General features: G+C 63.5%; 107 protein-coding genes and 1 tRNA gene (1 of these 108 cut by a window edge). 56 read left to right on the forward strand and 52 right to left on the reverse strand.

What is annotated here, in order from left to right:
* Positions 1-466, reverse strand: the start of a protein-coding gene (locus ACQKRQ_RS09725) for a Na/Pi cotransporter family protein (RefSeq protein WP_427476623.1). It extends 1,202 nt beyond the left edge of the window; the window shows 466 of its 1,668 coding nt (coding positions 1-466); its start codon is at positions 464-466; its stop codon lies beyond the left edge, outside the window.
* A gap of 226 nt (positions 467-692) precedes the next feature.
* On the opposite strand from ACQKRQ_RS09725, the gene ACQKRQ_RS09730 reads away from it, so the two are divergent.
* A complete protein-coding gene (locus tag ACQKRQ_RS09730) occupies positions 693-1,376 on the forward strand; it encodes an HAD family hydrolase (protein ID WP_132376221.1) in 684 nt (227 codons plus the stop codon).
* Positions 1,377-1,403: 27 nt separating this feature from the next.
* On the opposite strand, the gene ACQKRQ_RS09735 is transcribed toward ACQKRQ_RS09730, so the two are convergent.
* The 3 genes from ACQKRQ_RS09735 to tauA are packed head-to-tail and all read right to left on the reverse strand — an operon-like array spanning position 1,404 to position 4,131.
* On the reverse strand, positions 1,404-2,243 hold the full coding sequence (locus tag ACQKRQ_RS09735) for an ABC transporter permease subunit (RefSeq protein WP_427477164.1): 840 nt from the start codon (positions 2,241-2,243) through the stop codon (positions 1,404-1,406).
* A gap of 26 nt (positions 2,244-2,269) precedes the next feature.
* The gene (locus tag ACQKRQ_RS09740) at positions 2,270-3,067 is read right to left on the reverse strand and encodes a taurine ABC transporter ATP-binding protein (RefSeq protein ID WP_408431822.1); all 798 of its coding nucleotides are present in this window, start codon (positions 3,065-3,067) and stop codon (positions 2,270-2,272) included.
* Positions 3,068-3,108: 41 nt separating this feature from the next.
* Positions 3,109-4,131: a taurine ABC transporter substrate-binding protein gene (gene tauA, locus ACQKRQ_RS09745; protein WP_427476626.1), complete on the reverse strand. Its 1,023-nt coding sequence runs from the start codon at positions 4,129-4,131 to the stop codon at positions 3,109-3,111.
* 273 nt (positions 4,132-4,404) lie between these two features.
* Here tauA and ACQKRQ_RS09750 point away from each other — a divergent pair, with 273 nt between their 5' ends.
* The gene (locus ACQKRQ_RS09750) at positions 4,405-4,851 is read left to right on the forward strand and encodes a hypothetical protein (RefSeq protein ID WP_427476628.1); all 447 of its coding nucleotides are present in this window, start codon (positions 4,405-4,407) and stop codon (positions 4,849-4,851) included.
* A gap of 56 nt (positions 4,852-4,907) precedes the next feature.
* Positions 4,908-5,042, forward strand: coding sequence for a hypothetical protein (locus ACQKRQ_RS09755; protein ID WP_279388592.1), 135 nt, complete (start codon positions 4,908-4,910; stop codon positions 5,040-5,042).
* A 117-nt stretch (positions 5,043-5,159) separates the two neighbouring features.
* Here ACQKRQ_RS09755 and lipA read toward each other — a convergent pair whose 3' ends face one another.
* The 3 genes from lipA to ACQKRQ_RS09770 form a co-directional block, all read right to left on the reverse strand.
* A complete protein-coding gene (lipA, locus tag ACQKRQ_RS09760; RefSeq protein WP_408181169.1) occupies positions 5,160-6,167 on the reverse strand; it encodes a lipoyl synthase in 1,008 nt (335 codons plus the stop codon).
* Between the two features lie 13 nt (positions 6,168-6,180).
* Positions 6,181-6,906, reverse strand: coding sequence for a lipoyl(octanoyl) transferase LipB (lipB, locus tag ACQKRQ_RS09765; RefSeq protein WP_427476630.1), 726 nt, complete (start codon positions 6,904-6,906; stop codon positions 6,181-6,183).
* A gap of 152 nt (positions 6,907-7,058) precedes the next feature.
* Positions 7,059-7,385 carry a DUF2917 domain-containing protein gene (locus tag ACQKRQ_RS09770; RefSeq protein ID WP_132376228.1) on the reverse strand — a complete coding sequence of 109 codons (327 nt, stop codon included), beginning with the start codon at positions 7,383-7,385 and terminating at the stop codon, positions 7,059-7,061.
* Between the two features lie 98 nt (positions 7,386-7,483).
* Here ACQKRQ_RS09770 and ACQKRQ_RS09775 point away from each other — a divergent pair, with 98 nt between their 5' ends.
* Positions 7,484-8,452, forward strand: coding sequence for a transcriptional regulator GcvA (locus ACQKRQ_RS09775; protein WP_132376229.1), 969 nt, complete (start codon positions 7,484-7,486; stop codon positions 8,450-8,452).
* 24 nt (positions 8,453-8,476) lie between these two features.
* Here ACQKRQ_RS09775 and ACQKRQ_RS09780 read toward each other — a convergent pair whose 3' ends face one another.
* The 10 genes from ACQKRQ_RS09780 to ACQKRQ_RS09825 all read right to left on the reverse strand — a co-directional run bounded on the left by ACQKRQ_RS09780 (position 8,477) and on the right by ACQKRQ_RS09825 (position 17,197).
* A complete protein-coding gene (locus ACQKRQ_RS09780; RefSeq protein ID WP_132376230.1) occupies positions 8,477-8,746 on the reverse strand; it encodes a DUF493 family protein in 270 nt (89 codons plus the stop codon).
* Entirely contained in the window at positions 8,718-9,683 is a 966-nt protein-coding gene (locus tag ACQKRQ_RS09785) for a D-amino acid aminotransferase (protein ID WP_427476633.1), read from the reverse strand. Before ACQKRQ_RS09785 ends, ACQKRQ_RS09780 begins: the two co-directional genes overlap by 29 nt.
* Positions 9,684-9,696: 13 nt before the next feature.
* Positions 9,697-10,926, reverse strand: coding sequence for a D-alanyl-D-alanine carboxypeptidase family protein (locus tag ACQKRQ_RS09790; RefSeq protein ID WP_132376232.1), 1,230 nt, complete (start codon positions 10,924-10,926; stop codon positions 9,697-9,699).
* A 320-nt stretch (positions 10,927-11,246) separates the two neighbouring features.
* Positions 11,247-11,891 carry an alpha/beta hydrolase gene (locus ACQKRQ_RS09795; RefSeq protein WP_427476636.1) on the reverse strand — a complete coding sequence of 215 codons (645 nt, stop codon included), beginning with the start codon at positions 11,889-11,891 and terminating at the stop codon, positions 11,247-11,249.
* Between the two features lie 9 nt (positions 11,892-11,900).
* The gene (locus tag ACQKRQ_RS09800; protein WP_132376234.1) at positions 11,901-12,224 is read right to left on the reverse strand and encodes a (2Fe-2S) ferredoxin domain-containing protein; all 324 of its coding nucleotides are present in this window, start codon (positions 12,222-12,224) and stop codon (positions 11,901-11,903) included.
* A 139-nt stretch (positions 12,225-12,363) separates the two neighbouring features.
* Positions 12,364-13,521 carry a VanZ family protein gene (locus tag ACQKRQ_RS09805; RefSeq protein ID WP_132376235.1) on the reverse strand — a complete coding sequence of 386 codons (1,158 nt, stop codon included), beginning with the start codon at positions 13,519-13,521 and terminating at the stop codon, positions 12,364-12,366.
* 31 nt (positions 13,522-13,552) lie between these two features.
* Positions 13,553-14,179 carry an ABC-type transport auxiliary lipoprotein family protein gene (locus tag ACQKRQ_RS09810; RefSeq protein WP_408181165.1) on the reverse strand — a complete coding sequence of 209 codons (627 nt, stop codon included), beginning with the start codon at positions 14,177-14,179 and terminating at the stop codon, positions 13,553-13,555.
* A gap of 30 nt (positions 14,180-14,209) precedes the next feature.
* Entirely contained in the window at positions 14,210-15,172 is a 963-nt protein-coding gene (locus ACQKRQ_RS09815) for an MlaD family protein (RefSeq protein WP_132376237.1), read from the reverse strand.
* Between the two features lie 16 nt (positions 15,173-15,188).
* Positions 15,189-16,067: an ABC transporter ATP-binding protein gene (locus ACQKRQ_RS09820; protein ID WP_132376238.1), complete on the reverse strand. Its 879-nt coding sequence runs from the start codon at positions 16,065-16,067 to the stop codon at positions 15,189-15,191.
* Positions 16,064-17,197, reverse strand: a complete 1,134-nt coding sequence (locus ACQKRQ_RS09825) for an MlaE family ABC transporter permease (RefSeq protein ID WP_132376239.1) — start codon at positions 17,195-17,197, stop codon at positions 16,064-16,066. Before ACQKRQ_RS09825 ends, ACQKRQ_RS09820 begins: the two co-directional genes overlap by 4 nt.
* Before the next feature lie 105 nt (positions 17,198-17,302).
* Here ACQKRQ_RS09825 and ACQKRQ_RS09830 point away from each other — a divergent pair, with 105 nt between their 5' ends.
* The 3 genes from ACQKRQ_RS09830 to ACQKRQ_RS09840 are packed head-to-tail and all read left to right on the forward strand — an operon-like array spanning position 17,303 to position 19,298.
* Entirely contained in the window at positions 17,303-18,196 is an 894-nt protein-coding gene (locus tag ACQKRQ_RS09830) for a biotin--[acetyl-CoA-carboxylase] ligase (RefSeq protein ID WP_427476640.1), read from the forward strand.
* Complete coding sequence (locus ACQKRQ_RS09835; RefSeq protein ID WP_427476642.1) at positions 18,193-19,005, forward strand: type III pantothenate kinase; 813 nt, start codon at positions 18,193-18,195, stop codon at positions 19,003-19,005. Before ACQKRQ_RS09830 ends, ACQKRQ_RS09835 begins: the two co-directional genes overlap by 4 nt.
* A gap of 53 nt (positions 19,006-19,058) precedes the next feature.
* Complete coding sequence (locus ACQKRQ_RS09840; RefSeq protein ID WP_132376242.1) at positions 19,059-19,298, forward strand: hypothetical protein; 240 nt, start codon at positions 19,059-19,061, stop codon at positions 19,296-19,298.
* A gap of 107 nt (positions 19,299-19,405) precedes the next feature.
* On the opposite strand, the gene rfaE2 is transcribed toward ACQKRQ_RS09840, so the two are convergent.
* The 6 genes from rfaE2 to ACQKRQ_RS09870 form a co-directional block, all read right to left on the reverse strand.
* Complete coding sequence (gene rfaE2, locus ACQKRQ_RS09845; RefSeq protein WP_012431554.1) at positions 19,406-19,888, reverse strand: D-glycero-beta-D-manno-heptose 1-phosphate adenylyltransferase; 483 nt, start codon at positions 19,886-19,888, stop codon at positions 19,406-19,408.
* Positions 19,889-20,043: 155 nt separating this feature from the next.
* Positions 20,044-20,916, reverse strand: coding sequence for a ferritin-like domain-containing protein (locus tag ACQKRQ_RS09850; protein WP_132376243.1), 873 nt, complete (start codon positions 20,914-20,916; stop codon positions 20,044-20,046).
* 557 nt (positions 20,917-21,473) lie between these two features.
* Complete coding sequence (locus ACQKRQ_RS09855; RefSeq protein WP_427476645.1) at positions 21,474-22,280, reverse strand: PhaM family polyhydroxyalkanoate granule multifunctional regulatory protein; 807 nt, start codon at positions 22,278-22,280, stop codon at positions 21,474-21,476.
* 82 nt (positions 22,281-22,362) lie between these two features.
* Entirely contained in the window at positions 22,363-23,250 is an 888-nt protein-coding gene (locus ACQKRQ_RS09860) for an enoyl-CoA hydratase/isomerase family protein (protein ID WP_427476646.1), read from the reverse strand.
* Positions 23,251-23,298: 48 nt separating this feature from the next.
* The gene (locus ACQKRQ_RS09865) at positions 23,299-24,534 is read right to left on the reverse strand and encodes an ABC transporter substrate-binding protein (RefSeq protein ID WP_427476648.1); all 1,236 of its coding nucleotides are present in this window, start codon (positions 24,532-24,534) and stop codon (positions 23,299-23,301) included.
* 254 nt (positions 24,535-24,788) lie between these two features.
* Complete coding sequence (locus tag ACQKRQ_RS09870) at positions 24,789-25,772, reverse strand: fumarylacetoacetate hydrolase family protein (protein WP_427476650.1); 984 nt, start codon at positions 25,770-25,772, stop codon at positions 24,789-24,791.
* A gap of 128 nt (positions 25,773-25,900) precedes the next feature.
* Here ACQKRQ_RS09870 and ACQKRQ_RS09875 point away from each other — a divergent pair, with 128 nt between their 5' ends.
* From ACQKRQ_RS09875 to ACQKRQ_RS09905, 7 genes are all read left to right on the forward strand, one after another.
* Entirely contained in the window at positions 25,901-26,794 is an 894-nt protein-coding gene (locus ACQKRQ_RS09875) for an IclR family transcriptional regulator (RefSeq protein WP_427476653.1), read from the forward strand.
* A gap of 278 nt (positions 26,795-27,072) precedes the next feature.
* Complete coding sequence (locus ACQKRQ_RS09880; protein WP_427476655.1) at positions 27,073-28,362, forward strand: DUF3108 domain-containing protein; 1,290 nt, start codon at positions 27,073-27,075, stop codon at positions 28,360-28,362.
* A gap of 187 nt (positions 28,363-28,549) precedes the next feature.
* Entirely contained in the window at positions 28,550-29,338 is a 789-nt protein-coding gene (locus tag ACQKRQ_RS09885; RefSeq protein ID WP_427476657.1) for an alpha/beta fold hydrolase, read from the forward strand.
* 117 nt (positions 29,339-29,455) lie between these two features.
* Positions 29,456-29,713 (forward strand): BTH_I0359 family protein, encoded by a 258-nt coding sequence (locus ACQKRQ_RS09890; protein ID WP_007179533.1) that lies wholly within the window; start codon positions 29,456-29,458, stop codon positions 29,711-29,713.
* A 311-nt stretch (positions 29,714-30,024) separates the two neighbouring features.
* Complete coding sequence (locus tag ACQKRQ_RS09895) at positions 30,025-31,095, forward strand: homocysteine S-methyltransferase family protein (protein WP_132376251.1); 1,071 nt, start codon at positions 30,025-30,027, stop codon at positions 31,093-31,095.
* Positions 31,096-31,182: 87 nt separating this feature from the next.
* Positions 31,183-33,900, forward strand: a complete 2,718-nt coding sequence (gene metH, locus ACQKRQ_RS09900) for a methionine synthase (RefSeq protein WP_408181152.1) — start codon at positions 31,183-31,185, stop codon at positions 33,898-33,900.
* A 159-nt stretch (positions 33,901-34,059) separates the two neighbouring features.
* The gene (locus ACQKRQ_RS09905; protein ID WP_012431543.1) at positions 34,060-34,269 is read left to right on the forward strand and encodes a hypothetical protein; all 210 of its coding nucleotides are present in this window, start codon (positions 34,060-34,062) and stop codon (positions 34,267-34,269) included.
* A gap of 146 nt (positions 34,270-34,415) precedes the next feature.
* Here the strand turns inward: ACQKRQ_RS09905 and ACQKRQ_RS09910 are convergent, their stop codons facing one another.
* The gene (locus ACQKRQ_RS09910; RefSeq protein WP_132376252.1) at positions 34,416-34,742 is read right to left on the reverse strand and encodes a DUF1840 domain-containing protein; all 327 of its coding nucleotides are present in this window, start codon (positions 34,740-34,742) and stop codon (positions 34,416-34,418) included.
* 434 nt (positions 34,743-35,176) lie between these two features.
* On the opposite strand from ACQKRQ_RS09910, the gene argS reads away from it, so the two are divergent.
* The 6 genes from argS to ACQKRQ_RS09940 all read left to right on the forward strand — a co-directional run bounded on the left by argS (position 35,177) and on the right by ACQKRQ_RS09940 (position 42,098).
* Positions 35,177-36,967: an arginine--tRNA ligase gene (argS, locus tag ACQKRQ_RS09915; protein WP_427476661.1), complete on the forward strand. Its 1,791-nt coding sequence runs from the start codon at positions 35,177-35,179 to the stop codon at positions 36,965-36,967.
* 61 nt (positions 36,968-37,028) lie between these two features.
* The gene (locus tag ACQKRQ_RS09920) at positions 37,029-37,838 is read left to right on the forward strand and encodes an SPOR domain-containing protein (protein ID WP_132376254.1); all 810 of its coding nucleotides are present in this window, start codon (positions 37,029-37,031) and stop codon (positions 37,836-37,838) included.
* A gap of 172 nt (positions 37,839-38,010) precedes the next feature.
* Positions 38,011-38,649: a thiol:disulfide interchange protein DsbA/DsbL gene (locus ACQKRQ_RS09925; protein ID WP_427476663.1), complete on the forward strand. Its 639-nt coding sequence runs from the start codon at positions 38,011-38,013 to the stop codon at positions 38,647-38,649.
* Positions 38,650-38,664: 15 nt separating this feature from the next.
* Positions 38,665-39,444 carry an SDR family oxidoreductase gene (locus ACQKRQ_RS09930; RefSeq protein WP_408284031.1) on the forward strand — a complete coding sequence of 260 codons (780 nt, stop codon included), beginning with the start codon at positions 38,665-38,667 and terminating at the stop codon, positions 39,442-39,444.
* 3 nt (positions 39,445-39,447) lie between these two features.
* Positions 39,448-40,266 (forward strand): cobalamin-binding protein, encoded by an 819-nt coding sequence (locus ACQKRQ_RS09935; protein WP_427476665.1) that lies wholly within the window; start codon positions 39,448-39,450, stop codon positions 40,264-40,266.
* Positions 40,267-40,511: 245 nt separating this feature from the next.
* On the forward strand, positions 40,512-42,098 hold the full coding sequence (locus ACQKRQ_RS09940; RefSeq protein WP_427476667.1) for an ABC transporter substrate-binding protein: 1,587 nt from the start codon (positions 40,512-40,514) through the stop codon (positions 42,096-42,098).
* A 78-nt stretch (positions 42,099-42,176) separates the two neighbouring features.
* On the opposite strand, the gene ACQKRQ_RS09945 is transcribed toward ACQKRQ_RS09940, so the two are convergent.
* The gene (locus ACQKRQ_RS09945; protein WP_427476669.1) at positions 42,177-43,250 is read right to left on the reverse strand and encodes an MBL fold metallo-hydrolase; all 1,074 of its coding nucleotides are present in this window, start codon (positions 43,248-43,250) and stop codon (positions 42,177-42,179) included.
* 187 nt (positions 43,251-43,437) lie between these two features.
* Here ACQKRQ_RS09945 and ACQKRQ_RS09950 point away from each other — a divergent pair, with 187 nt between their 5' ends.
* From ACQKRQ_RS09950 to bioB, 12 genes are all read left to right on the forward strand, one after another.
* Entirely contained in the window at positions 43,438-43,842 is a 405-nt protein-coding gene (locus ACQKRQ_RS09950) for a MerR family transcriptional regulator (RefSeq protein ID WP_132376260.1), read from the forward strand.
* Positions 43,843-44,053: 211 nt separating this feature from the next.
* Positions 44,054-45,892 (forward strand): bifunctional isocitrate dehydrogenase kinase/phosphatase, encoded by a 1,839-nt coding sequence (gene aceK / locus ACQKRQ_RS09955; RefSeq protein ID WP_427476671.1) that lies wholly within the window; start codon positions 44,054-44,056, stop codon positions 45,890-45,892.
* Between the two features lie 94 nt (positions 45,893-45,986).
* On the forward strand, positions 45,987-46,763 hold the full coding sequence (gene can, locus ACQKRQ_RS09960; protein ID WP_132376262.1) for a carbonate dehydratase: 777 nt from the start codon (positions 45,987-45,989) through the stop codon (positions 46,761-46,763).
* Positions 46,756-47,949 carry an acetyl-CoA C-acetyltransferase gene (locus tag ACQKRQ_RS09965; protein WP_408312789.1) on the forward strand — a complete coding sequence of 398 codons (1,194 nt, stop codon included), beginning with the start codon at positions 46,756-46,758 and terminating at the stop codon, positions 47,947-47,949. Before can ends, ACQKRQ_RS09965 begins: the two co-directional genes overlap by 8 nt.
* Before the next feature lie 44 nt (positions 47,950-47,993).
* A complete protein-coding gene (locus ACQKRQ_RS09970) occupies positions 47,994-48,671 on the forward strand; it encodes an SDR family oxidoreductase (protein ID WP_427476674.1) in 678 nt (225 codons plus the stop codon).
* A gap of 67 nt (positions 48,672-48,738) precedes the next feature.
* The gene (locus ACQKRQ_RS09975; protein ID WP_427476676.1) at positions 48,739-49,869 is read left to right on the forward strand and encodes an acyl-CoA dehydrogenase family protein; all 1,131 of its coding nucleotides are present in this window, start codon (positions 48,739-48,741) and stop codon (positions 49,867-49,869) included.
* Positions 49,870-49,876: 7 nt separating this feature from the next.
* Positions 49,877-50,326, forward strand: a complete 450-nt coding sequence (locus ACQKRQ_RS09980; protein ID WP_427476678.1) for a YchJ family protein — start codon at positions 49,877-49,879, stop codon at positions 50,324-50,326.
* A gap of 573 nt (positions 50,327-50,899) precedes the next feature.
* Complete coding sequence (locus tag ACQKRQ_RS09985) at positions 50,900-52,177, forward strand: dienelactone hydrolase family protein (RefSeq protein ID WP_427476680.1); 1,278 nt, start codon at positions 50,900-50,902, stop codon at positions 52,175-52,177.
* 1,134 nt (positions 52,178-53,311) lie between these two features.
* Positions 53,312-54,589 carry an adenosylmethionine--8-amino-7-oxononanoate transaminase gene (gene bioA / locus ACQKRQ_RS09990; protein WP_243658224.1) on the forward strand — a complete coding sequence of 426 codons (1,278 nt, stop codon included), beginning with the start codon at positions 53,312-53,314 and terminating at the stop codon, positions 54,587-54,589.
* Positions 54,589-55,773: an 8-amino-7-oxononanoate synthase gene (gene bioF, locus ACQKRQ_RS09995; protein ID WP_427476682.1), complete on the forward strand. Its 1,185-nt coding sequence runs from the start codon at positions 54,589-54,591 to the stop codon at positions 55,771-55,773. The genes bioA and bioF overlap by 1 nt, the downstream gene beginning before the upstream one ends.
* On the forward strand, positions 55,770-56,501 hold the full coding sequence (gene bioD, locus ACQKRQ_RS10000) for a dethiobiotin synthase (protein ID WP_132376270.1): 732 nt from the start codon (positions 55,770-55,772) through the stop codon (positions 56,499-56,501). The genes bioF and bioD overlap by 4 nt, the downstream gene beginning before the upstream one ends.
* A 34-nt stretch (positions 56,502-56,535) precedes the next feature.
* Positions 56,536-57,618 carry a biotin synthase BioB gene (gene bioB / locus ACQKRQ_RS10005; protein WP_132376271.1) on the forward strand — a complete coding sequence of 361 codons (1,083 nt, stop codon included), beginning with the start codon at positions 56,536-56,538 and terminating at the stop codon, positions 57,616-57,618.
* A 90-nt stretch (positions 57,619-57,708) separates the two neighbouring features.
* On the opposite strand, the gene ACQKRQ_RS10010 is transcribed toward bioB, so the two are convergent.
* The gene (locus ACQKRQ_RS10010; RefSeq protein WP_427476685.1) at positions 57,709-58,734 is read right to left on the reverse strand and encodes a sulfate ABC transporter substrate-binding protein; all 1,026 of its coding nucleotides are present in this window, start codon (positions 58,732-58,734) and stop codon (positions 57,709-57,711) included.
* Positions 58,735-58,870: 136 nt separating this feature from the next.
* A complete protein-coding gene (locus ACQKRQ_RS10015) occupies positions 58,871-59,473 on the reverse strand; it encodes an RBBP9/YdeN family alpha/beta hydrolase (RefSeq protein ID WP_132376273.1) in 603 nt (200 codons plus the stop codon).
* A gap of 349 nt (positions 59,474-59,822) precedes the next feature.
* On the opposite strand from ACQKRQ_RS10015, the gene ACQKRQ_RS10020 reads away from it, so the two are divergent.
* The 6 genes from ACQKRQ_RS10020 to ACQKRQ_RS10045 are packed head-to-tail and all read left to right on the forward strand — an operon-like array spanning position 59,823 to position 63,964.
* Entirely contained in the window at positions 59,823-60,764 is a 942-nt protein-coding gene (locus tag ACQKRQ_RS10020) for a 2-hydroxyacid dehydrogenase (protein WP_427476687.1), read from the forward strand.
* A gap of 60 nt (positions 60,765-60,824) precedes the next feature.
* Positions 60,825-61,751, forward strand: coding sequence for a hydroxymethylglutaryl-CoA lyase (locus ACQKRQ_RS10025; RefSeq protein WP_427476689.1), 927 nt, complete (start codon positions 60,825-60,827; stop codon positions 61,749-61,751).
* A 54-nt stretch (positions 61,752-61,805) separates the two neighbouring features.
* A complete protein-coding gene (locus ACQKRQ_RS10030; protein WP_132376276.1) occupies positions 61,806-62,327 on the forward strand; it encodes a YbaK/EbsC family protein in 522 nt (173 codons plus the stop codon).
* Between the two features lie 4 nt (positions 62,328-62,331).
* A complete protein-coding gene (locus ACQKRQ_RS10035; protein ID WP_408433894.1) occupies positions 62,332-62,565 on the forward strand; it encodes a DUF1289 domain-containing protein in 234 nt (77 codons plus the stop codon).
* The gene (locus tag ACQKRQ_RS10040) at positions 62,562-63,047 is read left to right on the forward strand and encodes a MaoC family dehydratase (protein WP_427476692.1); all 486 of its coding nucleotides are present in this window, start codon (positions 62,562-62,564) and stop codon (positions 63,045-63,047) included. The genes ACQKRQ_RS10035 and ACQKRQ_RS10040 overlap by 4 nt, the downstream gene beginning before the upstream one ends.
* A complete protein-coding gene (locus ACQKRQ_RS10045; RefSeq protein WP_427476694.1) occupies positions 63,044-63,964 on the forward strand; it encodes an MBL fold metallo-hydrolase in 921 nt (306 codons plus the stop codon). Before ACQKRQ_RS10040 ends, ACQKRQ_RS10045 begins: the two co-directional genes overlap by 4 nt.
* A gap of 317 nt (positions 63,965-64,281) precedes the next feature.
* Here the strand turns inward: ACQKRQ_RS10045 and ACQKRQ_RS10050 are convergent, their stop codons facing one another.
* Positions 64,282-65,181 carry a DMT family transporter gene (locus tag ACQKRQ_RS10050; protein WP_427476696.1) on the reverse strand — a complete coding sequence of 300 codons (900 nt, stop codon included), beginning with the start codon at positions 65,179-65,181 and terminating at the stop codon, positions 64,282-64,284.
* A gap of 113 nt (positions 65,182-65,294) precedes the next feature.
* Here ACQKRQ_RS10050 and ACQKRQ_RS10055 point away from each other — a divergent pair, with 113 nt between their 5' ends.
* The gene (locus ACQKRQ_RS10055; protein WP_408180450.1) at positions 65,295-65,765 is read left to right on the forward strand and encodes an Lrp/AsnC family transcriptional regulator; all 471 of its coding nucleotides are present in this window, start codon (positions 65,295-65,297) and stop codon (positions 65,763-65,765) included.
* A gap of 53 nt (positions 65,766-65,818) precedes the next feature.
* On the opposite strand, the gene ACQKRQ_RS10060 is transcribed toward ACQKRQ_RS10055, so the two are convergent.
* Positions 65,819-66,709: an alpha/beta fold hydrolase gene (locus ACQKRQ_RS10060; RefSeq protein WP_427476698.1), complete on the reverse strand. Its 891-nt coding sequence runs from the start codon at positions 66,707-66,709 to the stop codon at positions 65,819-65,821.
* Positions 66,710-66,990: 281 nt separating this feature from the next.
* On the opposite strand from ACQKRQ_RS10060, the gene ACQKRQ_RS10065 reads away from it, so the two are divergent.
* The gene (locus ACQKRQ_RS10065) at positions 66,991-67,950 is read left to right on the forward strand and encodes an NAD(P)H-dependent flavin oxidoreductase (protein ID WP_427476700.1); all 960 of its coding nucleotides are present in this window, start codon (positions 66,991-66,993) and stop codon (positions 67,948-67,950) included.
* A 105-nt stretch (positions 67,951-68,055) separates the two neighbouring features.
* Here the strand turns inward: ACQKRQ_RS10065 and ACQKRQ_RS10070 are convergent, their stop codons facing one another.
* From ACQKRQ_RS10070 to ACQKRQ_RS10080, 3 genes are all read right to left on the reverse strand, one after another.
* The gene (locus ACQKRQ_RS10070) at positions 68,056-71,466 is read right to left on the reverse strand and encodes a methylmalonyl-CoA mutase family protein (RefSeq protein WP_427476702.1); all 3,411 of its coding nucleotides are present in this window, start codon (positions 71,464-71,466) and stop codon (positions 68,056-68,058) included.
* Between the two features lie 81 nt (positions 71,467-71,547).
* The gene (locus ACQKRQ_RS10075; protein ID WP_132376284.1) at positions 71,548-72,486 is read right to left on the reverse strand and encodes a LysR family transcriptional regulator; all 939 of its coding nucleotides are present in this window, start codon (positions 72,484-72,486) and stop codon (positions 71,548-71,550) included.
* 203 nt (positions 72,487-72,689) lie between these two features.
* The gene (locus tag ACQKRQ_RS10080; RefSeq protein ID WP_427476704.1) at positions 72,690-73,775 is read right to left on the reverse strand and encodes a porin; all 1,086 of its coding nucleotides are present in this window, start codon (positions 73,773-73,775) and stop codon (positions 72,690-72,692) included.
* Between ACQKRQ_RS10080 and ACQKRQ_RS10085 the strand changes: the two genes are divergently transcribed.
* Positions 73,774-74,112 carry a hypothetical protein gene (locus ACQKRQ_RS10085; protein WP_427476706.1) on the forward strand — a complete coding sequence of 113 codons (339 nt, stop codon included), beginning with the start codon at positions 73,774-73,776 and terminating at the stop codon, positions 74,110-74,112. The genes ACQKRQ_RS10080 and ACQKRQ_RS10085 overlap by 2 nt on opposite strands.
* Positions 74,113-74,501: 389 nt before the next feature.
* On the opposite strand, the gene ACQKRQ_RS10090 is transcribed toward ACQKRQ_RS10085, so the two are convergent.
* Positions 74,502-75,041, reverse strand: coding sequence for a hypothetical protein (locus ACQKRQ_RS10090; RefSeq protein WP_427477166.1), 540 nt, complete (start codon positions 75,039-75,041; stop codon positions 74,502-74,504).
* A gap of 563 nt (positions 75,042-75,604) precedes the next feature.
* On the opposite strand from ACQKRQ_RS10090, the gene ACQKRQ_RS10095 reads away from it, so the two are divergent.
* The 9 genes from ACQKRQ_RS10095 to ACQKRQ_RS10135 all read left to right on the forward strand — a co-directional run bounded on the left by ACQKRQ_RS10095 (position 75,605) and on the right by ACQKRQ_RS10135 (position 87,829).
* Positions 75,605-76,633 (forward strand): bile acid:sodium symporter family protein, encoded by a 1,029-nt coding sequence (locus ACQKRQ_RS10095; RefSeq protein ID WP_427476708.1) that lies wholly within the window; start codon positions 75,605-75,607, stop codon positions 76,631-76,633.
* 284 nt (positions 76,634-76,917) lie between these two features.
* Positions 76,918-78,768, forward strand: coding sequence for an EAL domain-containing protein (locus ACQKRQ_RS10100; protein WP_132376289.1), 1,851 nt, complete (start codon positions 76,918-76,920; stop codon positions 78,766-78,768).
* A 201-nt stretch (positions 78,769-78,969) separates the two neighbouring features.
* Positions 78,970-79,956, forward strand: coding sequence for a LacI family DNA-binding transcriptional regulator (locus ACQKRQ_RS10105; protein WP_012431493.1), 987 nt, complete (start codon positions 78,970-78,972; stop codon positions 79,954-79,956).
* A complete protein-coding gene (locus ACQKRQ_RS10110) occupies positions 79,953-81,236 on the forward strand; it encodes an AGE family epimerase/isomerase (protein ID WP_427476710.1) in 1,284 nt (427 codons plus the stop codon). Before ACQKRQ_RS10105 ends, ACQKRQ_RS10110 begins: the two co-directional genes overlap by 4 nt.
* Positions 81,233-82,150 (forward strand): carbohydrate kinase family protein, encoded by a 918-nt coding sequence (locus tag ACQKRQ_RS10115; protein WP_132376292.1) that lies wholly within the window; start codon positions 81,233-81,235, stop codon positions 82,148-82,150. Before ACQKRQ_RS10110 ends, ACQKRQ_RS10115 begins: the two co-directional genes overlap by 4 nt.
* A 121-nt stretch (positions 82,151-82,271) precedes the next feature.
* Positions 82,272-82,502, forward strand: a complete 231-nt coding sequence (locus ACQKRQ_RS10120; RefSeq protein WP_132376293.1) for a hypothetical protein — start codon at positions 82,272-82,274, stop codon at positions 82,500-82,502.
* Positions 82,503-82,570: 68 nt separating this feature from the next.
* Positions 82,571-82,816, forward strand: a complete 246-nt coding sequence (locus ACQKRQ_RS10125) for a hypothetical protein (RefSeq protein WP_012431489.1) — start codon at positions 82,571-82,573, stop codon at positions 82,814-82,816.
* A gap of 231 nt (positions 82,817-83,047) precedes the next feature.
* Positions 83,048-84,019, forward strand: a complete 972-nt coding sequence (locus tag ACQKRQ_RS10130) for an ion channel (RefSeq protein ID WP_427476713.1) — start codon at positions 83,048-83,050, stop codon at positions 84,017-84,019.
* Between the two features lie 222 nt (positions 84,020-84,241).
* The gene (locus tag ACQKRQ_RS10135; RefSeq protein WP_427476715.1) at positions 84,242-87,829 is read left to right on the forward strand and encodes an indolepyruvate ferredoxin oxidoreductase family protein; all 3,588 of its coding nucleotides are present in this window, start codon (positions 84,242-84,244) and stop codon (positions 87,827-87,829) included.
* 95 nt (positions 87,830-87,924) lie between these two features.
* On the opposite strand, the gene ACQKRQ_RS10140 is transcribed toward ACQKRQ_RS10135, so the two are convergent.
* Both ACQKRQ_RS10140 and ACQKRQ_RS10145 read right to left on the reverse strand, forming a co-directional pair.
* The gene (locus ACQKRQ_RS10140; protein WP_427476717.1) at positions 87,925-88,617 is read right to left on the reverse strand and encodes a copper homeostasis protein CutC; all 693 of its coding nucleotides are present in this window, start codon (positions 88,615-88,617) and stop codon (positions 87,925-87,927) included.
* Positions 88,618-88,662: 45 nt separating this feature from the next.
* Positions 88,663-89,940: a sensor domain-containing phosphodiesterase gene (locus ACQKRQ_RS10145; protein WP_132376297.1), complete on the reverse strand. Its 1,278-nt coding sequence runs from the start codon at positions 89,938-89,940 to the stop codon at positions 88,663-88,665.
* 372 nt (positions 89,941-90,312) lie between these two features.
* Between ACQKRQ_RS10145 and ACQKRQ_RS10150 the strand changes: the two genes are divergently transcribed.
* Positions 90,313-91,968 carry a Na+/H+ antiporter gene (locus ACQKRQ_RS10150; RefSeq protein WP_427476720.1) on the forward strand — a complete coding sequence of 552 codons (1,656 nt, stop codon included), beginning with the start codon at positions 90,313-90,315 and terminating at the stop codon, positions 91,966-91,968.
* A gap of 131 nt (positions 91,969-92,099) precedes the next feature.
* On the opposite strand, the gene ACQKRQ_RS10155 is transcribed toward ACQKRQ_RS10150, so the two are convergent.
* From ACQKRQ_RS10155 to ACQKRQ_RS10190, 8 genes are all read right to left on the reverse strand, one after another.
* Positions 92,100-93,407, reverse strand: a complete 1,308-nt coding sequence (locus tag ACQKRQ_RS10155; protein WP_408180436.1) for a solute carrier family 23 protein — start codon at positions 93,405-93,407, stop codon at positions 92,100-92,102.
* A 128-nt stretch (positions 93,408-93,535) separates the two neighbouring features.
* Positions 93,536-95,101 carry a methyl-accepting chemotaxis protein gene (locus ACQKRQ_RS10160; protein WP_427476722.1) on the reverse strand — a complete coding sequence of 522 codons (1,566 nt, stop codon included), beginning with the start codon at positions 95,099-95,101 and terminating at the stop codon, positions 93,536-93,538.
* A gap of 422 nt (positions 95,102-95,523) precedes the next feature.
* A complete protein-coding gene (locus ACQKRQ_RS10165) occupies positions 95,524-96,138 on the reverse strand; it encodes a DUF2239 family protein (protein WP_427476724.1) in 615 nt (204 codons plus the stop codon).
* A gap of 88 nt (positions 96,139-96,226) precedes the next feature.
* Positions 96,227-97,759 (reverse strand): sensor domain-containing diguanylate cyclase, encoded by a 1,533-nt coding sequence (locus ACQKRQ_RS10170; protein WP_427476726.1) that lies wholly within the window; start codon positions 97,757-97,759, stop codon positions 96,227-96,229.
* Positions 97,760-97,925: 166 nt separating this feature from the next.
* Complete coding sequence (locus ACQKRQ_RS10175) at positions 97,926-98,627, reverse strand: NAD-dependent epimerase/dehydratase family protein (RefSeq protein ID WP_427476728.1); 702 nt, start codon at positions 98,625-98,627, stop codon at positions 97,926-97,928.
* Positions 98,624-98,881 carry an SDR family NAD(P)-dependent oxidoreductase gene (locus tag ACQKRQ_RS10180; protein WP_427476730.1) on the reverse strand — a complete coding sequence of 86 codons (258 nt, stop codon included), beginning with the start codon at positions 98,879-98,881 and terminating at the stop codon, positions 98,624-98,626. The genes ACQKRQ_RS10175 and ACQKRQ_RS10180 overlap by 4 nt, the downstream gene beginning before the upstream one ends.
* Before the next feature lie 55 nt (positions 98,882-98,936).
* Positions 98,937-99,812 carry an SDR family NAD(P)-dependent oxidoreductase gene (locus ACQKRQ_RS10185; RefSeq protein WP_427476732.1) on the reverse strand — a complete coding sequence of 292 codons (876 nt, stop codon included), beginning with the start codon at positions 99,810-99,812 and terminating at the stop codon, positions 98,937-98,939.
* Positions 99,813-99,869: 57 nt separating this feature from the next.
* Positions 99,870-100,442 (reverse strand): TetR/AcrR family transcriptional regulator, encoded by a 573-nt coding sequence (locus ACQKRQ_RS10190; RefSeq protein WP_132376305.1) that lies wholly within the window; start codon positions 100,440-100,442, stop codon positions 99,870-99,872.
* 411 nt (positions 100,443-100,853) lie between these two features.
* Between ACQKRQ_RS10190 and ACQKRQ_RS10195 the strand changes: the two genes are divergently transcribed.
* Positions 100,854-102,584, forward strand: coding sequence for a methyl-accepting chemotaxis protein (locus ACQKRQ_RS10195; protein WP_427476734.1), 1,731 nt, complete (start codon positions 100,854-100,856; stop codon positions 102,582-102,584).
* A 150-nt stretch (positions 102,585-102,734) separates the two neighbouring features.
* On the opposite strand, the gene ACQKRQ_RS10200 is transcribed toward ACQKRQ_RS10195, so the two are convergent.
* The 5 genes from ACQKRQ_RS10200 to ACQKRQ_RS10220 form a co-directional block, all read right to left on the reverse strand.
* Positions 102,735-102,810 (reverse strand) — tRNA-Ala (locus tag ACQKRQ_RS10200).
* 76 nt (positions 102,811-102,886) lie between these two features.
* Complete coding sequence (locus ACQKRQ_RS10205) at positions 102,887-103,237, reverse strand: c-type cytochrome (protein WP_243658229.1); 351 nt, start codon at positions 103,235-103,237, stop codon at positions 102,887-102,889.
* Complete coding sequence (locus ACQKRQ_RS10210; RefSeq protein ID WP_427476737.1) at positions 103,234-104,028, reverse strand: BON domain-containing protein; 795 nt, start codon at positions 104,026-104,028, stop codon at positions 103,234-103,236. The genes ACQKRQ_RS10205 and ACQKRQ_RS10210 overlap by 4 nt, the downstream gene beginning before the upstream one ends.
* A 26-nt stretch (positions 104,029-104,054) precedes the next feature.
* Positions 104,055-104,642 carry a phosphoheptose isomerase gene (locus tag ACQKRQ_RS10215; protein ID WP_408180411.1) on the reverse strand — a complete coding sequence of 196 codons (588 nt, stop codon included), beginning with the start codon at positions 104,640-104,642 and terminating at the stop codon, positions 104,055-104,057.
* A 215-nt stretch (positions 104,643-104,857) separates the two neighbouring features.
* The gene (locus tag ACQKRQ_RS10220) at positions 104,858-105,280 is read right to left on the reverse strand and encodes a YraN family protein (protein ID WP_408180410.1); all 423 of its coding nucleotides are present in this window, start codon (positions 105,278-105,280) and stop codon (positions 104,858-104,860) included.
* 79 nt (positions 105,281-105,359) lie between these two features.
* Here ACQKRQ_RS10220 and rsmI point away from each other — a divergent pair, with 79 nt between their 5' ends.
* Positions 105,360-106,238, forward strand: a complete 879-nt coding sequence (rsmI, locus tag ACQKRQ_RS10225; RefSeq protein ID WP_427476740.1) for a 16S rRNA (cytidine(1402)-2'-O)-methyltransferase — start codon at positions 105,360-105,362, stop codon at positions 106,236-106,238.
* A 126-nt stretch (positions 106,239-106,364) separates the two neighbouring features.
* Here rsmI and ACQKRQ_RS10230 read toward each other — a convergent pair whose 3' ends face one another.
* A complete protein-coding gene (locus ACQKRQ_RS10230; RefSeq protein ID WP_427476741.1) occupies positions 106,365-106,967 on the reverse strand; it encodes a septal ring lytic transglycosylase RlpA family protein in 603 nt (200 codons plus the stop codon).
* A 636-nt stretch (positions 106,968-107,603) separates the two neighbouring features.
* On the opposite strand from ACQKRQ_RS10230, the gene ACQKRQ_RS10235 reads away from it, so the two are divergent.
* From ACQKRQ_RS10235 to ACQKRQ_RS10245, 3 genes are all read left to right on the forward strand, one after another.
* Entirely contained in the window at positions 107,604-108,248 is a 645-nt protein-coding gene (locus ACQKRQ_RS10235) for an MBL fold metallo-hydrolase (protein ID WP_408180408.1), read from the forward strand.
* Complete coding sequence (locus ACQKRQ_RS10240) at positions 108,245-108,874, forward strand: exonuclease (RefSeq protein WP_132376342.1); 630 nt, start codon at positions 108,245-108,247, stop codon at positions 108,872-108,874. The genes ACQKRQ_RS10235 and ACQKRQ_RS10240 overlap by 4 nt, the downstream gene beginning before the upstream one ends.
* Positions 108,875-108,964: 90 nt before the next feature.
* Entirely contained in the window at positions 108,965-109,423 is a 459-nt protein-coding gene (locus tag ACQKRQ_RS10245) for an Lrp/AsnC family transcriptional regulator (protein ID WP_012431468.1), read from the forward strand.
* Positions 109,424-109,478: 55 nt separating this feature from the next.
* Here ACQKRQ_RS10245 and ACQKRQ_RS10250 read toward each other — a convergent pair whose 3' ends face one another.
* The 3 genes from ACQKRQ_RS10250 to ACQKRQ_RS10260 form a co-directional block, all read right to left on the reverse strand.
* Positions 109,479-110,732, reverse strand: a complete 1,254-nt coding sequence (locus ACQKRQ_RS10250) for a cation diffusion facilitator family transporter (protein WP_427476742.1) — start codon at positions 110,730-110,732, stop codon at positions 109,479-109,481.
* A 321-nt stretch (positions 110,733-111,053) separates the two neighbouring features.
* Entirely contained in the window at positions 111,054-111,356 is a 303-nt protein-coding gene (locus ACQKRQ_RS10255; protein ID WP_132376344.1) for an H-NS family nucleoid-associated regulatory protein, read from the reverse strand.
* A gap of 396 nt (positions 111,357-111,752) precedes the next feature.
* Complete coding sequence (locus ACQKRQ_RS10260; RefSeq protein WP_427476743.1) at positions 111,753-112,415, reverse strand: HugZ family protein; 663 nt, start codon at positions 112,413-112,415, stop codon at positions 111,753-111,755.
* Positions 112,416-112,516 lie beyond the last annotated feature (101 nt).

Below are 112,516 nucleotides of genomic sequence, written 5' to 3' on the forward strand. Positions count from 1 at the left end.
GCATCATCGGCTGAGCAGCTTCGACGATCAGACGCAGCGCCAGCAGAATCAAGCCGAGGCCGATCAACGTTCGGCCGGCCTGGCCGAGACGGGTTTGCTTTCGCGAAAGGAACAGCGGCACGCCGAGCAGAATCAGGATCGGCGACAACCAGGACAGATCGAGTGTGAGGATCCGCGCCATCAACGCGGTGCCGACGTCGGCGCCGAGCATGATCGCGAGACCACTGGTGAGCGGCAATAGTCCCTGCGCCGCGAACGACGTGACGATCACCGCAGTGGCATTACTGCTTTGCACGAGACTCGTGACGCCAACACCCGAGAGGAAAGCTCGCCAGCGGCTACTGGTGCTGCGCCCCAACACGCTGCGCAGGTCAGCGCCGAGGACTCGCAGGATGCCGGTGCGCACAATGTGCGAACCCCACACGAGGAGCGCCACACCGGCCAGAAGGTTTAGGAGAATCAACATAAGGCACTGCGCATCCGTTCCTGCTGCCATGACCCGAACCGCATGCCGCGCGAACCGGCACCCGGGGCGTATGACAGTAGTGTTGCACATTTTTGCCTTATTGTAATTTTGTGCTTTTAAATATAGGCTCGTGTCAAGCTGTGGATGGCTGTATGCCGGCTCTTGGTCAGTCGTACGGGGAGTTCGACCACTCGACCGCTCGCCCACTTAATCACGAGGACTCTGGATGAGCCGCAACCTTGCGCTGTTCGACCTGGATCACACGTTGCTGCCGCTGGATAGCGATCAGGCGTGGGCCCACTTCATTGCGGGATTGGGTATAGAAGGCGCCGCGCGGCACGCGCAGGAAATCGACGATTACTACCGGCAATATGTGGCCGGCACGCTCGACATGGCTGCTTACCTGAACTACACGCTCGCGCCGCTTGCCCGCCACTCGCGCGAGCAGCTCGACACGTGGCATACGCAGTTCATGCAGCAGGTGATTGCGCCCGCGATCCTGCCGGCAGCGCGTGCGCTCGTACAACGTCATCTGGATGCGGGCGACCTGTGCTGCATCGTTACCGCCACTAATGTGTTCATCACGGAGCCGATCGGCAAGGCGCTCGGCTTCGAGCATCTGCTTGGAATCGAGCTTGGCACCGAAGGCGGCGATCCGTTGGCGCGCTTTACGGGAATGGCTGTCGGCACACCGACCTTTCGCGAAGGCAAGATCACGCGCACCGAGAGTTGGCTGGCCTCGCTCGGGCATCGTCTGCAGGATTTCCCGCAGAGCTGGTTCTATAGCGATTCGATCAACGACGTCCCGTTGCTGGAGCGCGTTACGAATCCGGTTGCGACCAATCCTGACGCGCGGCTGCGGGCCATCGCCACGGAACGCGGCTGGCCGGTGATTGAACTGTTTGCCTGAGTCTTGACCTGAGCCTGAGCCGCCGCGCTACGCGCGCCCTTTCCAGGGCACGAGCCGCCGTTCCAGCGCACGCATACCGAGATCGAAGAGCCACGCGATCAGCCCGATCAACACGATGCCCATCACCACCACGTCGGTGCGTAGAAAGCTCGATGCGTTCAACACCATCTGACCCAGCCCCGCAGTGGCCGCAACCATTTCGGCGGCGACCAGCGTAGTCCAGCCGAAGCCGATCGCGATGCGCAGGCCGGTCAGAATCTCCGGCAACGCCGCAGGCAAAACCACGTGCCGCACGATCTGCGAGAAGCGGCCACCCAGCGAATACGCCGCATGAATCTGCTCGATGGTCGCGCTGCGCACGCCGGCGCGCGCGGCCATGGCAATAGGTGCGAAGCAGGCCAGATAGATCACGACGATCTTCGCCGTTTCGTCGATGCCGAACCAGATCACCACAAGCGGCAGATACGCGAGCGGCGGCAGCGGTCGATAGAACTCGAGCGGCGGATCGAGAAGGCCGCGCGCGACCCGGCTCACTCCCATCAGAATGCCGACCGGCACGGCCGTGACCGCAGCCAGAGCAAACGCGCCGAACACACGCAAGGCGCTCCACGCGAGATGCTCGGAGAGCGGCAAGCCGCCTTGAATGCGGCCGTGCCACGCGTCGAGAAATGCGCTCCACACCGCTTCCGGTGTCGGCAGAAAGAGCGGCGGCAACCAGTGCAGATGTGTGGCAAGCCACCACAACGCCGCGAGCGTCGTGACCGAGACCGCGCTAAGCGCCGCGCTCGGACCTTCGCCCGGCAAACGCCAGCCGCGCACGGGCCGCACGGCCCGCTGCGGCCGCTTGCCGGCCTGGGCGAGCGGCACCTTGCCCAAAGATTCCCGCGAAGCCGTCACGACAGCACCTCTTCCTGATTGCGCTCATGCAGCCGATGCACCAGCCGCTCGCGCCATTCGATGAAATCCGCCGACGACTTCACCGCACGTGCGTCGCGTGTCTGTAGAAAACGCCGCGCGAACGGCAAGTCGTAGCTATCGGCGATGCGGCCCGGGCCCGGCGTCATGACGACGAGACGGGTCGCGAGAAAAAGCGCCTCCTCGACGCTGTGCGTGATGAAGAACACCGTTTTGCGCGTGCGGCCCCAGACATCGAGTACGAGTTCCTGCATCGACTCGCGCGTCATGGCGTCGAGCGCGCCCATCGGTTCGTCCATCAGCAGCACGTGCGGATCGCTTGCGAGTGCACGGGCGATACCCACACGCTGCTGCATGCCGCCCGACAACTCATAGACCCGCGAGCGCGCATGCTTCTCAAGCCCGACGAGCTTCAGCATCTCGAACGCAATGCGCTCGCGCTCCGCCTTCGGCACGCGCTGAAAGCGCAAACCGAGCGCAACGTTGTCGAGCACGTCGAGCCACGGCATCAACGCGTACTTCTGGAACACGACGCCACGGTCCGCGCCCGGCCCGAGCACGGGCTCGCCGTTCAGCCGCACCTCGCCTTCCGTCGGCGGGATGAAGCCGGCAATGCAATTGAGCAAGGTCGTCTTGCCGCAGCCCGACGCGCCCAGCGCGACCACGAACTCGCCGGGTTCGATACGCAGATCGACATCGGCCAGCGCGACATGTGGCGCCGCGCCGCGCGCGCCTTCGTAGGCGACGTGCAGTCGCCGGATTTCAAGACCGCTCATCGCCGCACCTCATGATGTCGATAGGAGACAGCGCGCGACGATCAATGCGCCGCGCGTTGCACGAACTGCGGATCGACGCCGGTCGAGTAGTCGGCCAGCACGTTCTGGATCGTGCCTTGGGTCTTAAGAAACGCCGCGGTGGCGGCCAGCGACTTCGCCGCCCCCGATTGCGCGCCGCCGCCAAGCCATGCATTCGAAGCCTGTTGGGCCGGCGTCGGGAACGCGTACAACGCGAGGCTCGCCGGCACTTCCTGCGCGTTCGCGCCGGACTCTTTGGCGACCGCCTCGACCTGCGGCGACGCTGCCGTCCATGCCGACGTGTGATCGCGGTAATTCGCGTCCGTCGCGGCCAGCACCTTCACGAAGCGCGCGACGAACTCGGCGTTCTGACTGGCGAACTTGCGATCGACGATGAAACCGTCGAAGGTCGCCTTGCCGGTCTGCTGCGCAACCTGCCCCGAGGTGATGAGCACCTTGCCGTTCTTCTTGACCTTGGCGAGCACCGGGTCCCAGATATACGTCGCGTCGATGTCGCCGCGCTCCCACGCCGCCGCGACTTCAGGCGGACGCAAGTTGACGATCTTGACATCGGACGTATTCACGCCGGCGCTCTGCAACGCGACCAGCGTGTGAAAGTGCGACGTCGACACGAACGGCACGCCGATCTTCTTGCCTTTGAGACCGGCGACGCTCGTTACATTGGAGCCGTCGCGTGCGACCAGCGCTTCGGCGTCGTTGATATTGTCGAGAATCCAGAACAGCGAAATATCCACGCCTTGCGACAAACCCGCGGCGATCGGACTCGAACCGGCTTCACCAAGTTGCACCGAGCCGGACGCAAGCGCGCGGATCACGTCGGCGCCGCTGCCGAGTTTGCGATAGGTGACCTTGTAGCCGGTGGCTTTCTCCACTTCGCCGGTGGCCTGCGCGTAGCGCCACGGCACCACCATGTCCTGATACGCGATCACGACTTCTTTGGTGTCGGCGTGCGCCGTGGAAACAAACGACGCGGACAGTGCAAGCAGCGTAGCGAACGCGGCAAGCGGACGGCGGAAGCGGTTCATCGGAAAGCCCCTTGAGCAGGTGTTGTTCGGGAGGCTTTCGACTATAGGCAGTTTGTTCGCGGCCGGTTCTAATTAATCCGCGATTGCTAATCACGCTGTTCGAGCATTGCTTTTCACGTTCGGTTGGTTAGCGGCGACTGCTGTTGCGGGGGGCGGACGGTTCCAGCGAATGATGCGGATCGTGGCGCTTATGCGCAAGCTGGCCGTTCGGCAGATTGACCTGCAATTGACCGGAGCGGGATCATCTTTGCGTCGCCAAAGCTTCGCATTCCTATGATCGATTTTATTGGGCGCATTTGCTGGTTGCTTTTCAACGTCGGCGTGCCAGTGTGCGCGCCCTTTGCGCTGCTGCCTCTGTTGAGCTTCTCGCGCTTCTATCGGGAGTCGTCGAAAGGGATTGCGATACGTTCCGTGCAGAACGGACAACTTCTCTGGGTCGTCATTTCGATGTGCGCCAGCGCGTGCTACGAGATCGGCAGCGCGCTGGGCGAGGCTTCGACAAATAGCACGCTATCCTTCATGCTGGCCGGATTGCTCTGGCATGTTCTGTTTCTCGTCGTGGCGTCCATCCTCGTCACGTTCGGCGCGGCTGACTCGGCACCGCATCTTGATTATCATCGCGGCGACGAGGCACGCGAACGAAGGTTGATGTGGACATCGGCGATCATGACTACAGCGGTGGTTGCCTCATTTGCCCTATCTCATTATTCGTTAAACTAACTAAATGGCAATCGTCAGAGCTATACTTTCAAGCACGTCTAACAGGGAGAACTTAAATGCCCAATCTGATCGACTACGTCATGGAAAATCGCGAACTGCGCAATCGCCTGATCGAACTTGCCGCTCCTTTTTCGATCATCGGTAGCACGATTGCCTCGATCTGCATGCTGCTCGCACGGCATTACCGGTAAAGCTTCGCAGAGAAGCGCAGAGATGCGCAGTGCCGGCATTCAAAGTCTGACCGTCCAAAAGAAAAAGCCTGCAACACGTGCAGGCTTTTCTCAAACTGACAGCTCTAGCTAAGACATTCAGACCACGCCAGCTCCATGCGCCTGCAAATCGGCGTGGTAGCTCGAACGGACCATCGCGCCCACGGCTGCGTGTGTGAAACCCATCTTGTACGCTTCTTCCTCGTACATCTTGAACGTGTCCGGATGCACGTACGAGCGCACCGGCAGATGGTGTTCCGACGGTTGCAGGTACTGGCCGATCGTCAGCATGTCCACGTCGTGTTCGCGCAGGTCGCGCATCACTTGCAGAATCTCTTCTTCGGTTTCGCCGAGGCCGACCATCAGACCGGACTTGGTGGCGACGTCAGGGTGCAGCGCCTTGAAGTCCTTCAGCAGCTTCAGCGAATGCGCGTAGTCCGAACCCGGGCGCGCTTCCTTGTACAGACGCGGCACCGTTTCGAGGTTGTGATTCATCACATCGGGCGGAGCGGCGTTCAGAATACCGAGCGCGCGATCCAGACGGCCGCGGAAGTCCGGCGTCAGAATTTCGATGCGCGTCTCGGGCGAAAGCTCGCGCGTCTGACGGATACATTCCACGAAGTGGGCCGCACCGCCATCGCGCAAATCGTCGCGGTCGACGCTGGTGATCACCACGTACTTCAGCTTCAGCGCGGCGATAGTGCGCGCGAGGTTACCCGGCTCGTCCACATCGAGCGGATCCGGGCGGCCGTGGCCGACGTCGCAGAACGGGCAGCGGCGCGTGCACTTGTCGCCCATGATCATGAAGGTCGCCGTGCCCTTGCCGAAGCATTCGCCAATGTTCGGGCAGCTCGCCTCTTCACACACCGTATGAAGATTGTGCTCGCGCAGAATCTGCTTGATTTCGTAGAAGCGAGAATTGCCGGTCGCCGCTTTGACGCGGATCCAGTCGGGTTTCTTCAGCTTTTCGATCGGGATGATCTTGATCGGAATACGGGCGGTCTTGGCTTGCGCCTTCTGCTTCGCGGTGGCGTCGTAGGCGGCGGCGGAGGCCGGCACGGCGTCAGGAGTGGGGGAAGCTGCGAGGTTCGCGGTAACGTCAGTCATTCGTTCGGTCCAGTCAGGCGGTGAGGGCACCGGCCTGTGGTTGGGCGACGGCCGCGGGACTGCCGTCGAGGTTTGCGGTGAGGCGTTCTGCAAAGGTACGGGCCACGTCGTCCCAGCCGGCGGTCACGCCGAGCGTGGCCATATCGACTGTTTCGAGCCCTGCGTAGCCACATGGATTGATGGCCAGAAACGGCCGCAAATCCATGTTCACGTTCAGGCTCACACCGTGATAGCTGCAGCCGTTGCGGATCTTCAAACCCAGCGCCGCAATCTTGGCGCCGGCGTGCAGCCCGGCGTCCGGCCCGGGCGCCACGTAGATACCGGGAGCGCCCGCCTTTCGTTCTCCGGCGAGATTATACGCCGCAAGGGTGTCGATCACGGCTTGCTCGATCCGCGTGACCAACTCGCGCACCATCAACTTGCGGCGGCGCAAATCGAGCAGCAGGTAGGCCACCACCTGGCCGGGCCCGTGATACGTGATCTGCCCTCCCCGGTCGACTTTGACCAGAGGAATGCCGCTATCGGCGGCGAGCAGATGGGCGGGATCGCCCGCCTGGCCTAGCGTGAAGACGGGTGGGTGTTCGACCAGCCAGATTTCGTCGAGAGTGTCGGCCGTGCGCCCGTCGGTGAACGATCGCATGGCTTCGAAACTGGCTTCGTAGCGTTCGCGGCCACGCCAGCGCAGCGTGAGCGGCACCGCGAGGGGCAAGGGAGTCGGGGAAACCGGGGTGGCGCACATGATCCCGGCAGTTTACCGAAATCTGGGAATTCCCGCCGGAGGCGGCTACATTAGGAATGTGTTAAATCGGGGCGGCGCGGCCGCGCCGGGCCGCCGCCAGAATCAATTGCGCGGCGCGCCATTCCGCCGAACCGGCGCGCCGCGTCCTTCGATCAAACCGTGCGCCAGCCGCCTCGCATACGCGCCGCCAACCGTTCGCCGATGCGCGCAAACCAGTTCAGCGCACGCTCGTCGCAGCGCGTCGGCACGGAAAACGCCACTCTCGCCTGTCCGTTGCCCTCCGCGCTCAACCACAACCGTTCGCCGCGCCGCAGTCTCAGCGTATGGCCGGGCTGCAGCCAGTAGTCTTCCGTATCGTCGCTGCGCGTGACCCACACCGCCCCGCCACGAACGACCAGCTTGGTGCTGCGCGCCACCTTCAGGGGAACTGTTTCGCCACTGCGGATTTCAAACGCGATGCTAGAGGAAATTTCTCGCATGATGCCCTCGCCAAAAATCGTTTCATGACTACAATCCTAGGCGTAACAAGGGTTTACGCAAAACGATCTATTTTCACCTCTATGTGAGAAATATTGCCATGGACCTTCGGCAATTACCGCCACTGAACGCGATCAAGGCATTCGAGGCCGCCGCCCGCCACGAAAGCTTTTCGCGCGCCGCCGACGAACTGTTCGTCACCCACGGCGCCGTCAGCCACCAGATTCGCGCGCTCGAGGCTGAACTGGGCGTCTCGCTGTTCGCTCGTGACGGCAAGCGCGTGCGGCTCACCGAGACCGGCCGGCGCTACGCCACGCACGTGCGCTCGGCGCTGATGGCGCTCGCCGATGCCACTCGCGAAATCCGCGCCGGCGACCGCGAGCGGCGGCTGGTGGTGTCCATGCTGTCGTCGTTTGCGGCGCGCTGGGTGACGCCGCGCGTGGGCAGCTTTATCGAGGCGCATCCGCAGTGGGATCTCGAACTGCTGTCCACCAACGCGCTCACGGACTTTGCGCGCGACGACGTCGACGTGGCAATCCGTTTCGGCTTCGGCAAATATTCGGGTTTGCATTCGGAGTTACTGCTGGAGGAGATTTTCTTTCCCGCCTGCGCGCCGAACTTCAACGGCGGCAAGCTGCCGAAAACGCCGGCCGATCTAGCGAAAGTCCCGCTGCTGCGCTCCGACGACGAACTCTGGCGCCCCTGGTTCGACGCCGCCGGCCTCACCGACTGGCCCGAGCCGAAGCGCGGCGTGCTGTATCAGGATTCGTCGAACCTGTTGCAGGCGGCGATCGACGGCCAGGGCGTCGCGCTCACGCGCCGCTCGCTGGCCATGCACGAGATCGCGGCGGGCCGCCTCGTGCGGCTATTCGATGTGGATGGGCCGAGCCCGTGGCAGTACTACCTCATCTGCCCGCCGCAGATGCTTGAGACCGCCCGCGTGAAAGCGTTTCGCGACTGGGTGTTCGAGGAGGTGGGACGCTTCAAGCAGCTTTTCGACCGGGCTTGCGAGTTGAGACCCGCCGCAAGCACCGATCTGTCCGCGGACGCATTGCGCGTCACGCCGTAATACGAACGAAGCGACGAGCGGGGCTTAAAGCACCACTTTGACCATCGGATGGCCGGTGAGCGCGCGATAGATATCGTCGAGCTGCTCACGGCTCGTGGCGCGCACCGTGACCGTCAGGCCCGTATAGTTGCCGCCGCTGGACGGCCGCGTTTCGATGCGCGAGGCATCGACTTCATTGTCGAACTGCCGCACAACCGTGACGATCGTCTCGGCGAACTCGGGATGCGATTTGCCCATGATCTTGATCGGGAAATCGCAAGGAAACTCAAACAGTGACTCGTTCACGGGACTCATTCTCTACTCCTTGCTGCGCCTCGCGCGCTTCCTGGGTCTTGGCTCGCTGATAAGCAGCGTATAGCGCCGCAAAGACCGCACCCGGCTTGCCCTCGCCGACCGCTTGGTCGTCGAGCTGCGTGACCGGCAGTACTTCCTTGGTTGCGGAACTGACGATGATCTCGTCAGCCGCGCGCAGTTCGGCTTCGCTAATCTCACGCGCTTCGAAACGGATGCCGCACTCGCCCGTCAGTTCCTCGATCAGACCGTAGCGGATCCCTTCGAGGATCTTGTGGCTGCGCGGCGGCGCGGACAACACGCCGTCCTTCACCATCCACACATTCGACGACGATCCCTCGGTCAGCATGCCGTCGCGAAACTGGATCGTCTCGAACGCGTCGTTCTCGGCGGCATATTGCGCCATCAGCACATTGCCGAGCAGCGACACGGACTTGATGTCGCAATTGAGCCAGCGACGATCTTCCGCGCTCACGCAACGCACGCCTTCTGCACGCTGCGCCGCGTTCGGCAGGTTCAGAGGCGTGACCATCACGAACACGGTCGGCCGGATGCCGGCTGGAAACGCGTGGCCGCGTTTGGCGACACCACGCGTGACCTGAATATAGGCAATTGCGTCCTGATCGGCACGCAGACCGCCGTCCGCCTCGTTCGCCGCGACCACGCGCTCGATCAGCGCGCGCCAGCCGGCGTCGTCGAACGGATTGACGATGCCGATCTTGTCGACGGAACGCGCGAGCCGCGCCAGGTGCTGCTGGAAGCGAAACGGCGTACGGCCGCGCGCGGCCCCGGTTTGCGCATACAACGGCGCGACTTCGTAAATGCCGTCGCCGAAAATAAAGCCGCGGTCGAGAACCGGCACGCGCGCTTCGGACAACGGCACCAACTCGCCGTTCAGATAGACAATCGGATCAGGCGACACATCGGAGACAGCGGTCATCGCAATCGGGCTCTTACTTCTTCTTGTTGAACATGAGCATCAGGGAATCCCACACGCGGCCGACCACGCCGGCTTGCGGCACAGCCTGCAACGCCACGATCGGGAACTGCGCCAACACCTTGCCGTCGGCAACCAGCTTCGCCGTACCGACCTGCTGACCGTTCGCGATCGGTGCGATCAGCGGATCGACCTGCTCGATCTGCGGCTTCACCTTGTCGCCCATGCCCTTCGGCACGGTGATGTACTGATCGCTCTTCACGCCGATCTGCACGGTGTCCTGCGCACCCTTGTAGACGCGCGGCGTGCCCACCACCTGATTCGCCTTGTACAGACGCACCGTGTCGTACGCGCTGTAGCCGTAGTTCAGCATCTTCAGGCTGTCCTGCACGCGGTCGTGTTCCTTGGTCTCGCCCATCATGACCGAGACGAGGCGGCGCGACGCGTCGGTCGCGCCCGGCAGCGAACGCTTCGCGCTCGCGATCAGGCAGTAACCGGCGGCTTGCGTGTGACCGGTCTTCAGACCGTCGACCGTCGGGTCGATCCACAGCAGGCGGTTGCGGTTCGGCTGCTTGATCTTGTTGTACGTGAAATCCCTGACCGAGAAGATGTTGTAGTAGTCAGGGAAGTCGCGAATCAGACGCGCCGACAGCACCGCGAGGTCGCCCGCCGTGGTGTAGTGCTGCGGATCGGGCATGCCGTTCACATCGGCGAAATGCGTGTTCTTCATGCCGAGGCGCTGCGCTTCCGTGTTCATCATGTTGACGAACTGCGACTCGCTGCCGCCGACCAGTTCGGCCAGCGCGATCGCCGCGTCGTTACCCGACTGGACGATCATCCCGTACACCAGATCGTGCACGGTCACCGGCTTGTTCGCTTCGATGAACATGCGCGATTCGTCGGTGCGCACGCGGCGCACCGCTTCGCTCGGCATGACCGTCTGGTCCATGTTGATCTTCTTCGTCTGCAGTGCTTCGAAGACGAGGTACGCCGTCATCAGCTTGGTCAGCGACGCCGGTTCCACGCGCTCGTCGGGGTTGCCGGAGGCGAGCACCTGGTTGCTGGTCGCGTCGACGAGCACCCATGAGCGCGCGTTCACGGCCGGCGGCGGCACTTGCGCAAATGCGGTGCTGGCGACGAGCGTGGCCGGCAGCACGACACCGAGGGTCACGGCACGGCTAAGCGCGGAAGGAACGAAGGAAGCAACTGAAGGGAATGACGTGCGGCCGGAGGTGGAGAAACGCATAGGGTCGATTGGTGCAGAAAAATACATCGCGCGCAGGGCGCAAAGTTTGGAAGAGCCGGTCGGCGAGCGTCTGGCCGTAAAAACGGCGCGGCGCCCATTGGACTTCCGGCCACGCGATCGGTTCGCGCAGCACGCCTTGCATCCGGCACCGCTGCGCGCGAAAAGACGCTACGCGTCGCGCGAACTGCCGGATGGGCGGCGCTGCGCCCAAAAAAGAGTCGCCATTATACGCGCGCTATCCCGGTTACTTTGCTCCAAGCTCGGCGATTAATTTGCGTTTGTGCGTACCTGTACCCCGGAAAACACACATCGCCGGCCGCTTACCGCCACGCGTCGACGATGATCCGCTTCAGCACGTGCAGCTTGCGATGCAGAAAATGCTCCGCCCCCGGAATCACGACGACCGGCAATTCCTGCGGCCGCGCCCAGTCGTAAACGGATTGAATGGGAACCGTCTCGTCGGTTTCACCGTGAATCACGAGCGTGTTTTCCGGCACGGGCGCGACGTCCCAGCGGCTCGCCGCCGTGCCGACCAGCACCATTCGCTCGATCTCCCGACCCTCTTCGCGCAACTGCGCGGCCACGTGCGACAGCACAAACGTGCCGAACGAAAAACCCGCCAGCACGAGGGGCAGATCGCCTTGGCCCGGTTCGGCGCGCATGTGATCGAGCACGGCGCGCAGGTCGTCGCGCTCGCCGATGCCCGCGTCATGCTCGCCTTGCGTTTCGCCGACACCGCGAAAATTCGAGCGATACGTCACGTAGTTCAACTGCACGAGCGTGCGCGCGAGCGTCTGCGCGACCTTGTTGTCCATGGTGCCGCCGAACAGCGGATGCGGATGCGCGACCAGCGCGATGCCGCGCGGCGCGGCGCCGTTCTCGCGCGTCTCGTCGGGCAGATCCAGCGCGACCTCGATCTTGCCGACCGGGCCGTCGATCAGATACTTCCTGGTATGTACGTTCATGGTGACGCTTTATTGATCGATTTTCAGACGCTCGACAATCTTGCCGTTCGCGAGGTGCGAGTCGACGATTTCGTCGATGTCGCTCTCGTCGACGTACGTGTACCAGATGCCTTCCGGATACACGACGACCGTCGGGCCGAGTTCACAGCGGTCGAGGCAACCGGCCTTGTTGATGCGCACCTGGCCCGGACCTGCGAGACCGAGTTTCTTCACGCGTTTTTTTGCGTACTCCTGCATCTCCTGCGCGTTGCAGTTCGCGCAGCTCGGGCGCTCGGCGCCGGGCTCGCGCTGATTGAGACAGAAGAAGACGTGGTACTTGTAGAAGGAGTCCATGATGTCCGGGGGCGAGGCTGTCAATGTGGGGAACGGCGCTGGATGCACGGCGGCGCGCCTGTTGTGCGAACGATTATAGCGAGCGGGGCTGGCGGTCGCTGATGCTGTCCACGCTTGCCCCACGCTCCGAGTGCGCGCTTCACGTGTGCTTCATGCGCCGTTTGAGCCATGCCTGCTCGACGATATAGGCGAGCCACACGAGTGCGGCATAAGGCCAGATCCACGCGAGCCAGTGCGCCAGACCGTTGAAGTGCAGATAACGCCCTTGCCGCCAGTCGGCCAGCACGGCATCGAAATACGGATTCACCGGCAGCAGATTGACGAACACCAGCGCAACCGTCAGCGCCGCGCCCGCCAGCGCCGCGCGCGATCTGCGCCGCAGACGCAACGTGAAGAGTGCCGCGCCGGTACCGCACACAAGGCCCGCCAACGCGCCGGGCGTCGCCCAGTCGAACGCGAGACCGGACTGCGACTGCAGAAACGTCGCGCCCACCTTTACGCACAAGGTCATCACGATAAACAGCAGCAACAGGCGCACGCGCGGCGCATGGCGGCGCACCGGCAACGACGCCAGCGCGAGCGCGGCGAACAGGTTGAGCGTGGTGATCACGGCTTCCCACACGTCGTCAGGCATCCAGGCGGCGGCGAGCGCCGGCCATGTACCGACGTGCCAGCCCGGTGGCGTCCACGCGAGCAAGGCATCTTGCGTCGTCGAATCGAAACGCAGCCAGAGCGCGCGCGGCCAGTTGCCGAGACCGAACAGACGCGGCGCCGGATACATCGTCGCGAACGGCCAGGCCAGCACCAGGCACGCGAGCGCCGCTCGGTCGCGCTCGAACCACAGAAGCCGCACGCGCCGCAGCAAGCCACGATCGAGCAGCGCGCCCGTCGCCGGCGACATGATCGCCGCGCCGAGCAACGCGCCGAGCGCATTGGCGGCGAGATCGAGGTTGGAGGCGACACGCGTGGGCAGATAGGTTTGCACGGCTTCCATCACGCCGGACAGCAACCCGCCGAGCACGAAGGCGAACGCGACCGCCAGCGTGCCGCGCCAGCGCGGATAGACCGCGAGCACCACGAGCGCGCCGAACGGCATATAGCCGAGCACGTTGGTGACGACGTCGAACGCCGTCAGGTACTGCGGCATGGGATCGGACAGGTAGGCAAACGGGCCGAGCCCGAGCGAACGCCAGCCCGTAAACGGATACCACGAACCGTAGACGATCAACGCGGTATACAGCACCAGCGCCTGCCGGGCGAGCACCGACGGACGGCGCGCCCAGGGTTTTACGCTCATGCAGCGCTCCTCTGTGTGCGCTGCAAGCCGGTCATTGCGCGGCGACCAGCGCCTGCACGCCGAGCCATGCGCCGATTTGCGCGACCAGATCGTCGCTGGCGGTGGCGAGCGCTTGCGCGCCGCCGGCGGCGTCCGCCGAACTGGACGGTGCGCGCGCGATGAACGTGCGCTGGCTGAGCACCTTACCGTTCTGCGTCAGAGTGGCGCGCGCGGTGACCGCGGCGTGACTTTGGGACTGGCTGTCGAAGACCTGTTCGAACTCGCTCAGATCGACCTTCAGCACCGGCGCGGCGACGCCGTCGGCGCCCGTCAGCACGGTGCCGCGCGAACTGAGCGCGCCACGCAGACGCTGGGTCAGCAACTGCGAAGGCGTCATGGTCCAGTGGCTGTTCGCGTACGCGGCCGTCTGCTGTGCGTCGGCGTAGCTCAGGCGGTAAATCAGCTTGTCCGACTCGAGCACGTCGGGCGCGCTCACGTCGAGCACCTTCACAGCCGGCGACGTGCCCGCTGACGCTGCCGGACTCGGCGGCCCGAAGTCGTAGCGGATGTCCGAGAGCGCTGCGGGCGTACCCGCGCAGCCCGCGGCGAGCACGCCGAATGCGAGCAGCACCGCCAACGCGGCGCGCGAGGACAAGAATCGGTGAATCGAACGTGACATGACAATCTTCCTTTCTTCAAACCTTCAAAATCATTGAGCAGCGCGGGCGGCGGGCCACTTGAAGCCTGCTTCACCGGGGCCGGGCGCCGCACCCGGCGCGCCGAACAGGACGCTGCGCGGGCTGGTGCTGAACGTATCGGCGGCGCGGTCCACCGAGCGGGCCGCGGAGCGCACGTCTTCCGCGAGCGAGTTGACGCGCGGCAAGGTGTCGTAGCCGACTCGCGCCGACAGTTCCTGCACGACGCCATTGATCGACACCAGTGCGTCGCCGGCCTGCTGCGCGGCCGTGCCGACCTTGTTCAGGTTGGTCTCGAACGGGCCGTTCGGCTGGTTCAGGCCGGTGATCAGCTGATTGGTCGACACCAGCGTGCGATCCAACTGTTTGATCGTGTCGGGCAGCATGCCGGCGGCCGGCGTCATTTTCTGGCTCAGCGTGGCCACGCCGTCGGCGGCTTTCTGCAGGCTTGCGGCCGTGCCTTGCAACTGGTCGGCCATTTCCGGCGACAGCAAATTGTCGACGTCGTCCGCGACTTTTTCGAGTTTGCGCAGCAACACGTCGCCGCGTTGCTGCAGTTGATCGAGCAAGCCGGGGCGCATCGGCAACTGCGCCACCTGTTTGGCCGACGACGGCAGCGGCGACGGGTCGCGCCCATTGTCATCCAGCTGGATGAAGGCAATACCCGTCACGCCCTGGAAACCCAGGCTGCCGAACGTCGAATGGGTAATCGGCGCGTGCGTATCGACAAGGATGCGGATCAGAATCTGCCCCGGGTGAGCCGGGTCGAATTTGATCGACTGCACCTTGCCGACGTCGAGCCCGCGATAACGCACCGCTGCGTCGGTAAACAGGCCCGTCACGTTGGTGCGCGCAATCAGATCGTACGGCACCCGCACGGCACGGTCGACGTTGAACAAAAATGCCGCCAGCGCAATGGCCACCAGCAGAACGATCGTGAAGAGCCCGGCCCAGAAGGCATGTGATTTGTTTTCCATTGTCAGGTTCCCTGGTTCACAGCGGCAATTCGGACGATGCCGGCTCGAGCGCCGCCCGCGGCAGCCTCGCGCGGCGCTCCGGCGGCAGCGCCTGCAACGCGCGGCGTCCGCGCAGGCCGAGGAAATATTCGCGGATGAACGGATGATCGACCCCCGCGGCCTCCTCCACCGGCGCGGCGACCAGCACCTTGCGATCGGCCAGCACGGCGACGCGGGTGGACAGCGCGATCATCGTGTCGAGATCGTGCGTGACCATCACCACCGTCAGGCCGAGCGCGCGATGCAGCGCGGAGATCAGCTCGACGAATTCATCCGACGCCTGCGGATCGAGCCCGGCGGTCGGTTCGTCGAGAAACAGCAACTCGGGTTCGAGCGCGATCGCCCGCGCAATGCCCACGCGTTTGATCATGCCGCCCGACAGCGCCGACGGCATTTTCGACGCGTGCTTGCACGGCAGACCGACCATCTCGAGCTTGAGCATCACAATGTCGCGCAACAGATCTTCGGGCACCTTGCCGAGTTCGCGCACCGGCTGCGCGATGTTGTCGAACACCGACAGCGACGAGAATAGCGCGCCGCGCTGAAACAGCATGCCGGAGCGGCTGCGCATCAGCAGCGCGGTTTCCGGCGAAATGGTCGCGAGATTCTCGCCGAACAGCTTGATGGTGCCCGACGAAGGACGCTCGAGACCGAGAATCTGCCGCACCAGCGTGGTCTTGCCGGAACCCGAGCCGCCGACGATCGACACGATCTCGCCGCGCCGCACGTCCAGGTTCAGATGCTGGTGCACGATGTTGCGGCCGTAGCGCTTGGTCACGTCGATCACTTCGATCACCGGCTCGGCGATCGAGGGCATCGGCTGGCCGCGCACGGCCTGAGTGAGTGGCGCGATCATCCGAGCCCCACGTTCTGGAAGAGAATCGCGAACACGGCGTCCGCGAGAATCACGATGGTAATCGAGGTCACCACCGAGGTCGTCGTGCCCTCGCCAAGACTCTGCGAATTGGCCTTGATACGGAAACCGAAATGACAGCCGACGATCGCGATCAGCATACCGAACGCGACGCCCTTACCCAAGCCGATCCACAGATTCGCGACCGGCACCACGCTCGGCAACGCCCGCGCGAAGTAGTTCATGTCGATGCCGAGCGCGATCTTGGCGGCGAGCGCGCCGCCCGCCAGCGCAATGATGTTAGTCCACATCACGAGCAGCGGCATGGCCACGCCGAGCGCGACCACGCGCGGGAGGATCAGCCGCAGGCCGTGCGGGATGCCCATCACGCGCATCGCGTCGAGTTCCTCGGTCACGCGCATCACGCCGATCTGCGCGGTGATCGCCGAGCCCGAGCGGCCTGCCACCAGAATCGCCGCGAGCACGGGCCCGAGTTCGCGGATCACCGAAAGGCCAAGAATATTGACGATGTACTGGTTCGCGCCAAACAGCCGCAGTTGCTGCGCCGACAGATAGCTGAGCACGATGCCGATCAGAAACGCGACCAGCGCGGTGATCGGCATGGCTTTGGTGCCGGCGTTATAGATGTTCGCGGAGATCTCGGTCCACGGCGTGATTTTCGGTTTGCGCGCGATCGCCAACAGATCGAGCACGACGCGCCCGAGCATGGCCACGCCGCCATACAGATGCTCGAAGAACGAGAAGATCGCGAGTCCCAGCCGCGTGAACGGATCGAACTTGATCACCGGCTCGGCGGTTTCGCGCACGGTGTCCAGCAGGGCGATGCGCTCGAAAATGTCGCGTTGCGTGTCGGTGAGCGTGGTGTCCGGCGGCATCTTGTGGCCCCACACGCGCCACAGCGCCTGGCCGCCGACGTGGTCCATCCGGTCGATACGCGACAGGTCCCATTGACCGATGCCTTCGGCGCCGACCAGCGACCGCAATAGAGGGATTACGTGCCCGGTGGCCTTGTCGCGCGCGAGCGCGAGCGCCGTCCACTGGCCCGAGAGCCGGACGATCTTGCCTTGGCTGCCTGCCGCGACTTCGAGGCCGGGCGGAGTGTCGTAGTTCAAGGATCGTTGAATCTGGTTATCGGATTAGCGGCCATTGTAACGAAGGCGCGGCGCAGGAACCGTGCGCGCGGGCTTACCGGGTTCGCTGTCGCTACAATATGAACCATGAACGCTTCCAAGACTCCCCCTCAAGCAGACTGGCGCATCGATCGCGAGCGCGCAGTCGCCCTGTTCGGCCCGCACGCGCATGACTGGCCGATCGAAATCGTCGAGGAAACCGGCTCGACCAACGCCGACCTGATGGCACGCGTCAAAGCGCTGCCGCGCAAGGCCGGCGCGCTGCCGCGGCCGATCGTGCGGGTCGCGTATCTGCAAACCGCCGGGCGTGGCCGCCGTGGCCGTCCGTGGTATGCGGAGCCGGGCAATGCGCTGCTGTTTTCGGTGGCGTGCGTGCTGCCGTGTCCGCTCGAGGGGCTCGCGGGCCTGAGTCTCGCGGTGGGCGTCGCGCTGGTCGACGGGCTGCGCTCGCTGCCCGTCGCCGGCCCCGGCCAGATCGCGCTGAAGTGGCCGAACGACGTCCTGCTCGAAGGCGACAAGCTGGCAGGCATCCTGATCGAGACCGCGTGGAGCACCGACAACGCCAGCGCGGTGGTGATCGGCATCGGCACCAACGTCAAGGGCGCGGACGAACTCGCGGCCAAGGTCGGCGCGCTGAACGCCGGCGTGCCGCCGCAGGCGCGCGGCACCGCGCCGACCGCGCTGCAGCGCGCGCTGCCCAACGCCAACCTAACCGACACGCTCGCCGCCGAGTTGAACGCGCTCGAACCGGCCTTGCAGCGCTTCGGCGCTGAAGGCTTCGCGCCGTTCCAGGCGCGCTGGAACGCGGTGCACGCCTACGCGGGCCGCGAAGTGGTGTTGCTGGAACAAGGCGAAGAACAGATGCGCGGCGTGGCGGCGGGCGTCGACGAGCGCGGCCAGTTGCTGCTCGACACGCCGACCGGCCGCGAGACCGTGGCGACCGGCGACGTCTCGCTGCGTCTGGCCGACGGTGCCGCATGACGAGCGGCGCGCTCTGGTTGTTGATCGACGCGGGCAATAGCCGCATCAAGTGGGCGCTGGTGCAGGCGGACGGCTCCCAGATCGCGGCCGGCGCGCTGACGCATGGCGGCGCGGATCAGCCGGACTGGTCGGATTTGCCGGCGCCCGGCGGCGCATGGTTGTCGAATGTGGCGGGCGAAAACGTCGCCGCACGGATTGCCGCATTGCTCGACGCGCGCTGGCCGCAACTGCCGCTTACGACGATTCGCGCCTGCGCGCGGCAATGCGGCGTAACCAACAGCTACACCACGCCGGATGTACTCGGCAGCGACCGCTGGGCCGGCATGATCGGCGCGCACGCGGCGTTTCCCGGTGAACATCTGCTGATTGCGACTTTCGGCACGGCGACCACGCTCGAAGCATTGCGCGCGGACGGCTGCTTTGTCGGCGGCCTGATCGCGCCGGGGTGGAGCTTGATGATGCGCTCGCTCGGCGAGCACACGGCGCAACTGCCGACGCTCGACGCCCAAGCCGCGCGCGGCCTGCTCGACGGCAGCATGCCCGATACGACGCGCCGCGGCCCGTTCTTCGCGACGGACACGCCGCGCTCGCTATCCGCCGGTTGCACGTTGGCGCAAGCGGGCTTGATCGAGCGCATGTGGCGCGATCTGCAGGATGAATGGCAGGTTCCGGTGCGCCTCCTGGTCAGCGGCGGCGCCGTGGACGAAGTGGCGAGCGCGCTGAAAGTGCCGCATACTCGCCACGATTCGCTCGTGCTCTCCGGTCTTGCGCTGATTGCTGCCGAGCGCGTCATGGAACGCGGCAACTGAATCGCGGCCATAGGGATAACGGCGGCTCAACTTCTGGACGGGGAAAACCAACAATGCTGCGCTGGCTGATCGCCATATTGTTTCTTGCCAACATGCTGGCATTCGTCGCGGTGCGCGGCGTATTCGGCCCGACGCCTACAGCCGGCGGACGCGAGCCCAACCATCTGAATCGCCAGGTTCATCAGGAATGGTTGAAGGTGCAGCCGGTCACGGCGTCGGACGCTGCCGATCAGGCTGTTGTCGGCGGCCCAGCGCCGGTGGCGCCGATCGCGGCGTCCGCGCTGTCGCAGTAACGCAAGCAGTAACTCGAGCAGTCACGCAACGAGCGGACAGACTTCGCGGCGGGCGGCGGGCGACGCGAGACGCGAAGTCGGTGCGTTGCTCGCGCGGCAGTTGGCCTTTAGCCCTGCGTACGAACTTTCTTCAGCAGTGCGGTAGTCGAGCGGTCGTGTTCGAAGGGAATCGCCAACGCCTTACCGCCCCAGCTTCGCACAATGGCCGACTCGGGCAGCACATCCATGTCGTAGTCGCCGCCCTTCACGAGCACGTCCGGCCGCACCGCCGAAATCAACTCGACGGGCGTCTTTTCGCCGAAGCACACCACGTAGTCGACACTCTCTAGCGCCGCCAGCAACGCCATCCGGTCAGCCTCGTTATTGATAGGCCGATCGTCGCCTTTGCCCAGCATACGAACCGACGCATCGCTATTCACGCCGACGATCAGGCAAGCGCCCAAAGCCTTCGCATCCGCGAGGTAAGTCACATGCCCGCGATGCAGGATATCGAACACGCCGTTGGTAAACACCACCGGCGCGTTCAGCGAAGGACGCAGCGTCACCAGTGCGTCGCGCGTCAGAATCTTGCGTTCAAAAATGGCAGCCATGGAGGAATCGGAAAGGACAGGAAGGTGCCGTCACCATACACGATGGGCCGCATGAAACAAAACGGCCTGGCGCACATAAGTGCGCCAGGCCGTTCTTTTTTCAAACCAGTTCGCAGCGCGCGGCGCCGCGAAGCCGAGTCACCTGCTCGTGACCATCAGGCTGGCTGTTCAGCCGACTTCTGATCCGCCTGCAGACGCGCGACCACTTCCTTGCGGTAGCGATTCAGTTCCTGCGCCGTGTTGAACGTGCGCTCGAACAGAATGGAAAGGTTGTGCAGAATGCGCTCCACCACCTTCTTTTCCCAGCCGTCGTCGAAACGGATCTGTTCGTCGAGCCAGCGTTCGAGCCATTCCGGATCCGGCAAACGCGATTGAATCGTGTCGCGCGGGAACAGTGCCTGGTTCACGTGCAAGTTGGTGGGGTGCAGCGGCTTTTCCGTGCGGCGAGCCGATGCCATCAGGACACCGATCTTCGCAAACGCGGCACGCGCGATGTCGCCGGTTTGCGCCATCGCCTTCTTCATGTAGCGCAGGTACGCGCCGCCATGACGCGCTTCGTCGCGCGAAATGGTTTCGTAGATGTGCTTGATGACCGGCTCGGTGTGCCATTCGGCGGCACGGCGATACCAGTGATTCAGGCGGATTTCGCCGCAGAAGTGGAGCATCAGCGTTTCCAGCGGCGGCGCCGGATCGAATTCGAAGCGCACGGCGTGCAGTTCCTCTTCGGTCGGACACATTTCCGGCTTGAAGCGGCGCAGATATTCCATCAGCACCAGCGAATGCTTCTGTTCTTCGAAGAACCACACGCTCATGAACGCGGAGAAATCGCTGTCGTGATGGTTGTCACGCAGAAACATTTCCGTGGCGGGCAACGCCGACCATTCGGTGATCGCGTTCATCTTGATCGTCGCTGCCTGCTCGTCGGTCAATAGCGATGCATCGAATTTGTCCCAGGGAATGTCTTTCTCCATGTCCCATCGAACGGATTCGAGCGATTTATAAAGTTCCGGATAAAGCATGGTGTTCATAGTCCCACCCCTGTTCTGCGCATACTGTGTGTGTCTGTCACTACTACGTGTAGTACTTTTGCTCACGACGAACGGATGTGCACCGTTTGCCGGCCAAGCATTCAATTTTACGCGGTAATCGGCCGCCTAGAGGCACCTGACGGCAAAGAAGTCCAGGCATTTGCGCCCGCGCGCCTACCCCTACGTTACGCGCTGCGCGGCCAACCGTGGGTGAGGGATACCCTGTGCCTGAGGTCGAGCCAGTTTGCGATGAAAACCGCACCGTCCAGCCCTGCGCCGGTGTTGCCGGCGGTGAATGGAGCAAGGGCGGCTGGATTGGTAGTTTTCAGCGCACGCCCAAAAGCCAAAAATAAAGCTTACACAATGATAGCACGCTGACCTGGCCGAACCCGCGCCGTAACAGCCGCAATTCCGGTGCCTGGCTGACCTTGCGCAAGAAAACGCGCGATTCGCGGAGTGTGGCGGACGATCGGGGTCAAAACCATGACAGACGGCGAACTCGCCTTTTCTGTGCTGCGTCGACACCCGCGTCACGCCACCGCGTTTCATTCCCGCCTTTAGATAGACTTTTTCGTGGCTTTCGGGCTGGCGCTCGCGCCGCTCGTGCGCTTCGCGGCCACCGGCGTTCGCTTCGCCGCCGGTCGCCTGGCCGCGGATTCCGCGTCCTGTGCCGGCGCCCGCGGCGCGTCGGCCGCTGTCCCGCCGCCGGCTGCCGAAGCATCCGCATCGTCGGGCACAAAATCAGATGCCTCGGCACCCGCACCGGCGTTCGGCGGTTGCGTCATCGCGAACTGGGCGATCTGGTTGAATTGGGATTGCAGCAGATTCCACCACGCGGATGCGTCGAAGGGCGGCGTGCCGGGCGCCTCCTCTTCCCCGCCGGCCGGCTCCTCAGCCGACGAAGCGGCGCTCGCCGAAGCAGCCGGCGCTGGCGCCGGGGCAGGCGCCGCCGGATGCGGCCAGCCCGTCGCCGGTGCGGGACTCGGCGCGGCCGACTCTGCGGGTTGCGCCATCGACGACTGCGCGAAAGCGCCGAACGCGCGTAGTGTCGCGAGCGTCGCGCGTTGCACTTCGAGCGCCTGAATCGCGGATTGCAACATGCTCAGGTTCAGCTTGAGCCATTGCTCGACCGCGCGCATGTCGGTGATGCGCTTGTCGAGTTCCTCGACGTTGGTGAGCGGCGCCATCATGTCGGACATCATCGAGAGCGACGGTCCGAGGCCGCCGCCGGCCGGCTGCGCGCCGGAAAAAGCCGAGCCGAACGGCGACAGCCGCATCATGCCCCACATGCGTTCGAGCATTTCAGCGGGCGGGAAACCGGGAAAGCCGGGAAAGGGCGGCGTGGAGCCAGGAGTATCGGTCATGCTTGTCGCCTCGCTGCGTAAAGTAAAGAAGGGGCGCCGTCCCGCGCGCGTCTGTTTCGATCATACCGTGCGGCAGGCGGCCTCAGGAGCCCTCGCCGCCTGTTGCGCCGCCGTCCGACGGCGGTGCGCGCCACGGGTCGGCGCCGCCGAAATCCGGCGCGCGCCGCTCGCGCAGCGAGTTCACGCCTTCGCGCACGTCCGGCCCGGCAAAGCCCATAAATTCCAGCGCGAGCGACGTATCGAACGCCGGTCCCGCCGAGCGCAGCCAGTTGTTCAACGCGTACTTGGTCCAGCGAATCGCCGTTTGCGAGCCGTTGGCCAGCTTCTGCGCGACCTCGAATGCTTTGGGCAACAAATCGTTCTCGTCGACGGCGAGCGAGACGAGCCCGATGCGCTCCGCCTCCTCGCCGCTCACCGGCTCGCACAGCATCAGGTAGTACTTGGCTTTCGCCATGCCGCACAGGAGCGGCCAGACGATCGCCGCATGATCGCCCGCGGCCACGCCCAGACGCGTATGCCCGTCGATGATGCGCGCCGTCTTCGTCGCGATCGAGATGTCGGCGAGGAGGCCCGCGACGAGCCCGGCACCCACCGCCGGTCCGTGCATGGCCGACACAATCGGCTTGCTGCAATTGATCACGTTGTAGACGAGATCGCGCGCCTCGCGCCACACTCGCGCGCGCACGTCGAAATTGGTCGCCATGTCTTCCACGAGCTGCAGGTCGCCGCCCGCCGAAAAGCCCTTGCCTTCGCCGCGAATGATTGCCACGCGCGTATCGGGATCGCGGTCGATGTCGCGCCAGATCTCCGCGAGTTCGAAGTGCATGCGCGCGTTGGCGGTGGCGAGCGCGCTCTTGTTGGCGCCCTCGCCGCTCATCACGACTTCGAGCACGCCGTGCGGATGGCGATGCAACTGGAGCGACTGGTAGTGCGCGTAAAACGCGTCGTTACGGTGTGGTGCCTGAGACATGATGAGCAGTCCGTGTATCGTGTGTCGGTTGAACCGTGCCGCGTTCATTCAACGCGGCTGATAAACCCACTTTGCATTCTTGATTTCGACCATCACACGCGCCCGTTGATCGAGCCCGAGGTGATCCGTGGCGCTCATGTTGACGACGCCGTTGGTGTCCGCGAGACCGCGCGTCGCCTCGAGCGCATCGCGCAGCGCGCGACGAAATTCCGGCGTGCCCGGCGCGCCGCTTTTCAGCGCGATCGGCACAGCGTTGCTGAGCAGCATGCCGGCGTCCCATGTGTACGAGCCGAACGCCGACACGCTGCCCGCGCCACGCACCGCTTCGAAGCGCGCGATGTAGTCGAGCGCGAGGCGCTTGGCCGGATGATCCGCCGGCAATTGAGCGGCGACCAGCACCGGACTCGCGGGCAGGAACGTGCCGTTGCAGTCTGCGCCGCACACGCGCAGGAAATCGTTATTTCCGACTCCGTGATTGTGATAGATCATCCCTTTGTAGCCGCGCTCCCTGAGCGTCTTCGGCGGCAACGCGGCGGGCGTGCCGGCCGCGCCGACCACTACCGCGTCGGGGTGCGTCGCGAGAATCTTGAGGACCTGGCCAGTCACGCTCGGATCAGTGCGATTGAAGCGCTCGCTCGCCACCATCTCGATGTGATGCAGTTGCGCGAACTTCGCGACCTCGGCGTAGAAGGTCTCGCCAAGCGCGTCGGCCTGGCCGATGAAGGCGATGGTTTTGACGCCGTGCAGGCTCGCATGTTCGGCAATCGCCGACGCCATCATTGCGTCGGTTTGCGGCGTCTTAAAGACCCAGTGGCGTTTTGCATCCACCGGCTCGATGATCTTCGCCGACGACGCCAGCGAGATCATCGGCGTTTGAGCTTCGGCGACCACGTCGATCATCGCCAGCGAATTCGGCGTGATCGACGAACCGATGATCGCATCGACGTGATTTTCGGAGATCAGCTTCTTGGTGTCCTGTACGGCCTGGGTCGTGTCGGACGCGTCGTCGAGCACGATGTATTCGACGCTCTGACCGCCGATCTGTTTGGGCAGCAGCGCGACCGTATCGCGCGCGGGAATGCCGAGCGACGCGGCCGGCCCGGTGAGCGACAACACGAGGCCGATTTTCACTTGCGCCAGCGCGATGCCGGGCAACACGCCGGCAAGCGCCGCGCATAACGCAACGGCGCGGCGCGCAAGCCGATTGCGCGAGGGCGCCAAGCCCAGGTGGTTGGATGCGCGAGCGCGCCGGGTTCCAGGTTCAAGAGATTCGATTCGCGGCATGCTGTCTCCTCACGTTGGTTTTTCGTTTTTGATGTGCTGCCGATGTCCCGGCTCATGCCCTGCTCACGTGCCGTTCACACGCGGCTTCGCGACGGTCCTGCGATGAACTCGCAGTCGGCCACCCCGGCCACGCCGTCGCGCCAGTCAGTGTAGCCGCGCGCACTCGCCGCGGCATCGGGCGAAACCCTTTCGAATCAGGCGCGGCGCGCTGCGGAACGCGGCCCGGACGCCGCACTCCGCACAAAAGCGGTGCTTCAATCCAGCGGCGCGATGCCCTGGTCGATCGAACCGAAAATCGACTTGCCCGCTTCGTCGAACATTTCGATCTTCACCGTATCGCCGTACTTCATGAACTCGGTCTGCGGCGCGCCGTGCTCGATGGTTTCGAGGCAGCGCTTCTCGGCGATACAGCAGTAGCCGCGCTTGGCGTCCTTGTTCGACACCGTGCCCGAGCCGACGATCGCGCCCGCGCGCAGATTGCGCGTCTTCGCCGCGTGCGCGATCAACTGGCCGAAGTGAAACACCATGTCGGTGCCGGCGTCCGGCTGGCCGACCTTCTTGTTGTTCCAGTGGACGATCATCGGCCGATGCACGCGGCCTTCGCGCCAGTGTTCGCCGAGTTCGTCGGGCGTCACCGCGACCGGTGCGAACGAGGTGGCCGGCTTGCTCTGGAAAAAGCCGAAGCCCTTCGCGAGTTCGGCGGGAATCAGATTGCGCAGCGAGACGTCGTTGACGAGCGTGATCAGACGCACGCTTCTGAGCGCCTGGTCGGGCGTGGCGCCCATCGGCACGTCGGAGGTGATCACGGCGACTTCCGCCTCGAAGTCGATACCGAATGCTTCGGACGCGCACAGCACGTCGTCTTTCGGCCCGATGAAGTCGTCGCTGCCGCCTTGGTACATCAGCGGATCGGTCCAGAATTCCGGCGGCATTTCCGCGCCGCGCGCGCGCCGCACCAGTTCGACATGATTCACATACGACGAGCCGTCGGCCCATTGAAACGCGCGCGGCAGCGGCGCCATGCATTCCTTGGCGTCGAACGGGAACGTGTTGCGCGCGCGGCCCTGATTGAGCGCGTCATACAGATCGTGCAATTGCGGCGCGTAGAAGGCCCAGTCGTCGAGCACGCGCTGCAACGTGGGCGCGATTGCGTCGGCGATAGCCGCGGTGTGGAGGTCGCGGGACACGACGATCAGTTGGCCGTCGCGCGTGCCGTCCTTCAGCGTGGCAAGTTTCATAGAGGAATGAACCGTGTTAGTGACGATAGAAGGAATCTATTCTACGATGGTGAATCGGCGCGGCCCAAGTGCCCGCAGTCTGCGTCATCCGTGTGTCACTTTTTGAATGCGCTGCGTGCGCCTCGCTCATGCCTCCAAATGCCCGCTCCGGCGCGATCCGTACCGACGCCGACTCCGCTCCACCGCTCGACCCGACCGAACCCGACGACGACAGCGTCGAGAGCGGCGAGGAAAAGCTGCGCTCGGGCATCCAGTCGATCGAAGTCGGCTTCAAGTTGCTCGACGTGCTGACCCACGAGCCGCGCGCCATGATGCTGCGCGATCTCGCCCAGCGTGCGGGCATGAGCCCGGCGAAGGCGCATCGTTATCTCGTGAGTTTTCTGCGCCTCGGTGTGGTGTCGCAAGACCCGCTGTCGGGCCGCTATGAGCTTGGCGGGTTCGCGCTGCAATTGGGGCTCGCGCGGCTCGCTCGGGTCGACGGCGTCAAGCTCGCGCGCGTCGCGCTGTCGGAACTGCGCGACCGGCTCGATCTCACGGTGGGCATCGCAGTGTGGGGCAATCAGGGGCCGACCATGGTGCACTGGATGGAATCGAGCTATCCGGCAAAAGCATCGCTGAAACTCGGCGATGTGATGCCGCTGCTCAGTTCCGCCACCGGGCTGCTGTTCGCCGCGTACCTGCCAGCGAGCAAGACCGCCGCGATGCTCGAACGCGAACTGGCCGACTCGCGCCGTTCGACGCATATGGGCGGCCCGCGCACGCGCGACGAAGTCGAGCAGATCCTCGCGCAAGTGCGGGAGCATCAGGCGGCGCGCGTGGAAGGCATTTTGCTGCCGACCATTCACGCGTTCTGCATGCCGGTGTTCGATTCGACCGGCGAACTCGCGCTCGGCCTCGTCGCGCTCGGTCATGAAGGCGCGTTCGATATTCGCTGGGACGGCGAGATCGATATGGCGTTGCGCGAGTGCGCGCAAAAGCTCTCGTATGAGCTGGGGTATAGTGCGTCGCCACGCGACGAATAGGCGTGATGTTGCGCGTTGGACGCTTGTTGTTCGCAAGACTTGAAGCGAACCCAGTCGGCAAGGCGACGATACGGCGTTGCATGCGTGATTCTGCGTACTGAACGTACGCGTGTTTTCATCGGCGCGGAACATCGCTCGCGGCTGTGCGGTCGAATCGGTTCGCTGCCTGCCTCGTACGCATCAGGCATCAGGCCTGGCGCCTTTTTCGCAATAATCGCCGCTCACACGCGCCGCTCGTCGATCCCGAAGCTTTTCCGCCCGCACACATTCACTGACCGATGTCCTCCGCTCCCGCCACCCGCCGTTCCGATCGCACGCCGCCCAGCGGACCGCGCACCGCTTTGCGCGTGTGGCGCTGGATCGTGGTGCTGCTGGTCGTGGCCGTGTTGCACTGGATCGCCGCGCAATGGGTCGAGCGCAATCGCGCGACGCTCAACCCCTCGGACAATGAGCATGTTCCCGTGCAGGTCGCGTTGCTGACGCCCGAACGCATCGAACGCAAACCGGCCGCCGCGTCACCCGCGCCTGAACCGGCACCGGCGCGCCACGCCGCGGCGAGCAAGCCGCGCGAACATGTGCTCACCGCCTTGCAACCGGCAAAGCAGGCCGCGCCTGCAGCACCTGCCGCGGCATCTGACGTCATGGCAAACGCCCCGGCCGCAGCAGGCCCCACCGCGGCACCCAATGCCACCGCCAGCGCCGCCGGCACAGCCAGCGCGCCCGCTGCCGCGAGCGCGCCGCAAGCGTCGCCCGGCGTGAAGTTCTCCGTCCCGCCATCGGGCGAATTGCAATACGACACGTTCTACAACGGCGTGCGCAACCAGCCCGGCACGATCCACTGGACCAGCAACGCGCAAAGCTACGAAATGGTCGTCTCCGTGCCACTGCCTTTCGTCGGCACATTCGTGTATTCGAGCCATGGCCGCATCGACGCATTCGGCCTCGCGCCGGACCAGTACGTCGAAAAGCGCGGACGCCGGCCGGAAGACATCGCGATCTTCAACCGCACTGACAAGAAAATCGCCTTTACTCGCACCCCGACCACGCTGCCGTTGCCCGACGGTGCGCAGGACCGTTTCAGCATGGTGATGCAACTCGCCAGCCTCGTGCGCGGCGACCCGGCCGCCTACAAGCCGGGGGTGACGCGGCAGTTCTTCGTGGTGGATAACGATAGCGGCGAAAACTGGCCGGTCGAGACGATCGGCGACGAAACCATCCGCACGGCCCAAGGTTTCCTCGACACGCGCCATTTCAAACGCCTGCCCCGCCGTGATGGCGATTTGCGCCGCATCGACGTGTGGCTTGCGCCGTCGCTCGGCTGGCTGCCCGCGCGTATCGTTCAGACGGAACCTAACGGCACGCAATTCGAACTGGTATGGCGCGGCAAGCTCAATGCCGACACGGCCGGCAGCCCGCCCAACAGCAATGGCGACGCAAGCACGCCTTCCCCTGACATTTCGACCAGCCCGCCAGCGCCGGCCGCATCGGCAGTTACGCCCGAGGCCGTGCCCTCATCTCCGGTCGATCCGACCGATCCCGCCAATACACCCGGCATCATCAAACCCTAAGCGACGAATCCGAACTAGGTCTCCATCAGATCGGCGAAACTTCCGCATTAAGGTTGACTCGCACCATCTGCTGCAACCGTTCGCGCCTATGCTGCGTATATGGATCAGCGGTAATTAGCCCATGACAGATGGGACACAGCGCGCGCGAATGGACCCTTCCACTGCGTTCCCCTTCAAAGGAGCCCGCATGCAAGTGAACATCAACGGTATCGAGACGCGCTATGTGCTGAGCAACGAGGGCGGCGGCCCGTGGCTGACATTCATCCATCAGCTCGGTGGTGATTTGTCCGTGTGGGACCAGCTCGCAGGCTATTTCCGCGACGACTACACCGTGCTGCGCTACGACGTGCGCGGCCACGGCAAGACCGCCGCATCCGGCGCGCCCTTCAGCATCGCCGATCTGTCGCACGATCTCGTCACGCTGCTCGATGCACTCGACGCACCCAGTACGCATCTGGTCGGCATGTCGATGGGCGGCATGATCGCCCAGCAATTCACACTCGATCATCCCGCGCGCGTCGACTCCTTGACGATCGCCGACAGCAGCGCCGGCACGCCGCCGGAAGCCCGCGCCACGTGGGATCAGCGCGCCGCGGCGGCCCGCCGCGACGGGATGGCGTCGCTCGTGCCCGCGACATTGAGCCGCTGGCTGACAGCCGATTTTCAGGCCGCGCATCCCGAAGCGGTCGAGCAGATCCGCGACGTGTTGGCCCACACGTTGTCAGAAGGCTACGCCATGGCGTGCGAAGCCCTGCGCGATTTCGACGTACGCAGTAAGCTGGGAGCAATCCGATGCCCAACATTGACCGTGGCGGGCCGCCACGACACGGGCACGCCGCCTGCTTCTACACAGGCAATAGCAGACGCCATCGAAGGCGCACGTTTCGAACTGCTGGATGCCGCTCATCTCGCGCCCATCGAGCAATCTCACCGTTTTGCTGCACTGCTTGAAACGTTTCTTGAAAGGCCGGTCTAACCGGTAGGTTCGGAACTTTACAAGCGTCAATCCGGACCCACCCCTTGAATTCCAAACCATACGCTCCACCTATGGCGCAGGAATGGCCAGGAGCCAACGGAAATAAGGAGTGTCGCCATGCAAATGATCTACAACAGCCCCAACTATTGTGTCGTCGAGTTTCCGCCGCAGGAAGGCCCGCTGGCCATGAAGTCGGGCGGCTACGAGATCGTCGACAAAAACATGCAGCGTGAGATCTATATCGACGGTGCAATGGCGGCGCGTTTTCGCGAGCACGTGCAGAAGCTGATCGAAGAGGAGCCGTCGCTGGATGAAGTAGACGAATTCCTCGGCCAGTTCGACAGCCTGATGCATCAACCGGTGATTCTTCACTAACGGCAGGGTTCGATTTAACGTTTTTGGCGACATGCATCGACCGCGCCGTCCGGCCCCGTAACCGGGTAACCCGGCGGCTTTTACAAGTCGGTCGGCAAATATGAAGCGGCCCAGCAGGCTTTTGCCTCGCTGGGCCGTTTTCTTTGCCATGCCGGTTTAACGTTTGCTTTAACGTTCGCTTTTACGTTCTTTTCCATGCAGCGCACCTCGACAGCCCGGGTGACTGCGCCTCGCCCGCGCCGGGCGGATCTGCCCGGCAGCGGCTACAATGACAGGTTTCCCGAAAAAGCCGGCGCAAGCCCTCGTCCGCCATGAACCAGCCCGCTCAAACCGCCACGCCAGTCCGTCCCGACGCCGCCTACACGCGCGGCACGGGGCTGCCCGCGCTGCTCAAGTCGCGCATCCTGATCCTGGACGGCGCAATGGGCACGATGATCCAGCGCTACAAGCTCGACGAAGCCCGCTATCGCGGCGAGCGCTTCAAGGACTACGGGCGCGACATCAAAGGCAACAACGAACTGCTGTCGATCACGCAGCCGCAAATCATCAGCGAGATCCACGAGCAGTATCTGGCGGCGGGCGCGGACATCATCGAAACCAACACGTTCGGTGCGACCACGGTTGCCCAGGCGGACTACGGCATGGAAGCGCTCGCCGTCGAGATGAATCTCGAATCCGCGAAACTGGCGCGTGCCGCCTGCGACAAATTTTCGACGCCCGACAAGCCGCGTTTCGTCGCCGGCGCGATCGGACCGACGCCGAAGACCGCGAGCATTTCCCCTGACGTGAACGATCCGGGCGCGCGCAATGTGACGTTCGACGAACTACGCGCGGCCTACTACGACCAGGCCAAGGCTTTGCTCGACGGCGGCGCGGATCTGTTCCTCGTCGAGACCATTTTCGACACGCTCAATGCGAAGGCTGCGCTGTTTGCTCTCGACGAACTGTTCGAAGACACTGGCGAGCGTTTGCCGATCATGATCTCCGGCACCGTCACCGATGCGTCGGGCCGCATTCTGTCGGGTCAAACGGTTGAAGCGTTCTGGAACTCGCTGCGTCATGCGAAGCCGCTCACGTTCGGTTTGAATTGCGCGTTGGGCGCGGCTTTGATGCGTCCGTATATCGCCGAATTGGCCAAGCTTTGCGACACGTACGTGTCGTGCTATCCGAACGCCGGCTTGCCGAATCCGATGAGCGATACGGGCTTCGACGAACTGCCCGCGGATACGTCGGGTCTACTGAAGGAATTCGCGCAGGCCGGGCTTGTGAATATCGCCGGCGGTTGCTGTGGCACGACGCCGGAGCATATCGCGGCGATTGCGCAGGCGCTGGCCGAAGTGAAGCCGCGCGCGTGGCCCACGCAATACCGCGACGCAGCCTGAGCCCAGCGGCGCCTCGCCGAGCAGGCGCCGCCGCACTTCCGCTATCGAACACGACGCACTTAATCGCAGCAATCGAGCACATACGCCATGACCGATCACACCATGCGCCTTTCCGGCCTCGAGCCGTTCAACGTCACGTCCGGGACGCTTTTCATCAACGTCGGTGAACGCACCAACGTGACCGGCTCGAAGGCGTTCGCGCGAATGATCCTGAACGACCAGTTCGACGACGCGATCGCGGTGGCGCGGCAGCAGGTCGAAAACGGCGCGCAGGTCATCGACGTCAACATGGACGAGGCGATGCTCGATTCGAAAGCGGCGATGGTGCGCTTCATGAATCTGATCGCATCGGAACCGGATATCGCGCGCGTGCCGATCATGATCGACTCGTCGAAGTGGGAAGTGATCGAAGCGGGCCTGAAGTGCGTGCAAGGCAAGGCGATCGTCAACTCGATCTCGCTGAAGGAAGGCGAAGAAGCGTTCCGCCACCACGCGAACCTGATTCGCCGCTACGGCGCGGCCGCGGTGGTGATGGCCTTCGACGAAAAGGGCCAGGCCGATACCTTCGAGCGCAAGACGCAGATCTGCAAGCGCTCGTATGATTTCCTGGTGAACGAAGTCGGTTTTCCGCCGGAAGACATCGTCTTCGATCCGAACATATTCGCGATCGCAACCGGCATCGAAGAGCACAACAACTACGCCGTCGACTTCATCAACGCCACGCGCTGGATCAAGGAGAATCTGCCATACGCAAAGGTGAGCGGCGGAGTGTCGAACGTGTCGTTCTCGTTCCGCGGCAATGATCCGGTGCGCGAAGCGATCCACACCGTATTCCTCTATCACGCGATCCAGGCGGGCATGGACATGGGCATCGTCAACGCGGGCCAGCTCGGCGTGTATGCCGACCTCGATCCGGAGTTGCGCGAACGCGTTGAAGACGTCGTGTTGAACCGCCGTGAAGACGGCACCGACCGGCTGCTCGAAATCGCCGACAAGTTCAAGACCGGCGCGGCGAAGAAGGAAGAAAACCTCGAGTGGCGCAACCAGCCGGTCGAGAAGCGTCTGTCGCACGCGCTCGTGCATGGCATCACCAACTTCATCGTCGAAGACACCGAAGAAGTCCGCGCGAAGATCGCCGCGGACGGCGGCCGCCCGATCAACGTGATCGAAGGCCCGTTGATGGACGGCATGAACATCGTCGGCGACCTGTTCGGCCAGGGCAAGATGTTCTTGCCGCAAGTGGTGAAGTCGGCGCGCGTGATGAAGCAGGCCGTCGCGCATCTGATTCCGTACATCGAAGAAGAAAAGAAGCTGATGGCCGAAGCGGGCGCCGACGTGCGCGCGAAGGGCAAGATCGTCATCGCCACGGTGAAGGGCGACGTGCACGACATCGGCAAGAACATCGTCTCGGTGGTGCTTCAGTGCAATAACTTCGAAGTGGTCAACATGGGCGTGATGGTTTCCTGCAACGACATTCTCGCCAAGGCGAAGGTCGAAGGCGCGGACATCATCGGGCTCTCCGGCCTGATCACGCCGAGCCTCGAAGAGATGGCGTATGTCGCCTCGGAAATGCAGCGCGACGACTACTTCCGCATCAAGAAGATACCGCTTTTGATCGGCGGCGCGACCACCTCGCGCGTGCACACCGCCGTGAAGATTGCGCCGCATTACGAAGGGCCGGTGGTCTACGTGCCGGACGCGTCGCGCTCGGTCTCGGTGGCATCGAGCCTGCTGTCCGACGAAGGCGCGGCGAAGTACCTCGACGAACTCAAGTCCGATTACGACCGGATCCGCGATCAGCACGCCAACAAGAAAGCGCTGCCGATGGTGACACTGGCCGAAGCCCGCGCCAACAAAACCAAGGTCGATTGGGCGAGCTACCAGCCGGTCAAGCCGAAATTCATCGGCCGCCGCGTGTTCAAGAACTTCGATCTGAGCGACCTGGCGAACTATATCGACTGGGGTCCGTTCTTCCAGACGTGGGACCTGGCCGGCCCGTATCCGGCCATCCTGAACGATGAGATCGTCGGCGAATCGGCGCGGCGTGTATTCTCGGACGGCAAGTCGATGCTCGCGCGTCTGATCCAGGGTCGCTGGCTGCAAGCGAACGGCGTGATCGCGCTGCTGCCGGCCAACACGGTGAACGACGACGACATCGAAATCTACACGGACGAATCGCGCTCGGAAGTCGCGCTCACGTGGCGCAATCTGCGCCAGCAGAGCGTGCGTCCGGTGGTGGACGGCGTGATGCGGCCGAACCGCTCGCTTGCCGACTTCATCGCGCCGAAGGATTCGGGCGTGGCCGACTACATCGGCATGTTCGCGGTGACGGCGGGTCTGGGTGTCGACGTGAAGGAAAAACAGTTCGAAAAGGACCACGACGACTACAGCGCGATCATGCTGAAGGCACTCGCCGACCGTTTCGCCGAAGCCTTCGCCGAAGCGCTGCATGCGCGCGTGCGGCGCGACCTGTGGGGCTACGCGAACGCCGAAACCCTGTCCAACGACGACCTGATCGCGGAAAAGTACCACGGCATCCGTCCCGCGCCCGGCTATCCGGCCTGCCCGGATCACTTGGTGAAGCGCGACATGTTCGACGTGCTGCAAGCCACCGATATCGGCATGAGCGTGACCGAATCGCTGGCCATGCTGCCGGCGGCGAGCGTCTCCGGCTTCTATCTGGCGCATCCGGACAGCACTTACTTCTCGGTCGGCAAGATCGGTCAGGACCAGTTGGAAGACTACGCAAAGCGCATGTCGCTGTCGAAAACGGATGCGGAACGGGCCTTGGCGCCTTTGCTGTAAGCCTTCGGGCGTGGCGGGAAGCCCACTATATCGGCCTTGAAAGACTGAATATTTGCGGCAACGTAATTTTCGGCTTTGTAGACTGAGGCGGCTTGACCCCGCCAGACGCGGCCAAAACGCGTCGGCTTACTAATTGCAATCGTCAACGGAGAAAATCGTATGAAGAAGCTGACGCTGTTGTTGACCGCTGTTTCGCTTGCCTTGGGCGCCACGGCGGCGCTGGCCCAGCCCGCCGCGCCTGGCGGTTCCAGCTCGGTCAGTTCGTATTCGCCGCCCACGGTGAAACACGTCAAGAAACCGAAGAAACAGAAAGCGAAGAAGGGTGCGTCGGCTCCCGCGGCCGCGCCGGCGGACGCCGCCAGCCAGTAAGCACAGTACGGCAGCGCCGGCCGGTCTGAATCTCTGAACAAAAAAGAGCCCGCATCGAGCGGGCTCTTTTCGTTGGTGCGCAAGGTTCGCGCCGCCGGGCGCCGCGGCTCTATCGAAAGCGCCGCGCACAGCGGTTCAGCGCCGGATCAGATACCCCAGACGATATCCGCGTTTTCCTTCTGCGCCGCGCGCAGCATGTCGAGGAACGGATACGCGCGCTGCGCGAGTCCCGGCGGAATCTCGTGATGCTCGTGGCCGTCTTCGCCTTCGTGGAAATGGCCGTCGTGCTCGGCACGTTCCTGCTTGTCGACGGAAATCGCTGCCTCGAGTTTCTCGATGGCGGGGGCCAGTTCGTCGTGAGTGATGACGCCGCGTTGACCCAGCCGCTTGCCGACGATGCCGACCAGGTACTGGGCAAGGTTTTCCAGCATCATCACGTCCGGGCAGGCTCGGCATTTGAAAGTAATCAACATGACTGTTCCCTTTTTCGTTATGTTGGATTGGCGCGCGAGCGGCTCAAAGGCGGCTGCCGGCGCGCGTTACGTTGGCTCGCCGATCAGGCGCGGCGGCCACGGCCCTTGTTGGGCATCTCATTGAACATATTAGCACCTGCTAAAATCCGTCTGGACGGAAAAGCGTGCCGCAATGCCGCGCGCGGCGAAGCGCAGGTAGCGTGGCTCGGCCGGTTGGGCGCAACCCGCATGCCGCGCCAGCCAACGCCATGGCAAGCCACCGCGCAGCGCACTCGATGCGTTGCAGGCAACGTGCCTGATACCGCACCCATTGCGACCGCTGCGCTTCGGCAGATGCTTGCCGCTTTCCACGCTTCTGACGAACCGGCCGCGCCTGCCGCGCGGCCGGCGCCTCTCCCGCATCACCGGATTGCCTCACTGGACTCGCAACAAGCATGCTGCCTGCACATAAACATACCCTCGAAACACTGCTCGCCGACACGGTGAAGCAAGTCGCGACCGCCTCGCAAGGCGCGGCCGAAGCCGCGTTCGTGTCGCCCACCATCACGCTGGAACGCCCCAAGGTCGCCGCGCACGGCGACGTCGCGTGCAACGTGGCGATGCAACTCGCCAAGCCGCTGCGCGCCAATCCGCGCCAGCTGGCGCAACAGATCGTCGACGCGCTGCTCGCGCAACCGCAGGCCAAGGGCCTCATCGAAGCCGCCGAAGTGGCCGGCCCCGGCTTCATCAACCTGCGCCTCGCGTCCGCTGCCAAGCAGGCGGTGATCGCCGCCGTGTTCGCTGAGAAAGAGGCTTTCGGCCGCTCGCAACGCGACGCCGGCAAGCATGTGCTGATCGAATTCGTCTCGGCCAACCCGACCGGCCCGCTGCACGTCGGCCATGGCCGTCAGGCCGCGCTCGGCGACGCGCTCTCGAACGTGCTGGCCTCGCAAGGCTGGGACGTGCATCGCGAGTTCTACTACAACGACGCCGGCGTGCAGATCCAGACGCTCGCGCTGTCGACTCAGGCACGCGCCCGCGGCCTCGCGCCCGGCGACGAAGGCTGGCCGGCTTCGGCGTACAACGGCGAGTACATCGCCGAGATCGCGCAAGACTATCTGAGCGGCGCCACCGTGGCCGCGAGCGACGGCGAGCCGGTCACCGGCGCGCGCGACGTCGAAGACCTCGAAGCGATCCGCCGTTTCGCCGTGGCGTACCTGCGCCGCGAGCAGGACATGGACTTGCAGGCGTTCGGCGTGAAGTTCGACCAGTACTACCTGGAGTCGTCGCTGTACAAGGAAGGCCGCGTCGAGAAAACCGTCGACGCATTGATCGCCGCCGGCAAGACCTACGAGCAGGAAGGCGCGCTGTGGCTGCGCACCACCGACGACGGCGACGACAAAGACCGCGTGATGCGCAAGAGCGACGGCACCTACACGTACTTCGTGCCGGACGTCGCCTATCACGTCGCCAAGTGGGAACGCGGCTTCACCAAGGTCATCAACATTCAGGGTTCGGACCACCACGGCACGATCGCGCGGGTGCGCGCCGGCCTGCAGGGTCTCGGCATCGGCATTCCGAAGGGCTATCCCGACTACATCCTGCACAAGATGGTCACGGTCATGCGCAACGGCGAAGAGGTGAAAATCTCCAAGCGCGCCGGCAGCTACGTGACGGTGCGCGACCTGATCGAATGGTCGGGCGGCGCGACGCCGGGCTCGGAAGCCGCCGTCGATCTGATCGACGAGGAAACGATTCGCCGTGGCCGCGACGCGGTGCGCTTTTTCCTGATCTCCCGCAAGGCCGATACGGAATTCGTGTTCGACATCGACCTCGCGCTGAAGCAGAACGACGAGAATCCGGTGCACTACGTGCAGTATGCGCACGCGCGGATCTGCTCGGTCATCGCCGAGTGCAAGGCGCGCTACAGCACGGACGAAAGCACGCTGACTGACGTGGACGTCGCGCCGCTCACCAGCGAACGCGCGATGGCCCTGCTGAACAAGCTCGCCGAATTCCCGGACATGCTGCAACATGCCGCCGACGAACTCGCGCCGCACGCGGTCGCGTTCTATCTGCGCGACCTCGCCGGGGAATTCCACTCGTTCTACAATGACAGAGCCGAGCGCGTGCTGGTCGACGATGCGGCCGAGCGCAATGCACGCGTCGCGCTGCTCGCGGCCACGCGTCAAGTGCTGGCCAACGGTCTCGCGACGATCGGCGTCTCCGCTCCCGTCAAGATGTAAGTCCTCCGGCGCAACATGCATGCGGCCGTCGTTATAATCGACGGCCGTTCCAGGATTCTTTTTGCAGGTGATTCATACGATGGCAAAACCACGCCGCACAACAAAGCAATCGAAACAAACCGGGGGGACTTTTCTCGGCATCGTGCTGGGCCTGATCGTCGGCCTTGCGATCGCGGTAGTGGTGGCGCTGTATATCACGCGTGCGCCCACGCCCTTCGTCTCGAAGGTGGCGCCGCCGGCGGCACCCGATTCGGGCGCGAGCCAGCCGCAGTACGACCCGAACCGTCCGCTGCAAGGCAAGACGCCGGGCCAGCCGGTGCCGCAAGCCGCGCAGCCGGCGCCGCCGAACACCGCGCCGGGCCAGACCAACTCGCAGACGCAGTCGGGCATGCTGGAAGAACCGCAGATCGTCGAAGTGCCGCCCGCCAACGGCAACGCGAACGGCACGGCGGTAGCGCCGAAGCCCGCGCAGGATAACGGCAACGGCACGGCCACCACGCCGGCGAAGAAGCCGCAAGCCTCCAGCGCACCGGCCGCCACCGCGGCAGGTTCGGCGCCGAAGAGCGGTTCGTCCGCCACGGCCGCCAACGCCAAGCCGGGTTCGGGCGCGGCGCCGGCGCCGGGCGATGCCAACACCGGCTACTTCCTGCAAGTGGGCGCGTACAAGACCTCGGCGGATGCCGAACAGCAGCGCGCGCGTCTCGCCTTCCAGGGGTTCGAATCGAAAGTCACGCAGCGCGATGCCGGCGGCGTCACGTATTACCGCGTGCGTATCGGGCCGTTCTCGAAGTTCGAAGACATGAATTCGAGCCGTCAGCGTTTGTCGGACGCGGGCGTGGATACCGCAGTGATCCGCTTCACGAAGCAATAAGCCAACAATAAACCTACGGTGATTTGCCGGAACGCGCCGCCGCCGAACTATCGGCGTGCGGCGCGTGTCACAAACACGACGGACGGTTCAAACCGTCCAACGCCGAATCTTGAAGACGGTGACGGGCATTTGCGTGGCGCCACCGTTTTACGCCTACTTGGGTCAACACAACATGAAGAAACTGCTGAGCATTCTGTTCCTCTCGCTGGGCCTCGTTGCAGCCTCGGCACAGGCATCGCCGGCCGCGCCGGTGTCGGGCAAGGATTTCACCGTGCTGCCCACCGCGCAGCCCACCGACGTGCCGGCCGGCAAGATCGAAGTCACCGAATTCTTCTGGTACGGCTGCCCGCACTGCAATGAATTCGACCCGTACCTCGAAGCGTGGGTGAAGAAGCAAGGTCCGGACGTGGTGTTCAAGCGCGTGCCGGTCGCCTTCCGTGACGACTTCATTCCACATTCCAAGATGTATCACGCGCTCGACGCGCTCGGCTTGGCAGCGCAGCTCACGCCGAAGGTCTTCAATGAAATCCACGTCAACAAGGACTACCTGCTGACGCCGGAAGATCAGGCCAAATTCCTCGCGAAGAACGGCGTCGATCCGAAGAAGTACATGGACGCGTACAACTCGTTCTCGACGCAAAGCGCGCTGCAGAAGGACAAGAAGCTGCTGGACGACTACAAGATCGACGGCGTGCCGACGCTGGCCGTGCAGGGCAAGTATGAAACCGGCCCAGCTGCGACCAACAGCCTGCCGGGCACGATTCAGGTGCTGGACTACCTGGTCGCGCAGATCCGCGCCAAGAAGATGTAAAGCCGAGGCGCCGGAATGAGTTCACCCCTGAAGGTTTTCATTACCGGCGCCTCGAGTGGCATAGGCCTCGCGCTCGCCGCAGAATATGCGCGGCGCGGCGCGATTCTCGGCCTCGTTGCCCGCCGCGGCGACGCTCTCGCCGCCTTCCAGCAGTCCCATCCGCAGAACACCGTCTCCATCTATTCCGTCGACGTTCGCGACGCCGAAGCGCTCGCCGATGCGGCCGCGCAGTTCATCGCGCGGCACGGCTTGCCCGATGTCGTGATCGCCAATGCCGGCATCAGCCGCGGCGCGGTCACTGGTCACGGCGATCTGCGCACCTTCCGCGAAGTGATGGACATCAATTACTTCGGCATGGTCGCCACCTTCGAGCCGTTCGCCGCCGCGATGAGCGCCGCAAAACGCGGCACGCTGGTCGGTATCGCCAGCGTCGCGAGCGTGCGCGGCTTGCCGGGCTCCGGCGCGTATAGCGCGTCGAAATCGGCGGCGCTCAAGTATCTGGAAGCGTTGCGCGTTGAAATGCGGCCGTATGATGTCGGCGTGGTCACTATCGCGCCCGGCTATATCCGCACGCCCATGACCGAGCACAATCCGTACACCATGCCGTTCCTGATGGACGCCGATCGTTTCGCGGTGAAGGTGGCGCAGGCGATCGAGCGTCAAACGGCATTCGCGGTGTTCCCCTGGCAGATGCGCGTAGTGGCCATGCTGCTGCATGTGCTGCCGCGCTGGCTCTACGACCGCGCGTTCGAACGCGCGCCGCGCAAGCCGCGCGCCACCGCCGAAGCCGAGTAACTCATGCAACCCCGTGCGGTCGATGCAGCCGGCGTCACGCACGAACCAGCGGGCGCCGCAGCGCGCATCGTTTCGCTGGTGCCGAGCATCACCGAACTGCTGTTCGCGCTCGGACTCGACAGCCAGATTGTCGGCCGCACCGGCTTTTGCGTGCATCCTCACGACAAGGTGCGGCAGGTACGCAAGGTCGGCGGCACCAAGGCCGTGAATCTCGACGCCATTCGTGCGTTGCGCCCCACCCATCTGATCGTCAATATCGACGAAAACGAGCGCGATACCGTCGAGCGATTGCGCGCGTTCGTGCCGCATATCGTCGTGACACATCCGCAAACACCGCGGGACAACCTGGCGCTCTATACGCTGCTGGGCGCGATCTTCGATCGCGCGCAGGAAGCGCGGTGCGTGAGCGATGCGCTCGAAGCCCGTCTGAGCGAAGCGACGGCGCGCGCGTTCACTCCGCAAAACGTGCTGTATCTGATCTGGCGCGAGCCGTGGATGACCGTGGCGCGCGACACCTATATCTCGACGATGCTGCGGCTCGTGAACTGGCACACGCTACCGGACGTGCAAGGCGGTGCGGCAGGCGCCGCGCGTTACCCCACACTCGACTTCGACGCCGCGCCGTGGCTCGCCCAGGTCGACCGCATCCTGCTCTCCAGCGAGCCGTATCGCTTCACGCAGGTCCATTGCGACGCGCTGAAACGCGATCCACGAGTGGCCGGCAAGCGCATCGAGTTGATCGATGGGGAAATGGTGTCGTGGTACGGCGTGCGCGCGATTGAAGGCGTCACCTATCTGCTGCGACACGCGGCGACGGCATGAGCGCAATCCCGCCGCCCGCTCCATATGAATATGCGGATTATGTTGTTGTCGCCGCAACCACCCTTCGATAAGCTTTCGCGAAGGCCCACGCGCGCGTAGGCGGCATTACCCGACCCATGCGCCAGCGCCGGAAACGTATCACAATAAAGACGACGGCTACGCCGCAAGGCCGCCCGTCCTTCGTCAACGGAACATAACCACACAACCAGACGCACTGCCTGACTGCGCTTGTTATGGGAGATCCTATGCGCTTCAAACTGCTCGCAGCCGCCGTACTGTTCACGGCGCCCGCGCTCGTGCTCGCCAAACCGCTGACCGTCTGTACCGAGTCGAGCCCCGACGGCTTCGATGTCGTGCAGTTCAATTCGCTCGTCACGACCAATGCGTCGGCCGACGTGATCTTCAACTCGCTGGTCTCGTACGACGAGGCCACGAAGAAAGTGGTGCCGGCGCTGGCCGACAAGTGGGACGTGAGCGCCGACGGCCTCACCTACACGTTCCATTTGCGCCCGAACGTGCAGTTCCAGACCACCGACTACTTCAAGCCCACCCGGCCGCTTACCGCCGACGACGTCGTCTTCACGTTCGACCGCATGCTCAACGACAGCAACCCGTGGCACAAGGTGACGGGCGCGAGCGGCTTCCCGCATGCGCAGTCGATGGGCCTGCCGAAGCTCATCAAGTCGATCAGCAAGGTCGACGACAACACCGTCAAGTTCGAGCTGAACGCGCCCGACGCGACCTTCGTGTCGATCCTGACGATGGGTTTCGCCTCGATCTATTCGGCCGAATATGCCGACCAGTTGCTGAAGGCCGGCAAGCAGGTCGATCTGAATTCGAAGCCGATCGGCACCGGTCCGTTCGAACTGAAGAGCTATACGAAAGACGCGGTCATCCGCTACGACGTGAACCCGACCTACTGGGGCCCGAAGCCGAAGATCGACCGTCTGATCTACGCGATCACGCCGGACGCCACGGTACGGGCGCAAAAAGTGAAGGCCGGTGAATGCCAGATCGCTTTGTCGCCGAAGCCGCAGGATCTCGCCGATGCGAAGGGCGACAAGTCGCTCGCCATCGTGCAGACGCCCGCGTTCATGACGGCGTTCGTCGCGTTGAACACGCAGAAGAAGCCGCTCGACAACCAGAAGGTGCGCGCCGCGCTGAACATGGCGTTCGACCGCACCACGTATCTGAAGACCGTGTTCGACAACACGGCGACACCGGCCGTGAACCCGTATCCGCCGAACACGTGGAGCTACGACAAGGCCGTGAAGGGCTGGCCATACGACCCGGCGAAGGCGAAGAAGCTGCTTGCCGACGCGGGCTATCCCAACGGCTTCGAAACGACGATCTGGGTGCGGCCCAACGGCAGCGTGCTGAATCCGAATCCGAAGGCCGGGGCCGAACTGCTGCAAGCCGACTTCGCGAAGATCGGCGTGAAGGCCGACGTGAAGGTGATCGAATGGGGCGAGTTGATCAAGCAGGCCAAGCAAGGCCAGCATGATTCACTCTTCATGGGCTGGGCCGGCGACAACGGCGACCCGGACAACTACCTGTCGCCGCTCTTCAGTTGCAACGCGGTGAAGTCGGGGATCAACTTCGCGCGCTTCTGCGACCAGGATCTGGACAAGCTGATCGCCGACGGCAAGGCAACGCCGGATCAGGCCAAGCGCGCGAAGGCATATGAACAGGCGCAGCAGATCATCCACGATCAGGCGCTGTGGATTCCGCTCGGGTATCCGACTGCGGCGGCGATCACGCGCACGAACGTGAGCGGTTATCACGTGAGTCCGTTTGGACGGCAGAACTTTGGGGCGGTCTCAGTGCAGTAATCGCCTTCGCGTTTGAACGTGTGAAAAAAAGCCCGGTTGCGAAAGCACCGGGTTTTTTTTATCGATACACCACCGCATTCACGCCGGCGAAAACCGAATCACACCATCCGCATCCTGCTTACGCTTCAACTCACCCGCAAGCCACAGCAGATGCAAGTGCGCCAGCGCTTCCCCCATCGCAAACGTCATCTGATGGATATCGAGTTGGCGCTTGAACATGAGCGGCACGATATCCGCGGCGCTCTGCGGTTTCTCTGCACACGCCTCGCGCACTTCGGCCAGACGCGCGTCGTGATGCTCGCGCAATTGCCGGATGCGGGTGCGCACGCCGCGAAACGGCTTGCCATGCGACGGCAGCACCAGCGTGTCTTCCGGCATCGTCTCGTAACGGCCGAGCGACTCCAGATACAGCGCCAGCGGCGAGCCTTCCGGCTCCATATCGAACACCGACACGTTAGTCGAGATACGAGGTAGAACCATGTCGCCCGAAATCAGCACACCGGTCTCTTCGCAGAACAGCGCGCAGTGTTCCGGCGAATGGCCAAAACCGGTCACCACGTGCCACGTTTTGCCGCCGATCTTCACGCCATCGGCTTCGCGCAAGCGGCGATACTGCCCCGGAATCGCCGGCACGAGGCTCGCGTAATAGCTCTTGCGATTGCGCAGTTTCTCAAGCGATTCCTCGTCGGTCACGCCGTGCCGCGCGAAGTGCCGCGCCGCGCCCTCGCCGCCCGCATTCGAGCCGTCGCCGGCGCCCATTACGCGCGCCTGCATGTATTCGCCGAGCGTCATCCATAGCCGCACGTCCCAGCGCTTCTTGTCGCCACCCGCGCAGATCCAGTGCGCGAGGCCGATGTGATCGGGATGGCAATGCGTGACGATCACGCGCAGTACCGGCAGGCCGTCGAGCACCGAGTCGAACACTTTCTCCCAGTTCTCCTTGATCGTATCCGAGGTGATGCCGCAATCGACCACCGTCCAGCCCTGCTGGCCGTCGATCTCGTCGCGCAGTAGCCAGAGGTTGATGTGATCCAGAGCGAAAGGCAGCGGCATGCGCAGCCAGAACACGCCTGGCGCGACTTCCATCGCGTGGCCCGCATCCGGCAAGGTGTCGCTGAACGGGTAGTCGAGTTGATGTTCGAGTGCATTCATTGTGGGTGTCTTCCTCCGTCGACCGTCCGGCATGGCGAGGTATGCGATGCCGGACGGCGTGGTTGCGGCGTGCGAGTGACGTACCGCCGCCGTACTGCGCCTGGTTGCGTTCAACTCAAGTTGACGATAACGTAAACGTCGATTCTATCGTTCAAACCGATTTTCTGCCCGGCCACGGAATGCCCCGATGAACACGCAATACACGATCACCGAGCTCGCGCGGGAATTCGACGTCACGCCGCGAGCCATCCGCTTCTACGAAGATCAGGGTTTACTCTCACCGAGCCGCGAAGGATCGAGCGGCTTGCGCCGCGTTTATTCGGGCCGCGATCGAACGCGTCTGAAACTCACGTTGCGCGGCAAACGGCTCGGCTTCACGTTGTCGGAGATTCGCGATCTGCTGGACGCGTACGAGTCGCCCACCGACACGGTGCCGCAGTTGCATGCGTTCCTCGCCACGGTGGCGCGTCATCGCGAAGTGCTGGAGCGCCAACTGGAGGACCTGAACGCGACGCTCGAAGACCTCGCGCAATACGAAACCCAGGCGCGCGCGTTGCTGGAAAGCGGCACGCGCGAAGCCAAACCGGCATGAACGGCGCTCGGCGAAATATTTTTTGTCGAAAGTTACGCCTGTTAAGGCATGCCAAACTGAGGCATTGAGCGGAGATAGTCTGAAAGTCGGCGAACGCCTGATAACGCGCGAAGGCGCCAGGGCACGAGTCGAGCGGCGCGATGCGTCGCGGGTCCACCCGAACGATACAATCACGGGTGTCTTCACGACATGAGACGAATGCACGGTCGACATGAATCACTTCCCCAAACTGTTGTCGTCGCAAATCGGCTTTGACCTCGCGCAGACGATGCTCGATGGATTCGACCGGCATTACCGGATCTTTCGCGACGCCGCGATCCATGCCAAAACGCTCTTTGAAAAGGCCGACTGGCACGGTCTGCAGAAGCTCGCGCGCGATCGCATTACCTCATACGACGAGCGCGTCGACGAATGCGTCGAATTGCTCGAAGACGAATACGACGCGGAAAAAATCGACAGCGAAGTGTGGCAGCAGATCAAGCTGCATTACATCGGCCTCTTGACCACGCACCGCCAGCCGGAGTGCGCGGAAACGTTTTTCAATTCGGTGTGCTGCAAGATCCTGCACCGCTCGTACTTCAACAACGACTTCATTTTCGTGCGCCCGGCCATCTCGACCGAATACATCGAGAACGACGAGCCGGCCGCGAAGCCGACTTACCGCGCATACTATCCCGGCAAGGACGGGCTCGCGGCGACGCTCGAACGCATCGTCACGAACTTCCAGCTGGAGCCGCCGTTCGAAGACCTGACGCGCGACGCCGGCTGCGTGATGCAAGCGATCCACGACGCGTTCGGCGTGTTCGACGAAGCGGCCAACTTCCAGATTCACGTGCTCTCGTCGCTGTTTTACCGGAACAAGTCGGCATATATCGTCGGACGGATCATCAACGGCGATCTGCTGCTGCCGTTCGCCGTGCCCTTGCGTCACGTAACGCCGGGCGTGCTCGCGCTCGACACGGTGCTGCTCAAGCGCGACCAGTTGCTGATCATTTTCAGCTTCTCGCATTCGTACTTTCTGGTGGACATGGAAGTGCCGTCCGCGTACGTCGAATTTCTCGGCACGATCATGCAGGGCAAGCCGAAGGCGGAAATCTATACGTCGGTGGGTTTGCAGAAGCAGGGCAAGAATCTGTTCTATCGCGACCTGCTGCACCATCTGTCGCATTCCAGCGATCAGTTCATCGTCGCGCCCGGCATCAAGGGGCTCGTGATGCTGGTGTTCACGCTGCCGTCGTTTCCGTACGTGTTCAAGCTGATCAAGGACAACTTCCCGCCGCCTAAGGAAACCACGCGTGCGCAGATCCAGGGCAAGTATCAGCTCGTCAAACGGCACGACCGTTTGGGCCGCATGGCCGATACGCTCGAATATTCGAGCGTCGCGTTGCCCCGCTCTCGCCTCGACGACGCGCTGGTGCGCGAGCTCGAAAGGGAAGTGCCGTCGCTGATCGAATACGACGGCGACAACCTGGTGATTCGACATATGTATATCGAGCGCCGCATGGTGCCGCTCAACCTGTTCCTGCAGAACGGCAACGACGAGGACGTCGAGCACGGCATCAAGGAATACGGCAACGCGGTGAAGGAACTGATGCAGGCGAACATCTTCCCAGGTGACATGCTGTACAAGAACTTCGGCGTGACGCGTCATGGCCGCGTCGTGTTCTACGACTACGACGAAATCGAATATCTGACCGACTGCAACGTGCGCGCGGTGCCGGCGCCGCGTAACGAGGAGGATGAAATGTCAGGCGAGCCGTGGTACTCCGTCGGCCCGCACGACATCTTCCCGGAAACGTACGGCACATTTTTGCTCGGCGACCCACGCGTGCGCCGTTCCTTCATGCAGCATCACGCGGACTTCTTCGATCCTGCGCTATGGCAACGGCACAAGGATCATCTATTGAAAGGCGAACTGCCCGACTTTTTCCCGTACGACGACAGCGTGCGCTTCTGCAACCGCTATCCGGAACGCTTTGCCGGTGCCGCCGGCCGCGCATCGCCCGCGCCGGACACGCCAGCCGACGAGCGCAGCGTGCGGGTGGCGTGAAGCTCATACGCACCCGGCAGCGTTGACTGCCTCGTCCGAACCTTATGTAACGACATCGACCGGTCAATCGGTCGAGCAACCGCCAAGACGCAACATGAACACGAACGATTCCACTCCTGACAATCCGCTCTCGCATCTGTTCGACAACAACGAAGCGTGGGTCGCCCGCAAGTTGTCCGAAGACCCCGAGTATTTCTCGCGTCTCGCGCATCAGCAGACGCCCGAGTATCTGTGGATCGGCTGCTCCGATTCGCGCGTGCCGGCGAACCAGATCATCGGCTTGCCGCCGGGCGAAGTGTTCGTGCACAGAAACATCGCCAACGTAGTGGTGCATACCGATCTGAACTGTCTCTCGGTGATCCAGTTCGCCGTCGATCTGCTGAAGGTCAAGCACATCATGGTGGTCGGCCACTACGGCTGCTCGGGTGTCGGCGCGGCGCTGCATGGCCGTCGCGTGGGTCTCGCGGACAACTGGCTGCATCACGTGCAGGACGTGCGCACCAAGCATGCGGCGCTGATCGAGGAATGGCCGCTCGGCGAGGTTCGGCACCGGCGGCTGGTCGAACTGAACGCGATCGAACAGGTGATGAACGTGTGCCGCACCACCATCGTCAACGATGCGTGGGCGCGTGGCCAGGAGTTGACGGTGCACGGCTGGGCGTACGGCGTGCATGACGGCAAGGTGCGCAACCTCGGCATGACGATCAGCGAGCCGGCCGCGCTCGATGCAACCTATCAGAAGTGCGTCGCGGCGGTGTCGGCGAGCGGCGCGCACAAGGCAGAGAACGACGTGGTCGCCGCCGATGCGGCGCAGCTCGGCGATGTGCCGGCTATCGTCGAAGGCGTAATCAAGGAGCTTAAACATGAGTGAGACAAAAGGTGATCCGATCGTCATCGTAGGCGTGGCTCGCACGCCAATGGCGGCATTTCAAGGCGATTTCGCCGCGCTGACCGCGCCGCAGTTGGGCTCGGTGGCGATCCAGGCGGCCGTGCAGCGCGCGGGCCTGAAGCCCGAGCAGATCGACGAAGTGGTGATGGGCTGCGTGCTGCCCGCCGGCCTCGGCCAGGCGCCCGCGCGTCAGGCCGCGCTCGGCGCCGGCTTGCCGCTCGCCACCGGCAGCACCACGGTGAACAAGATGTGCGGCTCCGGCATGCGCGCGGCGATGTTCGCGCACGACATGCTCGCCGCGGGCTCCGTCGACGTGATCGTCGCGGGCGGCATGGAAAGCATGTCGAATGCGCCGTACCTCCTGCCCAAAGCGCGCGGCGGCATGCGCATGGGCCACGGCCAGGTGATCGACCACATGTTCTACGACGGCCTCGAAGACGCCTACGAAAAAGGCCGTCTGATGGGTACCTTCGCCGAAGAATGCGCGGCGTCGTTCGACTTCACGCGCGAGGCGCAGGACGCGTTTGCCGTCGAGTCGCTCAATCGTGCGAAGCGCGCGAACGAAGACGGCTCGTTCGCCTGGGAAATCGCGCCGGTGAAAGTGGAGAGCCGCAAAGGCGATGTCACCATCGATCGCGACGAACAGCCGTTCAAAGCGAACCTCGAAAAGATTCCGACGCTCAAACCCGCGTTCAGCAAAACCGGCACGGTGACGGCGGCGAACTCATCGTCGATTTCCGACGGCGCGGCCGCACTCGTCATGATGCGCGAGTCGACGGCGAAGCGTCTCGGCGTCGAGCCGATCGCGCGCGTGGTCGGTCACTCGACCTTCGCGCAGGAACCGGCGAAGTTCACCACCGCGCCGGTCGGGGCGATTCGCAAACTGTTCGAGAAGAACGGCTGGCGCGCCGACGAGGTCGATCTGTATGAGGTCAACGAGGCGTTCGCCGTCGTGACGATGGCGGCCATGAAGGAACACCATCTGCCGCACGAGAAGGTCAACGTGAACGGCGGCGCCTGTGCGCTCGGTCATCCGATCGGCGCGTCGGGTGCACGGATTCTCGTCACGCTGATCGGCGCGCTGAAGAAGCGCGGGCTGAAGCGTGGCGTCGCGACGCTGTGCATCGGCGGCGGCGAAGCGACGGCAATGGGTATCGAACTGGTGTAACGCGCGTTTTCACAGCGCTTTATTTTGACGGCCTGGGGTATTCGATGAAGACAGTGTTGATCGTCGGTGCGTCGCGCGGCATCGGCCAGGAGTTTGTACGGCAGTACAAAAAGAGCGGCTGGCGCGTGCTCGCCACCGCGCGCGACGGCGCCGCGCTCGATGCGTTGAACGAACTCGGCGCCGAAACGTTTTCGCTCGATGTGAGCGCGCCCGAGGAGATCGCCGCGCTCGGCTGGAAGCTCGACGGTGAACGGCTCGATGCGGCGATCCTGGTGTCGGGCGTGTACGGCCCGCGCACGGAAGGCATCGAGACGATTACCGCAGAAGACTTCGACCACGTCATGCACACCAACGTGCGCGGACCGATGCAATTGATGCCGATCCTGCTGCCGCTCGTCGAAGAGGCCGACGGCGTGTTCGCGGTGATTTCGAGCAAGATGGGCAGCATTGGCGACGCGAGCGGCACGACCGGCTGGCTGTATCGGGCGAGCAAGGCGGCGTTGAACGACGCGCTGAAACTCGCGTCGCTGGAAGCAAAGCGTGCCGCGTGCGTTTCGTTGCATCCGGGCTGGGTGCGCACCGACATGGGCGGCGCCCAGGCGGCGATCGATCCGGCGCGCAGCGTCACCGGCATGCGTGAAGTGCTGGCGCAGGCCGCGGCCGCGCACGACGAGTTCAACGGCCGCTTCTATCAATACGACGGCACGCTGCTCGACTGGTGAAGAACGAGCTTGCATGGGACCAGAGTAAGCGCTAAAGCGCCAACTCTGGTCGACAGGAGACAGACTCATGGTGCTTGATCAGGATCACTTGATGGTCCGCGACGCGCTGCGCACCTTCGTGCGCGAAGCGATCACGCCGCATGCGGCGGCGTGGGATCGCGAGCGCACTTTTCCAAAGGACGTGCATCGGCAACTCGCCGGACTCGGCGCATACGGCGTGCTAGTGCCCGAAGCATATGGCGGCGCCGGCATGGACGCGCTGGCGCTCGCGCTGATTCTCGAAGAGATCGCTGCCGGCGACGGCGGCACCTCGACGGCCATCTCCGTCAACAACTGCCCGGTGTGCAGCATTCTGCTCACCTATGGCAACGATGCACAGAAACGCGACTGGCTGACGCCGCTCGCACGCGGCGAAATGCTCGGCGCGTTTTGCCTGACCGAACCGCAAGCCGGTTCCGATGCTTCCGCGCTCCGAACCACTGCGACACGCGACGGCGACGCGTATGTGCTGAACGGCGTCAAACAGTTCATCACGAGCGGCAAGAACGGCAACGTCGCGATCGTGATGGCCGTGACCGACAAAGCCGCGGGCAAACGCGGCATCAGCGCGTTTATCGTGCCCACCGATACGAAGGGCTACGTCGTCGCACGGGTGGAAGACAAGCTCGGGCAGCATTCGTCGGATACGGCGCAGATCATCTTCGAGGACTGCCGCGTGCCAGCCGCGAACCTGATCGGCGCGGAAGGCGAAGGCTACCGGATCGCACTCTCGGGGCTCGAAGGTGGCCGTATCGGTATTGCCGCGCAAAGCGTCGGCATGGCGCGCGCCGCGTTCGAAGCGGCGTTGAGTTATGCGAAGGAGCGCGAAAGCTTCGGCGCGCCGCTCTTTTCGCACCAGGCCGTGCAATTCCGCCTCGCCGACATGGCGACGCAACTCGAAGCCGCGCGTCAGCTGATCTGGCACGCCGCGTCGTTGAAGGACGCCGGCCAACCGTGTCTGACCGAAGCCGCGATGGCCAAGCTATTCGCTTCTGAAGCCGCAGAGCGGATCTGTTCGGCCGCCTTACAGATTCATGGCGGCTACGGCTACCTGAGCGACTTCCCGGTCGAGCGCATTTACCGCGATGTGCGCGTGTGCCAGATCTACGAAGGCACCAGCGACATCCAGAAAATTTTGATCGCGCGCGGTCTTGGCTGAAAGTCTGATGAATAAGCAACTGTTGGCAATGCAACGACCATCCGAGTGTCCCTGCGGCGGTGCCGCGCCCGACCAGCGCAGCGGCGCCAGGGCGCCGCGCTTCGCGCACTGCTGCGGGCGCTATATCGACGGCGGCGAAGCGGCGCCACGCGCCCTTGAACTGATGCGTTCGCGCTATAGCGCGTATGTTGTCGGTGCAACGGATTATCTGCGCGCCACGTGGGCGCCTCACACCTGCCCCGCCGATCTCGACGTCGACCTGGCCGCACCCGACGCGCCGCGTTGGCTCGGACTGCAAATCAAGGCGCTCGCTGAAACCGGCGCCGATCACGCCACGGTCGAATTCGTCGCACGTTACAAGGTGGGCGGCCGCGCACACCGGCTGCACGAACTGAGCCGCTTCGTTCGCGGCGACGATGGCCGCTGGCGCTATGTCGACGGCGACGTCAGCGAATAAAGTCCCTTTCTGCCCCTTACAAGACGCCACAACGTCCTTACGCCGCGCTCACATATGGCCCTGATAGCAGGGCCATTTTTTTGTTGGCTCGATGCCACAGGACCCGCGCCGCGCCTGATTGTTTCGTTGCGCCAAACACCGGCGAGGCCTGTATCGAGCGGCCTGAGGCGGCAAATCAACACACCGCAATTGATGGTTCGCGGGTTCTCCTTGATTGCACAAAACAAAATTGTCGTGCCAGGATGAGGCTGTAGCTTCATGACGTCACGTTGCGAGAGCCGGTCCATACCAACTCCGCAAAATGCGCAGGAAGCCCTGCCGTACACCAGACAGTGTGGTTCCGGCGGCGGTTTCAGGCAGCAGCCGTGACGCTCATCATCGGCGCGTGGGGTCGCGTCGGCCGTTTGGGTTCATCCCGTGCGATCTCGATTAGCGTGCGTGCGCCTCTGGCGCACTCCGTACGCGAGTGTGTTTTTGTTTGTCGAAAACCTGCCCGAAAGGCAAATGTCAGCAATGACTTTCGACGAACAGGCATCACGGTGTTCAGGGCAGGTTTTTGAGGCAGGTGCGTGAATGGTGTTCAGCAAGGTTCTGACGAAGTGTGCGGTGATCTGTGCAGCGGCTACGTGCGCTGTCGCACTCGCACACGCCGATCCGCTCGCGGACACCCAGGCGGGGCCGTTGACCCGCGCGCACGTGCCGCGCATCGCGCTCGACGATGACGTCTATCTGCCCACCGCAGGTCTGAACGAACAGATCATCCGCGTACCGGTTGACGCAGCCGGCACCGTCACCCTTGAAACGACGATCTACAAACCGGACGGCGCTGGCCCGTTTCCGATGATCGTTTTCAACCACGGCAAGATCCCCGGCGATCCGCACACGCAGGAACGCAGCGACCCGCTGCCGTTCGCGCGCGAATTCGTGCGGCGCGGCTACGTGGTGGTGGCGCCGAACCGCCAGGGTTTCGGCCACTCGGACGGCGTATATCAGCAGGATGGCTGCGACGTTGAAAAGAACGGCATCGGCCAGGCCGGCGATGTCGCCGCGACGGTCGACTTCATGTCAAAGCAGCCTTACGTGGACGCCACGCATATCGTCGTGGCCGGCACCTCGCACGGCGGTCTTGCAACGATGGCGTACGGCACGGAAGCCGCGTCGGGCGTGCGGGCGCTGATCAATTTCTCGGGCGGCTTGCGGCAGGATGCGTGCAGCGACTGGCAAGGCAATCTGACGCGTGCGTTCGGCGCGTATGGCGAGAAGACCAAGGTGCCGTCGCTGTGGATGTACGGCGATAACGATTCGGTCTGGAACGCGCCGTTGGTGGCGGGCATGTACGCCGCTTATGGCGCGCATGGCGCGAGCGCGAAGATGGTGGATTTCGGCAACTACAAGAACGACGCGCATCGTCTGGTCGGTGATCGCGATGGTGTGCACGTGTGGTGGCCGGCTGTCGAGGCGTTCCTTGCGCAGGTGGGGATGCCGACTGGTGTGCAGTATCGAGTGTCGGATCCGTCCATGCCAAAGGCGAGCGGGTTTGCTGCTGTCGATGCGGTCGACGCTGTGCCGTTTGTCGATGAAGCCGGGCGTAATGGGTATCGGAATTTCTTGCATCAGTTTCCTAGTCGGGCGTTTGCTGTTTCTGATTCAGGGGCCTGGTCCTGGGCTGAAGGTGGTGATGACCCGATGTCTGTCGCGGTCGCGAATTGCCAGAAGCAGTCTTCCGCGCCTTGCCGGTTGTATGCGGTGAATAATGCGGTTGTTTGGGGGGATCGGTCTTCCCAGACGGCTGATGGTGGGGTTGCTGCTGGTGGCGCCGATGCGCGGCGGGCTATTGCTAGTCGGGAATAAGGGTTGAGGGTTTTGCCTTGCTCGGCTCGTGTTTTTTCTCTGTGTTCTCTGAGGCGTTGGCCTTTCCTTGAATTCATGGTGGTCTATTGGCGTTGCCCCTGTGCGGGGCGGCACCTACTTTCTTTGCATGCCGCAAAGAAAGTAGGCAAAGAAAGCGGCTTCACACCGCTAACTCTTAAGCGGGGCCCTCGCGCAGTCGCGGTAGTGGTGCATCTGGAATCCGTGCCCCCGCACATTCAGCCCCAGTGACAAAGCCGTCATTCTTCCGGCAGCGCTACGCGCGCCGTCGCGGTAATTCAGCGAACCATCAGTTAGCTCTCGCGCCAGCGATACTTTTTGGCTGGCCGCCCATTTTTGCGCCAGCGATCTTCGCATCAACAGCCTTCCATGTAGCTGCGCCCTTCGGCGCCACGCCGAGGCGAAGCCGACGGCCCCCACCGCGCACAAACAAAGCCACTGGTTTCAGGCAGGCCGTTCCGGCGAGCACGTAGTGCGAGGCGGGAAGGATGACTGCCTTGTCACTCACATCGAATGTGCGGGGGCACGAATTCCAGATGCACCACTGCCTCCTCAAAGCCAGGGGACCCGCTTATAAGCTGGCGGTGTGAAGCCGCTTTCTTTGCCTACTTTCTTTGCGGCATGCAAAGAAAGTAGGTGCCGCCCCGCACAGGGGCAACGCCAATAGACCACCGTGAATTCAAGGAAAGGCCAACACCTCAGAGAACACAGACAAAAAACACCCGCCGAGCAGGCACAAACCCCAAATCCCCGCCAGTAAGTTGCAACTACTTTGCCGTCGTCAACTCCGCCGATCAGCGACCTTCACGCACAAACAGAAACCACCTGCTCCGAACATCGCCAAACCCCAGCCCCGCGGGCAAAAACCGCGCTCACACCCCTAGTGCAGAGCACGAAATAAACCGCTAATCTCGACCCCGCAAGCCCGCCAAGGGCCGCGCGCAGCGCAGAAAAAAGTGCGCATGAGGCTCGAAAAGGCCCTAAAAAAGCCACGCCGCGCAGCGGCAAAAAAGCACCCCGTGGAGTACCCCTTTGGAAAACCCAGTACCACCATCAGCAGCCCCCGAAGACTGGATCGCCCGCAGCCTCCGAGCCGTCTGGCACCCCTGCACGCAGATGAAGCACCACGAACGCCTGCCGCTGGTGCCCGTCGCGCGCGGTCAAGGCGCGTGGCTCTACGATCGCGCCGGTCATCGTTATCTGGATGCCATCAGCTCCTGGTGGGTCAACCTGTTCGGTCACGCCAATCCGCGCATCAACGCGGCACTGAAAGACCAACTCGACACGCTCGAACACGCCATGCTCGCCGGCTGCACGCACGAACCGGCCATCGAACTCGCGGAGCGGCTCAGCGCGCTCACGAACAACACGCTGGGCCACGCGTTCTTCGCGTCGGATGGTGCGTCCGCCGTCGAAATCGCCCTGAAGATGAGCTTCCACTCGTGGCGCAATCGCGGTTTCGCCGACAAGCAGGAATTCGTCTGCGTCGCCAACAGCTATCACGGCGAAACCATCGGCGCGCTCGGGGTCACCGATGTCGCGCTCTTCAAGGACGCCTACGATCCGTTGATCCGCCACGCGCACGTCGTGGCATCGCCCGACGCGCGCCTCGCCCAAGCCGACGAAACCGCCGCCGATGTCGCACGCCGTGCGCTCGATCACGTTCGCTCGCTGTTCGACGCACGCGCCACGAAAATTGCCGCGCTGATCGTCGAGCCGCTGGTGCAATGCGCCGCCGGCATGGCCATGCACGACGCGTCGTATATCGCGGGATTGCGCGCCTTGTGCGATCAATACGGCGTGCATCTGATCGCCGATGAAATCGCCGTCGGCTGCGGACGCACCGGCACCTTCTTCGCATGCGAACAGGCCGGCATCTGGCCGGACTTTCTCTGTCTGTCGAAAGGCATCAGTGGCGGCTATCTGCCGCTCTCGATCGTGCTGTCCCGTGATGAAATTTTCGAAGCCTTCTATCACGACGACACCGCGCGCGGCTTCCTGCACTCGCATTCGTACACCGGCAATCCGCTCGCGTGCCGCGCCGCGCTCGCCACGCTCGATCTGTTCGCGAGCGACAACGTGCTCGCCGTCAACGCGCAAAAATCCGCGAAGCTGAAGGCCGCGCTCGCGCCGCTCGCGGAGCACAAGCAAGTCCGCAATCTGCGCCAATGCGGCACGATCTTCGCGTTCGACGCCGTGATCGACGATGCTCAGCAAGCCAAAACATTCTCGCGCCGCTTCTTCGAAAACGCGTTGCAGCGCGAACTGCTTCTGCGCCCGATTTCGACCACGGTGTATCTGATGCCTCCTTATATCCTCGACGACGAAGAACTCGCGCTGCTCGCCTCGCGCACGCGCGAAACCTTCGAAGCCACGCTCGCGGAGACCCGCTGATGCACCTGCTCGACACGCTCACCGAAGGCCTGAAGGAAATCGACGCGCGCGGCCTGCGCCGTCGCCGCCGCACCGCCGACACACCGTGCGCGGCGCACATGACAGTGGACGGCCGCGAAATCATCGGCTTCGCCAGCAACGACTATCTCGGCCTCGCCGCGCATCCGCGGCTCATCGCGGCGATCGCGGAAGGCGCGCAACGTTATGGCGCGGGTAGCGGCGGCTCGCATCTGCTCGGCGGCCACTCGCGCGCGCATGCGCAACTCGAAGACGATCTCGCGGAATTTGCGGGCGGCTTCGTCGACAATGCGCGCGCGCTCTACTTCAGCACCGGCTATATGGCGAATCTCGCCACGCTCACCGCGCTCGCGGGCCGCGGCACGACGCTCTTCTCCGATGCTCTGAATCACGCGTCGCTGATCGACGGCGCGCGTCTGTCACGCGCCGACGTGCAGATCTACCCGCACTGCGATACAGAAGCGCTGAGTGCGATGCTCGAAGCCTCGGACGCCGACGTCAAGGTGATCGTCTCCGATACCGTCTTCAGCATGGACGGCGATATCGCGCCACTGCCGCGCCTGCTCGAACTCGCGGAGCAACACGGCGCGTGGCTGATCGTCGACGACGCGCACGGTTTCGGCGTGCTCGGCCCGCAAGGCCGCGGCGCGATCGCGCAAGCCGCGCTGCGCTCGCCGAACCTCATTTCGATCGGCACGCTCGGCAAGGCGGCCGGCGTCTCCGGCGCGTTCGTCGCGGCACATGAGACGGTGATCGAGTGGCTCGTGCAGCGCGCGCGTCCGTACATCTTCACCACGGCATCGGTGCCGGCCGCGGCGCACGCGGTGTCGGCGAGCCTGCGCATCATCGGTGGCGAGGAAGGCGACGCGCGGCGCGCGCATCTTCAGCAATTGATCGAACGCACGCGCGCCATGCTGAAGGCGACGCCGTGGCTGCCGGTCGACTCGCATACGGCCGTGCAACCGCTCATCATCGGCGCGAACGAAGCCACGCTCGACATCGCGGCCACGCTCGATCGCGCGGGTCTGTGGGTGCCGGCGATCCGTCCGCCGACCGTGCCCAGCGGCACGTCGCGTTTGCGTATCTCGCTATCGGCCGCGCACTCGCAAGCGGACCTCGACCGGCTCGAAGCAGGCTTGCAGCAACTCGGAGCGAAAGCGGCATGAGTGGCTCGAGTCAAAACGCACTGTCCTTATTCGTCACTGGCACCGATACGGAAATCGGCAAGACGTTCGTCTCGTCGGCGTTGTTGCGCGGCTTCGTCCGCGAAGGCCTGCAAGCCGCCGCGATGAAGCCGATCGCCGCCGGCGCATTCGAACTGAACGGCGTGCTGCACAACGAAGACGCGGATCAACTCGATGCCGCGTCGAACGTCCTGCTGCCGCCCGAAATGCGCACGCCCTATCTGCTGAAAGAACCGGCCGCGCCGCATATCGCGGCCGCGTTGGAAAACGTGACATTCGATCTCGACCATATCGTCGACTGTCATGCGCAAGCTCTCAAGCGCGCGGAGATCGTCGTGGTGGAAGGCGTCGGCGGCTTTCGTGTACCGTTGACGGCCACTCAGGACACCGCCGATCTAGCCGTCGCGTTGAGGCTGCCGGTCGTGCTGGTGGTCGGCATGCGGCTCGGCTGCATCAGCCATGCGCTGCTCACCGCCGAAGCAATCGCCGCGCGCGGGCTCACGCTCGCCGGCTGGGTCGCGAACCGCATCGATCCGGACATGACGTTCCCCGATGAAAACATCGCGTCGATCCGCGAGCATCTCGCCCGCGAATACGACGCGCCGCTGCTCGGCATCGTGCCGCATCTGAGTCCGGCTTCGCCCGAACTCGCAGCGGCGCAACTCGACATCAACCGGCTTTTGCAGACGCTGCGGCATACGCAGCGCTGAAAAACTCACACATCCATCCATGAGGATTGACGACATGACGCAACTGAACATCGCTCCGACGCCCGCCGACACGGCAGTGGCAAACAACAATGCCAACGCCGCGGCAACCAAGCAGGTCGCGCGCTGGCGCGTCGCCGACATCGTCGCGTTGTACGAACTGCCGTTCAACGATCTGATGTTCAAGGCACAGCAAACCCATCGCGAGCATTTCGATGCGAACACCGTGCAACTGTCGACGCTGCTGTCGATCAAGACCGGCGGCTGCGAAGAAGATTGCGCGTACTGTCCGCAGTCGGTGCATCACGACACGGGCCTGCAAGCCGATAAGCTGATGCCGGTCGACGAAGTGCTCGCCGCCGCGAAAGTCGCCAAGGAAAACGGCGCGACGCGCTTCTGCATGGGCGCCGCGTGGCGCAATCCGAAAGACCGTCACCTCGAACCGATCAAGGACATGATTCGCGGCGTAAAGGCCATGGGTCTGGAAACCTGCGTGACGCTCGGCATGCTCGAAACGCATCAGGCGCAAGGACTGCGCGAAGCGGGCCTCGACTACTACAACCACAACCTCGATACGTCGCCGGAATTCTACGGGCAGATCATTTCGACGCGCACGTATCAGGATCGCCTCGACACGCTCGAACGCGTGCGCGATGCAGGCATCAACGTGTGCTGCGGCGGGATTGTCGGCCTGGGTGAATCGCGCCGTGAGCGCGCCGGCCTGATCGCGCAACTGGCGAACATGGAGCCGTATCCGGAATCGGTGCCCATCAACAATCTGGTGCAGGTGGAAGGCACGCCGCTGACCGGCACCGAAGCGATCGACCCGTTCGAATTCGTGCGTACGATCGCGGTTGCGCGCATCACCATGCCGCGCGCGATGGTGCGTTTGTCGGCCGGACGCGAGCAGATGGACGAAGCGCTGCAGGCATTGTGCTTCCTCGCTGGCGCGAATTCGATTTTTTACGGCGATCAGTTGCTGACCACCAGCAACCCGCAAGCAGAAGCGGACCGCAAGCTGCTCGAACGTCTCGGCATTCGCGCCGAGGCCGCGCAACAGATGCCGCTCGATCAAAGCGGCTGCGAGCATGGCTGCGATAAACACGCTGCGCCGAACTGAGCGTTTGTATCGCGTGAGATAAAGCACGCGCAATAAAAAAGGCTGCCTCGTTTTTGAGGCAGCCTTTTTACTTACTACACGACTAAAGCTTTACTTCTTGTCGACGATGATCTGATCAAACGTCCCGCCATCGGAGAAATGCGTTTGCTGCGCTTTCTGCCAGCTACCGAACATCTCTTCCACCGTGAACGTCTTGATCGGCTTGAACTCCGCCGCATGCTTCGCGAGCACGGTCTTGTCACGCGGACGCAGATGATGCTGCGCGATGATGTCCTGCGCGGCCGGCGACCACAGATAGTCGAGATACGCCTGCGCTTCCTTGCGCGTTCCGCGCTTGTCGACCACCTTGTCGACGATCGACACCGGCGGCGCCGCCAGCAAGCTCACCGACGGGTACACCGCCTCGAAATTGCCCCCGCCCACGCCCGTGTCCATCAGCGCCACTTCGTTTTCGAAAGTCACCAGCACGTCACCGATGCCGCGTTGCGTGAACGTGGTCGTCGCGCCGCGGCCGCCCGTGTCGAGCACCGGCACATTCTTGAAGATCTCTTTTTCGAAATCGAGCGCCTGCGCGTCGGTGCCGCCGTGCTGCTTGCGATAACCCCATGCGGCGAGATACGAGTAGCGTCCGTTGCCCGATGTCTTCGGATTCGCGATGATCACCTGCACGCCCGGCTTGGCGAGATCGTCCCAGTCCTTGATGTGCTTCGGATTGCCCTTACGTACCAGGAACACCATCGTCGTCGTGTACGGCGCGCTGTCGTCCGGCAGACGCGCGCGCCAGTTGGCCGGCACCAGTTGGCCCTTCTCGGCGAGCAGGTCGATGTCGTTCGGCTGGTTCATCGTCACCACGTCGGCCTGCAGGCCTTGCAGCACCGACAACGCCTGCGCGCTCGATGCGCCGTGCGACTGGCGGATCGACACGTTCTCGCCGCTCTTCTGCTTGTACGCCGCGATGAAGCCGGCGTTGATGTCCTTGTACAGCTCGCGCGTCACGTCGTACGACACGTTGAGCAGCGATGTATCCGCGTGCGCTGTCGACATGCCCGCCAGCGCGAGCGTGATTGCCGTCATGCCGGCTGCCCGCCAGCGCGATGTCCCCGTGTTGCCTGCCATCTTGTCCCCGCCTATCGATGATGAAAACCAGTGGCCGCACGAACGTGCAGCGTGAAGCGGGATTCTAACGGATCGCTTACTTGGCCAGTGACCCGTTCGCGCGTCACTCGATGCGCGAACGCCGCGGCCCAATCACTCACACGAACGCGTGCTGTGCGGCCTCGAACGGCTCCTCGCGAAAACGCAGCGGCGCCGCGCAATGCACCAGCGTATCGACGAAATACTTGGCGCGCGGCCACGGACCGAAACCGGCCGCGGTGTTGATATGCCCCGCGTCGCCGAGGTTGACGAACGCGCTGCCGAAACGCTGCGCGAGATCGCGCGAACCGGCGAGCGGCATCCATGGATCGGTTTCGCTGCCGATCAGGATCGAGGGCACGCCGAGACGCCGCGCGTCGAACGGTCCCGCGAAGGCGAATTTCTGCGGACTCGCGGGCGCGACGAACAGCACGCCGACCACGTCGTTCGCATATGAGGCCTGCTGCAACGCATGCGCAGTCGCGAGGCAACCGAAGCTATGCGCGGCCAGCACGAATGGCCCGCGTTCGCGCGCCAGCAGATCGCGCAGCGACTTCGACCATAGCGCGAGGTCCGGCGCGTCCCAGTCGGCTTGCTCGACGCGCAGCGAGCGCGCGAACTGCCGCTCCAGCCAGCTCTGCCAGTGCGCGCCCTCGCTGCCGTGCAAACCGGGAACGGTGACGAGCCGCGGCGGCCATGTCGATTTGGTGCATGAAAGCATGTGTGTGCCTCGCTGCGGGAATCGGGATAATGATTGTCCCGCCGGGCGCCGCGCGGACGAACCAAGTTTTTGTGCTTTGGTTATCGGGCAAATGAGCGAGCAAATGCGCGGACAAATGCACAGGCAAATGCGCCGCCAGATATGGGCCGCGCGGCGGAAAACTTATCGCCGAACCGCACGCCCGTACGCAAACGCGCGCGATTCGCGTCGAAAAAGTAGAATGAAGCCTACCCATAAAAGGAGGAGGCCTCATGCCGCAAGCGTCGTCCGCAACGCCGCAGCCGTCGCGCCGGCCATGCCGTGGCTTCTTCGTCACTCGACCCGAACTCGCAGGCGCCTTCCGCACCGTATGAAAATCCTCTTCTACATGCCGCATGCCGACGCCGCAGTGTGGCTGCACGACTTCGCCCGCGCCCTGCCGGACGCCGATCTGCGTGAATGGCAGCCGGGCGACAGCGCGCCGGCCGACTTCGCGGTCGTGTGGCGTCCGCCGCGTGAAATGCTGGCCGGCCGCGCCGATCTGCGCGCGATCTTCAATCTCGGCGCGGGCGTCGACGCGATCCTCGCGCTCGAACACGAACAGCCCGGCACGTTGCCGCGCAACGCGCAGTTGATCCGTCTCGAAGATACGGGCATGGCGCTGCAAATGGCCGAGTATGTGACGCACGCGGTGCTGCGCTACCTGCGCCGTTTCGACGAGTATCAGACGCTGCAGAACGAGCGCAGTTGGGAAGTGCTCGAACCGCATTCGCGCGACACTTTCACGGTCGGCGTGCTGGGACTCGGCGTGCTCGGCGCGCATGTCGCACAAGCGCTCGCGGCGTTCGGTATGCCGGTGCGCGGCTACAGCCGCAGCCCGCGGCAGATCGACGTCATCACGACGTTCGCCGGCGAAGCCCAATTCGACGCGTTTCTCGACGGCGTGAAAGTGCTGGTCAATCTGCTGCCGCATACTCCGGAGACGAGCGATGTGCTGAACGCGCGCACCTTCGCGAAGCTCGCCCACGGCGCGTATCTGATCAACGTGGCGCGCGGCGGCCATCTGGTCGAACAGGATTTGCTCGACGCGCTCGAGAGCGGGCAGCTCACCGCCGCCACGCTCGACGTGTTCCGCGAGGAACCATTGCCACCGGATCATCTGTTCTGGCAAGAGCCGCGCATCACGATCACGCCGCACGTGTCCGCGCTGACGTTGCGCGAAGAAAGCGTCGCCCAGGTCGCGCGGAAGATCACCGCGCTCGTGCGCGGCGACACGGTCAGCGGCGTGGTGAATATCGAACGTGGATACTGAACCCATCGAATCCCATTGAAGGAGCGCCGCCACGCGCGGCGTCGACATAGGAGACACATCATGGCCCTCCCCCAGCAAGTGAAAATCGTCGAAGTCGGTCCGCGTGACGGACTGCAGAACGAAAAAGAGTTCGTCCCTACCGCGACCAAGATCGAGTTGATCAACCGTTTGTCGGCCGCGGGCTTCCGCAACGTCGAGGCCGCTTCGTTCGTGTCGCCGAAATGGGTGCCGCAGATGGCCGACGGCGCCGACGTGATGGCCGGCATCGAACGGCGTCCCGGCACGATCTACTCGGTGCTGACACCGAACCTGCGCGGTTTCGAGGGCGCGCTCGCCGCGCGTGCCGACGAGATCGTGATCTTCGGCGCGGCCAGCGAAGCGTTTTCGCAGAAGAACATCAACTGCAGCATCGCGGAAAGCATCGACCGGTTCGCGCCTGTCGCGCAGGCGGCGAAGGAACACGGCCTGCGGATTCGCGGCAGCGTGTCGTGCGCGTTGGGCTGTCCGTATCAGGGCGAAGTGCCGGTCGCGTCGGTAGTGGATGTGGTCCAGCGTTTCGCGGCGCTCGGCTGCGACGAGATCGATATCGCCGACACGATCGGCGTCGGCACGCCGAAGCGCACGCGAGAAGTGTTCGAGGCGGTCACCCGGGTATTTCCGCGCGAGCGTCTATCCGGCCACTTCCACGACACTTATGGTCAGGCGCTCGCCAACATCTACGCGGCGTTGCAGGAAGGTATCGAGATCTATCACGCGTCGGTGGCGGGCCTCGGCGGCTGTCCGTATGCGAAGGGCGCGACCGGCAACGTTGCGACCGAAGACGTGCTGTATCTGATGAACGGCCTCGGCATCGAGACCGGCATCGACCTCGCGCAAGTCGTGGCGATCGGCGATTTCATCTCGACGTCCATCGGTAAGCCCAATGTCTCGCGCGCCGGTAAAGCGCTGCTCGCCAAAGCGCGCAGCGAAGCGGCCAACTGCGTCTGACGTTGGCTCGACGCGTTGGCTGAACACTCATGCAATCAATCAGGACCTGAAACGATGACGGACCACGCTTCTCTCGAATCCGACGATCTCACCGCGCTGCCCGACTCGGCACGCCGCGTCGCGCTGCTGCTGCGCGAACGCGGTCACGCGGGCCGGATCGTGATGCTGCCGGAAACCGGCAAGACCTCCGCCGAAGCCGCGGCAGGCCTCGGCTGCTCGGTCGCGCAGATCGCCAAGTCGATCCTGTTTCGCCGCCGGGAAGACGACGTGCCGGTATTGGTGATCGCGAGCGGCGCGAATCGCGTCGACGAAAAGAAGGTCGCCGCGCAGGTCGGCGACATCGGCCGGGCGGACGCGAAGTTCGTCCGCGAAAAAACCGGCTATGCGATCGGCGGTGTTTGTCCGATCGGTCATGCGACCGAGCCGGTCACGCTGATCGACGCGGATCTGCTCGAACTAGACAGTCTGTGGGCTGCCGCGGGTCATCCGCATGCGGTGTTCAATCTGACGGCGCAGGAACTGATCGCGCTGACGGGCGCGCCGGTGATCGACGTGGCGCTGCGCGAGACGGCGTGACGCGATGACGATGATGACAGCAGGTCCCGATAACGAAGACCACCACGCCGTGCCGTCGCCATGCATCAACGTATGCAGGATGGACGCGTCGACCGGCTGGTGCGAAGGATGCCTGCGCACCATCGACGAAATCGCCGGCTGGTCTTTGTTCGACGACGACGCGAAGCGCGCGGTCTGGGACGCGATCGAGGCGCGCCACGCGGAGTTCGTCGCGAGCCAGCCGAAGGTGCGGCGATGAACGCCGCACCACGCATCGTCACGGTTGGAGAGACGTTTAGTTCGACGTTGGCGCTATCGGCGGAGTCGGTGAAATCGTTCGCTGCGCTCGTCAACGACTACAACCCGCTGCATCACGATGAAGCGTATGCCGCGCAAAGCCGCTTCGGCGGCCTGATCGCGTCCGGCACGCAACCGACCGCGCATTTCATGGCGCTGCTCGCGACGCATTACTCGACCTACGCGCAACCGCTCGGTCTGGAGTTCGATATCAAGCTGAAGAAAGCCGTCCATGCGCACGACACGCTCACGATCACCTGGCGCGTGAAGCATGCTTACTGGAAGCCGAGCCTGAACGGCGATCTGACGCATCTCGAAGGCTCGGTCGTGAATCAGCGTGGCGAGACCATGCTGGTCGGCTCGTCGACGATTCTCGTGATGCCGAAACCCGAAGCGTCCGCGAATGCGGATGCTGAGGCTAACGCAGCGCCCAACTCGCCATGATCGCGCTGCCGGAATCGATTCGGGTTTTCGAGCGCGGCTGGCTCTCGTCGAACAACGTGCTGCTGGTGGACGACGCCTGCGCCGCGCTCGTCGATACCGGCTATGCCACGCACGCGCCGCAAACGCTCGCCTTGGTGCGGCAAGCACTCGGCGCGCGGCCGCTCGATCTGATCGTCAACACGCATCTGCATTCGGATCACTGCGGCGGCAACGCGTTTTTGCAGGCGACGTGGCCGTGCCGCACCGTCATTCCGGCCTCGGAAGCCGGCGCTGTGCAGGAGTGGGACGAAGCGCGCCTGACGTTTCGCGCCACCGGCCAGACCTGCGAGCGCTTCACCTTCACCGGGACGATCGCGCCCGGCGCGCAGTTGCGGCTCGGCGCGCTCGACTGGGACGTGCTCGGCGCACCCGGCCACGATCCGCATTCGCTGATGCTGTACTGCGCGAGCGAACGCATCCTGATCAGCGCGGACGCGCTCTGGGAAAACGGTTTCGGTGTGATCTTTCCCGAGCTGGAAGGCGAAAGCGGTTTCGCCGAGGAGCAAGCCGTGCTGGAAGCCATTGCCAGGCTCGACGTGCGCCTCGTGATCCCCGGCCATGGCTCACCCTTCACGAATGTCGAACAGGCGCTTGAACGCGCGTTTTCGCGTGTTGCGTGGCTGCGCGCCGATCCGGCACGCAATGCAAAGAATGCGCTGAAGGTGCTGATCGTGTTCAAGCTGCTCGAAGTCCGTGCAATGGGCTTCGACACGCTACTGCAAATGCTCGACGACGCCAGTGTGATGCGCGCCGCCGCGTCGATGCTCAAGCCGCGCGACGAATGGCCCGCGCTGGTGCGAGGGATCGTCGAAGAGCTGGCGGGGAAGAATGGACCGCTGGAAGTGGATGGAGCGAGCATCGTCGCGCGTGCGGCCTGACGCGCCGCCGCTGACACAGGCACGCTAGATACCGTCGCTACAAAAAGAAAGCCGCTCGACCATTACAGGCGAGCGGCGGAAATTCTGTCGGACGTGATCAGCGTCAAGACGCATGATACGCGTGCCTGTTTTTTGACCGCATCGGTGATTTCCCTACAGAAGTTTGACGCCTGCTTTTAAAGCCGCATACACGTCACGTGACGAGGCCCCGCGGTCGCGTATCTTTCGAATCATTAGTCCGCGGATATGAACAATCTGCGCATCCGATTACTCTGGAATCCGTAGCATTGTGATTGATCGCAACGGCGCGACGCCCGTCAGGTCGACGACAGGCGCTTTTGCGGCACGATCCGCCAGCCGAGATTGACGCCGGCCGCGGCAACCAGAATCAGCACTGCGCCGAGCACCTGAATCCACGCGAGCGTTTGTCCGAACGCAACCCGGTCGACGATGATCGCCACCACCGGATAGATGAACGAGAGCGCGCCAGTCATCGAAGTCGGCAGCTTCTGGATCGCGCCGTACAGCAGCACGTACATGAGGCCGGTATTGACGATGCCGAGCACGATCAGTTCGAGCCATTGCACGCCGGTTGTGGGCAACGCGTCGAAGCGCACGAACGGCGCGAGCATCAGCACGCCGAGCGACACCTGGATCAACGCGATCAGATGCGGCGGCGTGCCCTTGAGCCGCTTCGTAATGATCGACGACACCGCATACATCGCCGCCGCGCCCACCGCGTACGCGACGCCGACCAGATATTGCCCCGGCACCGCCAACACCGCCGGCTCGACCTTCACGACGAACACGAGACCGATGAACGCGACCACCAGCCAGGCCACCGTCGACGCGCTGATGCGCTCGCGGAACACCAACGCGCCCAGCGCCACCAGCATGAACGGCTGTGTGTTGTAGACGGCCGTCGCCATCGAGATCGACGCGCGCGAATACGCGGCGAACAGCAACACCCAGTTGATGACGATCGCCGCGCCGCCGAGCAACGCGAGGCCGAGCATCTTCCACGAGAAGAGCCGGCGCCGGAACAGCCCCAGCACGGCGCACACGAGCGCGAGCGTCGCACCGCCGAAAATGCAGCGGAAGAACACCACATTGAACGGGCTTTGCTGCGACGACACCACCAGCCAGCCGATGGTGCCGGACATCAGCATCGCCATGGTCATTTCCGCGGCTCCGCGGCGGATTTCATTTGACGCCATGATTCGATCCTCGATTGATCCCTGCATGACGAGCAGTGTAATTAATCCGATCGTCCAAATACATGGCTAAACTTAAGTGTTCACGCGGTGCAGCCTAATAATCGAAGGCCGTCATGACCAAACGACTTACTCCTCCAACGCCCGCCCTGCTCGACGATACGGACCGGGCGCTTCTCGCCGCGCTCGCGGAAGACGCGCGTCAGCCGGTCAGCGAACTGGCGCGTCAGGTCGGCCTGTCGGCGCCGAGCACGGCGGAGCGCGTGCGCAGGCTCGAAGCGCAAGGCGTGATCGAGCGCTTCACGGTGCAGATCGATCCGCGAGCGCTCGGCTACACGCTGCAGGCCATCGTGCGCGTGAAGCCGTTGCCCGGTCAGTTGCATCTGGTGGAAGAGGTGATCCGGCGGATTCCGGAGTTCGTCGAATGCGACAAGGTGACGGGCGACGATTGCTTCATCTGCCGCCTGTATCTCCATTCGATCGAACAGCTCGACGAAATTCTGTCGAAAGTCACTGAGCGCGCGGAAACCAGCACCGCGATCGTCAAGTCGACGCCGGTCGCGCGCCGCTTGCCGCCGCTCGGTTGAGCTACGCGCGGGCGCGGCTTCGCGTATGAGCAAACCGGAACGGACGGAAAGGCCTACTGTTCGACCGCTTCAAAGAAAGACAGCATTTCGGCGACCAGTTCGTCCGACGCTTCTTCAGGTATGTAGTGGCCGCAAGACAGCGCGCGGCCACTCACGTCACGCGCCACATGACGCCATTCCGCCAGCGCGTCGAAGCACTTCTCGATCACGCCCTTGTCGCCCCACAGCACGCGCAGCGGACAGCCGATCTTGTGACCGCGCTCGATGTCGGCACGATCGTGTTCCAGGTCGATGCTCGCCGACGCGCGGTAGTCCTCGCACATCGCGTGCACCGCGCCCGGTTGCGCGAGGGCCGAGCGATAGGCGTCGAGCGCGGCGGGCTCGAACGGCGCCAGGCCCGCGTGACGGCTGCCCATCACCGCGTCGACATACGCAACCGGGTTCGCGCCGATCAGCGTCTCGGGCAGCGGCTCCGGCTGGATCAGGAAGAACCAGTGGAAGTAGTGCGTCGCGAAGGTGCGGTCGGTGGCCTCATACATGGCGAGCGTCGGCGCGATGTCGAGCAGCATCAGACGCTCGACGGCATCAGCATGATCGAGCGCCATGCGATGCGCGACGCGCGCGCCGCGATCGTGCGCGCACACGAGAAAACGTTCGAAGCCGAAATGGCGCATCACGGCGACCTGATCGGCCGCCATCACGCGCTTGGAATACGGCGTATGCGCGGCGTCGCTCGGCGGCTTGCCCGATGCGCCGTAGCCGCGCAAGTCAGTGGCGATCACCGTGAAATGCTGCGCCAGTTGCGCGGCGCACTTTTGCCAGATCAGATGCGACTGCGGATGACCGTGCAGCAACAGAAGAGGCGGCCCCGCCCCGCCCTTCACTCCGAAAATATCGACATCGCCCACGGCGACGCGAAAGGGCGTGAAATCCTCGAAGGCCATGACGTCTCTCTCGTGATTTTGGAGTCCCTGCATTGTAAAAGCCCAATGTGTCCACGCGAGGTGGGATAGCCCACGCAAACATAGAACCTGAACACTCCTTCCAACTGTTCCAAACGACCCAATCGAACGCGTACGCCGCGCTTCGCCTATAATCGAACGACCGTTCTTAAATTTTCGGATGGCTGCGGCTGGCAAAAGCGCTGCAAGCCATGTGCCGCTAAACTCAGTCATCGCCGGCGCGCAACGACGCACCGGCTCGCTTAAATCAGGAGACTCGCACTATGGCATTGCCCGCCGTCCTGCAAAAACTTGCGCTGCCCGTCGTCGCTTCGCCGATGTTCATCGTCAGCTACCCCGAACTTGTGTTGGCTCAATGTAAGGCCGGGATCGTCGGCTCGTTCCCGGCGCTGAATGCCCGCCCGGCCGAACTGCTCGATGAATGGCTCACGCAGATTCAGGCGCAGCTCGCGGAGCACAAGGCGGCCAACCCCGAGGCGGTCACCGGGCCGATCGCCGTCAACCAGATCGTCCATCAGTCGAATACGCGGCTCGAACACGACGTGCGCGTGTGCGTCGAACACAAGGTGCCGATTTTCATCACGAGCCTGCGGGCGCCGGCGCGGGAAATCGTCGATGCGGTGCATAGCTACGGCGGCATCGTGCTGCATGACGTGATCAACCTGCGTCATGCGCAAAAGGCGCTGGAAGCAGGCGTCGACGGACTGATCCTGGTGGCGTCCGGCGCGGGCGGCCATGCCGGCACGACCTCGCCCTTCGCGCTGGTCGGCGAAGTGCGGCGCATGTTCGACGGCCCGATCGTGCTGTCGGGCTCGATCGCCAACGGCGGCTCGATTCTCGCGGCGCAGGCCATGGGCGCGGACCTCGCCTATATGGGCACGCGCTTCATCGCGACCAAGGAAGCTCACGCTGTCGACAGCTACAAACAGGCGATCGTCAACTCCACGGCGTCGGACATCATCTACACGAACCTGTTCACCGGCGTGCATGGCAACTACATTCGCGAAAGTATCCTGAACGCGGGGCTGGACCCGGACGCGCTGCCGGAATCGGACAAGACCAAGATGAACTTCGGCAGCGACAAGGCGAAGGCGTGGAAAGACATCTGGGGCGCAGGCCAGGGCGTCGGCCTGATGGACGACGTGCCGAGCGTGAGCGAGCTGGTGCGGCGTTTGACGAAGGAATATGACGATGCGAAGGCGCGGCTGGGCATCGCGCGCTGAGCATCATGTTGGAGCGCCTCGGGTGAGGTGCCTGGGTTAAGCGGTTTCGTATGCTGCGGCTTGGCTCCACGCCAGGCCGCAGCAGCGATCGCCACGCAGCAGGGCTTACATATTGCGGCGGTACTGTCCGCCCACTTCAAACAACGCATGCGTGATCTGCCCGAGCGAGCAGACACGCACGACGTCCATCAGCACCGCGAAGACGTTTTCATCGTCGATCACCGCGCGCTTCAGGCGTTCGAGCGCGGCGGGCGCCGCGTCGCGATGCTGCGCCTGGAACGCGCGCAGACGTTGCAACTGACCTTGCTTTTCATCGTCGGTGGAACGGGCCAGCGCGATCGGCTGCGGCGCCTCGTGCGGATGCGCGCTCAAAAACGTATTCACGCCGACGATCGGATACGAGCCGTCATGCTTGCGATGCTCGTACAGCATCGACTCGTCCTGGATGCGCCCGCGCTGATAGCCGGTTTCCATCGCGCCGAGCACGCCGCCGCGCTCGGTCAGCCGGTCGAATTCGGCGAGCACCGCCGCTTCCACCAAATCGGTCAGTTCCTCGATCACGAAGCTGCCCTGGTTCGGATTCTGATTCTTCGCAAGCCCCCATTCACGGTTGATGATCAACTGGATCGCCACTGCGCGGCGCACCGAATCCTCGGTGGGCGTGGTGATCGCTTCGTCGAAGGCGTTCGTGTGCAGCGAGTTGCAGTTGTCGTAGATCGCAATCAGCGCCTGCAACGTGGTGCGGATATCGTTGAAGTCGATCTCCTGCGCGTGCAGGCTGCGGCCCGAAGTCTGCACGTGATACTTGAGCTTCTGGCTGCGTTCGTTCGCGCCGTAGCGCTCGCGCATGGCAACGGCCCAGATGCGTCGCGCGACGCGGCCCAGCACCGTGTACTCCGGGTCCATGCCGTTCGAAAAGAAGAACGACAGATTCGGTGCGAAGTCGTCGATCGACATGCCGCGGGCCAGATAGGCCTCGACATAGGTGAAGCCATTCGCGAGCGTGTAGGCAAGTTGCGAGATCGGGTTCGCGCCGGCTTCGGCAATGTGATAGCCGGAGATCGACACCGAATAGAAATTGCGCACGCCGTGCTCGACGAAGTACGCCTGAATATCGCCCATCACTTTCAGGCTGAATTCGGTCGAGAAGATGCAGGTGTTCTGGCCTTGGTCTTCCTTGAGGATGTCGGCCTGCACGGTGCCGCGCACGTTTTCCAGCGCCGTGCGGCGCGTCGCGGCGAGTTCGTCGTCCGTGAGCGGGCGGCCTTGCTGCTGCGTCATGCGCGCAATCTGCTGATCGATCGCGACGTTGAAGAACATCGCGAGGATGGTCGGCGCGGGCCCGTTGATCGTCATCGAGACCGAGGTTTCCGGCGCGCAGAGGTCGAAGCCGTCGTAAAGCGTCTTCATGTCGTCGAGCGTCGCCACCGAGACGCCCGAATTGCCCACCTTGCCGTAGATGTCGGGGCGCTCGTCCGGTTCTTCGCCGTAGAGCGTGACCGAGTCGAAGGCGGTCGACAGACGTTTGGCCGGCATGCCTTCTGAGAGCAGCTTGAAGCGGCGGTTGGTGCGTTGCGGATCGCCTTCGCCGGCGAACATCCGCGTCGGGTCTTCGTTTTCGCGGCGGAATGGGAACACGCCCGCGGTGAAGGGAAAGTAGCCGGGCAAATTGTCGAGCATCAGCCAGCGCAGAATCTCGCCGTGGTCGACGAACTTCGGCAGGGAGACTTTGCGGACTTCGGAGCCGGACAGCGTCGTGACGGTGAGCGCGGTGTGGATCTCACGGTCGCGGATTCGGACGATGTGTTCGTCGCCTGAGTAAGCAGCGACGGTTTGCGGCCAGGCGTCCAGCAGGGCGCGCTCGCGTTCGCCGAGAGAGGTGGTGCGTTGGGTGATGAGAGCGTCGAGTTGCTGAAGCGACGGATTGGCGCCAGCGCCTTCTGTGTTTGCCGCTGAACCTGCAATTGAGTTCGCCGACGTGTTTGCGCCGGCGTCCGGGTTCGCAACCGCCCTTGCAGCCGCACCCGCTTCAGCCAGCATCCGACGCGCCTCGACAAGTTGCCAGCGCTCGCGCGCCACGCGCGCCTGCGCGTCGGCTCGCTCGCGATATGCATGGACCGTCTGCGCGATGTCCGCCAGATAGCGCACTCGCGTTGGCGGCACGATGGCGTTGCGGTCGCTCGAAAAGCGCAGACCTTCGGGCGCGGCCAGCCGGTCGCCGCCAGCGCGCAAGCCGTGCTTGCGCAGCGCCTCGGCGACGTGCCGGTAGAGCGCGGTCACGCCGTCGTCGTTAAAGCGCGAGGCGATCGTGCCGAACACCGGCATCGCTTCCGGCGCCTTCGCGAAGTCGCCGCGATTGCGCTGCACCTGCTTGGCGACGTCGCGCAACGCGTCCGGCGCGCCCTTGCGATCGAACTTGTTGATCGCGACGAAGCCGGCGAAGTCGAGCATGTCGATCTTCTCCAACTGGCTCGCTGCGCCGAACTCCGGCGTCATCACATACAGCGATTCGTCGACGAACGGCACGATCGCCGCATTGCCCTGGCCAATCCCGGATGTTTCGACGACGATCAGATCGAAGCCCGCCGCCTTGCACAGCATCAGCGCGTCGGGCAGCGAGTCGGAGATTTCGCTCGATGCCTCGCGCGTCGCCATCGAACGCATATACACGCGCGCGCCGCCGCCCCAGTCGCCGATGGCGTTCATGCGGATGCGGTCGCCCAGCAGCGCGCCGCCGGACTTGCGGCGCGATGGGTCAATGGCGAGCACGGCGATGGTGAGAGCGTCGCCGTAGTCGAGGCGAAAGCGCCGGATCAGTTCGTCGGTGAGCGAGGATTTGCCGGCGCCGCCGGTTCCGGTGATGCCAAGGATGGGGGTTGTGGTTGCTTTGGCTTGCGCGGACAGTTTTTCACGGGCGGATGCGTCGATAGCGCCTGCTTCGAAGGCGCTGATGAGTTGCGCAAGGCGGCGGAAGGTGAGGGATGCTGGGTCGGCCGCGTTAGCCGTGTCGGCAATGCTGGGCGCGTTGGCGACGTCGGCGGCGCTGACGCGCGCGCCTTCGGCGCAGCGCGCGATCATATCGTCGATCATGCCTTGCAGACCCAGCCGCTGCCCGTCCTGCGGCGAATAGATCTTCTCGACGCCGTAACGCTCGAGTTCCGCAATTTCCTCAGGGACGATCACCCCACCGCCTCCACCGAACACCTTGATGCGCTCGCCGCCACGCGTTCGCAGCAAGTCGACCAGATAGCGGAAGTATTCGTTATGGCCGCCCTGGTAGCTGGACACGGCGACGCCATCGGCGTCCTCGTGCAGCGCGGCGGTGGCGACTTCATCGACGGAGCGGTTGTGGCCGAGGTGAATCACCTCGACACCGCTCGCCTGCAGAATGCGCCGCATGATGTTGATCGACGCATCGTGGCCATCGAACAAAGCGGCCGCCGTGACAAAGCGCAGGCGCCGGCCCGCGGGCAGCTTGTGGCTGCCGGCGCGCTGCGGCGTGGACAGATCGGTCATGTCTCCCCCAGATCGTTCGCGTATGGGTGTTGCCAACCAGTATAGCGAAACGGGTCGAGACGCCTCGGCGGCCTGGGCGGCCTAGCGCACCGCCAACGCCTTGATCTGTTCGAGCGACGGCCACAGCGACTCGTTCGCGAACCGCTCGGCGAGAAAGTCGACGAACGAGCGCACCTTGGCCGACAGATGCCGGCGGCTCGCATAGACCACGTGAATAGGCAGTTCGCGCGGCGGCACGTCGTCCACCAGCAGCGGCACGAGACGCCCCGCGGCCAGATCGTCGCCGATCACTTCGGTGCCGAGCATCGCGATGCCCGCGCCTTGCAGCACGATCACGCGCTGCGCTTCCAGATGATTGACGATCAGATTGCCCGTCAGACGCACGCGCGGCGAGGCATCGCCGGTCGCGGGCGCGATTTCGAGCGCCGACACGCCCGCGTATTGCAGATAGTTGTGGCGCGCCAGATCGGCGACCGTCTTCGGCGTGCCGTGCCGCTTCAAATACGCCGGCGACGCGCACAGCACGAGGTGCGCGGTCGCGATCTGCCGCGCGATCAATGAAGAAGACTTCAGCCCGCTCGGTGAAGCGCGGATCGCGACATCGAAACCCTCGTCGATCAGTTCGACCACGCGGTCCGACAAGGTCATATCGACGATGACCTGCGGATATTGCGCGGCGTAGTCGGCCACCGCGGCCATCACGTGGCTCAGGCCGAACGCCGACAGCGACGACACCCGCAAGCGTCCCTGCGGCACGACGCTCGCCGCGCCGACCACCTGCTCGGCCTCCTCGAGTTCGGTGAGCACCTGGCTCAGACGCTCGTAGTACTCGCGGCCCGCCTCGGTCGGCGCGACCCGCCGCGTGGTGCGGTTCAACAGACGCGCGCCGAGTTGCTGTTCGAGGTGCATCACGTGCTTGCTCGCCATGGCCGCCGACATCTCCATCCGTTCGGCCGCGCCGACAAAGCTGCCGACTTCGACCACGTGGCGGAACACTTTCATGCTGACGAGGGTATCCATCTCAATCGCTCGCTTCAGGAATCAATCGGCGTCATTTTGCCGGGTTTATCAAAGACTGGTCGGCAAAACGCTTCCCAACGAATGAATACAGCGGCGCAAAAGCAAAAAAACCCGCCTTCCGAAGAAAGCGGGCTTGGAGATCAAGCTGATGCGGCCAGTGCGCGAAGCCTGCGGGCAGGCGTCGCGCGGCGCGGCCGGGACGCTTAGAACTTGGCGCGCAGGCCGACGCCGTAGGTGTTGCCGCTCGACATGCTGGAGATGTGGTCGTACATGTAGGCCGCGTAGATGTCCGTGCGCTTCGACAGCGGATAGTCGTAGCCGATCGAGGCCGTCTGACGGGTTTGGTCGAACCCGCCGCCGTCGCGCGAGTAGGCGTACGACGCCATCACCGAGCCCGGGCCGAACGGCACCGTCGCGCCGCCTTGCGCCGTGTTCACGTGCCAGCTCGTGACCTGCTGGTCGTTGTACGTGTACATGTACTGGCCGAAGAACTTCACGAACTTCAGGTCGTACGACACGCCGAGTTGCGCGACGCTCTGGCTCTTCAGGCCGGGCACGCCCGACGTGCTGAAGCTGCCGAGGTCGCTCGGCACGTTGTTGAAGTTCACGTACTGATACACCACCGTGGCCGCGAACGGGCCGTGGAAGTACAGCACCTGGCCGCTCCACTTCTTCGCGCCGTTCTCGGTCGTGTTGCCGAGCGCGTACATGGCCGTCGCCGACAGGCCGTTGAAGTTCGGCGACGAGTACGACACCGCGTTGCTCCAACCGGAGTCGCCCGTCACACCCTGATCCGTCGAGTAGGTCGGGAACGTGCCGAGGCCGAGGTACGTGTGCCAGACCATCGGCGAGAACTGGTACGAGTCGACGAACGGGTTGAACAGAATCGTCGACACGAACAGCGGCGTCGTCAGACGGCCTGCCGTCACCGTGCCGTAGGGCGATTCGATACCGACGTACGCGTTACGCGAAAACATCGTGTCGCCCGTGAAGCGGCCGTACTGGCCGTTTTGCGCCAGGAAGAACCCTTCCAGCGCGAAGATCGCCCTGTAGCCGTTGCCCAGATCCTCCGCCCCTTTCAAGCCCCAGTACGAAGTCGACATGCCGCCGCCCGCGACCTGCACCGCAGTCTTGCCGCCCGGGAATTTCTGCGCACCGACCCATTCGTCGACCTGACCGTAGAGTTGCACGCTCGATTGCGCAAAAGCAGACGATGCACTGGCCAGCAAAACGGCACACGCGGTTGCCTTGAGGGTGGTCTTCAGCGCACTGCTGATGCTTGTTTTCATGGGTTCTCCTGTCTTTGTCAAAAAGGGTGTGGCTGTGCGAAAGGGGGAGCTCGCGCGAATCATTGTTGTTGTCCGTTCGATCATCGAGCCAATCTGGGCGGGACCATCTTTGCGGACCATTTTTATAAACAAAAATATCGTGGGTTATTGCGGGTATATCGGTCTGATTAGTTTTGTCGCTTATCGGCCTGATAAACCCTTGGCCGACAGCGCGCTCGCCGTGCCGCCGCAAATTTTGCGGCGCCGCGCAAAGCGTTACTCACATTGCGGCCGACGGGTTGATAACGCCTTAAATGACACGCGGATGACGCACCGCCGCAGAAACGACCAAATTTGACGATGGGAGAGGGTCTGCTGCCGAGTGTTTTCAAAAAAGTGTGGCGTCGAAACGTCACATTGATAGCGGGCTTTGGGACGACGTTATGGCGGAAGGCCGCTGTCAAGCGGTTTGAAAGGCAGGAGCAGCGATCGGCGGAACCGGAGCGATGAGAATTTGGGAGGACGAAATGGCAGAGATGCCGCGGACCCGGTTCGGGATGATGCAGGCGTGAAGGCGGAGTCAGATACCCGAATGGCCGGCACTCGAACAATGTCGAAGCGGCATTGGGAAGTCAGCGAAGGGAGACAGAAGTAGATGTGTGCGTGCGCTGTCTGGACACAGACTAAACGGCAAACACTGGTTGCTCACGCAACGAACGCAACGCATAGTCCACGAAGCACGAACGCCTAGTTCCGGTAAGGCGAGCCTTCCGACTGACGCGGATCATCGGACTGACGCTGTATGCCGCGCGATGAACCACGCTCCTCGTTGTAGCGGGCGACGTCGGCGCGAATCGAGCCGGCGCGAACCGGCGCATTGGCCGGTGGCCGAGGCACCGTGCGCGACTCGGCACTAACCGGCGTAATGGCGCCGGCGTACTGCATGCCGCCGCGGCCGTCGCCGGCGTATCCAGCCGGTCCGGTGACACGACGCATGCCCGGCTTGTAGACGTCATAGCCGTCGGCGTAACTTCCGCCTGCGAAATTCGCTCCGCCACGCGCCGGGCGCGCGCTGCGATCGACCATCGTATTGCGGGCCGGTGCTGCTGCGCCGTAGGAGCGGTCACCGTTATGCATTTCGCCACGCACAGCGTGATTCGCTCCGGCATGCGAATAGCCGCCACCACCGCCGTGCGGCATGCCTGGCGCTTTCGCATAGGCGAACGAGCACAGCGCAGCGATGACCGCGCCCAACGCCCAGTGCCTCGTTCTCGACAACCCGTCCACCCAGTGACTCACATGCCCGAAGACTTGCCTGAAGACCACCGTTCGAGCTGCGGTGGACTTGTTTTGGGACTGGCACGAGCGCTGCGACGATATCGCGGCGCGGAGCATCCCGATGGCCTTTGAACCGTAATTTATGGGTGCCGGCAAAGGGTGTCGAGCCAAAAAGTGTTAGGCCTCGGACGCGGATGTAACACCTTGTTACTGCGACGTTTTTCTACGACAGAGTCCTTGCGCGAAAACCCTGAAACCGCTTGCTTTCAAGGACTTGGAGGGACAACTTACGAGCTCTTGCGTATGACGAAACGCAGCCGCATTTTCACCTCAAATGTCAAAACTGCATGGACCAAACAGATCACGTCGCCAATACTGAAAACCTGGTCGCCGCGCCGTCCAAATTTTCCGGGGCGCGTCTTTCGATGCGCAGCCCTCATTAATCGATTCGGTAAATGAATTTGCATATTTAATCAAAAATCATCAACAATAGCTCTTTCCCATAGGCTGGGACGGCGCCTTCAGGCGCGCGTCCCGCGCGCTTTTCCGCGTTACCGATTCGAGATTCCGACATGGCTCGCCCGAAACTGCTTCCCGACAACTTCACCTTATGCCTCGTCAGCACCGTGATCCTTGCCAGCTTGCTGCCGGTTCATGGGCAGGCCGCTGTCGGGTTCAACTGGGTGACCAACGTGGCGGTCGGCCTGCTGTTTTTCCTGCACGGCGCCAAGCTCTCACGCGAAGCGATCATTGCGGGCGCGACGCATTGGCGCCTGCATCTGGTGGTGCTTCTCAGCACGTTCGCGCTCTTTCCGCTGCTCGGCCTCGCGCTTAAACCGCTCCTTTCGCCACTTGTCACGCCGGCGCTCTATGCGGGGGTCCTCTTCCTCTGCACGCTGCCGTCTACGGTTCAGTCGTCGATCGCGTTTACGTCCATCGCCAAAGGCAACGTGCCGGCTGCGGTGTGCAGCGCGTCCGCCTCGAGCCTGCTCGGCATCTTCATCACGCCCGCGCTCGTCAGCTTCGTCGTCACCAATCAGGCGGCTGGCGGCGGCGCTTCGCCGTGGCATACGGTGGGCAACATCGTGCTGCAACTGCTGGTGCCGTTCGTGGCCGGCCAGTTGCTGCGGCCGCTGATCGGCAAATGGATCGAGCGCAATCGCGGCGTGCTCAAGTTTGTCGACCAAGGCTCGATCCTGCTGGTGGTGTACGGCGCGTTCAGCGAGGCCGTCAATGAAGGGCTGTGGCACCAGATTCCGCTCTCTGCGCTCGGCGGCCTGCTGCTGCTGTGCGTCGTGCTGCTCGCCCTGGCCCTGGCCGTGACGATGTTCGTCAGCAAGCGGCTCGGCTTTAGCCGTGCGGATCAAATCACCATCATCTTTTGCGGTTCGAAGAAGAGCCTTGCCGCCGGCGTGCCGATGGCCAAGGTGATTTTCGCCTCGCATGCGGTGGGCGCCGTAGTCTTGCCGCTGATGCTGTTCCACCAGATCCAGCTGATGGTGTGCGCCGCGCTCGCGCAGCGCTGGGGCGCGCGCGACATGAGTGGCGAGACTCACGCCGCCTCGCGCGAGCGGACCGCCGCCGCCGTCGCGCGCCGGTGAATACGCGCGCAATGCAAACAGGACATTCATAAGCGCCCTCCCTGAGCGTCATTTGAAGAAAGCCGCCTCGCGCGGCTTTTTTGTTATTTCACGCGCAAACGCCGCCGCTGTCGCCTCGGCCAGATGGCATAGGCCAATTCCTGGCAACGCGGAACCCGCCTTCAGAATGATTCGATCGAACACAAGCGAGCGCACCATCCCAGTGCAACGGTTCACTAAAAGTTCACTTAATTCCAGGCAACCCGGGCCGATAAGCCGAAGGTCGATCGCTACGCCTACCTGCCATGCACCCTCGCTCGCCCTCCCGATCCGCCGCGCCGCGCATCGAGGAGTTGATCGCCCGGCGTGATCTGTCCGCCGTGTTCCAGCCGATCATCGATTTCGAAGACGGCGCGATTCTCGGCTACGAAGGTCTGATCCGCGGCCCGGCCGGCACGTCGCTCGAAGCGCCGTTCGCCCTGTTTTCGCAAGCGCTCGCCGAGGGCTGCACGATCGAGCTCGAACGCGCCGCCGCGCGCACTTGCATCGAAGCGTTCGCGCAGCTCGACTTCGACGGCAAGCTGTTCCTCAATTTCAGCGCGGGCGCGATGCGCCAGTTGGCCGAGGCGCGCGACGACACACTCGCGCTGCTGCGCCATCGCGGCGTCGATCCGCAGCGGATCGTGATCGAGTTGACCGAGCAAAGCACGATTCTGGATGTCGGCAGTTTCCTGCCGGTGATCTCGACTCTGCGCACGGCCGGCGCGCAATTCGCGCTCGACGATTACGGCACCGCGAACGCCAGCATGAACTTGTGGGTGCGGCTGCAACCGGACGTCGTGAAGATCGACCGCTTTTTCATTCACGACATTGCCTGCGATCCGCTCAAGTTCGAGGCCGTGCGCGCGATGCAGCACTTCGCCAGCGCAAGCGGCGCGCGGCTCGTGGCCGAGGGCATCGAAAACGAAGCCGATCTGATCGTGGTGCGCGACATGGGGATCGGCTGCGGACAGGGTTTTTTCTTCGGCCGTCCGCACGCGCAGCCGGCTCGCCAGGTGACCGACGACGCCCGCGACGCACTGCGCGCCGGCCACATCGCTGTGTTCCCGGAGACCACGCGCGCCGTGAGCAGTGCGTCGCCTTCGGGCGGCATGGCCTCAGAAAAGATGCTGGTGCACGCGCCCGCGCTGCCGCGCCACGCGACCAACAACGACGTGCTCGAACTGTTCAACCGCTTGCCCGACCTGCATGCGGTCGCAGTGGTCGAGCAGGACGAGCCGGTCGCGCTGATCAACCGCCGCAGCTTCATGGACCGCTACGCACTGCCGTATCACCGCGAGCTGTTCGGCAAGCGCCCTTGCCTGCTGTTCGCCAATGCGTCGCCGGTCATCATCGAGAAATCGATGACGGTCGAGCAGATGGCCAAGCTCCTCGCGAGCGACGACCAGCGTTATCTCGCCGACGGCTTCGTCATCACCGACAACGGCAAGTATGTCGGCCTCGGCACCGGCGAGAAGCTCGTGCGCGCGGTGACCGAGGTGCGCATCGAAGCCGCGCGCTACGCGAACCCGCTGACCTTCCTGCCGGGCAACATTCCGATCAGTTCGCACATTGCCCGGCTGCTCGGCAACGACGCCGGTTTCTACGCGTGCTACGTCGACCTGAACCACTTCAAGCCGTTCAACGACCAGTACGGCTACTGGCAAGGTGACGAAGTACTGAAATTCGCCGCCGTCGTACTCGCCGACGTGTGCGACCCAACCCGTGACTTCCTCGGGCACGTGGGCGGCGACGACTTCCTGATCCTATTCCAGAGCGACGACTGGCGCGATCGCGTGCTGCGCGCGATCCACGTGTTCAACGAGGGCGCGCAGCGGTTTTATGCGCCGACCGATCGGCTCGCCGGCGGCATCCACGGTGAGGACCGGCGCGGCAATCCGACCTTCTTCGGTTTCGTGACGATGGCGATCGGCTGCGTGCGCGTCGAGCCCGCCGATGGCCCGTCGCTCTATAGCAGCGAGGAAATTGCGTCCGTCGCGGCGCTGGCCAAGCGGCGCGCGAAGCATGAGACAAGCGGTTTCGTGCTGATCGGCGCCGACGAAAGCGTGGCGTTGCTGCGCGGACAGGCCGAAGCCGCTCACGTTTCGCTGGAGTGAAGTGAGCGCGCGTCGTCGAGACTAAGCATCGGACATTGTTTAGCTAATTTTACTAAACAGCATATTCCGGGCCAACTCCAACGCCTACGGGTATTTCCCTGTGTCGAGCGGGTGTTTTTCGGGCGGTTGTAGCGCGGTTTTACTATACAATCGCCCGAACCCAAACACCGTGCGGCCGCCCTTGCGCGTCCGCTTCATTCGATGGCCACAACCATCCGCGACGTCGCCCGCGCGGCCAGCGTGTCGATCGGCACCGTCTCACGCGCATTGAAGAACCAGCCGGGCCTTTCCGAGGCCACCCGCGAGCGCGTCGTCGAAGCGGCGCGCAAGCTCGGCTATGACGCCGCCCAACTGCGCCCGCGTATTCGCCGTCTCACGTTTCTGCTGCACCGTCAGCACAACAATTTCGCCGTCAGCCCGTTCTTTTCGCACGTGCTGCACGGTGTGGAAGACGCCTGCCGCGAACGCGGCATCGTGCCGTCCGTGCTGACCGCCGGCCCCACTGAAGACGTGATCCAGCAGATGCGCCTGCACGCGCCCGACGCGGTGGCAATTGCCGGTTTCGTCGAACCGGAAACGCTAACCACGCTGGTGGCGATGCAGCGCCCACTCGTGCTGATCGACCTGTGGGCACCCGGCATGCGCTCGGTGAATCTCGACAACGCCGCGGGCGCCACGCTCGCCATGCGGCATCTGTTCGAGCAGCAGCGCAAGCGTGTCGCGTTCATCGGCGGCTCGCTCGCGCACTTCAGCATCGCGCAGCGCGCGCTCGGCTACCGGCGCGCGTTCTTCGAAGCGGGCTTGCTGTTCGACCCGTCGCTGGAAGTGACGATCGACGCCGGCCTCGACCCCGACAGCGGCGCCGCGCGTGCGATGCATCAGTTGCTCGATGCACCCGGCCCGCGCCCCGACGCCGTGTTTGCCTATAACGACGCCGCCGCGCTCGCCGCGCTGCGCGCGTGCCTCGCACGCGGACTGCGCGTGCCCGAGGACATTGCCATCATCGGTTTCGACGACATTCCCGCCGCCGCCCATGCCACGCCGCCGCTGTCGACCATTTCGGTCGACAAGGAAGCGCTCGGCCGGCGCGGCGTCGAGCTTCTGCTCGAAGACGCCCCTGCTGAACTGGAAGTCCGTTTGCCCGTCCATCTCATTGCCCGTGCCAGTACTTTGGTAAAAATGCCATGACGCAATCCGATCCGCTTCACCCTGCCAACGGTGCCACTCCGGCGCCGCCCGTCGAGAGCTTCCGCACACGCGACTTTCTGCTCGCGCATGTGCAGGACACGTTGCGCTTTTACGCACCGAACGTGTTCGATCCGAGCGGCGGCTTTTTCCATTTCTTCCGCGACGACGGTTCGGTCTACGACAAAACCACGCGGCATCTGGTGAGCAGCTGCCGCTACGTGTTCAACTACGCGATGGCGTATCGCCAGTTCGGCGACCCGCAGCATCTCGAATACGCGCGCCACGGCTTGCAGTTCCTGCGCGAAGCGCATTGGGACGCCCAGCACGAAGGCTATGACTGGGAGCTCGAATGGCACGACGGCAAGAAGCGCACGCTCGACGCGACGCGCCACTGCTACGGCCTCGCGTTCGTGCTGCTCGCCTATTCGCATGCGGCGATGGCCGGCATCGAGGAAGCGAAGCCGATGATCGGCGCGACCTTCGAACTGATGGAACATCGCTTCTGGGACGCCGCCGCGGGCCTCTATGCCGACGAAGCGTCGCCCGAGTGGCGGGTCAGCTCGTACCGTGGGCAAAACGCGAACATGCATACCACGGAGGCCCTGCTCGCCGCGCATGAAGCGACCGGCCATCTCGTCTATCTTGATCGCGCGGAACGGGTGGCGTCGAATATCACGCTGCGTCAGGCGAAGCTGTCGCAGGGTCTGGTGTGGGAGCACTTTCACGCGGACTGGTCGGTCGACTGGCACTATAACGAGGAGGACAGCTCGAACATCTTCCGCCCGTGGGGCTTCCAGCCGGGACACCAGACGGAATGGGCGAAGCTGCTGCTGATTCTCGAGCGCTTCCGTCCATTGCCGTGGCTGCTGCCGCGAGCGATCGAACTGTTCGACGCCGCCATGACGCACGCGTGGGACGAAGACCACGGCGGCCTCTACTACGGCTTCGGCCCCGACGGCACCGTGTGCGACCATGACAAGTATTTCTGGGTCCAGGCGGAAACCTTCGCCACGGCAGCGCTGCTCGGCAAGCGCACCGGCAACGAACGCTTCTGGGACTGGTACGACGAGATCTGGCGCTATAGCTGGGCGCATTTCGTCGATCACAAGTATGGCGCGTGGTACCGCATCCTCACGTGCGACAACCGCAAGTACAGCGACGAAAAGAGTCCGGCCGGCAAGACCGACTATCACACCATGGGCGCGTGCTACGAAGTACTGGCCCACGCGCTGCCCGACGGGGCGGCCGCTGCGCCCGAATCCGCGGAGCAAACAAAATGAGCAATCCCAGCGCGAACCACGAATTTCCCTTCTTCGTCTCAGCCGGCGACATCCTCACCGATCTCGTGCGCACCGGCACTTCGCAATGGCTCTCGCGTCCCGGCGGCGCCGGCTGGAACGTGGCGCGCTGCGTGGCGCGGCTCGGCCTGCCGACCGCGTGCGCCGGCTCGCTGGGCGTCGATAACTTCTCCGATGAGTTGTGGAACGCGAGCGTCGCGGCCGGGCTCGACATGCGCTTCATGCAGCGCGTCGAGCAGCCGCCCTTGCTGGCGATCGTGCATCAGACGCATCCGCCCGCGTACTTCTTCATGGGCGAGAACAGCGCCGATCTGGCCTTCGATCCGGCCCGCCTGCCGGCGGGTTGGATCGGTCAGGTGAAGTGGGCGCACTTCGGCTGCATCAGCCTCGTTCGCCAACCCATCGGCAACACGCTCGCCACTTTGGCGGCCGAGTTGCGTTCGCAAGGCGTGAAGATCAGCTTCGATCCGAACTATCGGAATCTGATGGAGCACGGCTACGAACCCACGCTGCGAAAAATGGCCGCGCTCGCCGATCTGATCAAGGTGTCGGACGAGGACTTGCGCCTGCTGTTCAAGACCGACGACGAGGCCGGCGCACTTGCGCAGTTGCGAGCCATGAATCCGGCCGCCACCGTGCTGGTGACGCGCGGACCGGAGACCGCCGTGCTGATCGACGGCGCTATGGTGAGCGAAGCGCGGCCGCCGCGCGTCGAGGTGGTCGATACGGTCGGTGCGGGCGACGCGTCGATCGGCGGCCTGCTATTCAGCCTGATGACTGCGCCGCAGCGGGCGTGGCCGGAGCACCTGGCGTTCGCGCTGGCCGCCGGCGCGGCCGCTTGCCGCCATGCCGGCGCGCACGCGCCGTCGCTCGATGAAGTCGTCGCGCTGCTGTAATTCTGTTGCCTTGTGCGGCGCGCATCGTCACCGGCATGGTGCGCCGCCAGGGCGGAGAACCGAAGCTCCGTCATCGTGCTAGGATGAAAAAACCCAAACCTTTGGAAGACGGAGAGACGCCATGGACGACATCACCTACACCAAAGGCATCTACACGGCTACGGCCTCGACCAGAGAAATAGAAAAAGATACCTGGCAAGGCGTAGTCACCCTCTCGCGCGACGAAGGCGACGCCACGGAAGATCAGGAAACCACGCTCTACGAAGTCGAAGCCACTTCGTCGACGCCGGAAGAAGCGCTCGAGGAAGCCAAAGCGCTCGCTCACCGCATCCTTGGGGAAATCGAACTCTAGGTAGAAAACCGGCGCCGAGCGTTTGTGTTCGCGTTGCGCCACCCTGAACCAACCGGCCGGAGGCGGTCATGGCTGAACAGCTCTTCCTCTACGGCGTGTATTCGATTCACGTCCGCCCACTCGAACTCAACGGCGCGCGCTGGGACGCGGAATACGAAATCCGCCATCGCGAGAAAGCCGTCAAATCGTGGACGACGGTGGGCGGCGACAACGGCTACGGCGACGAAACCGAAGCTGTCGCGGCAGCTCATCAGCAAGCCGTCGATGATATCGAACACGGCGCTGGCATTCCCAAGCCGCGAGCCTTCCCGTAAGTCCGAAGCGCGCGCACGCTGTGGCGCGCGTGCTTGATTGCGTGATTGCTTCAGTGCGCGGTACAAGCGCACCGTAAGGCCGTGTCGATATGCCTCGCTGAAACGCCGTGCATGCACGGCGAGCACACGGCAGCGGCACGCTTTCACGCGCCGCGCACCACGCCGAAAATCACCTTCCGCGGACGAAGCGGCGTGCTACGCTTTGGCCGTTTTCATTTCCACGAGCCCGCGATGGCGACTGAACCGTCAGACCGTCCTTCCGGCTTCGGCGACGCCGAAGCACGCGCACCCGCGCGCCGCTCGCGCGGCAGCCGCGAGTTGCGTCTGGACGATCGCGTGATCATCGCGCACGGCATGCCGACGCCGCTCTGGCAGGATCTCTATCACCGCGCTCTGGTGGTTCGGTGGCCGACGTTTTTCGTCTCGCTCGCAGTCCTGTTCGTGTTGCTCAACACGACGTTCGCCGAGCTCTATATGCTCGGCAATGCGCCGATCGCCAACCAGTTTCCAGCCGGTTTCGGCGGCGCGTTTTTCTTCAGCGTCGAAACGCTCGCGACGGTCGGATACGGCGACATGCATCCGCAAACCGTCTACGCGCACTGGATCGCCACGCTGGAAATTTTCGTCGGCATGTCCGGCATCGCGTTGGCGACGGGGTTGATCTTCGCGCGCTTTTCGCGCCCGCACGCCAAGATCATGTTCACGCGTTACGCGGTGATCCGGCCGCTCGACGGCCGCATGACGCTGATGGTGCGCTCGGCCAACGCGCGTCAGAACGTGATCGCCGAGGCCCGCGCAAGGCTGCGCATTCTGCGCCAGGAAACCACGGCCGAAGGTTATACGCTGCGCAAACTGTACGACCTCACGCTGGTGCGCGATCAACACCCGGTGTTCAAACTGGGCTGGACGGTGATGCACATCGTCGACGAAAACAGCCCGCTGTTCGGCGAAACCGCCGAAACGCTCAAGCGCCTCGACACCTCATTGATTCTTACCCTGGAAGGCGTCGACGAATCGACTTCGCAAACCATGCAGGCGCGCCACATGTGGTCGTGTGATCAGATCTACTGGCATCACCGTTTCGTGGACATCATGAGCGAGCGAGACGGCGTGAGTCATATCGATTACGCGCTGTTCGACGAAATCGTGCCGCTCGACGATACGCCCGTCGCGGCCGCCAAGGCAACGGCGCCGGCACCGTAAGCCGTTCGAAAAACGCACCAGGGCATACCCGCATCCGGCCGTTGCGTGGGAGATCCATCTCAAAACGCCACTAAAACGCGTGGCTCGTCGCGCCTATTCGCGAGCGGCCGGTCAAAGTAGGAAAAATTCTCTCCCATTGGCGCTAAAAAATAGAGTCTCTTTCGCTGCGCCACCTTCGTGGTCCCCACCGCTGCGCGCGGATGCAAAACAGGAGACTCACCCATGACCGCTCGCCTGCCCATCGACGGCACGCCCGCACTGGCCGATTACAAGCTTTCCGACAACCTCACCGCGACGCGCGGCCGAATCTTCCTGACCGGCACCCAGGCGCTGGTGCGCCTCGTGCTCATGCAGCGCGCTGCCGATAAGGCGCGCGGCATGAACACTGCCGGCTTCATCAGCGGCTATCGCGGTTCGCCGCTCGGCATGGTCGACCAGCAGTTGTGGAAAGCGCAAAAACTGCTCACGGCGAGTGATATTCGCTTCTTGCCCGCCATCAACGAAGAACTCGGCGGCACCGCCGTGCTCGGCACGCAGCGGGTGGAATCGGACCCGGAGCGCACCGTCGAAGGCGTGTTCGCGATGTGGTACGGCAAAGGCCCGGGCGTGGACCGCGCCGGCGACGCGCTCAAGCACGGCAACGCCTACGGTTCGTCGCCGCACGGCGGCGTGCTGGTGGTGGCGGGCGACGACCACGGCTGCGTGTCGTCGTCGATGCCGCATCAGAGCGACTTCGCGTTGATGGCGTGGCACATGCCGGTCGTGAATCCGTCGAACATCGCCGACATGCTCGAGTTCGGCTTGTACGGCTGGGAGTTGTCGCGCTTCTCGGGCGCGTGGGTCGGCTACAAGGCGATCTCCGAAACGGTCGAATCGGGCTCGACGGTCGATCTCGACGCGCTGCGCACAGACTGGGCCGCGCCGCAGGATTTCGAAGCACCGGCAGGCGGCCTGCACAACCGCTGGCCCGATCTGCCCAGCCTGACGATCGAATCGCGGATGCACGCGAAGCTCGACGCGGTGCGGCACTTCGCGCGCGTGAACAGCATCGACAAATGGATCGCGCCGAGCCCGCATGCGAACGTGGGGATTGTGACCTGCGGCAAGGCGCATCTGGACCTGATGGAAACGCTGCGCCGCCTCGATCTGACGGTCACCGATCTGGAAGCGGCCGGCGTGCGGATCTACAAGGTCGGCCTGTCGTTTCCGCTGGAGATGACGCGTATCGACGCGTTCGTCTCCGGCTTGTCCGAAGTGCTGGTGATCGAAGAGAAAGGCCCGGTCATCGAACAGCAGATCAAGGACTATCTGTACAACCGCACGCAAGGCACGCGGCCGATCGTCGTCGGCAAGAACGCCGAAGACGGCACGCTGCTGCTGTCGTCGCTCGGCGAATTGCGGCCGTCGCGCATTCTGCCCGTGTTCGCCAACTGGCTCGCGAAGCACAAGCCCGCACTCGATCGCCGCGAACGCGTGGTCGATCTGGTCGCACCGCAAATTCTCTCGAACGCCGCGGACAGCGTGAAACGCACACCGTACTTCTGCTCGGGTTGCCCGCACAACACCTCGACCAAGGTGCCGGAAGGATCGATCGCGCATGCGGGGATCGGCTGCCACTTCATGGCGTCGTGGATGGAACGCGACACGACCGGTCTCATCCAGATGGGCGGTGAAGGCGTCGACTGGGCGTCGCATTCGATGTTCACGAAAACGCGCCACGTGTTCCAGAATCTCGGCGACGGCACCTACTTCCACTCGGGCATTCTGGCGATCCGCCAGGCCGTAGCCGCGAAGGCCACCATCACGTACAAGATTCTCTATAACGACGCCGTCGCGATGACGGGCGGCCAGCCAGTGGACGGCAGCATCTCGGTGCCGCAGATCGCGCGTCAGGTGGAAGCCGAAGGCGTGTCGCGCTTCGTCGTGGTCAGCGACGAGCCGGAGAAATACGACGGCCATCACGATCAGTTTCCGAAGGGCACCACGTTCCACCATCGCAGCGAGATGGACACCGTGCAGCGTCAATTGCGCGACACCGATGGCGTGACCGTGCTGATCTACGACCAGACCTGCGCGGCGGAAAAACGCCGGCGCCGGAAAAAAGGCGAATTCCCCGATCCGGACAAGCGCCTCTTCATCAACGAGGAAGTCTGCGAAGGTTGCGGCGATTGCGGCGTGCAGTCGAATTGCCTATCCGTGGAACCGGTTGAAACGGCATTGGGCCGCAAGCGTCGCATCGATCAATCGTCGTGCAACAAAGACTACTCGTGCGTGAACGGCTTCTGCCCGAGCTTCGTCACGGTGGAAGGCGGCAAGCTGAAGAAAGCCGCGGGCGCCGCATTCGATCCGCAAGCGCTAGCTGCGCGCGTCGACGCGTTGCCGATTCCCGCAACGCATCTCGATGCCGCGCCGTACGACATTCTGGTGACGGGTGTCGGCGGCACGGGCGTCGTGACGGTCGGCGCATTGATCAGCATGGCCGCGCATCTGGAAGGCAAGAGCGCGTCGGTGCTCGACTTCATGGGTTTCGCGCAAAAGGGCGGCTCGGTGCTGTCGTTCGTGCGCTTCGCCGCGCGCGACGAGTGGCTCAATCAGGTACGCATCGACACTCAACAGGCTGACGTGCTGCTCGCCTGCGATATGGTGGTTGGCGCAAGCGCCGATGCGCTGCAAACGGTGCGTCATGGCCGCACGCGCATCGTCGTGAATACGCATGCGATTCCAAACGCCACGTTCGTGACGAATCCGGACGCAACGCTGCACGCCGACGCGCTGCTCGACAAGATGCGTCACGCGGCCGGCCCGGAGCGTATGTCGACGTGCGACGCGCAGGCGCTCGCGACGCGGTTTCTCGGCGACACCATCGGCGCGAACATTCTGATGCTCGGTTATGCCTGGCAACTGGGTCTCGTGCCCGTGTCGTTCGGCGCGATGATGCGCGCGATCGAATTGAACAACGTCGCGGTGCAGATGAATCAGTTGGCGTTTTCGATCGGGCGCCTCGCCGCCGAAGATCCAGCCGCGCTCGAATCGCTGTGGCAAGCGCGGCATCTGGCGAAGCAAAGCGTGCGCGTCGATACGCTCGATGAACTGATCGCGCATCGCGAAGGCCGTCTGCAGACTTACGGCGGCGCGAGCTATGTGAAGCGTTATCGCGCGCTGGTCGACGCCGCACGCCGCGCGGAATTCGCAGTGGACGCGAAAAGCGAACGCTTGACGCGCGCGGTGGCGACCACGTTCTATCGTCTGCTCGCGGTGAAGGACGAATATGAAGTAGCGCGCCTGCATACGGATGCCGCATTCCGTGAGGCGCTGGAAGCGCAATTCGAAGGCGTGGCCGGCAAGGATTTCGGCATCAAGTTCAATCTCGCGCCGCCGACGCTCACGCGTCCTGAACCCGGCAAGAATCCAACCAAGAAAACCTTCGGTCAGTGGATGTGGCCGGTGCTCGGCACGCTGGCAAAATTCAGCAGTCTGCGCGGCACGATGCTCGATCCGTTTGGCCGCACGCTGGAACGCAAGATGGAACGCGAACTCGCGGGCGATTACGAAACCACGTTGCAGCGTGCGCTCGCCAAGCTCGATGCCGGCAATCTGGAAGACGTGGCGAAGCTGGCCGACCTGCACGCTCGTGTGCGCGGTTATGGCCACGTGAAACTCGCGAATCTGGCGGGCGTGAAGCGTGGTGAGCGCGATCTGGCCGCACGTTTGCAGATCGATGCGGCGACGGGTGAGTTCGTGCGGAGATCGCTGGAAGAGGTGAAGGGCGCGGGGCAGTTGCGCGGGATTCCGGTGGTCGTAGCGAAGTAGTTTTTCTTGGGCACGTAGACGCAGATGAAGAAATGCCGTTTCGAGAGCGATCTCGACGCGGCATTTTTCTTTGCTTCGTCGGTTTAATTATTTGGTCATGCGTTCAGCAGTGCTCTGACCTTGGCAACTTTGTCTGCATCGACCGGCGCGAGACCGTTGCTGTTCACGCGAACGCCTGAACCAAAATGCACCGCGTCAACTCGTGTCCTGCTCACAAAACCGGTGATGGCGTCGACCGTCAGACCCGCCCCAGCCAGCACTGTGCACTGCGAACCGGCCGCCTGCTGCACCAACTCTCGAATCGTGGCTTCCGCGTGCAGCACTGAAGCTTGTCCACCCGAGGTCAGCACATTCGTCACGGCCTCGAAACCGAGCAGTACATCGAGCGATTGACGCAAATCACGCGCTTCATCGAACGCACGATGGAAGGTGACAGCCAGTCCATCCGCCGCATCGATCGCACGCGCGAGGCCTTCGCGGTCGATCTCGCCGGCGGCGTTCAGCATGCCGATCACCACGCCATTCGCGCCCGCCGCTTTCACCGCCCGCACGTCGCGCAGCATCACTGCATAGTCGTCAGCGTCGTAGACGAACGAACGGCTGTGCGGCCGCACGATCACGTTCACGGGAATCTCGACCGCCGCCACCACCGCTTCGATCAAGCCGAGGCTCGGCGTCAGGCCGCCCTCGCCCATCGCGGTGACAAGTTCCAGACGGTCAGCGCCGGCTTGCGCGGCGAGGCGCGCGTCGGCAACAGTTGTGGCAATGACTTCGAGGAGCACGGACATAAGCGCGGGAGAGTGTCGTTAAATACCGCTGAAAACGACATGATCTCAGAACTGCTCTTCGTCCACCCAGTCGATATCGCCGCACAGCACGCAGGTCTGCTCGCCGACACGGGTCGCCACCGAAAGCGTCACGCACGGCAACGCCTCGTTGATCGACAGATACGGCCGCGTCACATGCACACGCTCCGGCGCATTGATCGCATCGCGGAAATACGGACGACGCAGCCAGTTCGCCCCTTGCGCATCAGCGAGCGGCAGAAAGCGCGTTTCATGCGCCGCGCGATCGGCGCGCAGCACGACGTTGCGGCCCGCCTGCTTGCCCTTCGCGTCGAGCAGAAAGCAGCGCGCGGCATGGTCGAGCGCGAGAAAATTCCAGCACACTTCCTCGAGCGGTTCGCCTGCCGCGAGCCGTTCCGCCGCCCGCTCGAAAGCCCGCAAGTACGGCGCGATCCGGCTGGCATTGCGGCGCTCGCGCGCGTCGGCCTGATCGCGATAACGCTCGGTGAGTTCGCTGATACACGTCGTCGCGTGCAACGCATCGGCCGCGCCCGGGTTCGGACGGCCGAAAAAAAAGCCCTGCACGAAGTCCGCATTGCAAGCGAGCGCCATCTGCGCCTCATGCTCGGTTTCCACGCCTTCGACCAGCACCAGCTTGCCCGCTTCGTGCAGCAGCGCCACGAGGCCCGGCAGAATCGTCGCCATATCGGCGCGATGCGCGGCGTGCGACAGCATGATGCGATCGAGCTTCACGATGTCGGGATTCAATTGCCAGATCCGTTCGACGTTCGAGTGCCCCGCGCCGAAATCGTCGAGCGCGATCAGGAAGCCACGCTCGCGGAACTGGCGCACGGCGTCGGCGAGACGTTCCAGATCTTCGGCGCGATGCTCGAGCACTTCGAGCACGATGCGCCGCGGCGGCAAATCGAGCCGCTTCAGCGTGGCCAGCAAGGCAGCGGCGAGATACGGATCGGTGAGCGCACCGGGATGCACGTTCAGGAACAGCCACTCGCGCTCGGCGCCCAGCACCTTGAAATTTTCCAGATGCAGGGTCTGGGCCAGTTTGTCGACCTGCAGCACATCGCCGAGGCGCGCGGCCTCGCCGAATACGTCGAGCGGCGACACGGGCCGGTCGAGCGCATCGTGCGCGCGCAGCAGCCCTTCGTAACCGACCGCCCGCATATGCGACAGGCTGAAAATCGGTTGAAACACGCTGCTCAGCGTGAGTTCGCCATGCTGCACCGTGAAACGTTCGAGCCCCGACGTCATCTCGACGCCGAAGCCATGTGGCGCGCTGGCCGTCCTTTCCTGTTGCGCAATCGTCATGCAGTCCTCTCACGCGAGAGCCGGGCCGGTCCGAACGCGGAAGCGAACAACTTCGGCGCCGTTTCTCAAATGTGCGTCATCGATATACCTTAAGCAAGCTCCATGCGCACGCTGACGCACATTCCGATGAAATTTGTCCGAAAGATTGCACCCGTGTAAGGGAACATGCGCCGCGTGTGGGCGTGACTCGCACCGTTAAGGTGCGCCGGGTCGAGAAGACACGCCCGCGTCGGCCAGCGGCGCTTCATGTCGGCCTGAGCGTAGCGCAACACGTCGTCGGGCTAAACTTCGGCCTTACGCTTCGTCAGCATCGCGTGGCCGCATCGTCGAAGATCACCGAAGTAACACCGTTATATCCTCAGAAATAGACCGATGGACATTGTCTTTACCGTATTGATTCTTTTGCTCGCCGTCGCCGCGTCGGGCGTCGTCATCCGCATCCTGCCGATCGCGCTGCCGCTGCCGCTCGTGCAGATCGTGATCGGCGCGTTGCTCGCATGGCCCAGGCTCGGGCTGCACGTCACGTTCGATCCGGACATTTTCATGATGCTGTTCATTCCGCCGCTGCTGTTCGCGGACGGATGGCGTATTCCCAAGCGCGAGTTCTTCATGGCGCGACGCTCGATCCTGATGCTCGCGCTCGGCCTCGTCTTCATGACGGTGCTGGTGGTCGGTTATTTCGTGCATGCGCTGGTACCGTCGATCTCGCTGCCAGTTGCATTCGCGCTCGCTGCAGTGTTGTCGCCGACGGATGCGGTGGCGCTGTCCGGCATCGCCGGCAAGGGCAAGATTCCGGGGCGGCTCATGCATATCCTCGAAGGCGAGGCGTTGATGAACGACGCGTCGGGACTGGTCGCGTTGAAGTTCGCGATTACCGCGGCGCTGACCGGCGTGTTTTCGTTGCGCGACGCGTCGATCAGTTTCGTGATCATCGCCGTGGGCGGCCTCGCGACGGGCGCTGCGGTGAGCTGGGTGTTCGGCTTTGTGTCGGCCCACTTTCTGAATCTCACCGAAGAAGGCGACCCGGCGCCCGGCGTCGTGATGACTCTGCTGATTCCATTCGCCGCTTATCTGGTCGCCGAGCGTTTCGAGTTGTCCGGCATTCTGGCCGCGGTCGCCGCCGGCATGATGATGAACTACACGACCATTGTGACCGCCGGGCCGGCGTCGTCGCGAGTGCGCGCCAGCAGCACGTGGACGATGATCGAGTTCGTCTTCAACGGCATGGTGTTCATTCTGCTGGGGCTGCAGTTTCCGCACATTCTCGGCCGGGCACTGCTCGACGCGCACGAGACCAGTAACGCGCAGGTCTGGCGGCTGGTCGGCTACGTCGCCGCAGTGGCGGGCGCCCTGTACGCAATGCGCTTCGTGTGGGTGTGGCTACTGCGCTATTTCGCGAGCCGCAGCGCCGCGAAGCAAGGCGTGGCGAATGCCGTTCCGGGCTTGCGCACCGCCGCAGTGACGACGGTGGCCGGTGTGCGCGGGGCCGTGACGCTCGCGGGCGTGCTGTCGTTGCCGGAGGCGTTGCCGGGAGGCGCCGCGTTGCCGGGCCGCGATCTCGCGATCTTCATCGCATCCGGCGTGATCCTGGTCTCGCTGATCGTGGCGGTGGTGGCGTTGCCACTGTTGCTGAGCGGCTGGCGCCGCGGCAAGGATCCGCATGCGGCCGAGGAGGCGCTCGCACGGACCATGGCCGCGCAAGCCGCGATTCGCGCTGTCGACGAGGTGCACGACAGGGAGTGCGCGAATCTCGATGAGTCGGCTTCGGCGTATGCGGCGGATGTCACCGCACGAGTGATGGACCTCTATCAGCGCCGCCTCGCCACGCTCGATGAAGAACGTGAACCGCGCGAACTGGCGCGCCGCGCCGATGCGCTGGAGTTCAGAATGAAACTCGCGGCCATGAGAGCCGAGCGCAAGACGCTGCTTGAACTGCGCAGCAGTCAGGAGATCAACGACGAGACGTTGAACAAGCTGATGCGCGAAGTGGATTTGTCGGAGACTGCGCTGACGGCGCGAAGGAAGTAACGGGCACTCGCACCGAGTAGTTGCGATTCCAGCGGCGAGGGCTTTTTCTTCGATCGAAACAACGTGCGTAAGAGAAAAGCCTGCGCCGCCGGCGAACCTGTGGAAACGAGTAGTTCAGTGCGCGAGAAAAATCACGCCACCGGACCTTGCGCCGGTTTCCTTCTCAGGAGAGCGTAGAGAATGATCGCGCCGAAGGTCGCGGTGCCGATACCGCCCAGACCGAAGCCGCCGAGCTTCAGCGAGAAATCGCCGGCGCCGAGTACGAGCGTGACCGCGGCCACGATGAGATTGCGGTTGTCGGAGAAGTCCACCTTGTTGACGACCCAGATCCGCGCGCCGGTCACGGCGATCAGGCCGAACACGACGATCGACACGCCGCCCAGCACCGGCCCCGGAATGGTCTGGATCACCGCGCCGAACTTCGGCGAAAAACCCAGCACCAGCGCGATCAACGCGGCGATCACGAACACCAGCGTTGAATAGATCTTGGTGACGGCCATTACGCCGATGTTCTCGGCATACGTCGTGACACCGGTGCCGCCGGCGAAGCCCGACACGATCGTCGCGAGTCCGTCACCGAGAAATGCACGGCCGACGTAGCGGTCCAGATTCTGGCCCGTCATCGCGCTCACCGCCTTGATATGCCCGAGGTTCTCCGCCACCAGAATCACCGCGATCGGCGCGAGCAAGGTCATCGCCTGCATGTTGAACACCGGCGCCGTGAAATGCGGCATGCCGAACCACGCGGCATTCGCGACGATGGCGAAATCGATCGGCTTGCCCATGCCGAGACCGTTGGTGACGATCGCGTAAATCACGTACGCCATCAGCAGGCCAACCAGAATCAGCAGACGCTGCAGCATGCCACGCGCGAACACCGCGACCGCGCCCACGCACAACACGGTGACGAGCGCCATCCACGAATCGAAGTTGCTGCCGCTCACGCCATGCACCGCGATCGGCGCCAGATTCAAACCGATCACGCAGACAATCGCGCCCGTCACCACCGGCGGCATCAACGTCTCGATCCATGTGGTGCCCACCGCCGACACGATCAGGCCGATGAGCGCGTACACCACCCCGCACGCGATGATCCCGCCCAGCGCGACCGGAATGTTCATGTTCGGGCCGTGACCGCCGTACCCCGTGACCGCGATCACGAGACCGATGAACGCGAAGCTCGAGCCGAGATAGCTCGGCACGCGGCCGCCCACCAGCACGAAGAACAACAACGTGCCGATGCCCGACATGAAGATGCACAGGTTCGGATCGAAGCCCATCAGCAATGGCGCGAGCACCGTCGAGCCGAACATCGCGACGACGTGTTGCACGCCCATCGCGAACATCTGCGGCCACGCGAGCCGCTCGTCGGTGCCGACGATGCGGCCCTCGGCAGCCGCGGACTGGGCGCGCCAGCGGGGGAAGTAGGAATCGGCCATGGCGGGGGTTCTCCTCTGTTCGGCGCTATTTATGGTGGCGCGGCGCCGGCACAAGGCACCGCCCAGGAATTAGGCGCGAGTGTACGGAGTGCCATTGGGCCTGGCAAGCTCGGGGAAATGCGCGGCGCTCAGCCGTGCCGCGCTTCCAGCGAAAACACCGTCACAGCCGCCTGCAACTGCCTCGCCTGATCCGCCATCGACGCCGCCGCGGCAGCCGCCTGCTCGACCAACGCCGCGTTCTGCTGGGTCACGTCGTCCATCTGCGCGACCGCTCGATTGACTTCTTCGATGCCGGTGCTTTGTTCCTGCGACGCCGACGAAATCTCGCCCATGATGTCGGTCACGCGTTTCACCGCGTGGGTGACTTCGGCCATCGTCTGCCCGGCCCGCTCGGCGAGTTCAGCGCCGCTGCCCACGCGCGCCGTCGAGCTTTCGATCAACTCCTTGATCTCCTTCGCCGACACTGCGCTGCGTTGCGCGAGCGAGCGCACTTCGCCCGCCACCACCGCGAAGCCGCGACCTTGTTCGCCGGCGCGCGCCGCTTCGACCGCCGCGTTCAGCGCGAGGATGTTGGTCTGGAACGCGATCCCTTCGATCACCGCAATGATGTCCGTCATGCGCTTCGAGCCCGCCGCCAGCTCACGCATCGTTTCGACCACGTCGCCGACAAGATGGCTGCCGCGCGCCGCGACTTCCGACGCGCCGTGCGCCACGCCGCCCGCCTGCTGCGCGTTCTCCGCGTTCATCTTCACCGTCGACGTCAGTTCCTGCATGCTCGACGCGGTTTCCTGCAACGCGGCGGCTTGCTCTTCCGTGCGTTGCGACAGATCGGTATTGCCTTGCGCGATTTCGCCCGACGCCATCAGGATCGATTCGCTCGATTCGCTGATGCCCGACACGATGCCCGCTAGCCGCTCGCGCATGTTGCGCAACGCGAACAGCAAGCTGTGAGAGTCACCCGCGCGGGTTTCGACGCGCACGCTAAGGTCGCCGCCAGCGATGCGGTTGGCGATCTGCATCGCGTAATCCGGTTCGCCGCCGAGCTGCCCGGACAGACGACGCGCGATCACCGTGGCGAGCAGCATGCCTGCGACGATCGAGCCCAGCACCAGCGCGCTCATGACGATGCGCACGTGCTGATAGCCGGTGGACGCTTCCAGTTGCGCGTCGTTGGCTTGTTGGCGGCGATAGTCGATCAGCGCCGTGATGCGATCGCGCAGCGCCTCGCTCGACGCAATCGCGCGACGCACGAGTTCGTTGTTGTCGACGCCCGCGGGAATCGGTTCGAGACCGATCTGCTGATGCACGATGCCTTCCCACACCGCAGACTTGCGCAGCACGTCGTCGAACATTTCCTGGCCCTGGCTCGTCTCGATCGTCGCGCGATACTGATCGTAGGCGGCGTGCATCTCCTTGAGTGAGCCGACTATGTTGTTCTTCAACTTTTGACGGCCGGCGTCGTCGGCGGCATAGCCGAGATTCGCGGCGGCCAGATCCGAATCGATCTTGTGGCGGTTCGCCTCTTCCATCCAGTACAGGCCGTCCATGTGCTTATCGCCGATCGCGTCGGTAATGCCGTGCATCGCCGACAGCGTACTCAGCGACGTCGCGCCGATCACGACGCAAAAACCAATCACCACGGCAAACGCCAGCAGCAGTTTCCTGAACACGGGCATGCGGTCGAACCACTTCATTTCACCATCCTTCATGAGTCACGACGGGACGTCGGCGCCGCCACGCCGTCGCGAAACCTTCGCGATCCATCGGATACGTGGCGGCACTCCCACCTCATTTACGGCGGCCATCACCGAGACTTGATAAGGGAAATGTCAGGAATAACCGGGACAGGATGTTGTAAGCAATGCTTAGCGCACGAGGCCGGGTCGCTAGAAGCCATTGCGGGCGGCGTATTGGCGATATGTTTGGGATTCGTCTGATGTATAGGGCGAGGCAAGCTCTTAGACTTGTTTCTGCTGCGTTGACCCCATGAGTAAACGCACGCGATGTTGTTGTAACTCTCCGACTTTCCCGCTCACGCTTCCCCGGCGTGAGCGGTTTTTTTTTCGTCTGTGCGATTCGTTGTTTGCGCTCGCGAAGATGCTGCGATCAGCCGGCTTTACGCGTGCCTTGCGAAAGCGGCGTCTGCGAGTTGCAAGCTGTAGTCGCGCACGTCGTCCGGCCATGTCGCGACGATCTCTTCGAAACGCGGGCGATCGTCCGCGTACAGCGCGCGGGTGGCATCTTCATAGCGCGGCAGATTGCCCGCCAGCGCGGTCATGAAGCGATACACGGCTTCCTGCGCCGCGCGCCGGCGGTCCTTGTCCTCGCCGGCAGCGCGCGCCGCATCGACCAGTTTGCGTAGCGCGACCGACGCGCCGCCCGACTGCCCGTTCAGCCAATCCCAATGACGCGGCAACAACGTGACTTCTCTCGCCACCACGCCGAGCTTAGGCCGGCCACGACCACGCGGAGCGTCCTCCGCTGCGTCGACGGCGGCGTGAGCGGTTTCGGCTTCGTCATTCTGGCTTGCGAGTCGCGCGACGATTTGCTCGGGCGTGCCGCGCAGATCGAATTCGACCGGCCGGCTGGTGACGTCGTCGAAGACCAGCACCGGCGCCTGTTCGCCGCGCGCGAGCACTTCTCTTACCGCAAGCGCTACGTCGGGCAAAGCGCCTGACGCGATGCGGCGATGGCCTTCGAACGCGGTGCAGGTTTGGGAACGGGCGGTCATGACAAACTCCAAGAAAAGAATTTGTCGAATTATATCCGGGTTAAATTCAAATGCAACATATTACCCGGGTAAATTTATACTGCATCTCTCAGACAGAGTTCCGCGCTTCGGTTCCGGGCGCCATCGTGGCGGCGCCGCCGTGCGACGCGTGCGTCACGGTGCGATAGCACAGCACGCGATTGCGGCCCGCATCCTTGGCTTCGTATAGGGCGTCGTCGGCGGCATTCAGGAGGGCGCGGCTAGTTGCGAATGCCTGGCCTCGCGTGGTGGCGATGCCGATGCTGACCGTCAGCACATGATGCGAACTCGCCACGTGGCGAAGCTGGAGCGCCTGAACCGCGGTGCGAATCTTCTCGGCGATGAAGGTGGCGCCGGTTTCGTCGGTGTCCGGCAGCAGCACAGCGAACTCTTCGCCGCCGTAGCGCGCCGCCGTGTCGCCCGGACGCCGCACGCTCTGCGCGATGCAGCGTGCCACACCGGTGAGCGCGTCGTCGCCCGCGGAATGGCCGTACAGGTCGTTGAAACCCTTGAAACTGTCGACGTCGATCAGCAGCATCGACAGCGGCCACGCGTTGCGCTGCGCGCGGCGCCATTCTTCTTCCGCGTGTTCCTCGAAAGTGCGGCGGTTGTTCAGGCCGGTCAGCCCGTCGGTGCGCGCCAGCACGCGCAACTCTTCTTCGGCCGCGCGGCGATGCCGCAACTCATGCGAGAACAGCACCGCCAGCGCGATGATCGTGACGTCGAGCGCGGCGATCAGCGAACCGATGATCCACGCGCGCCGCCGCCACTCCACGTAGATATCGTGCGTGGAAAGCGCGACGTCGAGGATCAGCGGATACATGTCGATATGGCGGAACGCATACCAGCGCTCGACGCCGTCGATCGCCGCCGTGCCGAAGAAGTCCCCGCTCGGCTGCTGGGTGAAACGCGAGTAATTGGCGGTGCCTGTCAGATTGATACCGATGATTTTCGGATCATAAGGACGCCGCATCAGCATCGTGCCGTCGCTCAGCATCAGCGCCATCGAGCCGCCAGCGCCGAGATTCATGCCGGCGAACAGGCTGCGGAAATAGGTGAGGCGCATGGTGCCGGCCACCACGCCGCCGAAACTGCCGTCCGGTCGCGTAATGCGCCGGCTCAGCGCGATGCTGACTTCCTTGCCGCTGATCTTCGGCATGAACGGATGGCTGATGTACAGGCCGACATTGGGCGAGTCTCGCTGCACCTTGAAGTAGTCGCGGTCGGCGAGATTGACGTGGCGCGGCGGAGAGGCTTGCGAGTCGAACTTGACGTTGCCGGTCTCGTCGGTCACGAGGATCGAGCCCATGTCTTTGGCGCTCGCCGAGCCGTCGAACAACACCATCTGGCGGATGGCCGGCTTCAGGTCCAGCACGCCGGGCTGTTTCAGGCCGTCGATCACCGCGCGCAGCGAGAGATCGTAAATCTCCAGATTGCGCGACACGTCGCGCTCGACCAGCAGCGACACGTTGAAGACCGAGTCCTGGGCGCGCCGCAAAGCGTCGTCGCGCATCTGCGCCAGCACCCACACGGCGATCGCAAGAATCGCACTGGCCAGCACGATACTGATAGCAATCACGATGTTCGGTCGGCGCGTCACCATGGGCGTTTCTTTCGAACATGCGCTGACCTACGCGCGTGAAGAAGAGGGCCGCGTCCGGACCGGCGCGTACCGTGAACCGGTAGCGTACCAGACGATGTGCCGCGCCGAATCATCGAAAAGACCGGTTTTTGCCGGGTCGGGCGAGCTTGACGCTGCTCGCCCGTGCTCAGCCGGTATGCAGATCGAGCATGGGCCCGGATGCCGACCGGCTCAACGCGCGGATGTCGGCGGTCTCGAGCACCGCCTTGTCGGCGCCGTGACGGGCAACCGCCAGCATGGCGAGACCGATGTCTTCGGTGCTCAGAATCTGGTTGGGCAAAAGCGCACGCAGCGTCGACAGGAATGGCCGGGCCAGCGTGTAGAACAGTTGGTACGAGCGGGTCTTGGAGCGCGCGCCGTTCAACGGTTGAATCACGCCCGGACGGAACAGGTAGACGCCCTTGAACGGCAGCCGCTGCAACGCGTTCTCGGTCTTGCCCTTGACGCGCGCCCACATGCTGCGGCCTTGCTCCGTGCTGTCGGTGCTCGCACCGGACACGTAGACGAAGGTCATCTGCGGATTGAGACGGGCGAGCGTCCGCGCCGCCGCCAACGTGAGGTCGTAGGTGAGGCGCGCATACTCCGCCTCCTGCATTCCCACCGACGACACGCCCAGGCAGAAGAAGCATGCGTCGAAACCCGTGAGCGACGCTTCCGCCGCGCGATAGTCCATCAGGTCCGGCTGAACCACTTCGATGAGCCGTGGATCGAGCTGGCCGGTGCGAGTGCGGCCCACTGTCTGGACCACTTCGACGTCCGGCGCGCGCAAACACTCGCGCAACACGCCCTGCCCGACCATGCCGGTCGCGCCAAAAATGAGAACCTTCATGATGCATGCTCCATGGTCGCGCTGGGCCAGCGCGCGTTAGTCAGTGCTTCGGAAATCGCCCACAAACGGGCGGCGACCGCGGCTTGCGCTTTCTGCTCGTTGCGTCCGGTGAGCACGACGTCCGCGCCCGCGCCGGCCAGCGCAAGCGCCGTCTCGAAACCCAGCCCTCCGGTCGCGCCAGTGATCACCGCGAGGCGGCCGCTCCGAGGCGGGATGTCCGCGGAGGTCCAGTTCGCCATGTTCATGGTTCTCATGGTTGCCTTCGGTCGGTCTCGGCCCTTGACCTGCTTGCCAGGCTCGGCTCGGCGCTCAAGCTTTCGCCGCTGCGGCCGGGAATGCCGGCAGCGGCGGCGGCGCGGAGAAATCCGTCGACTCGCTGACGGCACGCCACGCTTGCGCGTCGGCCGCGCGTGCCTTCTCGCCTTCTCCACAGTAGTGCAATGCGTCGGTGCCCAACAAAAGATGCGCCGGCAAAGCATCGTGATAAGCCAGCTTGAGCACCACTTGCGCGACCTTCGCCGGATCGCTGGCTTCGTGGCCGATGTACTGAGACAGCATATCGATGACGGCGCCCACCGACGGCACGTAATCCGGCCACAATTCCGGCGTGGCGCCGGCCGCCTCGTTGCCCCATTCCGTTTTCATGCCGCCCGGTTCGAGCGCGGTGACGTGAACACCGAACGGCGCGAGTTCCTGGCGAATCACTTCAGTGAAGCCGCCCACGGCCCACTTGGCAGCCTGATAGGCGCTCAAGCCGGCAATCCCCACGCGCCCGCCCACCGACGAAATCTGGATGATGTGCCCGGCGCGCTGCTGTCGCAGCACCGGCAAGGCCGCGCGCGTCACGTTGACGACGCCATAGAAGTTGGTGTCGATCTGCGCGCGGAAGTCGTCCTCGGAGCTTTGCTCGAACGGAACCAGGTGACCGAAGCCCGCATTGTTGACCACCACGTCCAGCCGGCCGAACGCGTCGACGGCGGCTTGCACGGCTTGGCGCGCCGCCTGCGGATCCGTGACGTCGAGCGCGACCGCGCGGACCCGTTCGCCATAACGCGCCGACAGATCAGCCAACTGACGCGGGTCACGCGCGGTCGCGACAACCTGTTCGCCTGCCTGCAAAGCTGCTTCGACAATCTCGCGCCCAAGTCCACGGGCGCTACCGGTAACCAACCAGACCTTAGCCATATTGCACTCCTTGAAATTAATTGAGCAAGTAATCACTCATTAATACGACAAAAAAACTTAGTGGCGGGCGATCGCGTTCCAGAACGCGTCGAAGCCAGCGCGGCGATAACGCTCGGCCTCAGCCGGTTCCCGAGCGATGAAGTCCATGGTCGTTTCCGCCAAAGCGCCCATGATCGCCGACAGAAAAGCCGGCGGATGATCCCGCAACGCGCCGCTAGCCACGCTTGCCTGAATCATGTCGTTGATGTCGGCGAACGACTGCATGCCCTTCGCCCGCGTGTGGTCGGTCAAGCGCTCCGACACGGCCAGTTGCGCCACGGCGCGGCGCTTGTTCGGTTGCGCGACGCCCCAGTCGACGAACTTGTTCCACACGTGTTGCGCCCGCTCGCGCACGGTGGCGTGCTTCGGATAACCGGCCACCATCACTTCGCGCAGTTCGGCCTTGATGTCGAGATACAGGACGTTCAGCAGGTCGTCTTTGTTGTCGAAGTACGTGAACAGCGTGCCTTCCGCCACACCCGCCACTTTGGCGATGCGCGACGTGGGCGCGCCCAGCCCTTGCTCGGCAATGACCTCGGCTGCAGCAGCAAGGATGGCGTTACGTTTGTCTTCGCTCTTGGGACGGGCCATGCGGATTCGGTTTTGCTGCAGTCAATAAATGAGTGATTGCTCAATCATATACACGAACGGCAAATCGTTCAAGCGGTTTTCGACATTTTGCTCAACGGGATGCTTTCATCACACGCCCAAATATATTCATCTGGCACGAAATCTCATTTTCGTCGGTCATCGCGTGCAAGCCTTTTAAAGATATACCCGATCCGCCTTCAGTCCTCGAGTATGCGAACCGATATCCGGTAGATGGGATACCCATTTTGTGTCTCACGGCGATGCGCTTTCACTGATGCATCGACGTGAGACAGCGAAGGGATAGACCGCGCAAACCCGCCGCGGTACGCGGCGGCGATCTAGACGCTCCCATACCCGGACCTGAGAGTCCATTGCGAACGCATCCACGTTTCGTTATTGGAGAAAAAAATCGTGACACTGAAGCACCTCACCATCAAAGCAAAACTCATTGCCGGTTTTGGCATGCTGTCTCTTATCGTCGTCGCGGTTTCCGGGCTCTCCCTGAAAGCGCTCAGCGACTCGACCGATGGATTTTCCAGCTTCGTGCACGGCATCAACGCACGCGCGGACATGGCGGTGCAGGTGCGAACCGCGGTCGATCGCCGGGCAATCGCCGCGCGTAACCTCGTGCTCGTGACCAAACCTCAGGATCTCGACATAGAGAAAGCCGATGTGCTGCGCGCGCACGAAGATGTGCAGACCGATCTGAAGAAGCTCAATGCCATGATCGCGACCGCTACCGACACGTCGGAAAAAGCGCGCAGTCTCGTCGCCGAGATCAACCGGGTCGAGGCGTCGTATGGACCGGTCGCCACCGACATCGTCAATCTCGCGCTGACCAATAAACGCGACGAAGCGATCGTCAAGATGGACGATCAATGCCGGCCGTTGCTCGCCGCGCTGATTCGCGCGACCAACGCGTATGCCGACTACACGCATACGCGCCAGGAACAGATGATCAACGAGTACACGGCGCATTACGAGAACCAGCGCAATCTGCTGATCGCGATCAGCCTGATCGCGGTGGCGCTCGCGATCGGCGCATGCGTGCTGATCACACGCGCGGTGACCGGACCGCTGCGCCAGGCGATCGACGTCGCGCGCACCGTATCGGAAGGCGATCTGCGCACGCGCATCACCGTCGACGGCAACGATGAAACCAGCAAGTTGCTGGGCGCCCTGCGCGAAATGAACGAGCGGCTGACGACGATCGTCGGACGCGTGCGCGACAGCAGCACGAGCATCGCCGGCGCAGCGCGCGAGATTGCCGCGGGCAATATGGACCTGAGCCAGCGCACCGAACAGCAGGCAGCCTCGCTGCAGGAAACAGCGTCGAGCATGGAGGAACTCACTTCGACGGTGAAGCAGAACGCCGACAATGCGCAGCAAGGCAGCATGCTGGCCGCGAATGCTTCGTCGGTTGCGCAGAAAGGCAGCGAGGTGGTCGGCCAAGTGGTGAACACAATGCACGATATCAGCGACAGCTCGACCAAGATCGCGGATATCACGGGCATCATCGAAGGCATTGCGTTTCAGACGAACATTCTCGCGCTCAATGCGGCCGTCGAAGCCGCGCGCGCCGGTGAACAGGGCCGCGGTTTCGCGGTGGTGGCGAGCGAAGTCAGAAGCCTGGCGCAGCGCTCATCGAGCGCGGCGAAGGAGATCAAGGATCTGATTGCCACCTCCGTGAACAAGATCCGCGACGGCTCGGCGCTCGCCGGCGAAGCGGGCAAGACGATGGCCGAAGTCACCCAGGCGGTGGCGCGGGTGACGGACATCATGTCGGAGATCGCGGCGGCATCGAGTGAACAAAGCCGTGGCATTGAGCAGGTCAATCTTGCCATCACGCAAATGGATAACGTCACGCAACAGAATGCTGCGTTGGTGGAAGAAGCGGCGGCGGCTTCGCGGTCGATGGAGGATCAGGGGCAGCAGTTGAATGAGGCTGTGGCGTTTTTTCAGATTGTGGGTGGTGGGGCGGGCTTTGTTTCTGCTGCGCCTTTGCGTGAGGGGACGGTGCGGCGGGAGGTGGCTGGTGCGCCTGTGCGGCGGGTTGTGCGGGCGACAGTTGCGCCGGTTGCGGCGCCGGTTGCCGTATTGGCGACGGCGGTCGGGGCGGATGATGGGTGGGATAAGTTTTGAACGTGTTTTTCTGCTTGAGCGCCGTGGTTGTGTGCGGGTGGCGCTCTCGCAGGACATGGCTTGGCTGGGGGCAGCAAAGCGGCTTAAGTGAAAAGCCTGGGCCAGACGCGCGAAAACCGGCCTGAACGGCCGGTTTTGAAGAAAATTCGGTGGTGGAGAGGAGGAGGATCGAACTCCCGACCTTCGCATTGCGAACGCGACGCTCTCCCAGCTGAGCTACCCCCCCGACGTGCAAACGATTCTAGCACAAGCATTTTCCGTTTTGCCAAGCCTCCAACCCTTGGCACCCCGACGAAAAACCATCACTTGGAAGGCGCACCCGCAAGCACCCAATCCACCACCGTACGAATATCCGCATCGCTCATCGATTGATGCGCGGGCATCGGAATCATGCCCCACACGCCGGAGCCGCCGTCCTTCACCTTGCGTGACAATTTCGCCGACGCTTGCGCATCGCCCTTGTACTTCGAGGCGATCTGCTGAAACGACGGCCCGACGAGTTTGCGATCCACCGCGTGACATCCCATGCAGGCATTCGCGTTGGCGACCCGTTGACCACTCGGCGCATCGGCGGCACGCGCGGCCGGCGCGACAACTCCCGCCAGCGCGCCAAGCATCACAGCGCTGACTGCGACGGCAACACCGCGCATCATGGCGTCGTCGCCTTCGGATTACCTGGATGCACGGCGTTCGAATTAGTGACCGGCGCGGGGGCCTGCTGTTCGAGCGGCCGCGAACTCACCGACGAATCAGGAATCGCGCCGACGGTCGCCGCGTTCGCGTCCGGTTGCGAAGCCGCCACAGGCGCCGTCCCCGCGGCGGCGGCTGCCGCCGTGGCTTCCGCCGGCTGGATGTATTGGAACACCTTCACGACCTGCACCACGCCCGGCACACGGCTCGCGACGTCGGCGCCGCGATTGCCTTCGTCCATGGTGACGAGGCCCATCAGATACACCGAGCCACGCTCGGCCACCACCTTGAAGTTGTTCGCCGAAATGTTCTTCTCGGCGATCAGCGCGGTCTTCACACGCGTCTCGAGGTAAGTGTCATTGGTGCGCGACGAGAACGAGCTGGCCGGCATGATCGTCAGTTCGTTGACGATCGTGCTGACGTTGTTCAAGCCACGCACGATGGTCTCCGCGCGTTGCTTCGACACGTCCCCCGCCACTTCGCCCGTCAGCAGCACGCGGCGGTTGAACACGGCCACGTTGACGTGCGCGTTGTCGGGCAAGTTCTGGCTGATCTGCGAGAGCGCCTTCACTTGCAACTCGCGATCCTCCGTCTGCGCGCCGAGCGTGCGCCGGTCGGTCGCCACCAGCGCGCTGCCGCCCGCCGCGCCGGCAACGGCGAGAAAGCAACCCTGCAACGTTGCGGACAGCCCCGCCGCGAACCCAACCACCAGCACGGTGCTCACCAGTGTCTTCTTGACGCGGAATACGCTCATCAACTAGCTCTCCTTCGGAATCAGTCTCAGTCTTCGCCCAGCAACATGGCATCAATGCCGTCGCACAGACAATGGATGGTCAGCAAATGCACTTCCTGAATACGCGCGGTGCGATCCGACGGCACGCACACATGGATATCGGTATCACTCAATACTTCCTGCATGCGTCCGCCGCCCTTGCCGGTCAGCGCGACCACGATCATTTCGCGCTCGTGCGCGGCCTCGATCGCGGCGAGCACGTTGGCGGAATTGCCGGACGTGGTGATCGCCAGCAGCACGTCGCCCGGCTGGCCGAGTGCCCAGACCTGCTTCGAGAAAATCTGCTCGAACGAATAGTCGTTGGCGATGGCGGTCAACACCGACGTGTCGGTGGTCAGCGCGATCGCCGGCAAGCCCGGCCGCTCACGCTCGAAGCGGCCGATCAGCTCGGCGGCGAAGTGTTGCGCGTCGGCCGCCGAGCCGCCGTTGCCGCACGAGAGAATGCGATTGCCGTTGGCCAGCGCGGCGAACATCGTGTCGATCGCGGCGGCGATCGGCATCGACAGGGTTTCGAGGGCTTCGAGTTTGACTGCCGCGCTGTCGCGGAAGTGTTGTTGAATGCGTTCGACTGACATCGAGTCTCTATCTTCTACCGCGAATGGACCGCACTGCGCGGTCGTGTTGTGAAGTCGTATGTGAAGTCGTGCCGCTCCGATGATCCTGGCCAGCAACGCGATGCAAGCGCGCAAACCATCCCTTACTGCGCTGCTTCCCGCGTTGTCGACGCTGCCCCGTGGCCTGCACGCGAGCGCAAGTTTATCGCACTCACGCGCGTTCTCCGCGCATGGCGTCAGACTTCGTCGGCACGGAACGCATCGCGCAACCACACGAGCCGGCCGGCTTCGAACGCAATCACGTCGAACCGGCACGCGGGTTGATCCCGCAAGTGCGAGACACGGGTCACCAGAAAATGCTGCGCGGCGCGTACGATGCGCTGCTTCTTCTGCCACCCGATACTCGCCGCAGCGCCACCATATCGGCGCTGCGCACGCGCGCGAACTTCGACGAACACCAGCGCGCCGTCACGTTCGCGCATCACCAGATCGATCTCGCCGCCGCGGCACGACACATTGCGCGCGACGAACCGCAAACGCTGGCGCTGCAAAAATTCCTGCGCACGCGCCTCGAAAGCCGCACCGACGAGTTTGGACCCGGCGCGTCCCGAAAAGTTGTGCGACGTGGCGAAGGCACCGATCGGCGCCGTCGCGCTCATGGCCGGCGCGCCTCGCAGGCCGCGTGACACTGCGTGGCACAATGGCGGCCTCGTTCCGTCTGTTTGCGTCTTCTGCCTCATGACTCCTCTCTCCGAACTCGCGCAAGGGCAGCAGTACCCCACCTCCGCGCTGTATGTGGTGGCCACGCCGATCGGCAACATCGCCGACGTCACGCTGCGCGCGTTGCACGTGCTCGGACTGGTGGACCGTATCGCCGCCGAAGACACCCGCAACACCGGTCAGCTGCTCGCCCGCTACGGCATCTCGAAGCCGCTCGTCGCCGTGCATCAGCACAATGAACGGGCCGCGGCGCTGCGCCTGATCGAGCATCTACAAGCAGGCGAACGCGTGGCCTATGTGTCCGACGCGGGTACGCCGGGCATCTCGGACCCAGGCGCGAAACTCGTCGACGCGGTCCGTGAAGCCGGATTTCCAGTTATTCCGCTACCCGGCGCAAGCGCGCTCGCGACCGCGTTGAGCGCGGCCGGCGACTGGGTCGCGACGTTCTCGTTCCTCGGCTTCTTGCCGCCGAAAGCAAAAGCCCGCGCCGCGACGCTACAGCCGCTCGCGACCCATCCTCACGCGATGGTGTTCTACGAAGCACCGCATCGGATCGTCGAAACGGTGCAGGCACTGGCCGACGCATTCGGCGGCGAGCGCAAGCTGCTCATCGCACGGGAATTGACGAAGTTACATGAAGCGCTGCACCGCGGCACCCTGGCCGAAGGGCCAACGTGGCTCGCCGCCGATCCGAACCGGCAACGCGGCGAATTTGTGCTGGTGGTGGAAGGCGCGCAGCCGGAAGCCGCCGGCGAACACGATCACGACGCGCTGCTGGGCATTCTGCTGGAGGAGTTGACGGTGAGCAGCGCGGCCAAAGTAGCGGCAACCATCACCGGAGCGTCGCGCAACGCGCTGTACACGCGCGCCTTGGCGTTGAAGAAAGACGAAGAGTAAAGCTGACGGACAAATGAAAAGGGCCGCGCAATGCGGCCCTTCGTTTTTCTGCGGACACAACCCAAGCGGCCGCCGTGCTGCGCGGCGCTACGAGGAGCGCGCCTGGCCGCGCTCGCCGCCGTTACATCACTTCTGGGCGCTCGAATCCGAGTTCGATGCCAGCATCTCATTACGCGCGTCGCGTGCTTCCTGCTGCGTGAGCCCTTCGATCTGCACCCGCGCCGTACCGGCGTGGCGCATGTCGAGCGCGGAGGCAGCGGCCATGGACAGATCGATCACGCGGCCACGCGCATACGGACCACGGTCGTTGATACGCACGACGACCGAGCGCGACGTGGCCGGATTGGTCACGCGCACATAGGAGCCGAGCGGCAACGTACGATGCGCCGCGGTCAGCGCGTGCATGTCGTAGCGTTCGCCGTTGGCGGTACGGCGGCCATGGAAGCCGCGGCCGTACCACGAAGCGCGGCCGGTCTGATGAAAGTCCGAAATGCCGGAACCATCATCCGTAAGAGGCTTTGCGTCGGCCAGCGAGGAGCCCTTGGCGGTCGCGTCGGAAGCCGGCGCGCTACCGTAAGCTTGCGGTCCGAAGGAGCCCGCTTGCGTCAATTTCGTGCTCTGCGGCGCGCCGCTTTCCGACGTGTTGCTAGCGCCCGGAGGCGTGGCGCAACCCGCCAGCACAAAAAAGGCAAAAAGAGTCCCCAGACCACGGGATAACCGAGTTTTCATAAGACGTGCAATCACATTGTCGAGCCGCATCACGCAAAGTTGAGCGTGTTGCCTGCGACTCCGGCGGCAAAGGACGACAACGCGCCGCGCAGACGAGCGCAGAACGTCAAAGCCCGGATGCGGCTCACTCAGCCGCTACCGCACGGTTAATTTTCACGTCTGGCGCAACCTGTCCCCGGCAGCCTGACCAGACCCCACATGCCGCCATCGAACGTGGCAAACACGTTCTTGCGCGCGAAACTCAGCGTGCAGGAACGGCGGCGTAGGCCCCACCCAGCGTCACGGCAGTTAAGTCCGTAGCAGGCGCGCGGCGCCTGGCTGGGCAAGACGTGTGCATCGAATGCATCGATACTTGATGGCCGTCCAAAAGTGCGACAGCCCATGCTTGAGTGGCAATCCGCGCGCCCATTTTTGATGGGGACGCATCGCCCTGTGGCAGCACAATTCCCTGTGCATGGAGTGCATTATACCTAAAACAGAATTTCGGGATGACAAGCGACTGAAAACCTTGATGAATTTTCACTCCTGCTGCAAAAATGAGCAGCGCAAAGCCCGCTGCGCCGGGGCTTCGGCGGCCTCGGCGAACGTGGGCGAGAGGCCGGTACAATCAACGTTTTTCCAGCGGCGCCGTCATCCATGAAAGTCACCTTGATCCCCGTCACGCCGTTCCAGCAGAACAGTTCGCTGCTCGTTTGCGAGGCAACCGGACGCGCGGCCGTCGTCGATCCGGGCGGCGACCTCGACATCATCCAGGGCGAAATCGCGCGGCAGAACGTGACGGTCGAAAAAGTTTTCCTGACGCACGGCCACATCGATCACTGCGCGGGCGCGAAGACGCTGGCCACGCACTACGGCGTGCCGATTGAAGGCCCGCATCCCGACGAACGCTTCTGGCTCGACAAACTGCCGGATCAAAGCACGCGCTTCGGCTTTCCGGCCGCCGAGGCGTTTGAACCGGATCGCTGGTTGCAGAACGGCGAGACCGTGCAGTTCGGCGACGAAACGCTCGATGTGTATCACTGCCCGGGCCATACGCCGGGCCACGTGGTGTTCGTCAGCCGGGCGCATCGGCTCGCGCTGGTAGGCGACGTGCTGTTCGCCGGCTCGATCGGGCGCACGGATTTTCCGCGTGGCAATCATGCGGATCTGGTGCGCTCGATCCGCGAAAAGCTTTGGCCGCTCGGCGACGACATCACCTTCGTTCCGGGCCACGGTCCCACTTCGACGTTCGGCGCTGAGCGCCGCACCAATCCGTACGTCGCCGACGGAGTCGAGGCATGAGCAGCGAAATCTACGTCAGCACCGATGTCGAAGCGGACGGCCCGATTCCGGGTCCGCATTCCATGCTCAGTTTCGCCTCCGCCGCTTATACCGAAGACAAGCAACTGATCGCCACCTTCTCGGCGAATCTCGAGTTGCTCGAGGGAGCCAAGGCGCATCCCGTGCAGGAAGCGTGGTGGAAGACGCAGCCCGAAGCGTGGGAAGCCTGCCGCAAGGACTTGCAGACACCGTTGGCCGCATTGACGGCGTATGTCGACTGGGTCGAAGCCTTACCGGGCAAACCGGTGTTCGTGGCAATGCCGGCCGGCTTCGACTTCACTTATATGTTCTGGTACATGATGCGGTTTGTCGGCCGCTGTCCGTTTTCGTGGTCGGCGCTCGACATCAAGACGCTGGCCTTCGCCATGACCGGGCTGCCGTACCGCAAGAACATCAAGCCGCGCTTTCCCAAGCACTGGTTCGACGAACATCCGCACACGCATGTCGCGCTGGACGACGCGATCGAACAAGGCGCGCTTTTCTGCAACATGTTGAAGGATCTGCGCGCAAGTCAGGCGATCACGCTCGCAGCGGGTAGAGATGGGGACGGCACAGGACAAAACGCCGCTGAGGAACCGGCAAATTAGGTAATCTCCCTCGTCCAACCCGTTTTACATTGCGTTTCGTTTTCGCGCCCTCTACCATGCGTTGATACGGCGACGCAAACGGAGGCGCAGTTGACACTCGATACGTTCTCTCAAAAAATCCTGCGCCTATTGCAGCTCGACGCACGCCGCTCGGTGCAAGAAATTTCCGACCAGGTCGGCCTGTCGAGCACGCCATGCTGGCGGCGCATTAAGGACATGGAACAGTCGGGGGTCATCCAGCGCTACACGGCGCTGCTGGATCGGGAAAAGCTCGGGCTGCACGTGTGCGCCCTCGCGCATATTCACCTTACGCGGCACACCGAAGGCGGCGTGGAACAGTTCGAGCGGGAAATCGCCACCTGCCCGGAAGTCACCGAGTGCTACAGCACGACCGGCGAATCCGACTACATTCTCAAGATCGTCGCCCCGGATATCAAGGCATACGACAGCTTCCTGCACGAACGCATCTTCAAGATTCCCGCCGTCGCCCAGGTTCGCACGAGCGTAGTGCTGCGCGAAATCAAGTTCGACACGCAATTGCCGCTGTGATCCGTTGATGGCTTAACGGCACCACCCCGCAGCATGCTCGGTGGCGCCGCGGGCGTCAGGTGGCGCTGTGCGGTTCCGTCGCCTTCGCGCGTTCCTCAAGAGCCCCGCCGGCCTTTGGGTCGAGCGTGGCCGGATCGGCGTCCGCGGACAGCGCGTGCAATTCCAGTAGCAGGTCCACTTTGCGCGCGCCCAGGCGCGCCTTCAGCGCCGCCAGATCCACTCGCCCAGCGCGTTGCGTTTCGCTGTCCAGCGCGCGCGACGACAACGCGGCCGGCAGCGCCACTTCGACATCCAGTCCCGTGCTCAGGTAGTGGATATTCACCGCCGCCGCTTTTACGCCGTGAGGCGCCAGGGCGGCGTTCACTTCCGCGATGACCCGCTCGCGCGTAGGCAGATCGAAGGGCGGACGCGCAAGCGCATCGTTCTCGGGATCGACATGAATCAAAGCGTCGAGCACGCGGTTGTCCGTCAGCACGCGCAAACGCGCCGACTCGGCGATGTAGTGTCCCTCCGATACCGAGATCAGCGGATCGACCAGAATATGCGCGTCGACGAGCGCGAAGTCGCCCATCTTGCGCGTGCGCATTTCGTGCACGTCGCGTACGCCGGGCGTCGAGAGCAGCAGCGCGCGCATGTCGGCGGCGGCGGCGTTGTCGAGCGCGCGGTCGGAGAGATCCTGCAGCGCGTCCCAGCCGAACATCCAGCCCATGCGCGCCACCATGAAGCCGACGATCGCCGCGGCAATCGGATCGAGCAGCCGCACGCCGGCAAGGCTGCCGACAATACCGATCGCGACCACCAGCGACGACGCCGCATCCGAGCGCGCGTGCCACGCATTGGCGATCAACATGGCGGATCGCACGCGTTGCGCTTCGCGCAGCATGTAGCGAAACAGACCTTCTTTGGAAAACAGAACTAGCACCGCGACCGCAAGCGCGCTCATATGCACGGCGGGGATGTTTTGCAAATCGGCGAGACGCGTTCCGGCCCGCCATAACATGCCGACACCTACCGCGATCAGAAGCGCGCCCAGAAATAACGACGCCACGGTTTCGTAGCGGCTATGCCCGTAATTGTGATCCGCGTCGGGCTTTGCGCCACTGTGCCGATTGGCAAACAGCACGACAAAATCGGAAATCAGATCGGCGAGGGAATGGATACCGTCGGCGACCAATGCCTGCGAGTGAGCAAACACGCCGATGACGATTTGCAGCGTCATCAACACTGTATTGAGCGCAATACTGACAAAGGTACTTTTGCGCGCAACGCGATGTTTTTCGGCGGATTGGGCAGCGGCGGCGGCAGGCATCTCTGAAGCGGAATGAAAAGTTCAATCCCTACATTCTACTCGGCCCATCTCGAAACGCGCTGAAGATACCTAAAAAATTCCTTTTAAATCAGCCGCTTATCTAAACGAAAAGCATTCGCGTTCAAGTTGGATGGAGTTCACGCGATAAAAACCGACGGCATTGGATGCGGCAATAAAAAACCGCGCCCTCGACGGTACGCGGTTCTCTCTTGCAACGGCAGACGCGATAGGTGCATCTGGATTGAAGCTATTCGTATTACTTAACGGCCAGAGGCATTAGTTGCTGGCAAAGGGGCCGGCAAAAGCGGCTGGCCAGAAGCATTACTTCTGGATCAGAAACTTCTCGCGATCCAGACCTGCGATCCAGCGCGGCGGCTTGCCACGGCCAGACCACGTGCTGCCGCTATCCGGGTCGCGATACTTCGGTGCGACACCTGCGCGCGGACGCGCGGCTTTAGCACCCTTGGCGGCACGACCACCACCGAGTTCTGTCAGAGAAATGCCGTAGTCGGTCATTTTCTGCTTGATCTCATTCAACACTTCCGCGTATTCGCGCGACTTCGCTTCTTCGATCTGCTTTTCGAGCTTCTCGCGCTGAGCGAGTAGTTCCTTGTAGGAAGACATAGGTTCCCTTTGTGGTTTGGATAAATGACTGCCAGTCTTAAGCCAGCTTGCCCTTTGAAGGTGGATCATGCCTCGGAATTTGACGGCGAGATTAACACAAAATAGAAAGATTACAAAAGCGCGCGCGTTAAATTAATCCCAATTCGTTTCAAAAAATTTCCGTCCGCCACCGCGTTACACCACTCCCTTTCAAATAGCTGATTTCGCATTTTGCTGAAAACGCAGTTGGCATGAGTAATTATGGGATTAACTATCAAAAGATGAAAATTAAGATGGTGATTTGGCACCAACATTTCACGCCATGAGAGCTTTAACATGAAACTTCGTAACATATTGCGACAGCCGTTCTGCGCTGGTATTCGCATGAGTGTTTTCCCCAAACGGCGGTAAAAAAATCTAATCCATGTAGCGCTGCATGCAATCTTCGAGCGCCGCGTGCAAGGTTTCGATTTTGAGTTTCGCGTCGTCAAAGACAAAACGGCTGCGCGCACCGTTCAGTTTCACATCGGCGCCATATCGATCGACACCGAGCAGTTGAAATTCGCCCTTGCTGCCGGAATGGCTAGCGAATTGCGCGATCAGCGCGTTCTCTTCATCGAAACCGACCGGCGGCAAAGGATCGAGTTCGGCTCCGGCGAGCCATCCCATCGCGCCGAAGCCACCGATATAACGCAGCCGCTCGAGCCTCATCGCCCAGAACGTGAAATCGCCAAGCACGAGGTAGCGCTCCGCGTCCGGGTGATAGCGCAGATAGCGCTGCACCACCTCGGGCGTCGAGTCGACCGGCTCGAAGGTGCCTAGCAAGGTGACACGCTGGCCGCTCAGCACGTCGCCGTCGGGAGCGTCGACGGCCAGAAAACCGGCGCGCGGGTCGGCGTGCAGGTTATGAGTGTGCTCGGCCAGCCGACTCACGAGGATCGTCGGACGATGTTGTGGGTCCGGTGCGAACGGCAGCACGGACGGATAGGGAAAACCTTCCGGCTGGCGTGCGTGAGTGGCGAGCGTGCCGACAGCGGCCGTGTGCAGCAGATGCAGCGGAGCGTGAGCGGGAATATTCAAGTGCGCGTTCCTCGATAGATGTGCGGCGAATCACAAAAAGACCGGCCAGCGGACCACAATGCCCAACGCACGCCCAACGTCTGTCACGTCTGGGCCGAACA

The sequence above is a fragment of the Paraburkholderia sp. NPDC080076 genome (assembly GCF_050281145.1).
Classification (GTDB): domain Bacteria; phylum Pseudomonadota; class Gammaproteobacteria; order Burkholderiales; family Burkholderiaceae; genus Paraburkholderia.

Bases quoted from the DNA above. Each gene is read 5' to 3' on its own strand.
- bioD (WP_132376270.1), top strand. From the start codon at position 55,770: ATGAGTGGCTCGAGTCAAAACGCACTGTCCTTATTCGTCACTGGCACC.
- ACQKRQ_RS10130 (WP_427476713.1), top strand. From the start codon at position 83,048: ATGGCGACTGAACCGTCAGACCGTCCTTCCGGCTTCGGCGACGCCGAA.
- ACQKRQ_RS09930 (WP_408284031.1), top strand. From the start codon at position 38,665: ATGAGTTCACCCCTGAAGGTTTTCATTACCGGCGCCTCGAGTGGCATA.
- ACQKRQ_RS09750 (WP_427476628.1), top strand. From the start codon at position 4,405: ATGATCGATTTTATTGGGCGCATTTGCTGGTTGCTTTTCAACGTCGGC.
- ACQKRQ_RS09940 (WP_427476667.1), top strand. From the start codon at position 40,512: ATGCGCTTCAAACTGCTCGCAGCCGCCGTACTGTTCACGGCGCCCGCG.
- ACQKRQ_RS09790 (WP_132376232.1), bottom strand. From the start codon at position 10,926: ATGCGTTTCTCCACCTCCGGCCGCACGTCATTCCCTTCAGTTGCTTCC.
- ACQKRQ_RS10175 (WP_427476728.1), bottom strand. From the start codon at position 98,627: ATGAAGGTTCTCATTTTTGGCGCGACCGGCATGGTCGGGCAGGGCGTG.
- ACQKRQ_RS10180 (WP_427476730.1), bottom strand. From the start codon at position 98,881: ATGAGAACCATGAACATGGCGAACTGGACCTCCGCGGACATCCCGCCT.
- ACQKRQ_RS10045 (WP_427476694.1), top strand. From the start codon at position 63,044: ATGATCGCGCTGCCGGAATCGATTCGGGTTTTCGAGCGCGGCTGGCTC.
- ACQKRQ_RS10145 (WP_132376297.1), bottom strand. From the start codon at position 89,940: ATGACGATTGCGCAACAGGAAAGGACGGCCAGCGCGCCACATGGCTTC.
- ACQKRQ_RS09905 (WP_012431543.1), top strand. From the start codon at position 34,060: ATGAAGAAGCTGACGCTGTTGTTGACCGCTGTTTCGCTTGCCTTGGGC.
- ACQKRQ_RS09795 (WP_427476636.1), bottom strand. From the start codon at position 11,891: ATGAACGTACATACCAGGAAGTATCTGATCGACGGCCCGGTCGGCAAG.
- ACQKRQ_RS10050 (WP_427476696.1), bottom strand. From the start codon at position 65,181: ATGGCGTCAAATGAAATCCGCCGCGGAGCCGCGGAAATGACCATGGCG.
- ACQKRQ_RS10140 (WP_427476717.1), bottom strand. From the start codon at position 88,617: ATGTCCGTGCTCCTCGAAGTCATTGCCACAACTGTTGCCGACGCGCGC.
- ACQKRQ_RS09870 (WP_427476650.1), bottom strand. From the start codon at position 25,772: ATGAAACTTGCCACGCTGAAGGACGGCACGCGCGACGGCCAACTGATC.
- ACQKRQ_RS10120 (WP_132376293.1), top strand. From the start codon at position 82,272: ATGGACGACATCACCTACACCAAAGGCATCTACACGGCTACGGCCTCG.
- ACQKRQ_RS10255 (WP_132376344.1), bottom strand. From the start codon at position 111,356: ATGTCTTCCTACAAGGAACTACTCGCTCAGCGCGAGAAGCTCGAAAAG.
- ACQKRQ_RS09985 (WP_427476680.1), top strand. From the start codon at position 50,900: ATGGTGTTCAGCAAGGTTCTGACGAAGTGTGCGGTGATCTGTGCAGCG.
- ACQKRQ_RS09910 (WP_132376252.1), bottom strand. From the start codon at position 34,742: ATGTTGATTACTTTCAAATGCCGAGCCTGCCCGGACGTGATGATGCTG.
- ACQKRQ_RS10235 (WP_408180408.1), top strand. From the start codon at position 107,604: ATGAAAGTCACCTTGATCCCCGTCACGCCGTTCCAGCAGAACAGTTCG.
- ACQKRQ_RS10210 (WP_427476737.1), bottom strand. From the start codon at position 104,028: ATGAGCGTATTCCGCGTCAAGAAGACACTGGTGAGCACCGTGCTGGTG.
- ACQKRQ_RS09770 (WP_132376228.1), bottom strand. From the start codon at position 7,385: ATGCGAGAAATTTCCTCTAGCATCGCGTTTGAAATCCGCAGTGGCGAA.
- tauA (WP_427476626.1), bottom strand. From the start codon at position 4,131: ATGAACCGCTTCCGCCGTCCGCTTGCCGCGTTCGCTACGCTGCTTGCA.
- ACQKRQ_RS10110 (WP_427476710.1), top strand. From the start codon at position 79,953: ATGACGCAATCCGATCCGCTTCACCCTGCCAACGGTGCCACTCCGGCG.
- ACQKRQ_RS10220 (WP_408180410.1), bottom strand. From the start codon at position 105,280: ATGAGCGCGACGGCGCCGATCGGTGCCTTCGCCACGTCGCACAACTTT.
- lipB (WP_427476630.1), bottom strand. From the start codon at position 6,906: ATGTGCGCCACCCCGGTTTCCCCGACTCCCTTGCCCCTCGCGGTGCCG.
- argS (WP_427476661.1), top strand. From the start codon at position 35,177: ATGCTGCCTGCACATAAACATACCCTCGAAACACTGCTCGCCGACACG.
- ACQKRQ_RS09800 (WP_132376234.1), bottom strand. From the start codon at position 12,224: ATGGACTCCTTCTACAAGTACCACGTCTTCTTCTGTCTCAATCAGCGC.
- ACQKRQ_RS10165 (WP_427476724.1), bottom strand. From the start codon at position 96,138: ATGACCGCCCGTTCCCAAACCTGCACCGCGTTCGAAGGCCATCGCCGC.
- ACQKRQ_RS09975 (WP_427476676.1), top strand. From the start codon at position 48,739: ATGGTGCTTGATCAGGATCACTTGATGGTCCGCGACGCGCTGCGCACC.
- ACQKRQ_RS10190 (WP_132376305.1), bottom strand. From the start codon at position 100,442: ATGGCCCGTCCCAAGAGCGAAGACAAACGTAACGCCATCCTTGCTGCT.
- ACQKRQ_RS09885 (WP_427476657.1), top strand. From the start codon at position 28,550: ATGCAAGTGAACATCAACGGTATCGAGACGCGCTATGTGCTGAGCAAC.
- rfaE2 (WP_012431554.1), bottom strand. From the start codon at position 19,888: ATGGCTGCCATTTTTGAACGCAAGATTCTGACGCGCGACGCACTGGTG.
- ACQKRQ_RS10020 (WP_427476687.1), top strand. From the start codon at position 59,823: ATGAAAATCCTCTTCTACATGCCGCATGCCGACGCCGCAGTGTGGCTG.
- ACQKRQ_RS10150 (WP_427476720.1), top strand. From the start codon at position 90,313: ATGGACATTGTCTTTACCGTATTGATTCTTTTGCTCGCCGTCGCCGCG.
- ACQKRQ_RS09815 (WP_132376237.1), bottom strand. From the start codon at position 15,172: ATGGAAAACAAATCACATGCCTTCTGGGCCGGGCTCTTCACGATCGTT.
- ACQKRQ_RS09895 (WP_132376251.1), top strand. From the start codon at position 30,025: ATGAACCAGCCCGCTCAAACCGCCACGCCAGTCCGTCCCGACGCCGCC.
- ACQKRQ_RS09875 (WP_427476653.1), top strand. From the start codon at position 25,901: ATGCCTCCAAATGCCCGCTCCGGCGCGATCCGTACCGACGCCGACTCC.
- ACQKRQ_RS09965 (WP_408312789.1), top strand. From the start codon at position 46,756: ATGAGTGAGACAAAAGGTGATCCGATCGTCATCGTAGGCGTGGCTCGC.
- ACQKRQ_RS09880 (WP_427476655.1), top strand. From the start codon at position 27,073: ATGTCCTCCGCTCCCGCCACCCGCCGTTCCGATCGCACGCCGCCCAGC.
- ACQKRQ_RS09805 (WP_132376235.1), bottom strand. From the start codon at position 13,521: ATGAGCGTAAAACCCTGGGCGCGCCGTCCGTCGGTGCTCGCCCGGCAG.
- ACQKRQ_RS09865 (WP_427476648.1), bottom strand. From the start codon at position 24,534: ATGCCGCGAATCGAATCTCTTGAACCTGGAACCCGGCGCGCTCGCGCA.
- ACQKRQ_RS10215 (WP_408180411.1), bottom strand. From the start codon at position 104,642: ATGTCAGTCGAACGCATTCAACAACACTTCCGCGACAGCGCGGCAGTC.
- ACQKRQ_RS10155 (WP_408180436.1), bottom strand. From the start codon at position 93,407: ATGGCCGATTCCTACTTCCCCCGCTGGCGCGCCCAGTCCGCGGCTGCC.
- ACQKRQ_RS09780 (WP_132376230.1), bottom strand. From the start codon at position 8,746: ATGAGTCCCGTGAACGAGTCACTGTTTGAGTTTCCTTGCGATTTCCCG.
- ACQKRQ_RS10250 (WP_427476742.1), bottom strand. From the start codon at position 110,732: ATGCCTGCCGCCGCCGCTGCCCAATCCGCCGAAAAACATCGCGTTGCG.
- ACQKRQ_RS10015 (WP_132376273.1), bottom strand. From the start codon at position 59,473: ATGCTTTCATGCACCAAATCGACATGGCCGCCGCGGCTCGTCACCGTT.
- can (WP_132376262.1), top strand. From the start codon at position 45,987: ATGAACACGAACGATTCCACTCCTGACAATCCGCTCTCGCATCTGTTC.
- ACQKRQ_RS10095 (WP_427476708.1), top strand. From the start codon at position 75,605: ATGGCTCGCCCGAAACTGCTTCCCGACAACTTCACCTTATGCCTCGTC.
- ACQKRQ_RS09935 (WP_427476665.1), top strand. From the start codon at position 39,448: ATGCAACCCCGTGCGGTCGATGCAGCCGGCGTCACGCACGAACCAGCG.
- ACQKRQ_RS10135 (WP_427476715.1), top strand. From the start codon at position 84,242: ATGACCGCTCGCCTGCCCATCGACGGCACGCCCGCACTGGCCGATTAC.
- ACQKRQ_RS09835 (WP_427476642.1), top strand. From the start codon at position 18,193: ATGACGAGCGGCGCGCTCTGGTTGTTGATCGACGCGGGCAATAGCCGC.
- rsmI (WP_427476740.1), top strand. From the start codon at position 105,360: ATGACTCCTCTCTCCGAACTCGCGCAAGGGCAGCAGTACCCCACCTCC.
- bioB (WP_132376271.1), top strand. From the start codon at position 56,536: ATGACGCAACTGAACATCGCTCCGACGCCCGCCGACACGGCAGTGGCA.
- ACQKRQ_RS09755 (WP_279388592.1), top strand. From the start codon at position 4,908: ATGCCCAATCTGATCGACTACGTCATGGAAAATCGCGAACTGCGCAAT.
- ACQKRQ_RS09810 (WP_408181165.1), bottom strand. From the start codon at position 14,179: ATGTCACGTTCGATTCACCGATTCTTGTCCTCGCGCGCCGCGTTGGCG.
- ACQKRQ_RS09840 (WP_132376242.1), top strand. From the start codon at position 19,059: ATGCTGCGCTGGCTGATCGCCATATTGTTTCTTGCCAACATGCTGGCA.
- ACQKRQ_RS09850 (WP_132376243.1), bottom strand. From the start codon at position 20,916: ATGAACACCATGCTTTATCCGGAACTTTATAAATCGCTCGAATCCGTT.
- ACQKRQ_RS10035 (WP_408433894.1), top strand. From the start codon at position 62,332: ATGACGATGATGACAGCAGGTCCCGATAACGAAGACCACCACGCCGTG.
- ACQKRQ_RS09950 (WP_132376260.1), top strand. From the start codon at position 43,438: ATGAACACGCAATACACGATCACCGAGCTCGCGCGGGAATTCGACGTC.
- ACQKRQ_RS10030 (WP_132376276.1), top strand. From the start codon at position 61,806: ATGACGGACCACGCTTCTCTCGAATCCGACGATCTCACCGCGCTGCCC.
- ACQKRQ_RS10010 (WP_427476685.1), bottom strand. From the start codon at position 58,734: ATGGCAGGCAACACGGGGACATCGCGCTGGCGGGCAGCCGGCATGACG.
- aceK (WP_427476671.1), top strand. From the start codon at position 44,054: ATGAATCACTTCCCCAAACTGTTGTCGTCGCAAATCGGCTTTGACCTC.
- ACQKRQ_RS09740 (WP_408431822.1), bottom strand. From the start codon at position 3,067: ATGAGCGGTCTTGAAATCCGGCGACTGCACGTCGCCTACGAAGGCGCG.
- ACQKRQ_RS09980 (WP_427476678.1), top strand. From the start codon at position 49,877: ATGAATAAGCAACTGTTGGCAATGCAACGACCATCCGAGTGTCCCTGC.
- ACQKRQ_RS10055 (WP_408180450.1), top strand. From the start codon at position 65,295: ATGACCAAACGACTTACTCCTCCAACGCCCGCCCTGCTCGACGATACG.
- ACQKRQ_RS10025 (WP_427476689.1), top strand. From the start codon at position 60,825: ATGGCCCTCCCCCAGCAAGTGAAAATCGTCGAAGTCGGTCCGCGTGAC.
- ACQKRQ_RS09775 (WP_132376229.1), top strand. From the start codon at position 7,484: ATGGACCTTCGGCAATTACCGCCACTGAACGCGATCAAGGCATTCGAG.
- ACQKRQ_RS10115 (WP_132376292.1), top strand. From the start codon at position 81,233: ATGAGCAATCCCAGCGCGAACCACGAATTTCCCTTCTTCGTCTCAGCC.
- ACQKRQ_RS10065 (WP_427476700.1), top strand. From the start codon at position 66,991: ATGGCATTGCCCGCCGTCCTGCAAAAACTTGCGCTGCCCGTCGTCGCT.
- ACQKRQ_RS10100 (WP_132376289.1), top strand. From the start codon at position 76,918: ATGCACCCTCGCTCGCCCTCCCGATCCGCCGCGCCGCGCATCGAGGAG.
- ACQKRQ_RS10105 (WP_012431493.1), top strand. From the start codon at position 78,970: ATGGCCACAACCATCCGCGACGTCGCCCGCGCGGCCAGCGTGTCGATC.
- ACQKRQ_RS09860 (WP_427476646.1), bottom strand. From the start codon at position 23,250: ATGTCTCAGGCACCACACCGTAACGACGCGTTTTACGCGCACTACCAG.
- bioF (WP_427476682.1), top strand. From the start codon at position 54,589: ATGCACCTGCTCGACACGCTCACCGAAGGCCTGAAGGAAATCGACGCG.
- ACQKRQ_RS10060 (WP_427476698.1), bottom strand. From the start codon at position 66,709: ATGGCCTTCGAGGATTTCACGCCCTTTCGCGTCGCCGTGGGCGATGTC.
- ACQKRQ_RS10075 (WP_132376284.1), bottom strand. From the start codon at position 72,486: ATGGATACCCTCGTCAGCATGAAAGTGTTCCGCCACGTGGTCGAAGTC.
- metH (WP_408181152.1), top strand. From the start codon at position 31,183: ATGACCGATCACACCATGCGCCTTTCCGGCCTCGAGCCGTTCAACGTC.
- ACQKRQ_RS09890 (WP_007179533.1), top strand. From the start codon at position 29,456: ATGCAAATGATCTACAACAGCCCCAACTATTGTGTCGTCGAGTTTCCG.
- ACQKRQ_RS10080 (WP_427476704.1), bottom strand. From the start codon at position 73,775: ATGAAAACAAGCATCAGCAGTGCGCTGAAGACCACCCTCAAGGCAACC.
- ACQKRQ_RS09970 (WP_427476674.1), top strand. From the start codon at position 47,994: ATGAAGACAGTGTTGATCGTCGGTGCGTCGCGCGGCATCGGCCAGGAG.
- ACQKRQ_RS09855 (WP_427476645.1), bottom strand. From the start codon at position 22,280: ATGACCGATACTCCTGGCTCCACGCCGCCCTTTCCCGGCTTTCCCGGT.
- ACQKRQ_RS10205 (WP_243658229.1), bottom strand. From the start codon at position 103,237: ATGATGCGCGGTGTTGCCGTCGCAGTCAGCGCTGTGATGCTTGGCGCG.
- ACQKRQ_RS09785 (WP_427476633.1), bottom strand. From the start codon at position 9,683: ATGACCGCTGTCTCCGATGTGTCGCCTGATCCGATTGTCTATCTGAAC.
- ACQKRQ_RS10085 (WP_427476706.1), top strand. From the start codon at position 73,774: ATGGGTTCTCCTGTCTTTGTCAAAAAGGGTGTGGCTGTGCGAAAGGGG.
- lipA (WP_408181169.1), bottom strand. From the start codon at position 6,167: ATGACTGACGTTACCGCGAACCTCGCAGCTTCCCCCACTCCTGACGCC.
- ACQKRQ_RS10170 (WP_427476726.1), bottom strand. From the start codon at position 97,759: ATGGTGACGCGCCGACCGAACATCGTGATTGCTATCAGTATCGTGCTG.
- ACQKRQ_RS10040 (WP_427476692.1), top strand. From the start codon at position 62,562: ATGAACGCCGCACCACGCATCGTCACGGTTGGAGAGACGTTTAGTTCG.
- ACQKRQ_RS10070 (WP_427476702.1), bottom strand. From the start codon at position 71,466: ATGACCGATCTGTCCACGCCGCAGCGCGCCGGCAGCCACAAGCTGCCC.
- ACQKRQ_RS10125 (WP_012431489.1), top strand. From the start codon at position 82,571: ATGGCTGAACAGCTCTTCCTCTACGGCGTGTATTCGATTCACGTCCGC.
- ACQKRQ_RS09945 (WP_427476669.1), bottom strand. From the start codon at position 43,250: ATGAATGCACTCGAACATCAACTCGACTACCCGTTCAGCGACACCTTG.
- ACQKRQ_RS09925 (WP_427476663.1), top strand. From the start codon at position 38,011: ATGAAGAAACTGCTGAGCATTCTGTTCCTCTCGCTGGGCCTCGTTGCA.
- ACQKRQ_RS10160 (WP_427476722.1), bottom strand. From the start codon at position 95,101: ATGAAGTGGTTCGACCGCATGCCCGTGTTCAGGAAACTGCTGCTGGCG.
- bioA (WP_243658224.1), top strand. From the start codon at position 53,312: ATGAAGCACCACGAACGCCTGCCGCTGGTGCCCGTCGCGCGCGGTCAA.
- ACQKRQ_RS09730 (WP_132376221.1), top strand. From the start codon at position 693: ATGAGCCGCAACCTTGCGCTGTTCGACCTGGATCACACGTTGCTGCCG.
- ACQKRQ_RS10230 (WP_427476741.1), bottom strand. From the start codon at position 106,967: ATGAAAACTCGGTTATCCCGTGGTCTGGGGACTCTTTTTGCCTTTTTT.
- ACQKRQ_RS10240 (WP_132376342.1), top strand. From the start codon at position 108,245: ATGAGCAGCGAAATCTACGTCAGCACCGATGTCGAAGCGGACGGCCCG.
- ACQKRQ_RS09820 (WP_132376238.1), bottom strand. From the start codon at position 16,067: ATGATCGCGCCACTCACTCAGGCCGTGCGCGGCCAGCCGATGCCCTCG.
- ACQKRQ_RS10185 (WP_427476732.1), bottom strand. From the start codon at position 99,812: ATGGCTAAGGTCTGGTTGGTTACCGGTAGCGCCCGTGGACTTGGGCGC.
- ACQKRQ_RS09830 (WP_427476640.1), top strand. From the start codon at position 17,303: ATGAACGCTTCCAAGACTCCCCCTCAAGCAGACTGGCGCATCGATCGC.